At 72.0% G+C, this 114,946-nt stretch carries 101 protein-coding genes and 1 pseudogene (2 of these 102 running past the window's edge); 41 read left to right on the top strand and 61 right to left on the bottom strand.

The window, feature by feature from the left end; all coding sequences use genetic code 11:
- From Phou_RS29135 to Phou_RS29105, 7 genes are all read right to left on the bottom strand, one after another.
- A protein-coding gene (locus Phou_RS29135; RefSeq protein WP_173061580.1) for an RCC1 domain-containing protein crosses the window boundary here: on the bottom strand, positions 1-939 show its 5' portion. Its footprint begins 252 nt before the window's first position; the window shows 939 of its 1,191 coding nt (coding positions 1-939); it begins with the start codon at positions 937-939; its stop codon lies off the left edge, out of view.
- A 307-nt stretch (positions 940-1,246) separates the two neighbouring features.
- Entirely contained in the window at positions 1,247-1,678 is a 432-nt protein-coding gene (locus Phou_RS29130; RefSeq protein ID WP_246273934.1) for an SRPBCC family protein, read from the bottom strand.
- A 100-nt stretch (positions 1,679-1,778) separates the two neighbouring features.
- Positions 1,779-3,107, bottom strand: a complete 1,329-nt coding sequence (locus Phou_RS29125; RefSeq protein WP_173061574.1) for an outer membrane protein assembly factor BamB family protein — start codon at positions 3,105-3,107, stop codon at positions 1,779-1,781.
- A gap of 219 nt (positions 3,108-3,326) precedes the next feature.
- Entirely contained in the window at positions 3,327-3,704 is a 378-nt protein-coding gene (locus Phou_RS29120) for a RidA family protein (protein ID WP_173061572.1), read from the bottom strand.
- 7 nt (positions 3,705-3,711) lie between these two features.
- Complete coding sequence (locus tag Phou_RS29115) at positions 3,712-3,987, bottom strand: hypothetical protein (protein WP_246273933.1); 276 nt, start codon at positions 3,985-3,987, stop codon at positions 3,712-3,714.
- A gap of 46 nt (positions 3,988-4,033) precedes the next feature.
- A complete protein-coding gene (locus Phou_RS29110) occupies positions 4,034-4,693 on the bottom strand; it encodes a response regulator (protein WP_173061568.1) in 660 nt (219 codons plus the stop codon).
- Positions 4,690-5,886: a sensor histidine kinase gene (locus tag Phou_RS29105; RefSeq protein WP_173061565.1), complete on the bottom strand. Its 1,197-nt coding sequence runs from the start codon at positions 5,884-5,886 to the stop codon at positions 4,690-4,692. The genes Phou_RS29110 and Phou_RS29105 overlap by 4 nt, the downstream gene beginning before the upstream one ends.
- Positions 5,887-6,105: 219 nt before the next feature.
- Here Phou_RS29105 and Phou_RS29100 point away from each other — a divergent pair, with 219 nt between their 5' ends.
- Both Phou_RS29100 and Phou_RS29095 read left to right on the top strand, forming a co-directional pair.
- Positions 6,106-7,329: a PP2C family protein-serine/threonine phosphatase gene (locus Phou_RS29100; RefSeq protein ID WP_218579246.1), complete on the top strand. Its 1,224-nt coding sequence runs from the start codon at positions 6,106-6,108 to the stop codon at positions 7,327-7,329.
- The gene (locus Phou_RS29095) at positions 7,326-7,724 is read left to right on the top strand and encodes an STAS domain-containing protein (protein ID WP_173061562.1); all 399 of its coding nucleotides are present in this window, start codon (positions 7,326-7,328) and stop codon (positions 7,722-7,724) included. The genes Phou_RS29100 and Phou_RS29095 overlap by 4 nt, the downstream gene beginning before the upstream one ends.
- Here the strand turns inward: Phou_RS29095 and trpS are convergent.
- Entirely contained in the window at positions 7,691-8,776 is a 1,086-nt protein-coding gene (gene trpS / locus Phou_RS29090; protein WP_173061559.1) for a tryptophan--tRNA ligase, read from the bottom strand. The genes Phou_RS29095 and trpS overlap by 34 nt on opposite strands.
- Before the next feature lie 217 nt (positions 8,777-8,993).
- On the opposite strand from trpS, the gene Phou_RS29085 reads away from it, so the two are divergent.
- Positions 8,994-12,314 (top strand): NACHT domain-containing protein, encoded by a 3,321-nt coding sequence (locus tag Phou_RS29085; protein WP_173061556.1) that lies wholly within the window; start codon positions 8,994-8,996, stop codon positions 12,312-12,314.
- A 70-nt stretch (positions 12,315-12,384) separates the two neighbouring features.
- Here Phou_RS29085 and Phou_RS29080 read toward each other — a convergent pair whose 3' ends face one another.
- The 3 genes from Phou_RS29080 to Phou_RS29070 form a co-directional block, all read right to left on the bottom strand.
- Entirely contained in the window at positions 12,385-13,521 is a 1,137-nt protein-coding gene (locus tag Phou_RS29080) for a hypothetical protein (protein ID WP_173061553.1), read from the bottom strand.
- A 10-nt stretch (positions 13,522-13,531) separates the two neighbouring features.
- Positions 13,532-14,068 (bottom strand): SigE family RNA polymerase sigma factor, encoded by a 537-nt coding sequence (locus Phou_RS29075; RefSeq protein ID WP_173061550.1) that lies wholly within the window; start codon positions 14,066-14,068, stop codon positions 13,532-13,534.
- Positions 14,069-14,162: 94 nt separating this feature from the next.
- Positions 14,163-15,440: an esterase/lipase family protein gene (locus Phou_RS29070; RefSeq protein ID WP_173061547.1), complete on the bottom strand. Its 1,278-nt coding sequence runs from the start codon at positions 15,438-15,440 to the stop codon at positions 14,163-14,165.
- Between the two features lie 77 nt (positions 15,441-15,517).
- On the opposite strand from Phou_RS29070, the gene Phou_RS29065 reads away from it, so the two are divergent.
- Positions 15,518-19,702: a WD40 repeat domain-containing protein gene (locus Phou_RS29065; RefSeq protein WP_173061544.1), complete on the top strand. Its 4,185-nt coding sequence runs from the start codon at positions 15,518-15,520 to the stop codon at positions 19,700-19,702.
- Between the two features lie 24 nt (positions 19,703-19,726).
- Here Phou_RS29065 and Phou_RS29060 read toward each other — a convergent pair whose 3' ends face one another.
- Both Phou_RS29060 and Phou_RS53155 read right to left on the bottom strand, forming a co-directional pair.
- A complete protein-coding gene (locus Phou_RS29060) occupies positions 19,727-20,113 on the bottom strand; it encodes a response regulator transcription factor (RefSeq protein WP_173064699.1) in 387 nt (128 codons plus the stop codon).
- Positions 20,114-21,960: 1,847 nt separating this feature from the next.
- Positions 21,961-22,407 (bottom strand): annotated as a pseudogene (locus Phou_RS53155) (AAA family ATPase); the annotation flags it as partial.
- Between the two features lie 122 nt (positions 22,408-22,529).
- On the opposite strand from Phou_RS53155, the gene Phou_RS29055 reads away from it, so the two are divergent.
- Positions 22,530-23,099 carry a dihydrofolate reductase family protein gene (locus Phou_RS29055; protein ID WP_173061541.1) on the top strand — a complete coding sequence of 190 codons (570 nt, stop codon included), beginning with the start codon at positions 22,530-22,532 and terminating at the stop codon, positions 23,097-23,099.
- On the opposite strand, the gene Phou_RS29050 is transcribed toward Phou_RS29055, so the two are convergent.
- Positions 23,063-24,466: a condensation domain-containing protein gene (locus Phou_RS29050; protein WP_173061538.1), complete on the bottom strand. Its 1,404-nt coding sequence runs from the start codon at positions 24,464-24,466 to the stop codon at positions 23,063-23,065. The two genes, Phou_RS29055 and Phou_RS29050, sit on opposite strands and share 37 nt — an antisense overlap.
- Before the next feature lie 252 nt (positions 24,467-24,718).
- Between Phou_RS29050 and Phou_RS29045 the strand changes: the two genes are divergently transcribed.
- From Phou_RS29045 to Phou_RS29030, 4 genes are all read left to right on the top strand, one after another.
- Positions 24,719-25,756, top strand: coding sequence for a trypsin-like serine peptidase (locus Phou_RS29045; RefSeq protein ID WP_173061535.1), 1,038 nt, complete (start codon positions 24,719-24,721; stop codon positions 25,754-25,756).
- Positions 25,757-25,825: 69 nt separating this feature from the next.
- Positions 25,826-26,695 carry a PhzF family phenazine biosynthesis protein gene (locus Phou_RS29040; RefSeq protein WP_173061532.1) on the top strand — a complete coding sequence of 290 codons (870 nt, stop codon included), beginning with the start codon at positions 25,826-25,828 and terminating at the stop codon, positions 26,693-26,695.
- Between the two features lie 10 nt (positions 26,696-26,705).
- Positions 26,706-29,186 (top strand): ATP-binding protein, encoded by a 2,481-nt coding sequence (locus Phou_RS29035; protein WP_173061529.1) that lies wholly within the window; start codon positions 26,706-26,708, stop codon positions 29,184-29,186.
- A gap of 273 nt (positions 29,187-29,459) precedes the next feature.
- A complete protein-coding gene (locus tag Phou_RS29030; protein ID WP_218579245.1) occupies positions 29,460-30,140 on the top strand; it encodes a lytic polysaccharide monooxygenase auxiliary activity family 9 protein in 681 nt (226 codons plus the stop codon).
- 66 nt (positions 30,141-30,206) lie between these two features.
- On the opposite strand, the gene Phou_RS29025 is transcribed toward Phou_RS29030, so the two are convergent.
- Genes Phou_RS29025 through Phou_RS29015 form a run of 3 tightly spaced genes read right to left on the bottom strand, consistent with a single transcriptional unit; the run spans position 30,207 to position 32,870 of the window.
- Positions 30,207-31,259 (bottom strand): alpha/beta hydrolase, encoded by a 1,053-nt coding sequence (locus Phou_RS29025; RefSeq protein ID WP_173061526.1) that lies wholly within the window; start codon positions 31,257-31,259, stop codon positions 30,207-30,209.
- Position 31,260: 1 nt separating this feature from the next.
- Positions 31,261-32,118, bottom strand: a complete 858-nt coding sequence (locus tag Phou_RS29020) for an alpha/beta fold hydrolase (RefSeq protein WP_173061523.1) — start codon at positions 32,116-32,118, stop codon at positions 31,261-31,263.
- A complete protein-coding gene (locus Phou_RS29015; protein WP_173061520.1) occupies positions 32,115-32,870 on the bottom strand; it encodes a 3-hydroxybutyrate dehydrogenase in 756 nt (251 codons plus the stop codon). The genes Phou_RS29020 and Phou_RS29015 overlap by 4 nt, the downstream gene beginning before the upstream one ends.
- Positions 32,871-32,996: 126 nt before the next feature.
- Here Phou_RS29015 and Phou_RS29010 point away from each other — a divergent pair, with 126 nt between their 5' ends.
- Positions 32,997-34,451, top strand: coding sequence for an alkaline phosphatase PhoX (locus Phou_RS29010; protein ID WP_173061517.1), 1,455 nt, complete (start codon positions 32,997-32,999; stop codon positions 34,449-34,451).
- Positions 34,452-34,485: 34 nt separating this feature from the next.
- On the opposite strand, the gene Phou_RS29005 is transcribed toward Phou_RS29010, so the two are convergent.
- The 5 genes from Phou_RS29005 to Phou_RS28985 all read right to left on the bottom strand — a co-directional run bounded on the left by Phou_RS29005 (position 34,486) and on the right by Phou_RS28985 (position 39,377).
- Positions 34,486-36,261: a lysophospholipid acyltransferase gene (locus tag Phou_RS29005; protein ID WP_173061514.1), complete on the bottom strand. Its 1,776-nt coding sequence runs from the start codon at positions 36,259-36,261 to the stop codon at positions 34,486-34,488.
- Positions 36,262-36,322: 61 nt separating this feature from the next.
- Entirely contained in the window at positions 36,323-37,168 is an 846-nt protein-coding gene (locus tag Phou_RS29000; protein ID WP_173061511.1) for an alpha/beta fold hydrolase, read from the bottom strand.
- A 49-nt stretch (positions 37,169-37,217) separates the two neighbouring features.
- Complete coding sequence (locus tag Phou_RS28995; RefSeq protein ID WP_173061508.1) at positions 37,218-38,129, bottom strand: hypothetical protein; 912 nt, start codon at positions 38,127-38,129, stop codon at positions 37,218-37,220.
- Positions 38,119-38,619: a SigE family RNA polymerase sigma factor gene (locus tag Phou_RS28990; protein ID WP_173061505.1), complete on the bottom strand. Its 501-nt coding sequence runs from the start codon at positions 38,617-38,619 to the stop codon at positions 38,119-38,121. The genes Phou_RS28995 and Phou_RS28990 overlap by 11 nt, the downstream gene beginning before the upstream one ends.
- Before the next feature lie 65 nt (positions 38,620-38,684).
- Entirely contained in the window at positions 38,685-39,377 is a 693-nt protein-coding gene (locus Phou_RS28985; RefSeq protein ID WP_173061502.1) for a TerD family protein, read from the bottom strand.
- Positions 39,378-39,475: 98 nt separating this feature from the next.
- On the opposite strand from Phou_RS28985, the gene Phou_RS28980 reads away from it, so the two are divergent.
- The 3 genes from Phou_RS28980 (at position 39,476) to Phou_RS28970 (ending at position 42,377) form a co-directional block, all read left to right on the top strand.
- Positions 39,476-41,245, top strand: coding sequence for an ABC transporter ATP-binding protein (locus Phou_RS28980; protein ID WP_246273932.1), 1,770 nt, complete (start codon positions 39,476-39,478; stop codon positions 41,243-41,245).
- Between the two features lie 59 nt (positions 41,246-41,304).
- Positions 41,305-41,724 carry an MmcQ/YjbR family DNA-binding protein gene (locus tag Phou_RS28975; protein WP_173061499.1) on the top strand — a complete coding sequence of 140 codons (420 nt, stop codon included), beginning with the start codon at positions 41,305-41,307 and terminating at the stop codon, positions 41,722-41,724.
- Between the two features lie 74 nt (positions 41,725-41,798).
- Entirely contained in the window at positions 41,799-42,377 is a 579-nt protein-coding gene (locus tag Phou_RS28970; RefSeq protein WP_173061496.1) for a dihydrofolate reductase family protein, read from the top strand.
- 65 nt (positions 42,378-42,442) lie between these two features.
- Here the strand turns inward: Phou_RS28970 and Phou_RS28965 are convergent, their stop codons facing one another.
- Entirely contained in the window at positions 42,443-42,895 is a 453-nt protein-coding gene (locus Phou_RS28965; protein ID WP_173061493.1) for a DUF5980 family protein, read from the bottom strand.
- A 211-nt stretch (positions 42,896-43,106) separates the two neighbouring features.
- Between Phou_RS28965 and Phou_RS28960 the strand changes: the two genes are divergently transcribed.
- Together Phou_RS28960 and Phou_RS28955 are read left to right on the top strand one after the other, a co-directional pair.
- Positions 43,107-43,664 carry an ArsR/SmtB family transcription factor gene (locus Phou_RS28960; RefSeq protein ID WP_173061490.1) on the top strand — a complete coding sequence of 186 codons (558 nt, stop codon included), beginning with the start codon at positions 43,107-43,109 and terminating at the stop codon, positions 43,662-43,664.
- Complete coding sequence (locus Phou_RS28955) at positions 43,657-44,544, top strand: SRPBCC family protein (protein ID WP_173061487.1); 888 nt, start codon at positions 43,657-43,659, stop codon at positions 44,542-44,544. Before Phou_RS28960 ends, Phou_RS28955 begins: the two co-directional genes overlap by 8 nt.
- A gap of 413 nt (positions 44,545-44,957) precedes the next feature.
- On the opposite strand, the gene Phou_RS28950 is transcribed toward Phou_RS28955, so the two are convergent.
- Positions 44,958-47,600, bottom strand: a complete 2,643-nt coding sequence (locus Phou_RS28950) for a hypothetical protein (protein WP_173061484.1) — start codon at positions 47,598-47,600, stop codon at positions 44,958-44,960.
- A gap of 72 nt (positions 47,601-47,672) precedes the next feature.
- Between Phou_RS28950 and Phou_RS28945 the strand changes: the two genes are divergently transcribed.
- Positions 47,673-49,598, top strand: a complete 1,926-nt coding sequence (locus Phou_RS28945; protein WP_246273931.1) for a S9 family peptidase — start codon at positions 47,673-47,675, stop codon at positions 49,596-49,598.
- A 40-nt stretch (positions 49,599-49,638) separates the two neighbouring features.
- On the opposite strand, the gene Phou_RS28940 is transcribed toward Phou_RS28945, so the two are convergent.
- Positions 49,639-50,400: a glycoside hydrolase family 6 protein gene (locus tag Phou_RS28940; protein WP_246273930.1), complete on the bottom strand. Its 762-nt coding sequence runs from the start codon at positions 50,398-50,400 to the stop codon at positions 49,639-49,641.
- A gap of 483 nt (positions 50,401-50,883) precedes the next feature.
- On the opposite strand from Phou_RS28940, the gene Phou_RS28935 reads away from it, so the two are divergent.
- Entirely contained in the window at positions 50,884-52,116 is a 1,233-nt protein-coding gene (locus tag Phou_RS28935) for a vanadium-dependent haloperoxidase (RefSeq protein ID WP_246273929.1), read from the top strand.
- A 24-nt stretch (positions 52,117-52,140) separates the two neighbouring features.
- Here Phou_RS28935 and Phou_RS28930 read toward each other — a convergent pair whose 3' ends face one another.
- From Phou_RS28930 to Phou_RS28910, 5 genes are all read right to left on the bottom strand, one after another.
- Entirely contained in the window at positions 52,141-52,635 is a 495-nt protein-coding gene (locus tag Phou_RS28930; RefSeq protein WP_173061478.1) for a YcxB family protein, read from the bottom strand.
- Between the two features lie 26 nt (positions 52,636-52,661).
- Entirely contained in the window at positions 52,662-53,369 is a 708-nt protein-coding gene (locus tag Phou_RS28925; RefSeq protein ID WP_173061474.1) for a DUF4386 domain-containing protein, read from the bottom strand.
- Between the two features lie 113 nt (positions 53,370-53,482).
- Positions 53,483-55,474: a bifunctional polysaccharide deacetylase/glycosyltransferase family 2 protein gene (locus Phou_RS28920; protein WP_246273928.1), complete on the bottom strand. Its 1,992-nt coding sequence runs from the start codon at positions 55,472-55,474 to the stop codon at positions 53,483-53,485.
- Positions 55,475-55,658: 184 nt separating this feature from the next.
- A complete protein-coding gene (locus Phou_RS28915; protein WP_173061471.1) occupies positions 55,659-56,333 on the bottom strand; it encodes a hypothetical protein in 675 nt (224 codons plus the stop codon).
- 56 nt (positions 56,334-56,389) lie between these two features.
- Positions 56,390-57,358, bottom strand: a complete 969-nt coding sequence (locus tag Phou_RS28910) for a GlxA family transcriptional regulator (RefSeq protein ID WP_173061468.1) — start codon at positions 57,356-57,358, stop codon at positions 56,390-56,392.
- Between the two features lie 96 nt (positions 57,359-57,454).
- Here Phou_RS28910 and Phou_RS28905 point away from each other — a divergent pair, with 96 nt between their 5' ends.
- Both Phou_RS28905 and Phou_RS28900 read left to right on the top strand, forming a co-directional pair.
- Positions 57,455-58,111 carry a DJ-1/PfpI family protein gene (locus Phou_RS28905; RefSeq protein WP_173061465.1) on the top strand — a complete coding sequence of 219 codons (657 nt, stop codon included), beginning with the start codon at positions 57,455-57,457 and terminating at the stop codon, positions 58,109-58,111.
- 12 nt (positions 58,112-58,123) lie between these two features.
- Positions 58,124-58,438, top strand: coding sequence for a hypothetical protein (locus tag Phou_RS28900; RefSeq protein ID WP_173061462.1), 315 nt, complete (start codon positions 58,124-58,126; stop codon positions 58,436-58,438).
- Between the two features lies 1 nt (position 58,439).
- Here Phou_RS28900 and Phou_RS28895 read toward each other — a convergent pair whose 3' ends face one another.
- Complete coding sequence (locus Phou_RS28895) at positions 58,440-59,327, bottom strand: hypothetical protein (protein ID WP_173061459.1); 888 nt, start codon at positions 59,325-59,327, stop codon at positions 58,440-58,442.
- Positions 59,327-60,910, bottom strand: coding sequence for a hypothetical protein (locus Phou_RS28890; protein WP_173061456.1), 1,584 nt, complete (start codon positions 60,908-60,910; stop codon positions 59,327-59,329). The genes Phou_RS28895 and Phou_RS28890 overlap by 1 nt, the downstream gene beginning before the upstream one ends.
- Positions 60,911-61,062: 152 nt before the next feature.
- Here Phou_RS28890 and Phou_RS28885 point away from each other — a divergent pair, with 152 nt between their 5' ends.
- Positions 61,063-61,947 (top strand): fructosamine kinase family protein, encoded by an 885-nt coding sequence (locus Phou_RS28885; RefSeq protein WP_246273927.1) that lies wholly within the window; start codon positions 61,063-61,065, stop codon positions 61,945-61,947.
- A gap of 20 nt (positions 61,948-61,967) precedes the next feature.
- Here the strand turns inward: Phou_RS28885 and Phou_RS28880 are convergent, their stop codons facing one another.
- Complete coding sequence (locus Phou_RS28880) at positions 61,968-62,531, bottom strand: DUF4760 domain-containing protein (RefSeq protein ID WP_173061453.1); 564 nt, start codon at positions 62,529-62,531, stop codon at positions 61,968-61,970.
- 159 nt (positions 62,532-62,690) lie between these two features.
- Here Phou_RS28880 and Phou_RS28875 point away from each other — a divergent pair, with 159 nt between their 5' ends.
- From Phou_RS28875 to Phou_RS28840, 8 genes are all read left to right on the top strand, one after another.
- Positions 62,691-63,305: a class I SAM-dependent methyltransferase gene (locus tag Phou_RS28875; protein ID WP_173061451.1), complete on the top strand. Its 615-nt coding sequence runs from the start codon at positions 62,691-62,693 to the stop codon at positions 63,303-63,305.
- 101 nt (positions 63,306-63,406) lie between these two features.
- The gene (locus tag Phou_RS28870) at positions 63,407-64,030 is read left to right on the top strand and encodes a M15 family metallopeptidase (protein ID WP_173061448.1); all 624 of its coding nucleotides are present in this window, start codon (positions 63,407-63,409) and stop codon (positions 64,028-64,030) included.
- Complete coding sequence (alr, locus tag Phou_RS28865; protein ID WP_246273926.1) at positions 64,027-65,196, top strand: alanine racemase; 1,170 nt, start codon at positions 64,027-64,029, stop codon at positions 65,194-65,196. Before Phou_RS28870 ends, alr begins: the two co-directional genes overlap by 4 nt.
- The gene (locus Phou_RS28860; protein WP_173061445.1) at positions 65,193-66,152 is read left to right on the top strand and encodes a D-alanine--D-alanine ligase family protein; all 960 of its coding nucleotides are present in this window, start codon (positions 65,193-65,195) and stop codon (positions 66,150-66,152) included. Before alr ends, Phou_RS28860 begins: the two co-directional genes overlap by 4 nt.
- 9 nt (positions 66,153-66,161) lie before the next feature.
- Entirely contained in the window at positions 66,162-67,433 is a 1,272-nt protein-coding gene (locus Phou_RS28855; RefSeq protein WP_173061442.1) for a sensor histidine kinase, read from the top strand.
- Positions 67,430-68,101, top strand: coding sequence for a response regulator (locus Phou_RS28850; protein ID WP_173061439.1), 672 nt, complete (start codon positions 67,430-67,432; stop codon positions 68,099-68,101). The genes Phou_RS28855 and Phou_RS28850 overlap by 4 nt, the downstream gene beginning before the upstream one ends.
- 49 nt (positions 68,102-68,150) lie before the next feature.
- Positions 68,151-68,531, top strand: a complete 381-nt coding sequence (locus Phou_RS28845) for an Mth938-like domain-containing protein (protein WP_246273925.1) — start codon at positions 68,151-68,153, stop codon at positions 68,529-68,531.
- A gap of 100 nt (positions 68,532-68,631) precedes the next feature.
- Entirely contained in the window at positions 68,632-69,009 is a 378-nt protein-coding gene (locus Phou_RS28840; RefSeq protein WP_173061436.1) for a hypothetical protein, read from the top strand.
- A gap of 75 nt (positions 69,010-69,084) precedes the next feature.
- On the opposite strand, the gene Phou_RS28835 is transcribed toward Phou_RS28840, so the two are convergent.
- The 6 genes from Phou_RS28835 to Phou_RS28815 form a co-directional block, all read right to left on the bottom strand.
- On the bottom strand, positions 69,085-69,654 hold the full coding sequence (locus tag Phou_RS28835) for a hypothetical protein (RefSeq protein WP_173061435.1): 570 nt from the start codon (positions 69,652-69,654) through the stop codon (positions 69,085-69,087).
- 183 nt (positions 69,655-69,837) lie between these two features.
- On the bottom strand, positions 69,838-70,746 hold the full coding sequence (locus tag Phou_RS28830) for an NAD-dependent epimerase/dehydratase family protein (protein ID WP_173061432.1): 909 nt from the start codon (positions 70,744-70,746) through the stop codon (positions 69,838-69,840).
- Positions 70,743-71,348, bottom strand: a complete 606-nt coding sequence (locus Phou_RS28825) for a dihydrofolate reductase family protein (protein ID WP_173061429.1) — start codon at positions 71,346-71,348, stop codon at positions 70,743-70,745. The genes Phou_RS28830 and Phou_RS28825 overlap by 4 nt, the downstream gene beginning before the upstream one ends.
- A gap of 14 nt (positions 71,349-71,362) precedes the next feature.
- Positions 71,363-71,761, bottom strand: coding sequence for an FAD-binding oxidoreductase (locus tag Phou_RS51355; RefSeq protein WP_218579244.1), 399 nt, complete (start codon positions 71,759-71,761; stop codon positions 71,363-71,365).
- A 38-nt stretch (positions 71,762-71,799) separates the two neighbouring features.
- Positions 71,800-72,651: an FAD-binding oxidoreductase gene (locus tag Phou_RS28820; RefSeq protein WP_218579243.1), complete on the bottom strand. Its 852-nt coding sequence runs from the start codon at positions 72,649-72,651 to the stop codon at positions 71,800-71,802.
- A 53-nt stretch (positions 72,652-72,704) separates the two neighbouring features.
- The gene (locus Phou_RS28815) at positions 72,705-73,538 is read right to left on the bottom strand and encodes a helix-turn-helix domain-containing protein (RefSeq protein WP_173061427.1); all 834 of its coding nucleotides are present in this window, start codon (positions 73,536-73,538) and stop codon (positions 72,705-72,707) included.
- Positions 73,539-73,704: 166 nt separating this feature from the next.
- On the opposite strand from Phou_RS28815, the gene Phou_RS28810 reads away from it, so the two are divergent.
- Positions 73,705-74,859 (top strand): hypothetical protein, encoded by a 1,155-nt coding sequence (locus Phou_RS28810; protein WP_173061423.1) that lies wholly within the window; start codon positions 73,705-73,707, stop codon positions 74,857-74,859.
- A 73-nt stretch (positions 74,860-74,932) separates the two neighbouring features.
- On the opposite strand, the gene Phou_RS28805 is transcribed toward Phou_RS28810, so the two are convergent.
- Together Phou_RS28805 and Phou_RS28800 are read right to left on the bottom strand one after the other, a co-directional pair.
- Positions 74,933-77,176 carry an NHL repeat-containing protein gene (locus Phou_RS28805; RefSeq protein ID WP_246273924.1) on the bottom strand — a complete coding sequence of 748 codons (2,244 nt, stop codon included), beginning with the start codon at positions 77,174-77,176 and terminating at the stop codon, positions 74,933-74,935.
- Between the two features lie 456 nt (positions 77,177-77,632).
- The gene (locus tag Phou_RS28800) at positions 77,633-78,352 is read right to left on the bottom strand and encodes an alpha/beta fold hydrolase (protein ID WP_246273923.1); all 720 of its coding nucleotides are present in this window, start codon (positions 78,350-78,352) and stop codon (positions 77,633-77,635) included.
- A gap of 44 nt (positions 78,353-78,396) precedes the next feature.
- Here Phou_RS28800 and Phou_RS28795 point away from each other — a divergent pair, with 44 nt between their 5' ends.
- Positions 78,397-78,843, top strand: a complete 447-nt coding sequence (locus tag Phou_RS28795) for a hypothetical protein (RefSeq protein ID WP_173061420.1) — start codon at positions 78,397-78,399, stop codon at positions 78,841-78,843.
- Positions 78,844-78,850: 7 nt separating this feature from the next.
- On the opposite strand, the gene Phou_RS28790 is transcribed toward Phou_RS28795, so the two are convergent.
- Genes Phou_RS28790 through Phou_RS55070 form a run of 4 tightly spaced genes read right to left on the bottom strand, consistent with a single transcriptional unit; the run spans position 78,851 to position 82,070 of the window.
- Positions 78,851-79,552 (bottom strand): SanA/YdcF family protein, encoded by a 702-nt coding sequence (locus Phou_RS28790; protein WP_246273922.1) that lies wholly within the window; start codon positions 79,550-79,552, stop codon positions 78,851-78,853.
- A 24-nt stretch (positions 79,553-79,576) separates the two neighbouring features.
- Positions 79,577-80,893 carry an outer membrane protein assembly factor BamB family protein gene (locus Phou_RS28785; protein WP_173061417.1) on the bottom strand — a complete coding sequence of 439 codons (1,317 nt, stop codon included), beginning with the start codon at positions 80,891-80,893 and terminating at the stop codon, positions 79,577-79,579.
- Positions 80,894-80,904: 11 nt separating this feature from the next.
- The gene (locus Phou_RS28780; RefSeq protein WP_308784575.1) at positions 80,905-81,741 is read right to left on the bottom strand and encodes a branched-chain amino acid ABC transporter substrate-binding protein; all 837 of its coding nucleotides are present in this window, start codon (positions 81,739-81,741) and stop codon (positions 80,905-80,907) included.
- Entirely contained in the window at positions 81,639-82,070 is a 432-nt protein-coding gene (locus tag Phou_RS55070; protein WP_308784574.1) for a hypothetical protein, read from the bottom strand. The genes Phou_RS28780 and Phou_RS55070 overlap by 103 nt, the downstream gene beginning before the upstream one ends.
- Positions 82,071-82,200: 130 nt before the next feature.
- Between Phou_RS55070 and Phou_RS28775 the strand changes: the two genes are divergently transcribed.
- A complete protein-coding gene (locus Phou_RS28775; RefSeq protein WP_218579242.1) occupies positions 82,201-83,214 on the top strand; it encodes an ArsR/SmtB family transcription factor in 1,014 nt (337 codons plus the stop codon).
- Here Phou_RS28775 and Phou_RS54590 read toward each other — a convergent pair.
- Positions 83,168-83,296: a hypothetical protein gene (locus tag Phou_RS54590; protein WP_281365092.1), complete on the bottom strand. Its 129-nt coding sequence runs from the start codon at positions 83,294-83,296 to the stop codon at positions 83,168-83,170. The genes Phou_RS28775 and Phou_RS54590 overlap by 47 nt on opposite strands.
- A 282-nt stretch (positions 83,297-83,578) precedes the next feature.
- Here Phou_RS54590 and Phou_RS28765 point away from each other — a divergent pair, with 282 nt between their 5' ends.
- Both Phou_RS28765 and Phou_RS28760 read left to right on the top strand, forming a co-directional pair.
- The gene (locus tag Phou_RS28765; protein WP_173061412.1) at positions 83,579-85,501 is read left to right on the top strand and encodes an alpha/beta hydrolase family protein; all 1,923 of its coding nucleotides are present in this window, start codon (positions 83,579-83,581) and stop codon (positions 85,499-85,501) included.
- A 118-nt stretch (positions 85,502-85,619) separates the two neighbouring features.
- Positions 85,620-88,322: a TIM barrel protein gene (locus Phou_RS28760; protein WP_178134982.1), complete on the top strand. Its 2,703-nt coding sequence runs from the start codon at positions 85,620-85,622 to the stop codon at positions 88,320-88,322.
- Here Phou_RS28760 and Phou_RS28755 read toward each other — a convergent pair.
- From Phou_RS28755 to Phou_RS28740, 4 genes are all read right to left on the bottom strand, one after another.
- Positions 88,311-89,165: a shikimate dehydrogenase gene (locus Phou_RS28755; RefSeq protein ID WP_173061408.1), complete on the bottom strand. Its 855-nt coding sequence runs from the start codon at positions 89,163-89,165 to the stop codon at positions 88,311-88,313. The genes Phou_RS28760 and Phou_RS28755 overlap by 12 nt on opposite strands.
- An 81-nt stretch (positions 89,166-89,246) precedes the next feature.
- Positions 89,247-90,281, bottom strand: a complete 1,035-nt coding sequence (gene dctP / locus Phou_RS28750) for a TRAP transporter substrate-binding protein DctP (protein ID WP_173061405.1) — start codon at positions 90,279-90,281, stop codon at positions 89,247-89,249.
- A gap of 67 nt (positions 90,282-90,348) precedes the next feature.
- Positions 90,349-91,629: a TRAP transporter large permease gene (locus Phou_RS28745; protein ID WP_173061402.1), complete on the bottom strand. Its 1,281-nt coding sequence runs from the start codon at positions 91,627-91,629 to the stop codon at positions 90,349-90,351.
- Complete coding sequence (locus Phou_RS28740) at positions 91,626-92,186, bottom strand: TRAP transporter small permease (RefSeq protein WP_173061399.1); 561 nt, start codon at positions 92,184-92,186, stop codon at positions 91,626-91,628. Before Phou_RS28740 ends, Phou_RS28745 begins: the two co-directional genes overlap by 4 nt.
- A gap of 312 nt (positions 92,187-92,498) precedes the next feature.
- Between Phou_RS28740 and Phou_RS28735 the strand changes: the two genes are divergently transcribed.
- Together Phou_RS28735 and Phou_RS28730 are read left to right on the top strand one after the other, a co-directional pair.
- Positions 92,499-93,302: an IclR family transcriptional regulator gene (locus Phou_RS28735; protein WP_246273921.1), complete on the top strand. Its 804-nt coding sequence runs from the start codon at positions 92,499-92,501 to the stop codon at positions 93,300-93,302.
- A 145-nt stretch (positions 93,303-93,447) separates the two neighbouring features.
- Positions 93,448-94,128: a TetR/AcrR family transcriptional regulator gene (locus Phou_RS28730; RefSeq protein WP_173061396.1), complete on the top strand. Its 681-nt coding sequence runs from the start codon at positions 93,448-93,450 to the stop codon at positions 94,126-94,128.
- Here the strand turns inward: Phou_RS28730 and Phou_RS28725 are convergent.
- The 5 genes from Phou_RS28725 to Phou_RS28705 form a co-directional block, all read right to left on the bottom strand.
- Positions 94,090-95,154, bottom strand: coding sequence for a Gfo/Idh/MocA family protein (locus tag Phou_RS28725; protein WP_173061393.1), 1,065 nt, complete (start codon positions 95,152-95,154; stop codon positions 94,090-94,092). The genes Phou_RS28730 and Phou_RS28725 overlap by 39 nt on opposite strands.
- A complete protein-coding gene (locus tag Phou_RS28720; RefSeq protein WP_173061390.1) occupies positions 95,151-95,591 on the bottom strand; it encodes a type II 3-dehydroquinate dehydratase in 441 nt (146 codons plus the stop codon). Before Phou_RS28720 ends, Phou_RS28725 begins: the two co-directional genes overlap by 4 nt.
- Before the next feature lie 10 nt (positions 95,592-95,601).
- Positions 95,602-97,725 carry an outer membrane protein assembly factor BamB family protein gene (locus Phou_RS28715; RefSeq protein ID WP_218579241.1) on the bottom strand — a complete coding sequence of 708 codons (2,124 nt, stop codon included), beginning with the start codon at positions 97,723-97,725 and terminating at the stop codon, positions 95,602-95,604.
- A gap of 115 nt (positions 97,726-97,840) precedes the next feature.
- Positions 97,841-99,589 (bottom strand): thiamine pyrophosphate-binding protein, encoded by a 1,749-nt coding sequence (locus tag Phou_RS28710; protein ID WP_173061387.1) that lies wholly within the window; start codon positions 99,587-99,589, stop codon positions 97,841-97,843.
- Positions 99,586-101,073: an aldehyde dehydrogenase family protein gene (locus Phou_RS28705; RefSeq protein ID WP_173061384.1), complete on the bottom strand. Its 1,488-nt coding sequence runs from the start codon at positions 101,071-101,073 to the stop codon at positions 99,586-99,588. Before Phou_RS28705 ends, Phou_RS28710 begins: the two co-directional genes overlap by 4 nt.
- Before the next feature lie 136 nt (positions 101,074-101,209).
- Here Phou_RS28705 and Phou_RS28700 point away from each other — a divergent pair, with 136 nt between their 5' ends.
- From Phou_RS28700 to Phou_RS28690, 3 genes are read left to right on the top strand one after another with little or no spacing between them, the layout of a single operon-like run.
- On the top strand, positions 101,210-102,385 hold the full coding sequence (locus tag Phou_RS28700; RefSeq protein WP_173061381.1) for a CaiB/BaiF CoA transferase family protein: 1,176 nt from the start codon (positions 101,210-101,212) through the stop codon (positions 102,383-102,385).
- Positions 102,382-103,188 (top strand): citryl-CoA lyase, encoded by an 807-nt coding sequence (locus tag Phou_RS28695; protein ID WP_173061378.1) that lies wholly within the window; start codon positions 102,382-102,384, stop codon positions 103,186-103,188. Before Phou_RS28700 ends, Phou_RS28695 begins: the two co-directional genes overlap by 4 nt.
- Positions 103,189-103,208: 20 nt before the next feature.
- The gene (locus Phou_RS28690) at positions 103,209-104,189 is read left to right on the top strand and encodes a ThuA domain-containing protein (RefSeq protein WP_173061375.1); all 981 of its coding nucleotides are present in this window, start codon (positions 103,209-103,211) and stop codon (positions 104,187-104,189) included.
- A 63-nt stretch (positions 104,190-104,252) separates the two neighbouring features.
- On the opposite strand, the gene Phou_RS28685 is transcribed toward Phou_RS28690, so the two are convergent.
- Together Phou_RS28685 and Phou_RS28680 are read right to left on the bottom strand one after the other, a co-directional pair.
- Positions 104,253-104,897, bottom strand: coding sequence for a hypothetical protein (locus Phou_RS28685; protein WP_173061372.1), 645 nt, complete (start codon positions 104,895-104,897; stop codon positions 104,253-104,255).
- Positions 104,898-105,110: 213 nt separating this feature from the next.
- Positions 105,111-105,644, bottom strand: coding sequence for a TetR/AcrR family transcriptional regulator (locus tag Phou_RS28680; RefSeq protein WP_173061370.1), 534 nt, complete (start codon positions 105,642-105,644; stop codon positions 105,111-105,113).
- A gap of 75 nt (positions 105,645-105,719) precedes the next feature.
- Here Phou_RS28680 and Phou_RS28675 point away from each other — a divergent pair, with 75 nt between their 5' ends.
- Positions 105,720-106,769 carry an aldo/keto reductase gene (locus Phou_RS28675; protein WP_173061367.1) on the top strand — a complete coding sequence of 350 codons (1,050 nt, stop codon included), beginning with the start codon at positions 105,720-105,722 and terminating at the stop codon, positions 106,767-106,769.
- Between the two features lie 170 nt (positions 106,770-106,939).
- Here the strand turns inward: Phou_RS28675 and Phou_RS28670 are convergent, their stop codons facing one another.
- From Phou_RS28670 to Phou_RS28660, 3 genes are read right to left on the bottom strand one after another with little or no spacing between them, the layout of a single operon-like run.
- The gene (locus Phou_RS28670; protein ID WP_173061363.1) at positions 106,940-108,532 is read right to left on the bottom strand and encodes a CotH kinase family protein; all 1,593 of its coding nucleotides are present in this window, start codon (positions 108,530-108,532) and stop codon (positions 106,940-106,942) included.
- A complete protein-coding gene (locus Phou_RS28665; RefSeq protein ID WP_173061360.1) occupies positions 108,532-109,209 on the bottom strand; it encodes a DUF4956 domain-containing protein in 678 nt (225 codons plus the stop codon). The genes Phou_RS28670 and Phou_RS28665 overlap by 1 nt, the downstream gene beginning before the upstream one ends.
- 5 nt (positions 109,210-109,214) lie before the next feature.
- Complete coding sequence (locus Phou_RS28660; protein ID WP_173061357.1) at positions 109,215-110,069, bottom strand: polyphosphate polymerase domain-containing protein; 855 nt, start codon at positions 110,067-110,069, stop codon at positions 109,215-109,217.
- A 248-nt stretch (positions 110,070-110,317) separates the two neighbouring features.
- Here Phou_RS28660 and Phou_RS28655 point away from each other — a divergent pair, with 248 nt between their 5' ends.
- Positions 110,318-112,693, top strand: a complete 2,376-nt coding sequence (locus Phou_RS28655) for a phosphoketolase family protein (protein ID WP_173061353.1) — start codon at positions 110,318-110,320, stop codon at positions 112,691-112,693.
- A 198-nt stretch (positions 112,694-112,891) separates the two neighbouring features.
- Positions 112,892-113,053: a hypothetical protein gene (locus Phou_RS28650; RefSeq protein WP_173061350.1), complete on the top strand. Its 162-nt coding sequence runs from the start codon at positions 112,892-112,894 to the stop codon at positions 113,051-113,053.
- A 332-nt stretch (positions 113,054-113,385) separates the two neighbouring features.
- Here the strand turns inward: Phou_RS28650 and Phou_RS28645 are convergent, their stop codons facing one another.
- A protein-coding gene (locus Phou_RS28645) for an FtsX-like permease family protein (RefSeq protein ID WP_173061347.1) crosses the window boundary here: on the bottom strand, positions 113,386-114,946 show its 3' portion. It continues 332 nt past the right edge of the window; only the last 1,561 of its 1,893 coding nucleotides appear in the window; its start codon lies off the right edge, out of view; its stop codon occupies positions 113,386-113,388.

Raw genomic sequence — 114,946 nt, 5'->3', positions numbered from 1 at the left:
GGTGCGGACCGCGCACGATGAGTCGTCGCCGGAGTGGATGCTGGCCCACGTGGTGGTGGTGCCGACCTGGACCGGCGTGGTCTGGTGGGGGCCGCTGACGCCCAGCTGCCCGTACCCGTTCTCACCCCAGCACCACAACGTCCCGGTGGTGCGGACGGCGCAGCTGAAGGCGTACCCGGTGGCCACGCCGGACCACGTGTTCGCGGTGCCGACCTGGGCCGGCGTGTCGCGGTAGCTCAGCACACCGACACCGAGCTGCCCGCTGGAGCTGTCACCCCAGCACCACAGGGTGCCGTCGGTGCGGGTCGCGCAGGTGTGCGCGAAGCCGGTCGCGATGCTTGCCCAGTTGGTCGCTGTGCCGACCTGGATCGGGGTCGTCTGGATGTAGATGACGGAACCGACGCCCAGCTGGACGTTGCGGTTGAAGCCCCAGCACCACAGGGTGCCGTCGGTCCGCGTGGCGCAGGTGTGGCTCGCGCCGGCGCTGACGGTGGCCCAGGTGTTGGCGGTGCCGACGCGCACCGGGACGGTCTGGTTCGTGGTCGTGCCGTCGCCGAGCTGGCCCCTGCGGTTGCTGCCCCAGCACCACAGCGATCCGTCGGTCTGGATCGCACAGGTGTGGCTGCTGCCGGCGTCGATGCTGGCCCACGCCGTGGAGGTGCCGACCCGCACCGGCGAGTTGCGCTGCGTGGTCGTGCCGTCGCCGACCTCGCCGAAGAAGTTGCCGCCCCAGCACCAGAGCGCGCCGTCGGAGCGGATCGCGCAGGTGTGCGCGTATCCGGCGGCGATGGTGGAGTCGCCGGCGGCGACGGCCGCGGTGGCCGGGGCCGCGAGGATTCCGACGGCGAGCAGGGCGGTGCCGGTGGACATCGCCACCGCGGCGACGACGGCTCTCAGGTAGCGCCGCCAGCGCGGCCGGCCAGCCTTATATTCATTCATGTACTGTGTCTCCCCAACCGACGTCGATGCCCTGGTAGGTGGCCAGGGACTCGCTAGTTCATAACATGCACCATTATCTATTTACTATGGTCAATGTCACAAGTAATAAGAGGGTGTTGCCCGCACCCCGTTCATTGGGTACGGGCTTGGGAAGTTTGTCGGTTCGGTGAAGAGTGGACAGCAACGTCCGCTAGGCTGAACGCTGCCTAGGGGAAGAACTCGTTTCTCTCCCGCAAACACCTGGGCAAGCACGTGGCCCTCAGGCTGGCCTGCCATCAGGCCGGCTTGAGGGTCACACCAGGCGGGGTCAGCCGACGGTAGTGGTGCGCCGGCGGACCGCGATGTCGTTGAGCCGGCTGAGCATCTCGACGCTGCGGGGACCGAGCAGAAACGACTGGACCGGGCGCGGCACGAACCGGCCGGGTCCGGCGGTCAGCTCGTACGTCAACGTCACCCTGGTCACCGCGTCGACCGGTTCGAGGTCGAGCCGGACCGTCGCCTCCCCGAGCGGCCACGCCTTCGCGTGCAGCTCGAGCATCCTGCCGGGCACGACCGCGTGCACCCAGGTCACGTCCTTGACGTCCAAGGGCCATGGACCGACCTGGTGGTGGATCCGGGTGCCGGCGGCCGGCCAGCCGTCGTCGACGTCGCGGATGTGCGACGCGCCGACGACCCAGCTGGCGTAGCTCCAGCCGTCGGCCAGCACGGCGAACACGCGCTCCGGCGAGGTGTTCACCATCCTCGATTTCCGCGACATCGCCTTCCCCCGAAAAGCCGTTGCGTCCTTTTGAAGGTGGTGAAGGTCCTCGTGGGAGTTTAGTGGCTTATACGCGAGTGCATCAGCGATCCGCTCGATCGCGCGGGTACCAGATTCCGGTGTTGTCGCCTTCCCTGTTGCAAATGACCAATGCCCAGCCGGAGTGGCAGGCGAAGGCGTCCCGGGTGACGCCGAGGATGCGGACCTTGCCCCGGTTGACGTCGAGCTCCGCGATCAGCGCACCCCCGTCCGGGCTGGGGCGGGTCGCCACGACGCGACCGTCGTCGCCGTACGGCCATCCGATCTCCCAGCGGCCGAGGTCGGCGCGGAGGTTGCCGTTGGCGGGGTCAAGGATCCGGATGCGGGGCGGCTGCTCCAGCATCCCGTACGCGACCATCACCGACCCGACCCGCTCCAGCCGGTGCGCCCCGCTGTCCGACCACCGGACCCGCCCGGTCTCGGGCTCGATCGCGTGCACGCCACCGGCCGCGCTCGCCTGGTCGACACAGAGCAGGTCGCCGCACTCGGACACGTGCATGGAGCTCAGGTCCAGGTCGGCGGTCCACCGCAGGACCAACCGGTCCAGGTCGTACGCGTCGGCCACCGGCCGCCCGCCTCGATAGCGCGGTACGAGCATCATCCCGCCGACCACCTGGACACCCGACCCGCTGTACGACCGCAGCAGGTCGTCGTCCCACGGCGGCACGACCCCGGTCGTCACGACCCGACCGGTGCCCATGTCCCGCACCTCCACCTGGTCGGGCAGCGACCACCGCACAAACCGGTCACCGCCGTGGAACACGGCTTCGCCGGCCAGGTCCGTCAGCTCCCACCGCACGGCTCCCGTGGCGAGTTCCACCACCTCGTACCGCACCGTGAGCACGCCCGGCCGCGGGTCGGTCAACAGCACCAGACCGCCGTCGCCGACGAAGTTGGGTGAGCCGGCTCGCTCCCACCGCAGCCGGCCCGTCTCGGCGTCCAGCGCCGAGGTACGCGAATCCGCCCCGTCGCCGGTGACCAGCACCGTGCCGTCGATCAGGAACGCGCTCTGCGCCCGCCCCTGCGCCGGCACCGTCACCTGCCAACCCACCTCGCCGCCCGGCAGCCGGTAGTTGCGGATCGTGTCGCCGTCGACCACGTACAGGCCGGTGGGGCCGCTGAAGACGTACTTGCCCGCCGTCGCCACCGTCGCCTCGGCGAGGTGACCGCGCACCGGCTCGGGACCGCCGGCCAGGAGCACAGCGAGCAACCCGAACACCGCGAACCAGCGCCACCCGCGCGGGCCGCGCCGCGAACCCAGGACCGCCTCCGGCGCCTCCCGCACCACACCGAGGTCGATCACCATCAGCTGCCCCCGCTCCCCCGCTTTCCCGGCAAGGTCCGGGACGTCCACCCGGACACGCACAGGCACCCTACGCTTCGCACGTGGATGGATGCGTCTTCTGTCTTCCACCACCACACCCACGTGATCCCCGCTGGCGCGGCGACAGCCTCCGGCCGATGTGGAGCGCGTCGCGGGCCCCGGCCGGTGAGCTCGAACGGGTCCGGCGGCAGGTGGCCGCCGCGCGGCCAGCCTCGACCTCAACCTGATCGGGCGCGGCACGCGCGGCGGCACCAGCCGGTACCGCGGTCAGCCGACGTAGGCGATCACCTCGATCTCGACCCGCACGTCGGGGTGGCCGAAGCTGACCACCACCGTCGTCCGGGCCGGCGGGGCGGCGCCGAACCGCCGGCGGTACACCTCGTTGAAGGGGGCGAAGAGCGTGGCGTTGGACAGGAACGCGCCGACCTTCACGATCTGGTCGGGGCGGGCGCCGGCCGCGGCCAGCACGGTCTCCACGTTGTCCAGGACGCTCTCGACCTCGCGCGCGAAGTCGCCGACGAAGATGTTGCCGTCCTCGTCGGTGGCGACCTGACCGGATACGAAGACGAAGTCCCCGGCCCGGGTGGCGTGCGAGAGGGGAACTGCCGGCGCGGGGAAACTCTCGGGGTGGAATCGTTCGACCATGCCTTGATCAAATCACTTCCGCCCGCGCCGTCGCCGGACGGGAGCCCGGCCGGGCCGGCGCCGGCGACAGCCAGCGGAGGGCGACAAGCCCCAGCACGATATGCAGAACGCAGGCCACCGCGGCCGCCACGTGCAGTCCGGTGACAAAGGCCGTCCTCGCGTGCGCGGCGGCCGCCGGCGCCAGGCCGGGCACCTGGAGGGTCTCGTCGAGAGTGGGCGCCAGGTCCGGGCCTCGCAGCCGGAAGACCAGCGCGGCCAGGGAGCCGAGCACGGCGATGCCCATGGCGTTGCCGATCTCGTTGCTGGTCTCCGCGATCGCACCCGCCGCGTCATGCCGCTCTGACCAGGCCCGTGTCGTACGCCACGATGACGAGCTGGGCCCGGTCGCGGGCGCCGAGCTTGTGGAGCAGGCGGCCCACGTGGGTCTTCACGGTGGTGACGCTGAGCCGCAGGTGCTCGGCAATCTCCACATTGGACAGGCCGCGGGCGATCAGCGTGAGCACCTCGCGCTCCCGCTCGGTGACCCCGTCCAGCGCGCGGGCGAGCGGGCGCGAGGGCTCCGGCTGGCGGGCGAACTCACTGATCAGCCGGCGGGTCACCGACGGCGCGAGCAGTGCCTCGCCGCCGGCGACCACGCGGATGGCGTGCAGCAGCTCGGCGGGCGGCACGTCCTTGAGCAGGAAGCCGCTCGCCCCGGCGCGGAGCGCGCCGAAGACGTACTCGTCGAGGTCGAACGTGGTCAGGATCAGCACGCGGGTGGCCGCGGTGCGGGGGTCGGCGCAGATACGGCGGGTGGCCTCGATCCCGTCCATGAGCGGCATCCGCACGTCCATGAGCACGATGTCGGGCCGGTGCTCGGCGGTCAGCGCCACCGCCTCGGTACCGGAGCCCGCCTCACCCACCGTCGTGCAGTCGCCGGCGAGGTCGATCAGGATCCGGAAGCTGCCGCGCAGCAGTGCCTGGTCGTCGGCGATGAGTACCCGGATCACGCCGCGTGGCCGCCCGTCGCGGTGCCAGCGGCGGCGAGAGCGGGTGCGGCCGCACGCGGCAGCCGGGCGGTGACGGTGAACCCGCCGCCCGCCCTCGGGCCCGCGGTGAACGTGCCGCCGTGCAGGGCCGCCCGCTCGCGCATGCCGATCAGCCCGTGCCCGGCGCCGCCGACGTGGACCGGCCGCCGGCCGTCGTCGGCCACCTCGATGTCGATCCGGTCGGGGCCGGCGTGCACCCGTACGTGGCAGGTGGCCGGTGCGGCGTGCTTGACCACGTTGGTGACCGCCTCCTGCACGATCCGGTACACCGCCAGCGCCAGCGACTCCGGCACCGGGTCGCCGCCGTCGTGCCGCAGGTCGAGCCGCACGTCGGCACCGCCCATCGACGCCTGCTCGGCCAGGCGCGGCAGGTCGTCAAGGCCGGGCTGCGGGTCGTACGGCGTGCCGTCGCGGAGCATGCCCAGCACCCGCCGCATCTCGCGCATCGCGCCGCGCCCGGTCGCCTCGATGACCTGCAGCGCCGCGCGGGTCTCCTGCGGGCTCTGATCCGCGACGTGGTTGGCCACGGCCGCCTTGACCACGATCAGGTTCATCGTGTGGGCGACGATGTCGTGCAGCTCGCGCGCGACCCGCAGCCGCTCCTCCGCCGCGGCCTGGCGCACCATCTGGTCCCGCAGCCGGGTCGCCTGCGCGCGGCGCTCCTGCACCGTCCAGCCCAGCAGCCAGGCCGGCGCGGCGATGACGCAGCCGTAGGCGACGGCCTCGGTGGCCGACCACAGGTCGCCGGCCGCGGAGGCGAGGGCGGCGCACACCACCGCGAGGCAGCCGATCCCGGTGGCGAGGGCCGGCCTGAGCGGTACCCGCGCGGCCACGGTGTAGAGCACGAGCCCGATCGCGACCGCCGGGGCCGCGGCCGCGTAGTCCGGGATGATCCCGGTGGCGATCGTGACGCCGGCGACGGCGGTGACGGCGATGGCGACCGGTACCGGCCAGCGGCGGCGCACCGCGATCGGCAGCCCGATGGCAAGGCCCGTGAGGACGGAGGCCCAGGCCGGCTCGTGCACCCCGCCGCGCAGCGGGGACTCGAGTGCCGCGTAGCCGCAGAGGGCGACGCCGGTCAGCACCGCGAGGACGGCGTCCATCACGTACAGGTCGACGGGGCGCAGCCGCCGGGTCAGCAGCCGTACGGTCATCCGTTGACGTTAGCGGCACCGCGCGCCGCACGCGTCGGCCCGCGGGCGGTCATCCCCTGGTAGGACGCAGCCGGCGGGCCGGCGCGCATTCGGTCATCGAGGCGGTCGGCACGCAGGAGGCGCCACCGGCCACGGTGGTTCGCCGCGACGCCGGCCCGGGAGAGTCGTTTCGTATCTGATCGTCGGGGCAAAGTCCTACTGGACGATCGGAGGCGCACCGTGGCCGAGTCAGCAAGCGCCGAGGTCAGCGAGCGTTGGCCGGCGGACGTCCTCGAGCTGCTCGACCGCGTCGAGCTTGCGCAGCCGGACGAGCTCGCCGCCGAGGTCAACGCGATCACCGGGCCGCGCGGTGTGAACGTGACGATCTACCTGGTCGACCACGAACAGCGCCACCTGTGGCCGGTTCCGGAGCCGCCCAAACCAACCCCTCCGCCGCTGTCCGTGGAGGGGACGATCGCTGGCCGCGCCTTCGCCACCGTGCATCCCCACCCCACGGGCGAGCAGGGTACGCCGCACCGGCTGTGGCTGCCGCTCGTCGACGGCGCGGAGCGCCTCGGGGTCGCCGAGGTGGTCGTCGACCGGGCGCCGGCCGAGCCGGAGGCGCTCATCGCCGCGTGCAAGACACTTGTCGGGCTGGTGGGGCACCTGGTGACGGTGAAGATGCCGTACGGGGACGCGCTGCACAGGGTCCGCCGTACCCGGCCGATGACCCCCGGAGCCGAGCTGCTGACGCACCTGCTGCCGCCGCTGACGTTCAGCTGCCACCGCGGGTCCGTCAGCGCGATCCTCGAGCCCTGCTACGACGTGGGCGGCGACGCGTTCGACTACGCCTTCGACGGCCCGATGGCGCACTTCATGATCGTCGATGCCGTGGGTCGCGGCCTGAGCGCGGGACTGACCTGCGCCACCGCCCTGGCCGCCCTGCGCGCCACCAGACGCGACGAGCACGGCTTGTACGCGATGGCGCGTGCGGCCGACGAGGCGCTGATCGGCCAGTTCCGCGACCTGCGGTTCGTCACCGGCGTCCTGGCGGAGCTGAACATGGACAGTGGCAAGCTGCGGTACCTCAACGCCGGCCACCCGGCGCCGCTGCTGCTGCGCCGCGGCAAGGCGGTGCGGGAGCTGGCCGGTGGGCGGCGGCTACCGATGGGCCTCGACGACAGTAAGATCAAAGTCGGTGAAGAGACGTTGGAACCTGGAGACCGGCTGCTGATGTACACCGACGGCGTGACCGAGGCGTACGACCGTGGCGGGGACCGCTTCGGCGTGGAACGGCTCGTCGACCTGACCGAGCGGTGCCTGGCCGCCCACCTGCCCGGCCCGGAGACGTTGCGCCGCCTGGCATCAAGCGTCCTGAAGCACCAGGACGGCCCACCCCGCGACGACGCGACCCTGGTGCTTTTCGAATGGTCGCCCGAGGCAGCCGAACGGACCCAACCATGAGCACTCCATTCGGCAGCGAAGAACGCACCCACGCCAGCGGCGCCGGCGCACTCGGCGAGGCGGGGCTCAAGGTGGACATCGACGAACGCGACGACCTGCTCGTCGCCACCGTCCGCGGCGTCCTCGACTTCTTCAGCGCCGGTCCCGTCCAGGAACGCCTCAACACCGCCCTCAACCACGGCGCCAACAAGCTGGTACTCGACCTCGACGCCGTGACGTTCGTCGACTCCACCGGCCTGGCGCTGCTGGTATCCATCCAGCGGCGGCTGCAAAGCGAGGGCGGCTGGCTGAGGCTGGCGCGCCCGCACGAACAGCTGCGGCGCGTCCTGCACACCACCAACCTCGACGGCTACTTCGCCGTCTACGCCAGCGCGGACGAGGCCGCCGCCAGCTGAGTCCCGCTCCCGTAGTCGGTGCCCATCGCCTGGCGCACCTCGTCGAGGGTCGCCTCGCCGATAGCGTTGGCGGTCCGGTTTCCATCGCGCAGCACCGCGAGCACGTGGCCGGGATCGGCCCGCAGCTCGGCGCGGCGGCGGCGGTGTCCGGCGAGGAAGTCGTTGACCGCGTCGGTGGTGAGCTGCTTGAGCCGGCCGGCACCGGCGTCGCCGACCTGCTCGGCGACCGCCTGCGGTGTCGAGCCCGAGCAGAGGGCCGCGGTGGTCAGCAGCGCCGATACGCCGGGCCGGTGCTCCGGGTCGAAGGTGATGCGCCGGTCGGAGTCGGTGCGCGCGCGGCGGATCGCGGCGGCCGTCTCGTCGGCGGTCATGCGCAGGGTGATGGTGTTGCCGTAGCTCTTGGACATCTTGCGGCCGTCGAGCCCCGGCAGCTCGGGCACCGCGGTGAACAGCACCTGCGGTACCGGAAACACCGGCGCGTATCGCTCGTTGAACCGCCGTGCGATGACCCGCGTCTGCTCCACGTGCGGCGCGTTGTCCTTGCCGACCGGCACCAGGTTGCCCTTGCAGAACAGGATGTCGGCGGCCTGGTGCACCGGGTAGGTGAGCAGCAGCCCGGACAGCGCGCGGCCGGAGTCGGCCAGCTCGGCCTTCACGGTCGGGTTGCGGTGCAGCTCGGCCTCGGTGACCAGGCTCAGAAACGGCAGCATGAGCTGGTTGAGCGCGGGGACGGCGGAGTGCGCGAAGACGGTGGTGCGGGCCGGGTCGATGCCCGCCGCGAGGTAGTCGACCACCGCGCCGAGCACGTGGTCGCGTACGTCGCCGATCGTGTCCCGATCGGTGATCACCTGGTAGTCGGCGATGATCACGAACGACTCGACGCCGGCGTCCTGCAGCCGGACGCGCTCCTGGATGGAGCCGAACAGGTGCCCCAGGTGAAGCGGCCCGGTCGGCCGGTCGCCGGTCAGGACCCGGTACCGCTCGGGATGGGCGGCCAGCTGGTCGGCAAGCACGGCGGAGCGCTCGATGGTGGCGGTGAAGGTGTCGGGCATGGCGGGCTCCCTCGAAGTGGTCGGGAGGGGCCGCACGGCTGCACCGGGAAGTCGTCAGGGCTGCCATGCAGCCCCGGGACGTGCGTCACTGTCGGCTGCTAGTGCAGCCGCCACCAGAAGAGCTTCTCGGTACGCACCAGATCACTCTACCCCCGAGCGCGCGGGTACTACGGTGTTGAACCCGGAAGGTCGGACGCGCACACGCAAAGGACTCTTCGTGGGGCATTCGTCGATGTCGTTCGAGATGGCGTGCCGGATCCTCGGTGCGGCCGACGACGGCTGGAGCGCGCGGCTCAGCCGGCTTCTCGGTGTCGCCGCGCTGGCCAGCGGCGGGGTCGGCGCCGCCGCACCCGCGGCCGCGGTCGGCGCCGCGTGGGGCTGGATCGACCAGAAGAACGAGCTGGTCGGCCACATCGACGCGGCGGTGCGGAAGGTGCGCGACCGGGGTATCGGGCGCACCGGCCGGGAGCGGCACGAGCTGATCGCCGCGGCCCACACGGCGCTGGTGACGGGTTCGTTCTTCACCGCGCTGAGCGAGCAGATCGGCAGCGGGTACCAGCGGCTGCACTTCTCCGAGGCCGAGAAGCGGGCGATGGTGACGCCCGAGGCGGCCGGCCGGCACAGCACGGTCGTGGCGCAGCTGCTGGACGTGCCGGTACCGGTGCCCTGGGTCGGCCGCGGCTTCGAGGCCAACCTGCACGCGGCGATCATGCCGTTCTTCGAATCGCTGGCCGGCCGCTGCCTGGCGTTCTTCCAGGGGCTGGCCGCCTGGGAGCGGCTGCGGTACGAGCTGGGCGCCGTCTTCGGCGACCAGGACCTGCGCAGGCGGATCGTGGAATCGGCGCTGCGCACCTACCGGAGCGGCTACCGGCACCTCGCCGCGAGCATGCCGGAGTTCGGCATGTGGGCGCTGCTGGACGAGTTCGAGGTGGCCTCGGCCGCCCGCCAGCGCTCGCTCGCGCTGCTGGAGACGCTGCTGGCCGCGACGTTCGAGCGCGGCCAGCCACCGCCCGCCCGCGACCGGCAGATCATGGCGCAGCGCAACCGCCGGCTGCTCACCGAGCCGCTGGCCCAGGTCACCGAGTTCGACCGGCTCTCCGGGGTGCGGATACCGGACGTCGAGACCGGCTACGTCAACCCCCGCTTCCGCTGGGCGGTCACCGATCGGGACGCGCGCACGTGGGACGAGGAGTGGTGGGACCAGCAGTCGTCCGGCCACCAGCTCGACCGGTTTCTCGCCGCGTACTTCACCTCCGCCCGCGCCGCAGAGCAGCCGCTGGTGATCCTCGGCCACCCCGGCGCCGGCAAGTCGCTGCTCACGAAGATCACCGCGGCCCGGCTGCCGGCCGAGCTCTACGCCACGGTCCGGGTGCCGCTGCGCCGGGTGAAAAACCCGGCGGCGCCGATCTACCAGCAGATACAGGACTTCCTCGACGACGACACCCACTTCGGTGTGCGGTGGCGCGAGCTGTCCGACGCGAGCAGGGACCTCACCCGGGTCGTCCTGCTGGACGGGCTGGACGAGCTGATGCAGGCCACCGGTACGACCGAGTCCGGCTTCCTGCATGAGGTCCAGCGCTTCCAGGAGAAGGAGGCCGGTCTCGGCTCGCCGGTCGCCGTCGTCGTGACCTCGCGCACCGTCGTTGCCAACATCGCGAACATCCCGGCCGGCTCCCTGGTCATCAAGCTGGAGGACTTCGACAAGGCGCAGGTGGACGAGTGGGTCGAGATGTGGAACCAGGTCAACCACGAGCCGATCGCGGGTGGCTCGGTCAAGCCGCTGGCCGCGGAGGCCGTCTGGGCGATGGGTGACCTGGCCCGCCAGCCGCTCCTGCTGCTCATGCTGGCCACCTTCGGCGCCACCGAGGACCCGCCGAGCGGTGCCACCGGCGGGGTCACCCAGGGCCAGCTGTACCAGTGGCTGCTCAACGGCTACGTGACGCGCGAGGTCGCCAAGTCGCTGCACGGCACCGGCCCGGCGCCGGAGTCCGACGGCGAGGTGTCCGAGCGGGCCGAGCGGGAGCTGTGGCAGCTCGGGATCGCGGCGTTCGCGATGTTCAACCGCGGGCAGCAGTCGGTCAGCGGCGAGGACCTCAACCGCGACCTGGAGCCGATGCTTCCCCCGCAGGTGACCTACAGCGGGCACCGCAAGCACCTGGCCCGGCCGCTGGACGCCGCGATGCGCACCATCGCCCGGTTCTTTTTCATCCACACCGCCGATGTGGACAGCGACCACGTCACCGGCAGCAGCTACGAGTTTCTGCACGCCACCTTCGGCGAGTACCTGATCGCCTATCACACGCTCAACCAGCTCGGCGGCCTCGCGGACGCCCGGCGGCACGTGCCGCTGGGCCAGGAGTGGACCGACGACCAGCTCTTCGCGCTGCTGTCGCACCAGCAGCTGGCCGTGGGCGGCGCGATCCTGCCGTTCGTGCGCGAGCTCTTCGGCGCCCTGCCGCAGGAGCGGCGCGGCACGGTCGTGACCCAGCTCAAGGCGCTGGTCCAGGCAAGCCAGGAGCGGGCCGGCGTCGGCCGCCTTCCCGGGTACAACCCGTCCGGGCGCAGCCTGCTGAGCCGGGTCGCCTCGTACACCGGAAACCTGCTGCTGCTCCTGGTCGAGCTCAGCGACTGGCCGGTGGCGCTGGCCGACCTGGCGCCCGCCGGCGCCGACCACCTGACCTGGTGGCGCTCCACGGTCCGGCTGCTGCGCTCCGGACTTGACGACACCGGCTGGGCGATGCTGCTATCCACATTGGACATTTCGACCGCGCCGGAACCTGTCGTGTACCGCCGCCGCACGCCCATCGAGGCGGTGCTGCTCCAGGCGTACGAGGCAAGGCTCGCCTGCCAGCCCGAGCACGAGCTGCAGGCGCTGCTCGGGATCACCGCGCTGCACGGTCGGCGCGTCCCGTACTGGGACGAGCCGATCGGCGACGCCGCCATGCGGGTGGTGTCGTCCCTCGTGCACCGGGACGAGCGGCCCGACGACGAGCACCTGCTGCTCACCGTGGCGGACCGGTCGCCGGAGCTGGACGCGCTGCTCGCCGAGTACCTGGTCCGCCACGGCGCCCGCCTTCCCTACCCGAGCGTCCGCACCGTGCTCAGCGCTCCCCTGTCGTCCGGGAGCGTGGATGTCGCCGTCCGCATCGCCCCGGTCGCGGCGCAGCACCCGGAACTGCTGCGCGAGTTTCAGCAGCTCATCAACCTCTACAGCAGAGGGCTGCCGGACGCCCGCGCGTTTGCCGAGGTCTTCGCCGCGATGCGGGTCGGCCTGACCGTGTGGCCGGGCGCGACCGGCGACATCTTCAAGGACGCCCTCCGCCACATGGTCCGCCAGGCACGCGACCTCGGCGAGGCCTCCTTCGACGCGGTCCGCGAAATGGTGGCACTGCCCGAGGAGGTGCTGCGGCCCGCGATCCCGCCGGTGGTCGCGATCCTGGCGGACGAGTACGCCCCGCGCGGCCCGGTGTCCCGCCAGGACGCGCCAGCCGCCAGCGGCCGTCACCGCCCGGACCCGGCCACCTCACCCGGCGAGTGACCTATCCGATGACGACTCTGCTGGCGCACTTGACCGGACTCGGGTCCGACTCCCGTCAACGGGTCGCGGCTCAGATCGGGTCGTCGGTCCAGGCCGCCGGGTCGGTCAGGACCTCGATGTTGCGGTAGAGGCCCAGCGCGCCGTCCGGGCCGAGCAGCTGAACGCTCTCCCCCTTGGCGGCGACGGAGACCGTCACGTCGTCGGCCACCCGGACACTCAGCTCGTCGGCGCTGGCGGTCCGCGTCCGGAACGCAGGGTGCCCGTCGACGTCGGACCGCGAGATCGCCGAACCCTCGAGGTCGGCGGGGGGTATCGGCTCGCCGAGGCCGTCGCCTCGCGCGGTCTTCGTGGCCGCGATCGACAGCGAGCTGTGCTGGATCGTGTCGCGCTGTCCTGAGTAGATGCTCGCGTCCCAGGTGCCGTCGGCACCGGTGATCACCTCGACCCGGAAGAGGGGCAGGTCGTCCGGCAGCGCCGTGGTCCGAAACGGAAACCGCTGGCGGCGCGTCGCGCTCAGGCCGACCGAGCTGGCCACGCGGTGCAGCATCTCGCGGCGCGCGGAACCGGTCGGCATCGGGTGACCGGCCTTCCGCTGGGTGGTGCGGACCTGCGCCCAGTGGCCGGGCACGTACCGCCACTGCAGGACCTCTTCCCACTCCTCCACCGCGTCGCGGCGACTGACCCACCGCGCCTGCTGCCCCGCCACCGGGGGTGCGGTCACCGCGGTACCCCCCATCCGCAGCGCCTCCTCCGCGACCTCCGGCCCGCGGAACAGGTTGACGCTTATCGTCTGGTCGGTCTCCGCCGTCAGGTCGACGTACCCGTTCATGACCCGCCAGGAGACCGTCGCCGGATCGAACGGCAGCCAGCCGAAGACGGCCCATTGCCCCAGCAGGTCGAACCGGCTGGGTATCCCGGGCAGGGTGGGGCCGCCGAGCGCTCCGTTCGGCCGCGGCGGCCAAGCCCGGGCCGGCGGTGTGGTGGCCGCCGGGTCGGTCGTCTCCCCCCGCTGCGACGGCCGCAGCGCGACGACGGCGCCGCCGGTCACCGCGGCCACACCGAACGCCGTCGCACCGGCCAGCAGGGCGCGCCGCGTGGTCCGCGTACGGCGGCCGTCGCGCACCGCCCGATCCAGGTCGACGGCGCTCGGCGGCGCGGGGGCCGCGGCCGTCGCTTCGAGCATCGTCCGGACGTCACTTTCCTGCATGACCTGCCTCCTAGTCCTCGTGGGCGGCGCGCGGCGTTCCGGACGCGAGCCGCGGGGCCGGCACCCGCTGCCCGTGCCACACCTCGCGCAGCCGGGTCAGCCCTTTCGCCGTCTGGCTCTTGACGGTGCCGGCGGAGCAGCTGAGCACCTCGGCGGCCTGCTCGACGGTCAGGTCGCAGTAGAAACGCAGCACGATCGTGGCCCGCTGCCGCGCCGGCACCCGCGCCAGCGCCGCACGCACCGCGAACGTGGTCGCCTCGTCCACCTGCGGCGCGGCCGTGTCCGGCAGCTGGCGGACCGGCGTCTCCCGGGACGAAGCCTTCCGGCGCTCGCTGAGGAAAGCGTTGATCAGGATCCGGTGCACGTACCGATCGATGTCGTCCGCGCCCTGCACGCGGCGCCAGTGCACGTACAGCCGGGTCACCGTGACCTGCACCAGGTCATCGGCGCGATGCCAGTCGTGGCACAGCAGGTAGGCGACCCGGCGCAGCCGCTCCAGCCGCGGACCCACGTACGCGACGTAGTCCTGGTCTCGCCGGTCCGTCAAAGCGCCTCCCGATGTCCGTCCCTACCTGGGTGATGCCGGCAGGGCGGCCAACGGTTGCCCGCGATCTCAGCTACGCGAGACTCCGCGAGGCGCCTCAGTCGAGATCGGCGATCGCCAGGACCAGGTCGCCCACGGCACTGAACCCGCCGGCCTTGACGTCGGCCCGGTAGAGCCCCGGGCTGGGCAGGGTCACCGCGGCGACCTGCCACCCGTCGCGCGGGCGCGGCTCCACGACGGCCACCTGCCGCTCGGTCTCGGTGTCGGTCACCACGCACGTCGCCGGCACTCCGGGCGGCAGGCGGACGATCACCTCGAAGGGTTCGCCTGGTCGCACGACTTCGGGCAGGTCGACGCCGAAGCCGTCGCCGAGCGGCTCGCCGAGTGGACGCTCGGTGAGCACAGCGCGGACAAACTCGAACGCCTCGGCGGTCGTCGCCAGCCGTGCGTGCTTCTGCGGCACGTAGTGCGGCTGGGCGCCGGCCGGTGCCGCGGCGTCGCGGGCCACCGTGCCGTCGCCGCCGCGGTCTTCCCCGCCGTGATGAAACAAGGGGTACGCCGCGCCGCTGTCGAAGCGCACCGTCTGCGCGGTGGGCTGGGCGAGCCCGACCCGGGCCCGCAGGCCGCCGGGGCCCGCTTTCGCGCGGGCCGCCGCGGCACGGGCGTGGCGGGCGTTGGCCGCCTCGGCGAGGCCGGCGTCGCCGCCGACAGACGCGACGTCGGCGACGGTCAGCGCCCGCAGGCCGTCGCCGGCCACCACGCAACGGTATCGGGGCAGCAGGTCGTAGATCGACGGAAAGGCACGCGCCAGATCCCGCATGGTCCGGCGCATCCCCCCGAACGGCGCCGCCGGCCCTTCGGCTATCGCGGTGACCGCACGAATGGAACCGTAGAACGGAGTGCCGAGCGTGATGGTGGTCCGGACGCTATCGCGACCGCCGAGGACGTCGACGAAATGCTGGGCGACAAGTCCCCCCATCGAGTGGCAGACCAGGCTCAGCATCGCCTCCGGACCACCGAGTGGATTGCGCCGCCACCGCCGCAGATGCGCCTCGGCGAAATCAGCGAACCGGCTCGCCACCGCCTCGACCGGCTGCCGCCAGTCATAGGGAAAGGCCACGAACGCGTCGGGCTCGCGAACGGCTTCCCGGCGGAGCCGACGCAGTATCGGAACATTGGACTCGACGGTGCCGAGCCGGGGAAGGCCCGCGGCCACGGTCATGGGCCGCACGGCGGCCAGCGGTGTGTCCACATCGGCCAGCGTGTGCAGCAGCCGGCGCCGGCCCGCGGTGCTGCCGAGCGCCTCGACCAGCAGGCTCGGGCGCAGCCCCCACACGACCCGGTCGGCGGCGTCGCGCAGCTCACTGCCCAACAAACCTGGCAGAAAGATGACTGCGTCAGCACTGCGTGATCGATCGACTGTGGACGCCACACGGCCTAGTGTTCCATTGCGTGACGGCCTTCAGCCAAGTGGTGATCGCGGTCAGCGCTTATGAGCACGACCCACCGGGTGCCCTGCCTGAGGCCGACGCCAATGCCGACACCATCGTCGGCGCGTTGCGCCAATTCGGAGGCGGCACGGTCCGCCGTCCGGCCGGCGAATCCCGGGCGGACGTACTGGAACTGTTGGGCGAATGGGCGACCGACGAGCGCGCCGGATCCTCTCTCATCTACTGGGGCGGGCACGGCGCCACCGACGGCTACGAGCACGTCCTGCTCTGCGCCGACACGCCTTACGCCAGCCACCGCGTGCACGGTGTCCTCTCCGTCGACCTGGTGCGCTACCTGCGGGAAAACTGGCACCATCGCTCCGCGCTGCTGGATGACGACGACCCACCACCGTGGACGATCCTGGTGCTCGACGCGTGTGGCGCCGGCGTCGGCATCGACAACATCGTCGCCGCTTTGACAAGCCAGTCCAGCCGCCGGCCCCGGCAGCTGGCGCTGCTCGGCACCACAGGTTCCTCCGCCGGCTACAGTGGCCGGTTCGCCGCGGCACTGACCAGCGCGCTCGCGCGGTACACCGAGAATGACCACCCGATCCGGCTGTCCGGGCTGCTCCAGGACATCCGGGAAGAGCTCGGCGACGAGGCGGTGCTGCACCTTCTCGGGCTGACCCGCGACGCGGTGCTGCCCAACCCCGACACCACAGACGGTGTCGTCACCGCGACGCTCGACGTGATGGCGGAGCTGCGGCGGCTGACGCCCGCGCTGCGCTCACACTTCCTGACCAAGGCCCAGGGCGGCGAGCTCGGCGAGTTGGCCTGGTACTTCCGGGGCCGGGACGCCGAGGTCGTATGGCTGGCGGCGTGGCTACGTGGACACACCGACGGGCTGGTGGTCGTGACCGGCCGGGCGGGCTCTGGCAAGTCGGCCCTGCTCGGACGCTTGGTGATGCTGGCCAACCCGGGCCTGCGGGAGGCGATGGTCAAGGTGTGGCCGAGGGCCGGCGCCCGCGACGAGCACCGGCCGCCGGACAACGTGTTCGACGTCGTCCTGCACCTGACCGGCCTGCGGTTCGTCGACTGCCTCCAGATCGTGCGGGAGGGTCTGACCGCACGGCTCAGCCTCGGGCCGAACGACGACGTGCAGCAGATCGTCTCCCGCCTGCGCGAGCTGAACTCGGGCCGCAGCGGCGTCACGGTGCGGGTCACGGTGCTCGCCGATGCCCTCGACGAGGCGGCGGAGCCGCGCGTCATCGCCAGCAACCTGTTGAAGACGCTGGGCGACGCGCCCGGTGTACGCGTCATCGTGGGCACCCGGCAGTCGCTGCGCGAAGGCCCGGACCTGCCCGCACCCACCGACCGCGAGCTGCTCCTCGCGCTCGGCGATCGAGCGACGACGATCGAGGTCGGCGCCGACAGTGACGCCGCCGCGGACTACGTGACCGAGCGGTTGCTGACCACGGCTGGCTCGCCCTATCAGCACCGGGAGCGGCTGGCGGAGCGGATCGGTCGGGCGGTCGCCGGGTACCAGCAGCCTTTCCTGTTCGCCAGGCTGGCCGCCTACGAGCTGATGCGCCGCCCACCGCTCGACGAGGACACGCTGGCCGACCAGCTTGCCGAGGTGCTCGACGGCGGGCACCGCGGCCTGTTCCGCGCCGCGGTCGAGCGGCTCACCGCGTCGGTGCCGAACACGGTACGGGCCCTGCGGGCGCTTTCCTTCGCCCGCGGCCGAGGGCTGCCCCGCCAGGACCGCATCTGGACCACCATCGCCGAGGCCACCTCGCCCGGCGAGCGGATCACGCCGGACGACCTCGACCAGGTGCTCGAGCTGGCCGCCCCGTACATCACCCTCGACGGCGAGGACGAGCAGGGCACGTACCGGCTGGCGCACCAGACCTTCATCGAACATTTCCGCGACGACCCGGCCGGGACACAGCGCGGCCACCGGCAGGCGGCGTTCGCGCTCATCGCGCTGGCCGAGAGCCGTGCCTGGTCGTCGCTGAACCCCTACCTGACGCGCTACCTGCCCGAGCACGCCGTCCGCGGCGACGTCATCCGCGACCTTCTCGCGCTGGAGCGGGCGAGCGACCACCTCGACCAGGCGATGCTGGCCGCCGCGGTCGGCCGGCAGTTCGCCACCGATCCGGCGCCGCCGGCCACCGCGGTCGCCATCCTGCGGGGCCAGCACCGGCTGCCGCGCATACCGGTCGCCGACCGCGCGTCGTACCGGGCCCTCGTCGCGGTCACCAGTGGGTACCCGATCGGGCTGCGCCGCGGTGCGGCGACCTGGTGGCCGCGGTGGACGCGGATGGCGCCCAACGGCTTCGCGCTTCCCCTGGAGGCACACACCGGCGCGGTCGAGCGGCTCGCCACGGTCGGCCGCGCCGCCCCGGGTGACCTCCTGGTGAGCGCGGGCCGGGATGGCACCGTCCGCGTCGTCAACCCGGAGAGCGGGCTCGTGGCGGCGCGCGTCCACGGCGTCAACGGCAACCCGCGCGCCGTCGCGGTGACCCGGAATGCCAACGGTGACCAGTTGCTCGTCGCGGCGTGCGCGCGGGACACCGTCGCCGTGTGGAACCTGCGGACCGGTGAACAGCTCGATCGCCTCGCCGTCACCGCCACGGCAATCTCCGCGGCCACCTGGGTCGGGGGCGACACGCTCGTGACCGGTGGCGGCGACGCCGTCATCCGTTGGTGGGTCCCGGCGGCGACGGGCGGCTGGTCGCTGGCCGGGGCGAGCGAGGCCGGCGCGCCGGTCGATCTGCTGGTAACCGTCGAGGAGCCCGGCGGGCAGCTGCTGGTCTGCGCGGCCGGTGGGCGCGTCACCATCTGGGACCCGGCGACGCGCGGGCAGGTCGGCATGCTGTCCGGAAACCCCGGTCACCTCACCGCGGCGGTGGCGGTACCGCCCGGGCTGCTGGCCACGGCGTCCAACGCCGGCATCGAGGTGTGGGACATCGCCACCGGTGAACGCCGCAACGTCCTCGCCTCGCGGCGGTCGGGCATCATCTCGGTCGCGTCGGTCACCGGGTCCGACGGGCGCGGCACGGTCGTGGCGGTCGACGGCGACGGCGCGTTGCACGCCTGGGACCCGCTGGCCCCGGTGCGGCCGCCGGTGGCGTCGGTCGGCGCCGCACCCATCTCCTCGGTGACGGTCCGGCCCGGTGACGGGCGTTCGCTGCTGGCGGTCGGCCACGTGGACGGCCGGATCGACGTGTGGCCGCTGGACGCCGGCACCCTCTCCGCCACCGCACGCGGCCCTGTGGTCGCGTTGGCCGCGGTCGTCCGTGACGGCCAGCTGGCGGTGGCGGCCGCAGGCGAGGACGGCCGGGTGGAGGTCATCGACGCGGCCACGGGCGCGACCGTGGAGACGCTGCCGACGGTCGAGGGCTCACGGGTCCGCACCCTTGGTGCCACCGACCGTGGTGTGCTCCTGGGTGGCACCGACTCCGGCGAGGTGCTCGTGTGGCGGCCCGAGGCGAGCGGCGCCCCGATGCGCATCCCCGGCCACGAGCGCCCCGTCATCGCCCTCGCCGGTTATCACCAGGACGGCAGGCTGGCCGTGGTCAGTACGGACGGCGGCGAGCAGGTCCGGTTTACCAGTGCCGAGGACGGACAGCTGCTCGGGCGCCTCACCGGGCCGGCCGGTTGGTGCCGTGCGATCGCCGCCGCCACCGTCGACGCCCGCACCACGGTCGTGCTGGACATCGGCGGTGGCGTGCGGTTCATCGACACCGAAGACAGCCCGATGCGCGACTTCACGCCGCTCAGCAGCCGCCGCCAGCGCTGGACGGCTGTGCTCCCCGACGGTCGCGGATACCTTGTCGCCCTCGGAGCCAACGAACTTGTCGTGTACGCCCTCGACGCCGACGTGAGCATCCTGGCGAACGTGGCGCTTCGAGGCAGCGCCACGTTCGTCACGGTGGGAGATGGCGGCGCCGGGACGTTGCTGCTCGCCGCCGACGTCGGACGCACGACCGTGCAGGTCTGGTCGATACACGACGGCGCCGCCCTTCCGGTCTGCGAGGTGCCGGCACCTCACACGGTGACCGGGCTGGTGTTCCTGCCCGGTCCCGTTCTTGTCGTCGGTACCGCCCACGGCCTGTTCGCCGTCGACGTCAACGGCGCGGCGGAGACCAGCGAGCCGGTCGATCCGGTCCCTGTTGCCGCCGAGGGGGGCAGCCTCAACTGAGGATCTCGCCGGTACCCCCGGCGCTCACAGGTCGAGCTGGCCCAGCTGCGCGCGCCGGCTGACGCCCAGCTTCGGGTACGCCTTGTAGAGGTGGTAGCCGACGGTGCGGGGGCTGAGGAACAGCTCGGCGGCGATCTCACGGTTGCTGAGGCCGGCGGCGGCGCGGCGTACCACCTCAAGCTCCTGGGGGTGAGGTGGCCGGCGCCGCCGCCGGCCTGGTGCGCGTCGGGGATCGGGTCGCCCAGCGCGGTGAACTCGGCGTGCACGCACTGCCGCCACCCGTGGGCGCCGGCCCGTTCGAACAGCTCGAGCGCCTGCGTGAGCTGCGCGCGCGCCGCGGTGGCGCGGCGATGGCGACGCAGCCACTGGCCGTGCGCCAGCCGGGTGCGCGCCATGTCGTACGGCGAGCATCCGTCGACCTCCAGCGCCGCCTGGAAGCGCTGTCCGGCCTCGGTGTCGTGCGCCAGCAGCGCCTCACAGCGCAGCAGGAGCGCGCGGCCCACCGGGCTCGCGGTGTGCTTGGCCCACTCGGCCAGCGACGGCAGGTGCGTGCGCGCGCGGTCGGTGTCGCCGGTGCGCACCGCGGCTTCGACGTGGTCGGCGACCGCGCGGCGCGTCACGTCCCGGCCGGGCGGGCCCTGGCAGACCTGTTCCAGCCGGTCCAGCGCGGCGCTCGGGTCGCCGGCAGTGAGGTCCAGCAGCGCGAGCGCCCACGTCGCCTGTGCCGTTGCCATGCGGTGGTTTCGCGTGTCGGTCAGCACCCGCTCGGCCTGCTGCCGGCTGGCGGCGCCGTCGCCACGGACCGCGGCGAGCCAGGCGGAGATGGAGCTGAGCACCACGACCTGCATGCCTAGCCCGAGCTCGCCGGCCAGGAACATCGCCTCCGCCACGCTGGCCTCGGCGTTGCGGAACCGGCCGTTGGCCAGCTGGGCGAAGGCGAGCGGTTCGAGTGCGTACGGCAACCAGCCGAGCGCGCCCTGCCCGCGCAGCGCGGACACCTGACCGTCCAGAAGCGACAGTGCAGGCGCGTCGTCGCCGATCAACACGCCGGCGAAACCGGCGAACATGCCCTCCACAGTGCCGCCGACCCGCCCGTCACCGGCGGCGTGCAGCAGTGTCCGCATTGGACCGACCGCTGCGGCGACGTCGCCTCGTAGCAGGTCGGTGAAGGCGACCAGCGCGTCGAAGGTCACCGCCGGACCGTCACGCACCGACCGCAGCTGGTCGGCGCACCGGCCGAGCAGTTCGGGCTCGGCGGCGTCGCGCGCGCACCAGGTCGCCTCGAAGAGGGCCGCGGCCGCGCGTTCCGCGTCGATCGTGAGGATGGGCGCCGCGGCGTCGAGGCTGCGCGCGCTCGCCGCGGCGGGCGACTCCCGCTCGTACGCCACCTGGGCCAGGACGAGGCTTGCCTCCGCCTGCTCCACCGGCCGTCTGGTCAGCGTCCTGCCGGTGGTCGCGAGCTGCGCGGCGCGTTCGGGCTGGCCGGCGTCGTAGGCGGCGCGGGCGGCACCGATCAGGCGGCGGGCCCGGTCGGCTGACTCGCCGCTCAGCTGCGCGGCCCGCTCCAGCGCCCGGACCGCACCGGCCGGGCCGCCGCGCTCGACCGCCCGCCGCGCCGCGAGTTCCAGTTCGGACGCGGCCACGTCGTCGGTCCCGGTGGCGGCGGCGGCCAGGTGCCACGCCCGGCGGTCCGCGTCGCCGGGGCCGATGAGCGTCTCCGCGAGCGCGCGATGTGCGGCGACGCGCTGGACCAGGGGCGCGTCCTGGTACGCCGACGCCCGGATCAGCGGGTGGCGGAACCGCACCGTGTCGGCCGTGACCTGCACCAGCCGGCCCCGCTCGGCCGGCTCGAGGTCGGACGCGTCAAGCCCCAGGTGGGCGGCGGCGTCCACGAAGGAGCGCAGCAGCGGGCGCTCGTCCGCCGCGGCGAGCAGCAACGCCCGCCGGGTGCGCTCCGGCAGCGCGCGGACCACGCCGCGGAAGTGCTCCTCCAGCCGCCCGGTCGCGGGCAGCGGCGCCACCGGCGCCGACCGGTACGCCTCGCCGTCGCTGGCGGCCAGCTCCACGATCGCCAGCGGGTTGCCGGCGGACTCTTCGAGTACCCGCTCGACGACGTCGACGGGCAGCGCCCGCACGCTCGCCAGCAGGCGGGCGGAGTCGGCCGGGTCGAGACGGCGCAGCGTCACGCTGTCGAGCCCGGCGGCGGGAAACGGCCGGTCGCCGTCCCGCACCGCGAAGATCATCCCGACCGGGTCGGCGTCCAGCCTGCGCACCGCGAACAGCAGCGCGTCGATCGACGACTGGTCGAACCAGTGCACGTCGTCGACCAGGCACAGCACCGGCCGGTCCTGCGACAGCTCGGACAGCAGGGTCAGGACCGCGGCGCCCACGAGCAGCCGCTCGCCGGAGGAGGAGCTGGCGCCCAGCGCCGCCCGCAGCGCCCGCGCCTGCGAGGTGGGCAGGCTGTCGAAGTGCTCGGCGAAGCGCGCGAACAGCAGGTGCAGCCCGGCGTACGGGATCTCGGCCTCGGACTCGGTCCCGACCACGCGGAGCACGCGCATCCCCTCGGCGACGCGTGCGGCGTCGTCGAGCAGCACTGTCTTGCCGATCCCCGCCTCGCCGCGGACGACCAGCGATCGACTCCCGCCGTCTTTCACGTCGCCGATCAGGCGATGCAGCCGCGACCGTTCGGCGAGCCGCCCCACAAGCACGCGGTCAGCCTACGGTTTGTCGGGCGGGCGGCGGCTTCATCCCGGCTTCACGGCACCGCGCGACGCCGGTCGATCGACAGATGCGGCGGCCCCGACGCCGTCCATACCGTCGCGTCATGAGCAAACTCATCATCCACGACGCCATGAGCGTCAACGGCGCGTTCGAGGCCCCGACGCCGGACGCCTGGCTGGAGCTGGACAACGACAGCGGCGACGCCGGCCTCGAACAGTTCGTGCTCGCGGACGCGATCGTGCTCGGCCGCAAGACGTACGAGGGGCTCGCCGCCGTCTGGCCCCACCTCGGCGCGGATCCCGCACTGGGCCGCTACGCCGAGCGGATCAACACCATGCCGAAGTACGTCGCGTCCCGCACGCTGGCCGGCCCGCTGGAGTGGAACGCCACCCTGATCGAAGGCGACCTCGGCCAGGCCATCCCGAAGCTGAAGGCCGAGCACCGCGGCAACCTGATCGTCTCCGGCTGCGGCGAGCTGGCGCACACCCTCACCCGGCAAGGCCTCGTCGACGAGTTCTGGTTCTGGGTCCACCCGCACATCTGGGCCGAGGGCCCGCGGATCTTCGACGGCGTCGGTCCGGTACGCCTGCGGCTCGTGGCGTCCACCGTGTACCGCTCGGGCGTGGTCTGGCTCCGCTACCGCCCCGCGGCCGGGGTCGACGACCGCTCCTGACCCGGAGCGGCACCGTCAACGGCGGCTGGCGGGTGGAGTGGCACGGCCGTGGGTGCGGCCGGGTCCAGCGCCGCCTCCACCGCCGCCGCCTCCAGGCCGCGCAGCAGCGCCTCCCCGTCCGCCGGCGAGATCACGTGGGTGTCCATGAACATCGTCGCCTGTACCGCGCCGGGAACGTCGTCCACGTGGACGATCAGCGGCTCGAACGGGGTGTCCTGGCGGGTCGTCCAGCGGAACGTGCCTTGCGCGACCGCCTCCCGCAACGGCACCGCCGGCGCCGACGCGTCCGGCTTCGCGAGCACCGTGCGGTCGTTGAAGTAGCAGGGCAGCTCCAGCTCGCCGCCGCGCTCGGCCACGACGCGGCGTACCAGGCCCTCCAGCTCCACCGGGTTGTAGTAGGCGTTCTTGTAGCTGGTCAGGGAGGCCCGCTGGGCCCGGTCGACCGCCTCGGCGAGCGAGACGCCGGCGACGTCGAGCAGGCACACCCCGTACTGCGCGAGCATGCACACCACCCGGTCCAGCCCGGGCCGGAAGCGGTTGTGCACCATCGGCCGTACCGCCACCGGGTTGATGCCGGTGACCCTGGCCAGCGCGACCGCGAACAGGCCCAGCAGCGCCGGCGCCGCGGCGGCCCCGGTGCGGGCGCGGACCGCGGCGAGCGCGGGACCCAGCGCGTACGAGACGAACTCGCCGCGCCAGTGGCGCGGCTGGCGCGGGTCTGTCGAGTCGGGAAACTGGCGGGGCGGCATCGCGCGCAGGACGCTCTCCCAGTGCCGCAGCGCGGCCGTGTTCTGTTTCCGCCCGGCCGGTGAGGACTGCCAGCGCGCCTGCTCCAGCGGCTGCGCGGCGGGCACCGGCGCCGCCGACCGCGCGTCGAGCTCCTCGAACAGCACCAGCGCGCCGGCGCCGTCGGCCACCAGGTGGCACATCACGATGACGAGGTGGGTCAGCGCGCCGTGCTTGCGGACGGCGCCCATCCGGATCGGCCAGTCGGCGGTGAAGTCGTACGCGGTGTGCTGGTACCGCAGCCGCAGCGCGTCGGCGACCTGCTCCGGATCGCCGTCACCGGCGTCGACCACCTCCAGCGCGATCTCGCCCGCGGCGGAGACCACCTGCCTCGGCGTGCCGTCCAGCGCGAACGAAAGCCGGGTACGCGCGGTCGGGTACCGGCTCATCACGTACCGCAGCCGGTCGGCGAGCTCCTCGACGGTGGTACCGGCCGGCAGCGGCAGCCACACGCCGTTGGGCAGCCAGGACTCCTGGCGGACCATCGCCTGCCAGATGTCCATCTGCCCCCAGGACAGCTCGGCGGCGCCGGCGCCGTCTCCACCGAACCCCACGACAACCCGATCAGCGACCGTGATCACTGGTCAGCCTCCCTGCTCTCGCGACGTGGCCCCGAGGGAGGGGCCAGACAGGAAGCTTTCCTGACCGCCCTGGAGCCCGCCTCGCGAACGCCTCGGCAGCTGATACATCGGGAAGCCGACTCCCCCACCGGCAGCACCGGCAACTCACCGGAGGTTCCGTGCCGCGACGGGTTCAGGGCGGCAGCGCCGGCCGCACCGTTATCCAGGTCCGCACCGGGTGGTGCGGGACGGATCGATGGAATGGAGCCAACGTTGCTACTCACAGACAGGAGAGGAGCGCTGCTGCTCGCGATCGCCGTCGCGGTCGCGGTCGGTGCCCAAGCGGCGCCCGCCCTCGCCGGCAGCGCACCCACCGACACCGGCCGCCCGGTACAGGCCGAGGCGGAGCTGACGCCGGATGCGCGGGTGCTCGGGCCGGACCCGGCCACGGCGCTGCGGGCGTACTGGACCGAGGAGCGGATGGCGGCGGCCGAGCCGGTCGCGATGCCGGCGCTGACCCGCGAAGAGCTCGAACGCCTGGAGCGGCCGACGGTCGGCGAGCCGGGCATGGTGACCCCGCGGGACACGCGTCCCGGCAGCCGCGCGCCGGAGGAGTCGGCGATCGGCGACTCGGCCGCGCCGTGGCCGTGGCGTGGCGACGCGCCGGCGACCACGGTCGGGCGGGTCTTCTTCTACGACGTGGTCGCGAAGAAGGACAAGACCTGCTCGGCGGCGGTGGTGGACTCCGAGGGCCGCAACCTCGTGTGGACCGCGGGGCACTGCGTCCACGGTGGAAAGAACAAGAAGTGGCACGAGAACTGGGTCTTCAAGCCGCACTACCACAACGGCACCGACTGGAACTTCGGCGTCTGGCACGCCATCTGGAAGGGCACCTGGTCGAAGTGGATCAATGACAGCAACCACAACTTCGACTTCGGCGCCGTGCAGGTGGCCCGCAACGGGTGGGGTCAGAACATCGTCGACGTGACCGGTGCGCAGGGCATCGCCTGGAACTACCCGGCGAACCAGTACGTGCACAACTTCGGCTACCCCGGTGAGTACCCGTTCAACGGCCAGATCCTGCGCTACTGCCACGGGTCGGCCTTCGACAACCACCACCCGGGCATCGGCATGATGTGCAACATGAACGGCGGCTCCAGCGGCGGCCCCTGGCTGGGGTGGTTCAACGGCTGGAACGGCTGGATCAACGGCAACAACTCGTACAAGGTGACACTGGACCCGACGCGGATCTACTCGCCGTACTTCGGCAACGAGGTCTTCTCGCTCTACAACACGATGCGCTGGGGCTGACCCGCGCGGTACCGGGTCGCGGCCTGCCTCCTCCGTCGGGGGGCAGGCCGTCGGCGTAGCCTGAGCGGCGTGGCCCGGATCGTGAACGCCTGCCTGCGCGACGGCCGCGGCGGCAGCCCCACGGCGATCGTCGAAGACGCGGACCCGGCCGCGCTGAGCGAGGCGCAGCGGCGGCGCATTCCGGTCCTGCACGGCACCTCGCACGCCGTCTTCGTCACAACCACCGCCGACGAGTCCATTGTGGACCTGCGTTTCTTCACCGCTGGCGGTGAGCTGCCCGCCTGCGGGCACGGCACGGTCGCGGCCATCGCGTTCCTCGCCGACCGGGCCGGCGGCGACGCGCACGAGTTCACGCTCCGCGCCTCCGGCCGCACCTTCACCGGCCGGGCGGTGCGGGAGGGGCGCCACGTACACGCCGCCTTCGACCCCGGCCCGGTCACGCTCAGCGAGCCCTCCCCCGCCGGTGTCCGCCTCGTGCTCGACGCCCTCGGCGCGGGCACCGACCGGCTCGCCGAGGGCGTGCGCGTCGCGTCGATCGGCCGCCCCCGGATGCTGGTACCGCTGATTTCGCCGCACGCCGTCGCGGCCCTCGCCCCCGACCTCGACCGGCTCCGCGCGGCCTGCGACCGGCTCGGCCTGCTCGGCTGCTACGTCCATTCCGCACCGGTGGCCGGCGGCCGGCTGGTGGCCCGCATGTTCGCCCCCTCGATCGGCGTGCCCGAGGACATCGCGAACGCCAACAGCACCGCCTGCCTCGCCGCCCACCTGGCCGGGCGCGGCATCAGCGGCATCAGCGTCGACATGGGCGACGCCCTCAGCCACCCGGCCACCATCACCGCCTCGGCCAGCCCGGGTCCGCATGGGCCGGAGGTCCTCGTGGGAGGCGTGGCGTGTCGGGTTGTCGATGTATCAGCCCAGGCGGGTGGCGCGGCGCCTTAGGTTGTGGGCCGTGACCGCGTTCGCCGAACTGTTGTTCCGGCACCGGCTCGCCGCCGGGCTGCCGCAGAAGGAGCTGGCCAGCCGCTCCGGGCTCAGCGAGCGGGCGCTGCGCGACCTGGAGCGGGGCGCCCGGACGCCCCGATGGCACTCGGCCCGCGCGGTCGCCGCCGCGCTCGCCCTCGACGGTGACGACCTGCGCGCCTTCCTCGCGACGGCCCGCACCGCCACCCCGGCACCCGCGGCCACCGTCGACGCCACGCCGACTCCCGGCGACCTGGTCGGGCGGGACGGCGAGCTGCGCGCGCTCGTCGACCTCGCGACCGGCACGCGGTACCGCCTCGTCACGGTGACCGGGCCGGCCGGCGTCGGCAAGTCGCGGATCGTGGCCGAGCTCGGCCACGTGCTGGCTCGCCGCACCGACCTGGAGGTACGGACGCTGGACCTGTCCTCGGTGCGCGAGCCCGAGCTCGTCGGCGAGCTGGTCGCCGCCGCGCTGGACTCCGGGGTGTCGCGGCTGCCGCCGGTCGACCGCGCCGCAGCCCACCTGCGGGACCGGCGCGTGGTGCTCCTGCTGGACCGGTTCGAACAGCTCGTGGCCGCCGCGCCGGACCTCACCGCGTTCCTGCGCCGGTGCCCCGGGCTCACGCTGGTGGTCGCCAGCCAGCGGCCCCTGCAGGTGCGCGATGAGCGCGTCGTACCGCTCGGGCCGCTCGCGCCGGACGCGGCCGCGGCGCTGTTCACCCGGCGGGCGGCGGCGGTGAGCCCGCACCTCACGCTCGACGCCGGCGGTACGGCCGAGGCCGTCGCGGCGATCTGCCGGCGCGTGGAGCACCTCCCTTTGGCGATCGAGCTGGCGGCCGCGCGGGTCCGGCTGCTGCACCCGGTCGAGCTGGCCGAGCGGCTCGACCAGCAGCTGCAGGTGCTGACCGGCGGTATGCGAGACCTGCCCGTCCGGCACCGGTCGCTGCGCGCGGCCATCGAGGCCAGCATCGAGGTGGTGGCCGAAGACGCGCGCACGCTGTACACGTGGTTGGGCGCGTTCGCCTGCGGCGTGCGGCTCGACGACGTCGAGGCGGTCGCCGGCGCGCTGGGCCGCGACCGGGACTGGCTGCTGACCGCGCTCACCGAGCTTGTCGACATCAACCTCGTGCGCGCGATCCCGGCCGGCGACGGGACCGAGGAGTTCGCCACCCGGTACAAGCTGCCCGACGCGATGGCCGAGCTCGCCGGCGAACGGCTCGGCGCCGCTCCCGACGGCGAACGGGTCGCCCGCGCGGTGGCGCTGCGCTACCTGGCGCGCCTGCGCGAGGGCAGCGACGGCACCGGCCGGCCGCTCGGCGACCGCGACGCCGCCAACGTCCGCGCCGCGATCGGCTGGGCGGTGCGGCACCAGGTGGACCTGCTCGACGGGGCGGCGACGACTGCGATCTACCGGTACTACGAGACCACGGGCCGGCTTGTCGAGGGCGAGGAGCTGCTCGGCCGGGTCGCGGCCGCGGGTCCGGCCGTCGCCTGGGTACGGGCCGGGCAGCTCGCCGCCCTGCGCGGTGACCTGCACGCCGCCGCGCGGCTGGGCACCCGGGTGCTGCACGCGCCCGGCGGCGACGACCACACCGCCCGCGCCACGGCGCACATGCTGCTCGCCCAGGCCGTGACCGAGCAGGGCGACGCCTTCGGTGGCCGGATCCACCTGCGGGCCGCGCTGATCGACGCGCGGCGGGCCGGCGACATCCTGCTGGTCGGCCGCGTGCTGAACAACCTCTCCGCGGTGTCGGTGGAGCGCGGCCGCCTGCGGGACGCCGAACGGCAGCTGCGCGCCGCCCTGGAGGCGAAGCGGCGCGGCCGGGCCGGCCCGGTCGAGCTGGGCCGCACCTGGTTCAACCTCGCCGAGGTCAGCTACGAGCAGGGGCACGCCGACAAGGCGGAGCGCTGGGCCGGCGAGGCGGTACCCCTGCTGCTGGCCGGCGGGTTTCCCCGGCTGGCCGCGCTCGCCGAGAGCACTCGCGCCCTGGCCCTGCTGCACACCGCCGGCCCGGCGCGGGCGCTGCCGGTGGCCGAGCACGCCGCCCAGCTACTCGGCACCGAGGGCGACGACCGGCGCATCGAAGCCGTCCTTGACCTGCGGCGCAGCGTCATCCAGCACGCCGCGGGCGAGCTCGCCGTGGCGCGGGACACGCTGGCCCGTGCGCTGCCGGTCGGTCTCGACCACACCAGCCGCGACCGTGACGAGGTGGCGCAGGCCCTGGTGACGCACGCCTGGTACCTGGTCCGGCGCGACCCGACGGCGGCGGCCGCGCTGCTCGGCGCCGGCCAGGGGCTGCGGCGCCGCCCGTTTCCGGAGCCGACCGTCGCGATGACCGCCCGCACCGCCGCGGCCGCGCGCGCCGCCCTCGGTGCCGGCGGCTTCGCCCGCGAACACGCCCGCGGCACCGGCCTCGACCGCGACGGCCTGGTCGCGCTGTGTGACCGGGTCGCGATCCCGCCGGCCTGAACGGCGCCGGCCGGCGGTGGTCAGTCCGCGCGGACCTTCACGATCCGCGCCTGCGGCCCGAGGTTGGGTACGCGCCACACACCCGTGACCACGGCCGTCGAGAAAACGATCTCTCTAAGTGATAACGTGAACTGTCCGACATGGACAGTCTGCAGCTCGACGCACCATCTCGTCCCACATAGATAGCCCTTGATATCTATCATTGTGAATGCGACACTCGTTCTGGAAGCGCTCCCAAACTGATCTTTGCGCCGAAGAACGGAGGATGTAACAGTGCGTTCCCACCAGCCCGATCAATCCGGCGGTCGATCCCGGTCAGCCCTCCGCCAGCCCATCCGGGCCCTCGTCCTGCTGCTCGCCGTGATGGTCGGCCTGCTGCCGTGGGCCACGCCAGCCCAGGCCCACGGCACGATCATCAACCCGCAGACCCGCGCCTACCAGTGCTGGAAGACGTGGGGAAGCCAGCACATGAACCCGGCCATGCAGACGCAGGACCCCATGTGTTACCGCGCCTTCCAGGCCAACCCCGACACCATGTGGAACTGGATGAGCGCGCTGCGGGACGGCCTCGGCGGCCAGTTCCAGGCCCGGACTCCTGACGGCCAGCTGTGCAGCAACGGCCTGTCCAGGAACAACTCCCTGAACCAGCCCGGCGCCTGGAAGACGACCAACATCAGCCGGAACTTCACCGTCCAGCTGTACGACCAGGCAAGCCACGGCGCCGACTACTTCCGCGTCTACGTGAGCAAGAACGGGTACAACCCCACCACCCAGAGCCTCGGATGGGGAAACCTCGACTTCATCACGCAGACCGGACGCTACGCGCCGTCACAGAACATCTCGTTCAACGTCTCCACCTCCGGCTACACCGGACACCACATCCTCTTCGTCATCTGGCAGGCCTCGCACCTCGACCAGGCCTACATGTGGTGCAGTGACGTGGTCTTCTCCTGATCGGTACGACAGCTCGCGACGCGACTCCGGCCCAGGACGCAGTTGTCCTGGGCCGGACCGTCACGTTCAGGCGCCGTCCAGGTGGCCGACCAGCGCGGCCAGAAACTCCTCCGGCCGGTCGAGGTGCGGGGAGTGCGCCGCGTCCGCGACCACCACTTCGTCGTACCGGCCGCCGGCGGCCGCGTACCGGTCCAGCACCGCGCGGGTCTGCGCGACCATCGGCTGGGGCGGGCAGGCCTCGACCCCCGGCCAGCCCGGGATCGCGCCGATCGAGCCCAGGTACGCCAGGTCGTACAGCGAGGTGTCGGACACGATGACGTCGTGCGCGCCGCGGATCCACAGTACGGGCGGCTTGGGGTCCACCCCGGGCAGGCCGTCCAGCCGCAGGTGGGTGGGGGCCATCGTGTTCAGCACGCCGCGGTCGCCCGGCGCGAAGCCCGGCCAGGTGTCGCTGGGCCTGCCGGTACCGGGATAGTTGTCGTCTCCGACCACAGTGGACAGCATCGACTCGACGTACACGTCGACGAGGTCGGGCACCAGCGGCCGCTTGACGTAGTGCGCGAGCAGCACCTGGCGCGGTGAGAGCGGGGAGTCCTCGCCGCGGTCGCCGGCGACCAGCCGCGCGACGAAGTCCGGGTTGGCCGCACCGCCGCCGGAGCCGGTACCGTCCGGCGCGACCAGTTCGCCGTCCACGCCGCGGGTGCCGCCGAAGCCGTACGGCGAGACCGGGTTGACGAGGGTCACCGACGCGACCCTGTCCGGGTGGTCGAGCATGTACTGCAGGACCACTCCCCCGCCCATGCTCCAGCCCACCAGGTGCGCCGGCGGCAGGTCGAGCGCCTGCACCAGCGCGGCCACGTCGTCCGCGAAGTCCCGCAAGCCCCGGGTGGCGTCCACCGGCGCGGCGTCCGTGTCGCCGAAGCCGCGCAGGTCCAGCGCGAGCGGCCGGTACCGCTCGGGCAACGCCAGCATGGTCGGCTGCCAGAACAGGCTGGACGAGACGTTGCCGTGCACGAACAGCACGGGCGGGCCGGTGCGGCCGTCGACCGCGAGGAGGTTGACGATCAGGCGCGCGGTGGGTACCCGCCGGGCGGACAGGCCGGGCAGCACTGTGGACATGTCAGTTCGCTCCAGGATCTGCGAGGGCGGCGGCGACCTCGGTGGCGCCCGGGTCGTCGAGCAGGATGGTGTAGTGGTTGGTGCCCGCGAGCGTGCGCAGCGGGATCCGGCCCGCGATCGCCTCCGGGTCCGGGTAGAGGGGTGCCGGCTCGTCGAACATCCCGCGTTCGGCGCGCAGGAACACGGCGGGACGCTCAAGCCGCCGCCACGCCTCCGCCGGCGACTCGCCAAAGTTCAGGTCGAGGTAGTCCTGCCGCATCGCCTCGGCTGACACGCGGCTGCGCAGCTCGGGCTCCACGCCGGTGAGGTCGTAGTCCACATAGGACTCCATCGCGGCCGACCAGGTGCGGAACGCGGGATGCTGCCGCCAGAACTCGTGGTACGCGGCCCGGTCGGCGAAGCGCATGCTCAGCCGCCGCGCGGCCGCACCGAGCGCGGCTTCCAGCTGTTCCTCGGGCGTGCCCGCCCGCGGTGGCGGCAGCGGCGGTCCGCCGTCCACCAGCACCAGCCGGCTGACCCGCTCCGGGTACAGGTCGGCGAGCACCAGCGCGACGAAACCGCCCATCGAGTGTCCGGTCACGACGGTGCTGGAGACGCCGAGCGCGTCCAGCACGGCCACGCAGTCCGCCGCGTGCCGCCGCATGCCGTACGGCCCGGGCAGCCCCGCGCTGCCACCCCGACCCCGCAGGTCGGGCGCGGCCAGGGTGCCGGCACCACCGAGCCGGTCGGCGACCACGGCCCACGCCAGGTGCGAGGCGGTGATGCCGTGCACGGCCAGGCGGACCGGAGCGCCGTCGCCCCACAGCCCGACGGTCAGGTCACCGCCGTCGGCCGGCACCGTGATCCGGCGGTACCTCATCGGGCCGTCCAACCGCCGTCGAGCACCAGCGACGTGCCGTTGACGAACGAGGCGGCGTCGGAGCACAGGTACCGCACCGCCTCGGCGACCTCCGCGGGTTCGATCAGCCGCTTGATGGCCGGCTCGGTCAGCATGATCTTCTCGACCACCTCGGACTCCGGGATGCCGTGCGTCCGCGCCTGGGCCACGATCTGGTTCTCCACCAGCGGGGTGCGCACGTACGCGGGGCAGATGGTGTTCGACGTGACCCCGCGCGGTCCGCCCTCCAGCGCGAGCACCTTGGACAGCCCCTCGATGCCGTGCTTGGCGGTCACGTACGCGCTCTTGTACGCCGAGGCGCGCAGCCCGTGCACGGACGAGATGTGGACGATGCGCCCCCACCCCCGCTCGTACATGCCGGGCAGGAGCCGCCGGACGAGCAGGAAGGGTGCCTCCACCATCAGCGCGAGCATGCGGTGGAACATCTCCGGGGGAAACTCCTCGACCGGCGCGACGTGCTGGATGCCGGCGTTGTTGACGAAGATGTCCGCCGACAGGTCGAGCTCGGCGAGGCGGGCCAGGTCGGTGAGGTCCGCGACGATCGCCTCGCCCGACCCGCCCAGCTCGCCCGCGACGTCGTGTACCCGCTCGTCGCGATCCATCAGCACCACCCGCGCGCCGGCGGCGGACAGGGCCTGGGCACACGCGGCACCGATGCCGGACGCGGCGCCGGTCACGACCGCGATCCGCCCGGCTAGATCAACTTGCCCCATGTAGGGATGGTACGGCGCTGCGCCGTCGCCGGGACGATGCCGAGTCTTTACTCCGATGTCGCGTCAGCGTCGGTCCGCGGGAGTTGGCTGCTGGACGTTGCACCTCTGCGAACAGGAGATACTCACGTGCCAGCCTCTCGCCGCAACTTCCTGGCCGGCGGCGCCGCCGCCGGAGTTGGCCTTGCCGTCGCCGGTGGCATCCCGTCCCTCGCGCAGGCCCACCCGAGCCGGCCCCGGCCGCCGGCCGGCGGCGGTCACAAGCCTTTCCCGCCGCTCGTGGACGACCCCGACGGCATCCTCGCGCTGCCCGAGGGCTTCAGCTACGCGATCGTCACCCGGGCCGGCGTCACCCGCCTCGACCGGGGTCAGGGCGTGACGCCGGCCGACCACGACGGCATGGCCGTCTACGACGCCGGTCACGGCCGGTACACCATCATCCAGAACCACGAGATCGACCCGGGCGCCGAGTTCGGCGTCCCGCACGTCAAGGGCACGGTGTACGACCCGGGCGCGGTCGACGCCGGCGGCTGCACCGTGATCCGGACCGACCGGGCCGGCCGCAACCTCGGCGAGTTCGTCGCCATCTCCGGCACCGTGAGCAACTGCGCCGGCGGGCCGACGCCGTGGGGCACGTGGCTGACCTGCGAGGAGACCGAGGACCGCGCCGGCGACGAGTGGGAGGAGGGCGACCGGTCCGGCGTCTTCCAGAAGGACCACGGCTACGTCTTCGAGGTATGGGCCGACGGCAGCGCCGACCCGCGGCCGATCAAGTGCCTCGGCCGGTACGCCCACGAGGCCCTGGCGGTCGACAAGGACCGCACGAAGATCTACCTCTCCGAGGACGCCGACGAGCCCAACGGCCTGTTCTACCGGTGGACCGCGCCGCGCGGCCTCAAGCTGGGCCCGCGCGTGCTGACCCGGCTGGCTCCGGACGCCGGCACGCTCGCCGCGATGCAGATCATCATGGACGACGGCTCGGTGCTGCCGGACGTGGCGTACCTGACCTCGGCCCAGCTCGGCCGCCCGTTCCCGGTGCGGTGGATCGAGGTGCCCGAGCGCGATGCGAAGACCACGCCGATCCGCGAGCAGTTCGCCGACGGCCAGGTCACCCGCGGTCGCAAGTTCGAGGGCGTGTGGGGCACCGACGAGGGCGTGTACGTCGTCAACTCCTATGCCTGGGAGGAGGGTGAGCTGCCCGCGGACGCCGCTGCGCACGACGGCATGGTCTGGTTCTACGACTACCGCGCCCAGACCATCCAGCTGGTCACCTACTTCCCGCACCAGGTCACGGCGGAGGAGGGCGCGCCGGCCAGGTACACCGACCTGACCTTCGACGGCCCGGACAACGTGACCGTCACCCCGTGGGGCAGCCTGGTGCTGGCCGAGGACGGCGCGGGCGCTTCGCACGTGCTGAGCTCGTTCCCCGGCGGCCCGACGTACGCCATCGCCCGCAACCAGCTCAACGACTCGGAGTTCTGCGGTCCGACGTTCAGCGAGGACGGCAAGGTCCTGTTCGTGAACATGCAGGACCCCGGCCTCACCCTGGCCATCACCGGCCCTTGGGAGAGGTACCTCGGCTGATCCGGAAGGTAGGGGCCGGGCCGTCGCCCGGCCCCTACCGCGGCTGTGCCAGCTCGGCGACCACGGCCATCCGGCGCAGCGTCTCGCGCAGCTCGTCGCGGAAGTCCGCGCGTCGCTGCCGCAGGTCCGGTGCCTCGGGATCCAGCAGGGCGCGGTGCCGAGCCAGCTGCAGCGCCGGCTTGAACAGCTCCAGCGACACCGACTCCTCGCTGGCCAGCCGCCCCTGCAGCGCCCACTGCCGGCCGACCCGCAGGCACTCGTCCAGGAACCGCGACTCGTCGACCTCGCCGTCCTCCCAGGCGGCGAGCCGGTCCGCCACGAGGTGGTAGGCATCCAGGAACGGCCGCAGCACCAGCGGGGCGATGAGCGGCTTGCCGTGCGCCAGCCAGCGGCGCGCGTCGGCCGGGGTGAACTCGTGCAGCCCGCCGCCGCCGTCCGGTTCGATGATCGACAGCTCCAGCGCCATCTGCTCGGCGAACTCGCGCCGGCGGGCGAAGAAGAAGTCGAACTTGAGCAGGTCGCGCAGGCGTAGCGCCTCACCGGTCGCGGTGGCCAGGCCGTCCGGGCCGCCTTCGGCCGCCGCCACCAGCGCGAGCTCCCCGATCGCCCGGTCGACGAGCATGTGGATCGCCGTGTTGCGGTAGAACGCGGCCACCAGGTGCTGGCCGGGACCGATGAGCCACACCGTGTCGGTACCGCCGTCGTAGCTGTTCAGCACGCCCGAGGCGGCAAGCTCCTGCAGGGTGCGGCGGACGGTGGCCCGGTCGGTGAGGTTGGCCGCGCCCGCAACCGGCCACCGGCGGGACCCGATGTAGCCGGCCATCGGCGCGACGGTCTCCAGCACGCCGTCCAGGGTGAGCGCGCGGTCGGCGGCCAGCATCGCCATGCAGACGACCGCGGTGACGGTCACCGGCGTCGCCTGGTTGATGCGGTGCGAGGTGGCCAGGGCGATCCGCTCGACGACGTGCCGGCCCTGCTGGTCGACGCCGCGCAGCTCGGCCATCCGCTCGCGCAGCGCGAAGGGCTCACCGAAGTCCAGGTACGCCCGGCCGAGCCGGTTGGCCTGCAGCCGAGCAAAGTTGATCAGCCAGCGGACGTCTTCGGGCCGCTTCCTGGCCCCGCGCGCCTCGGCGGTCATCGACCCGACCTCGTGCAGCTGCTCGTACACGATGGAGACCGGAACGACCATGGCTTCGGTGTCCGGCGCCGCGTCGAGCGCGTCCACCACGTAGCGCACGATGCCGTAGGTCGGCGGCCGCAGCTTGCCCGTGCGGGTCCGCCCGCCCTCGATGGACCAGCTCAGGTTTCTCCGGTTGCGGATCAGCTGGCCGATGTAGGCGCGCAGCGCGAGCTTGTACACGGGCTGGTCGCGCGTCGACCGGCGGATGTAGACGATGCCGGACCGGCGGGCCAGGTGATTGACCGGGAAGAAGTTGAGGTTTGCCCCGCCGAGGGTGAAGGCCGGGCTGAACCGGTGCCGCTCCAGCGCCACCGGTACGGCCGCGCCGTCCAGGTACGACCGGTGCGAAAACATGAACAGCAGCGAGTACTTGCTGTCCAGGCGGTGCAGCCGGCGCGCCGCCTCCTCGTCCACCAGCAGCTCGTGCGCCCGGAACATCCAGGTGGCAAACCTCGACCAGGCGCTCATCGCCCGCGCGCTGTGCATCGCGCCCATCTCGCGCAGGTAGCCGGCGGCCTCGGCGGTCACCTGGCCCGGGTCGCGGCCGAGCGAGCCGGCCAGCTCGGCCAGCCGTCCAGCGAACCCGTCGTCGGCCAGCAGCTGGGCGACCTCGGGAGTGTCCGTGGACATCAACCACCTCGCAGATCCGCGATCACAGTGTGGCGTGGCCAGGAAGCATAAAGGAAGCGGCTCAGGGGGTTTCCTGGAGGACGTGGTGCAGCACCTCGGCGCATTCCTCCGGCAGGGGGACGAAGCCCAGGTGGTCGCCGGGAAACTCGACCGGGCTCACGCCGAGCCGGGCGGCCAGGGCGACCGCCGCGCGGCTGGCCAGCTGCCCCTTGGAGGTGGCGCCGCACCCGATGACGATGCGCGTCGACGCCGCGCACAGCTTCTCGATGTCCGGCCGGTAGCGGGTGGTCGGGCGCAACAGGTGCGCGTAGTAGACGTGGGTCTTGGCGCGCTTTCGGTCTCGCTCCTCCGTGGACGGTTCACGGGGCGGTGTGCTCGTCCGCGTGGTCGGGGGCGCGGCCACGCCGGCGTGCACCATGTACACGTGCATCGCCTTGGCCCGCTCCGGCCCGTGCGTGCGGTACGTGTCGTAGATGTGTTCGACCTGGGCGTGCACCTGCGCGCGGTCGGCCAGCACGTCGACCACCGGCGGCTCGTGGGCCACCAGCGTCCGGACGAGGTCGGGGTGGGCGGTGACGAGAGCGAGGCCGACGACCGCGCCGCCGCTGCTGGCGAAGACGTCGACCGGCCCGCCGTCGAGGGCCTCCAGCAGCCGGCGCACGTCGTCGGCCTGCTGCTCCGGCGTCAGGTCCGACGTGGCGTCCTCGCGGGTGCTGTTGCCGATCCCGCGCGGGTCGTACGTCACGACGGTGTGCCGGTCGGCCAGCGCCCGGGCGAGCCCGGCGAAGCGGGCACTGTCCATTGGAGAGCCGAGCAGGAGCAGTAAGGGCCCGGAACCCCGGCGCTCGTAGTACAACCGGGCGCCGGGCACATCAAGGCTGTGTGCCGCCGGATCGACGTCAGTCATCGCGAGCCCTCCTCGCGAGCATGCTATCGCCAGCGGCACTTCCAGCGAGTCAGGTCGCTCGCTGCACGGCCTTGCGGGTCATCGTCTTCGTCAAGCTGCGGCTCCCGCCCAGGTCGGAGTTGGGTTGCACGGCGATGACGAGGTCGCCGACCCGGGCGATCCCCACCCACCAGCCGGGGTAGCCCGGTTCGGCGGCGGTGCCGGTGCCCACGTAGACGAGCAGGCTCTCGTCACCGGTGAAGTCGCGTTCGGCGATCTGCGCGCGCCAGGTCACCTGGTTGTCCGGTTCGATCGTGTACCTGGCGCACTGCGCGACCCGTGCCCGCACCTCGTCCAGGTACGCGTCGGCGCCGCCGGCCCGGTACCGGGTGACGGACGTGAAGCCGCCGACCTCCGGGCCGGCGTTGAAGTGCCGGAACCGGCCGGCTACCCGGTTCGCGGCGGAGCCGTACTGCTCGTTCGGGCGGCACAGGGCCGGGAATGACCTGGAATGCTTGGCCGGCTCCCACGCCGCGTAGCCGGCGAGGTCGTGGGTCATCGCGTAGCACTTTCCCCAGTCGCTCGCGCGCAGCATCATCGAGGCGGGCAGCGCCTTTCCTGCGGGCGCATCGCCGTCGTACGGATAGACCGTAACGTCGTCGCAGCCGGCCGGCATCGGCACCGGCGAGCCGACGGGGTAGGTCTCCTGCGGGACCAGCGGGACCGGGGGCGGCAGGGTGGGCGAGGGCGCCGGGGTGATGGTGTGGCCGGGCTCGGGGGCCGGTGCGACCGGGCCGGCGAGCAGTTGACGGGTGCCGATCGAGACGCCGCCGACCAGCACCGCGACCGCGACCAGGCCGGCGATCGCGCGCCGCCGGGTGCGCTGGTTGCCGCGCTGGCGCAGCCCGTCCGGCCCGGACAGGCCGGCGCGGTCGGCGTCCGCTCGCAGCGCGGAGAACATCCGATCCAGGTCAGGCGACATCGTTCGCCTCCGTCATCAGATCATCGAGTACGGCGGCGAGGCCCGTCCGCCCGCGGGACAGCCAGGACTTGACCGTCCCGGTGGACGACCCCGTCTCGACCGCGATCTCGGCCACCGACATGTCGCACAGGTAGTGCAGCGCGACCGCCCGGCGCTGGGCGGCGGGCAGGCGCCGCAGCGCGCTGACCAGCAGCACTGTGTCTTCGCTGGGCGCCGGGGCGTCGCCGGGCGGACCGGCGCGGCGCAGGGCCACCCGCCGGTTGCGCAGGCCCCGCCAGCTGTCGGTGGCGAGCCGGGTCAGCACCAGCCGTACCCATGCCTCGGTGTTGTCGTACTCGGCGAGCCGCCGCCACCGCTGCCAGGCCCGGATGTATGCCTCCTGCACAAGGTCCTGCGCCTCGGGCAGGTCACCGGTCAGGGCGAACCCGTAGCGCAGCATCCGAGCCGACGTCGCCCGGTAGAACTCGTCGAAGCCGTCCGCGTCGCGCATCTGCCCTCCCCACGTATCCCAGACACGACCGGCCGTGCGGGAGGGTTGCACCCGGTCGCCTCCGGTTATCTCAGCTGCGTCGCCGCGACGAGCACGGCCAGGGCCAGCACGACCACGATGACGACCACCGCCGCCCGGCTCGGGCCCGTCCGGACGGGCGCCACATCGTGGTCCCGCGCGGACGCCAGGTCGCTTGCCGGGCCCACGACGCCGAGGCAGCCGGCCACCACGGTGAGCAGGTCGTCGTACCGCTTCCCGCCGGCCGGGCGGCCGATCGCGGTCATGGTCCACGCCGTGCCGTCCCGGGTGAGCTTGGCCATGATCTGGGCCGTGTGCGGACCGGAGGCGCTGAGGTTGAATGACCCCAGCTCCTCGTCGCCGTACGTCTCGTCGACAAGCCGGCAGTAGGCGTCGCTGACCACGGAGAACCGCTGCCCGCTGTACGAGTTCACGGTGAACACCAGGGTGCTGACCGCCTCCGGCAGCTGGGAAAGGTCGACCCGGATCGACTCCAGATCACCCTCGCCCTCGCCGGTGATGTTGTCGCCGGTGTGCGCCACCGACCCGTCCGTGCTGGCCAGCTGGCCGTACCACACCTGGTCGACCAGCGTGCCGTCGGCGGAGTACAGCAGGACCGACGCGTCCAGGTCGACCCGTCCCCTGGTCGAGGTCCAGCCAAGGCCCATCCGGACCCGCGCCGGCTTGCCACGCGCCCCCGTCAGCGCCATCGTCTGGCCGGGCGTCAGAGCGATCGTCATCGGAGTCCGCCTCCTGTGGTCGAACCGCATCGGAGGCCGTCATTGTTCCAAGCCCGATCAATGACGGTTGTTCGCCGTCGCGCAGTACCGTGTGGACGGTGAACGACGTGGCTGCCGATGTCCCCGTGCGCGCCGACGTTCCGCCCTGGCGGGTCATGCTCTCGTTCATCCGGCCGCACGTCCTGGCTCTGGTGGGCGGCGGCCTGCTCAGCCTGGTGACCGGGGCGACCGGGTTGGCGCTGCCGCTGGTGGTCCGCGAGCTGATCGACGACCTGACCGCCGGCCGCCCGGTCGCGGCCGTGCTGGCGCTGATGACGGTGCTGGTGGTGGCCAACGCGGCGATCGGCGCGCTCGGCACGTACGTGCTACGGCGCACCGCCGAGTCGGTGGTCCTGACCGCCCGGCGCGGGCTTGTGGCGCGGCTGCTGCGGCTGCGCCTCGGCGTGGTGGAGAGCACCGAGCCGGGCGACCTGATGTCGCGCGTGACCGCCGATACCACGCTGCTGCGCGAGGTGACCACCAACTCCCTCGTCGGCGGCGCGACAAGCCTCATCACGCTAGTGGCCACGGTGGTGATGATGGCGCTGCTCGACGCGGTGCTGCTCGGCGTTACGCTCGGTGCGCTCCTCGCCGCGGGCGTCGTGATCGGCCTCGTCGTCCCCCGCATCAACCGGGCCGCCCGCCGGGCGCAGGAGTCGATCGGCGTGATCGGGGCGGCGCTGGAGCGGATGTTCGGCGCCTTCCGCACGGTCAAGGCCTCCGGCGCCGAGGAGCACGAGCAACGCCGCGCCGTCGAGGCGGCCGGCGAGGCGTGGCGGGCCAGCGTCCGCGCGGCCAAGTGGGGCGCGGTGGCCGGCAACACCGCCGGGCTCGCCGCGCAGGTGGCGTTCCTGGCGGTGCTCGGCACCGGCGGTGCGCGGGTGGCGTCCGGCAGCGTCGACATCGGCACGCTCATCGCGTTCCTGCTGTACGTCTTCTACCTGATGGCCCCGGTCAACCAGCTCGTCTCGGCGGTCACGCAGTACCAGGTCGGCGCCGCCGCGGTGGCCCGCATCCAGCAGGCGCACGGCATGCCGGTGGAGCCGACCGGCCCGCCGGCCGAGCCGCCGGTCGCCGGTGCCGCGCCGGCCACCGTCACGTTCGTCGACGTCCGATTCCGGTACCGGGAGGAGCTTCCCGAGGTACATCGCGGCGTCAGCTTCCACGTCCCGGCCGGCGGCATGACCGCGTTCGTCGGGCCGTCCGGCGCCGGCAAGACCACGATCTTCTCCCTCATCGAGCGGTTCTACGAAGCCGACGGCGGCGAGGTGCTCGTCGACGGCATCGACGTACGCGAGTGGTCGATCGCGGGGCTGCGGGCCACCATCGGGTACGTCGAGCAGGACGCGCCGGTGCTCTCCGGATCGCTGCGCGAAAACCTGCTGCTCGGTGCGCAGTGGGCCGGCGAGGATGAGCTCGTCGAGGTGCTGCGCACCGCCCGGCTCGACCGCCTCGTGGCCCGGCTGCCCGACGGGCTCGAGACCCAGGTCGGGCACCGCGGCACCAAGCTCTCCGGCGGCGAACGGCAGCGGGTCGCGATAGCCCGCGCGCTGCTGCGCCGGCCGAGGCTGCTCCTGCTCGACGAGGCAACCTCGCAGCTCGACGCCGTCAATGAGGCGGCGCTGCGCGACACCATCGCCGACGTCGCGCACACCACCACGGTGCTGGTGGTCGCGCACCGGCTGTCGACCGTGACGTCGGCCGACCGCATCGTCGTGATGGACGCCGGCGAGGTGCGCGCGGTCGGCACGCACGCACAGCTCGTCTCGGCCGATGCCCTCTACGCGGAGCTTGCCGCGACCCAGTTTCTCGCCGCGACCCCGTCGTAGCCGCCGCCATCGCGGCAAACACCGCGTGAATGTCGGACGGTCCGGCTAGCGTCCGAAACATGACCGGCCCCGCAGACGTGCCACCCGAGATCCTCGACATGCTCCGGCCGATCTGTCTCGGCCTGCCGGAGACCTACGAGGAGCCGGCCTGGGTCGGCATCCGCTGGCGCATCCGCAAGCGCACGTTCGCCCACGTGCTCACCGCCGACCCCGACCACCAGATGGCGTATGCGCGTGCCGCCGCGACCGGCAGCCCCACCTGCATGCTGACGTTCCGGTCGCCCGGCGACGAGATCGACGGCCTGGTCGCCAGCGGCCACCCGTTCTTCAAGCCCGGGTGGGGCGCGGACGTCGTCGGCATGGTCCTCGACGGGCGCGTCGACTGGGACGAGGTCGGCGAGCTTCTCACCGAAAGCTACCGCGTCCTCGCGCCCAAGAAGTTGGCCGCGCAGGTGGAGGGGCCACCGGGTCGGGCCTGACCGCGGCGATGAGTTTCGCCGCGGTCCCCGGTCTTACCCCTCACAGCCGATCAACCGCAGTCGAGGAGAGCACCATGGCAGCCACGTACACGTTCGACGTCTTTTCCAGCCTCGACGGCTTCGGCGCCGCCGGCGGCGACTGGACCGGTTACTGGGGCAAGCAAGGCCCCGAGCTGCTCGACCATCGCCTCGCCCAGTACAGCGAAGAGCAGCGGATGGTCTTCGGCGGCAACACGTACCGGGCGTTCGCGCGGATGCTGGCCGACAGCACCGCGGAGTCGGAGGTGCGTGACCCGTGGGTGACCCGGATGACGAGCCTCCCGGCCACGATCGTGTCGAGCACGCTGCAAGGGCCGCTCGACTGGGCGGACGGGACGCTCGTGAGCGGTGACGCCGTCGACGCCGTCGCCCGGCTCAAGCGCGAGTCCGACGTGCCGCTGCGCTCGCACGGCAGCTTGTCGATGAACCGGTCGCTGATGGCCGCCGGTCTTGTCGACCGCGTCCAGGTGACGCTCTTCCCGGTGATCACCGGCCAGACCGGCCTCGACCCGATCTTCGCAGGGGCGGCCGACTTCGACCTCGAGCTGATCGAGACCCGGACGCTCGACGGCCGCATCCAGGAGCTCGTCTACCGGCCCGCACTGCACGGCTGAGCCGGTCCACGCGCGGCGGCGGCCGCGCACCGAGTCGGGGTGCACGGCCGCCACGCCACCAAGATCTAGGCGCAGCCCCAGCGCTCCTGCACCTGGATCGTGACGGGCACGCTCTGCGTCACGGTCCCGTCCGAGGCTGTCAGCTCCGGCTGGTACACGCCGAACGGCAGCGGCGGCAGCGTCATCGCGATCAGGTTGAGCGCGACGTGCCCGTCACTCGAACCGGGTGGGATCGGCGCGTGCGGAAGGCTCGTGGTCGTGCCGGCGCGCAGGTTGCGCGCGCCGACCTCGATCGGTGTCGACCACTGCCCGTCGATGGTGATCCAGAAGTAGGTCCACCAGGACTCGCCGGCCGGGATACAGATCCGCTGTCCGATGCTGGCCAGCTGCCATGTCGTCGCCGGCGGAGTGGTGGTGGTGCTCGCGGCGGCGGCCGGCTGGCTGGCGACCAGTGCCAGCGTGAGCGCGGTGATCAGCCCGAGCGCAAGCCGGGCGAGGCTGAGGGGCGGTCGCGACATCGAAGCCTCCCAATACTGATCCTGTGGCGGCAAGGGCGGACATCGTCGTCAATCGATTGCCGCCTCCGGGGATCGCCAGCATATCGACTTATCTGGAACCACTCCGACGTGACATAGACACTCTTCACTATCGTCCCGGTTTCGGTGCCCGAACGACCTCCCGCCCGGGGCGATTGACAAAAACTTCTTTTACGTAAAGACTAGTTTTGCCATGAGAGACGTCGTCTACCTCGACAAGATCGAGCAGGCTGAGGCCCTGCTCAAGCCGCAGCGGATCGAAGTGCTGCGGCAGCTCGCCGAGCCCCGGTCGTGCACCGAGGTGGCGGCCGAGCTCGACCAGACCCCGCAGCGGGTCTACTACCACGTCAAGCGCCTGCTGGAGGCTGGCCTGGTGCGCCAGGTGGCCGAGCGCCGGGTGCGCGCGATCCACGAGGGGATCTACCAAGCGACCGGCCGGTCCTACTGGCTGTCCCCGAGCCTGGTGGGCCGGATCGGGCTGCGCCAGACCCGCGACCGCCTCAGCCTTGGCTACCTGGTCGACCTGATGGAGGGCGTCCAGGCGGACATCGCGGCACTCGACCTCACCCGGCCGGACCTGCCGTCGATCGGCGTTTCCGGAGACATCCGGGTGCGCCCGGAGCAGCGCAAGGCGTTCCTCGACGAGCTTCAGCAGACGTTGCGGGACCTGTTCACCCGCTACGGCGGGGCCGAGGGCGACGAGTTCCGCCTGGCCGTCGCCTGCTATCCCAAGGGAGATCCTGATGACTGAATTTGACATGCGCCTGAGCGCGGTCGTTCCGGCCGCACCCAAGGTCGTGCACGAGGCGCTGACGGACCCGGCCGCGATGCGCGTCTGGCTGGCCGAGCACGCGAAGGTCGACCTGCCCGGCAGATACGAGTTCTGGGGCCGCTTCACGCCGGACGGCGCCGAGCCGCACCAGCGCGTGCTGCACGTGGACGAGCGCACCCTCCGGTTCGCCTGGACCGTGGAGGGCGTGGAGACCACGGCGCAGTTCGAGCTCGCCGAGGACGAAGACGGCACGCTTGTCACGCTGAGCCAGAGCGACCTGCCCACCTTCGCGGAGGTGCTGGCCGACGAGGCCGGTGCCCGTGGCGCCCTGCAGACCTTCTGGACGCTGGCGATCGCCAACCTCGCCGACTACCTGGCCGGCCGCGAGCAGACGCCGAAGTGCGACTTCACGTCGAGCGAGCTGCGCGCCTCCGTGCTGATCGACGCGACACCGGAGGAGGTGTTCGACTCGATGACCCAGCCGGACCAGTTCCACCGGTGGTTCGGCGCCAATGTGGACATCGAGCCCTATGTGGGCGGCCGGTTCGCGATGGGTGGGTTCGACCTGGACCCCGGCGGGGCCAAGTTCGTCGAGTTCGAGCCGGGCCGCAAGGCGACGCTGCGCTTCGCCGACGGCATGACCGACAGCTGGGAGCTGGAAGGCGCGGACGGCAAGACCCGGCTCACCGTGGTGCAGAGCGGGTTCGACCCCGCCAACCCGCCGTACCCGGGCTGGACCGGCTGGCTGGGCGGCCTCGCCGCGCTGCGCCGCTACCACGAGCTCCCGCAGTGGCGCTCGATCTGGCGCCGGATCGAGATGGCCGGGGTGCCCGAGGGCATGTTCAGCTTCGAAAAGTGAGATGAGCGCCCCGGGACTCGTTCCGGGGCGCTCATCAGCTCGCCGAGTACGTCAGGAAGGTCTTCCCGGCGTTGTACACCGCGTACGAACCTTCGTTGACCGCCCCGCCCTGCCGCTCCCACGACAGCGTCGGTGACGAGATCCGACCCCGATGCGGGAGACCTGGATCGGCGACGACATCGGGGTGATGAACAACCCCCTTTCCCCGCCCCGGAACGCGGAGTAGACGAAGTGGTTGACCCGGCCGTTGAACCGGTCGTCTCCGCCGCGGTCTTCAGCCCGGCCATCCTCGACGACGTGAGCATGACGATCCGCGATGACCACGTCGTGGCCGCGACGGCGACGGTCAGCAGCCGCCGAGCCGCCTTCGCTCTGCGCGGTCGGCTACGCCGGCCGGATGGGGACGCCGTCGATCACGGGCCGGTCCCCTGCGTCACCGTGCCGGGGCGGGTGTCGTCAGGGCCGAGACCGGCCTCCTGCAAGGCAAGCGGCAACACACCCGCGATCACCGCGGCCACGACAGCGGCCTGGGCGGCCACCAGCGCGGAGAGGCCGGCGAGCACGACCCGCTTGCGGTGCAGCTCCAGCAGGTGCCCCCAGCCGAGGCCGAGCCGCTTGAGGATCAGCACGTCGCCGGCGACGAGGCCGAGCAGAAGCGTGAAGAGGGTCAACTCGAGCGTCCAGCGCAGCAGGTTGACCCAGAGGTCGCTCTGGTCGAGCACCGCCCGGTACGCCAGCAGCGGCACCACCAGCGTGACGAGATATGCCAGCCCTTTGAAGATGCCGTTGCGCCCCCGGATGTACGGGTAGAAGTAGCCGAAGAAGAACCCCATGATCGGCCACTGCAGCACGACCCATGATGTCGTCCCGACCAGGTCGACGAGGTGGAAGCCGCCGGTGCGCCACCCGCTGGCGGTCTCCCACGAGTCCAGCGCGATCCACGGCGACCCGAGCAGCAGCCCGTAACCGGCCGCCGCCCACCCGTGCCGCCAGCCGCCGATGCTCAGCGTGTCGCGCATGCCCTCGGCGGTCGCGCCCTCCGGCACCCGGGTGGTGAGGCCGGCCGGCGTGACCGGGACCGCCGCCTCCAGCTCCCGGTAGTCCTTCATGCGTTGCACGACGTCGACGTTCGCCGCGCCGGCAGCGCCCCGCAGGTCGGTGACAACCTCGGCCCGCGCACGCTCGGCGGCGCGGTCGAAGGTGGCGAGGCGCACCGCGATGCGTGCCGCGCGCAGCACCAGATGGTCGTCGTCGGGTGGCCGCGCGGGCAGCAGCACCCACCAGGTCATCGCCGCGCCCACCGCGACCGACACCGGCAGGTAGAAGAGCTGCTCGGAGGTCCAGTAGAAGGTGAGCACCGCGAAGCACAGGCCTGCGCGGCGCATCAGCCGGTGGTCGGCGAGGGGAAGGGCGCGCAGCACCGCGAGGAGGGCGAGCAGGCTGGCCCAGTACACCAGTGACTGCACGAGGTCGACCTCGGCCAGCAGCGACCACACCGTGTACGCGAAGCCCGGCGCCGGCGTGAGCAGCGTGTGCAGCGCGTCCGCGGCGGCCCACACGCCCACCGCGGCAGCGACCGCCACCACGACGGCGTGGCGGAACCCGGACAGCCGCAGCCGCACGACCGCGACCAGCAGGGCGCCGACCACCACCAGGTAGAGCCCGAAGTACGCCCACTCGCTCACCCGGGACGCGTAACCGTACGGCTCCGCGTACAGCTCGCCGAGCATCAGCACCACGGCCGCCACGGTCGCGGCACCGGCGACGGCGTGCCCGGTGGCTCCGCGCAGCACCGGCGCCGCGAGCAGCCGGAAGCCGGCGAATATGGCCAGCCCGAGGCCGGCGACCACCACCCGCGCCGGCGGATCCGGCACCCCGGCGGCCAGCGCCACGGCGGCGATGCTCACCCCGGCTGCCGCCGGCGCGGCCAGCAGGTAGAGGTGCCGCCGCCGGCCGGGCACCACGCGGCCGCCGCCGACGAAGAGCGCCACCGGCCAGCCGACCAGCACGGCCACGGCGGCGAGCACGATCGCTGAGGTGCCGTTGTCCGGTGCCCACCAGTCGCCGTCCGGGCCGGCGGGCGACCAGGCCGCGATGGCACCGGAGCGCCACAGGCCGTACCAGTCGGTGATCGTGAGCAGCACCGCGGCGGCGCCGCTGACCACGTAGAGGCCGAACCCGGCACCGGCCAGCCGGCACAACCGGTCGATGCCGGCCGGCGGCCGCTCGCGGCGGACCGTGCGCAGGTACCACCACAGCACCGCGAGCGGCGCGCCGGACGCGAGCCCGCCCAGCAGCTCGTCGGCAACCGTCAGCCGGGTCTGCGCGAGGTCGGCGACCGCGAAGGCGCCACCCCGGTCGCGCAGCAGCAGCACGAGCGGGTCGCCGCCCCGGTCGAGCTCGACGCGGCCGGCGTGGTCGGTGCGAGCCCGCTCGCCGTCGGTGAAGAGCACATCCACCCCGGACACCACGACCCGGTCGCGGGTCGGGCCGCCGTCCTCCGCGGTGCTGACGACCAGACGGTCGCGGTCGAACGCCAGCGCAGTCGGGTGCGCCGGGACGTGGACGTGCGCGAGGTCCACGCCGTACTTGGCCGGGCAGTCGCCGGCGGCCATGGGCTGGATGGCTGGCGGATGAAAAGCGAGATTCCAGGTGTACCGCTGGGAGTCGTGGCCCGGGTCCGGCCAGGATGGCAGCGTCCCCTGCACGGTGCCCAGTTGGGTGGCGACGAACGCCGCGACGTCCGACTCCGCCTCTCCACGGCGCACCCGCTCGACAAGCGGGTGCCGGGCCGGGAGGTAGAGGTCGTAGTGGGCGCGCAGCTCGGTGCCGTCGACCGCCAGGGTGAGCGTGCGGCAGCCCAGCTCCCGGTCGGCGTACACCGCGTACGCGCCCGGCGAGGCGTGCGCGGGCCGCTCGCGCACCGGCGGTGTCCACGATGGATAGCCGCTGTCGAGCAGCAGCCCGGCCAGCACGTCGAGCGCGGCGACGACAAGCACCAGGCCGGGGACGACCGCCGCCCACCGCGCGGCCGGCGCGCGCCACCGTGACAACACCCGCACACGATAGGCATCCGACCGGCTCGCACCCGCGCAGCTTCCGCGTCGGATACCCGATACTGTGCCCCGGTGGACCAGGTAAAGCTCACCGCCGAGCTGGTGGTCGACGGTCGCGTGCCGCAGGCGTTGGCGCTGTCGCCGGACGGCAGGTGGGTCGCCTACGTGGTCACCCCGGCCGGCCGGGCCGGCGACCACCCGGTCAGCGAGCTGTGGGTGGCCGCCGTCGACGCCAACAGCGCGCCCCGGCGGCTGGCGCGAGGCGAGGCGTACGACTCGGCGCCGCGATGGTCCGCCGACTCGCGGTCGATCTACTTCCTGTCCGACCGGGCCGAGCGTGGCACGGCACAACTGCAGCGGGCGGCACTCGCCGGCGGCGCCGTTCGGCCGCTCACGCGCTGGGCCGGTGGGGTTTCCGGGCACCTCCCGCTGGCCGATCCGGACCTGGTCGTGGTGATCGCGGCGGACGAACCGTCCGATGAGGACGAACGCCGGGTCAGGGAGCGTGACGACGCGCGGGTGTACGGCGAGCGGGTACGCCCGGACCGGCTGCGGCTGCTCGACGTGCGCAGCGGCGAGGTCCGGACGCCGCGCGCGTTCGGCGACCGCCATGTCGTCGAGGTGGTCCAGCGGCCCGGCGACGGGATGCTGGCGGTACTGACCTGGTCCACGCCGGACATCGACCCAGGCCTTGTCGAGCCGGGTCTGCACCTGCTCGACCCGGACACCGGCGCGGCGCGGGATCTCGGCCCGGCAGCGGCGGGCGCGTCGTCGCTCGTGTGGTGGCCGGCGTCCGACGGCTGGCACCTGGCGTATGTCGCGAAGACTCCGCCGGCTCTGGTGGGCGGGCAGGCGGTTCTCGATGTCGCCGTGCCCACGAACGGGCCGGTGGGCGAGCACCGCAACCTGACGGCCGGCATGACCGCCTGCCCGAGCGAGCTGGTCCAGGTCGGTGCCGGTCCGCCGCTGGTCCTTGTCGCGGACGGGCTCGACACCGCCGTCCACCGGCTCGATCCGGCCGGCCCCCACCTCGTCGAGGCGTACCGGGTCGACGGTCTCGCGACGTCGTTGACCGCCAGCCGGAACGGCGACGCCGTCGCGGTGGTGCGGAGCACGTCCTACCGGCCCGCAAACGTGCACGCCGGCCCCACGGGCGGGCCGCTGGCGTGCCTGACCGACCTGCGACCCGAACTCCGCGACGTCCGGTGGGGTGTCCAGGAGCGCCTGTCGTACGAGGCCGCTGACGGGCTGCCACTGGACGGCCTGCTGATCCTGCCCGCCGGCCAATCCCGCGAGGACGGGCCGTTTCCGCTCGTGACGCTGCCTCACGGCGGCCCGTACGACCGGCACGCCGACCGGCTCGCACTCGCCTGGCACCCGTCCGGGCAGTGGCTGGCGGCGGCGGGCTACGCCGTGTTCCTGCCGAACCCGCGCGGCGGCAAAGGGCACGGCCACGACTTCGCGGCACGCGCCGCCGGCGCGGTCGGCCTCGACGAGTGGACCGAAATCGGCGCCGGCATCGACCTGCTCGTCGCCGGTGGCGTCGCCGACCCCGACCGGCTGGGCATCGGCGGCTGGAGCCACGGCGGCTTCCTCGCCGCGTGGGCGGTCGGGCAGACCGACCGGTTCAAGGCCGCCGTGGTGGGCGCCGGCGTCAGCGACTGGGGGATGCTCGCCGCCACCGGCGAGGAAGGGCCGTTCGAGGCCGCACTCGGCGGCAGCGACGGCTGGGACGGGCCGGGTCCGCACCGCCACGACCGGCTCAGCCCGATCTCGTACGCCGCGAGGATCAACACGCCGGTGCTGATCCTGCACGGCGAGGGCGACACAAACGTTCCGGTGTCGCAGGCGCAGTTCCTGCACCGGGCGCTGCGCAGGTTCGGCGTCGAGCACACGTACGTCGTGTATCCCCGCGAAGGCCACTCGATCCGGGAACGCAACCACCAGCTCGACGTCCTGCGCCGCACGCGCGCCTGGTTCGACCGCTGGCTCATCTGACCCGGTGTCCGGCCCGCTGACCGGCGAGCCCGCGTGAGGCTCAGCGCTTCGCCGTCGCGAGCTCGTAGGCGCGCTCGGGGACGAACCGGCCGGCGCCGCCTATGCAGCCGTCCGACTCACCGGGCAGCTTCACCCAGAGGAACGCCGCGATCTTCGCGTCGCCGGTGGCCGTCGTGGTCGGCGTGCCGATGGCCCGGCCCTTCGGGTCGCACCACTCGTCGCCGAGCGGGCCGTTGCCGTTGCGGCTGGTGTCGACGACCGCGCGCAGGGCGGCCACGCCGATCGTGGCGAGGACCCTCTTCGCGTACGCCACCTCGTCGCGGGTGGACCGGTAGTTGGAGACGTTGGTGGCGATTCCGTCCGCGCCGCTTTTGACGCCGGCACCGACCAGGCGGCGGGCGATCTCGGCCGGGGGCAGCCAGTTGGAGTGGCCGGCGTCGAGGTAGACCTTCGCCCGCGGGGAGGCGGCCTTGAGCTTGCGGACCGCGTACGCCATCGACTGCTGCACCTGCCCCTGCTGCGCGGCGTCGAGGCAGTTGCTCATCTGCGGCAACACGTCGGGCTCCAGCACGACCGTCGCGGGGCGCCCGGCCAGGCCGGCGGAGACCTGGTCGATCCACGCGCGGTACGCCGCGTGGCTCGGCATGCCGCCCGCGCTGGCGCCGCTGCAGTCGCGGTTGGGGATGTTGTAGACCACCAGAATCGGTGTACGGCCGGCGTCAGCCGCAGCGCCGACGTAATCGTCCACTTCGGACCGTACCGAGTCGGTGTTGTCCCGGGTGAACCACCGGCCCTGCGGCACGCGCGCGATGCGGTCGCGGATGACGGCAGCCCGCGGATCCCCGGGTTGGCGGCGACCCAGACGGCGGCCGCGGTGTCCGGGTCGACGTAGAAGAGAGAGCCCGCCGCGGTCGGGGCCGGCGTGCTGGCCGGCGCGCGCCGCGGCGCGGCACTCGTGGGCCCGGGCGCGGCCGCCCGCGTGCCGGTCGGCGCCGGGCTGCCAGCGGGTTCGTCGGGGGCGAGCAGCGCCACCGCCAAGCCGGCGACCGCCACCACAGCAGCGCCACCAGCGGCGATCCACCACCGCGCGGCCCGATCCATGACACCTCCACACCTTGTACCGGTGACCCTGAATACGTACCCAGCCGGCGCACGGATCAGCGGGCATTTTGACTGCCGCGGTGCAAGGTCAAGCTACGGATGGCGCCAAACCTGCGGCGGGCGGTTGAGTCGATCGCGATGGCTGTCGATAGATGGGCCAATGCGGTTTTCTCCCATCTGTGCGGTGGCCGTCGCGGCCGCCGTCGCCGTCACGTCCGCTCCCGCGTCCGCCTCGCCCGCCGCGCCGAGGGCCGCGAACCCGGTCGTCACCTGGGACCTCAACACCCAGACCGCCGTCTACGACGTCGCGCGGCAGCAGCCCTGGGTGCAGTCCCGCAGCTTCGCGATGGTCAACGGTGCGGTCTTCGACGCCCTCAACGCGATCGCCGGCACGCCGTACCAGCCGTACCTGGGCGCCCCGGCGGCCAGTGGCCGGGAGTCGACGGACGCGGCCGTCGCCGCCGCGGCGTTCGGGGTGCTCGTGAGCCTGTTCCCCGAGCAGGAGCAGAGACTGCGGGAGCAGTACGACCAGTCGCTCGCCGCGGTCCCCGACGGCGCGGCCGAGCGGGGCGGTGTCCGCGTCGGCAGCCAGGCGGCCAGTCGCATGATCGCCGCACGCCGCGACGACGGCGTGGGTGGCGGCCAGACGTGGGTGATCGGCACCGAGCCGGGCCAGTGGCGCCCGACCCCGCCCACCTTCGCCTCCGAGGGCGCGTCGGGGGCGCACCTGAAACCGTTCCTCGTGCCGTGGGTCTCCCACCCGTACACCTCCGGCCCGCCGGCACTGGCCAGCGACGAGTACGCGCGGGACGTCAACGAGATCCAGCAGGTCGGCTCGCTGGCCAGCACGGTACGCACCGCCGACCAGACCGAGGCGGCGATCTGGTGGCACGACCGGCGGATCGTCGAGTGGTACATCAAACGCCAGCTGGCCGAGACCGGGCGGCTGAACCCTCTGCAAACCGCCCGCATGTTCGCGATGGTCGACGTCATCGCGGCGGACACCGGGATCGCGTGCTTCGCGGCCAAGGCGCAGTGGAGCTTCTGGCGGCCGGTCACCGCGATCCGGGAGGCCGGCACCGACGGCAACCCGGCCACCCAGCCCGACCCGGAGTGGACGCCGCTGCTTGTCACGCCGCCGTTCCCGGACTACCCGTCCGGCCACTCCTGCGCCACCGGCGCCCGGATGAGCACGCTCGCCGCGTTCTTCGGCCGCGACACCATGACGTTCAGCGCCTACAGCGCGGACGCCGACGCCACCCGCACCTTCACGAGCTTCTCCCAGGCGCTCACCGAGCTCGTCCAGGCCCGCATCTGGGGCGGCATCCACTACCGTGACGCCAGTGAAGACGGTGCCACCCTCGGAAAGGCGGTGGCCCGCTACGGCGTAGCCCGTTTCGCACGCCCGCGCCGCTGAGCGTCGGCGGGCGCGCCGCCGGTCTCAGGACTTGAGCAGCCCTCGCCCGGCCATGAAGGTGCTCAGGGTTTCGGCGTCTTCGGCGGTCATGAACTGGCGCGGGATCACGGTCGCCGGCATCCGTCCGACGTAGACGATCCAGAAGTCACCGGCGTCGACGACCCGGGAGACGCCGTCCCAGGCGATGCCGCTGGACTCCGAGCCGCTGTACATCATGATGTTGTCGTCGGTGATGTCGTAGCCGCCTTCCACCGCGTAGCGGCTGGAGCGGCGCCGGGCCCTGGACCGCACCCACGGCGGAAACAGCATGGACAGCACTCCGCCCAGGGCCAGCGAGAAGCACAGCACCAGGATCCGATCGCCCCACTCGACCAACCGCGAGACAACCAGACCGACCGCCGCGAGGGCCAGCAGCACAGCGCCGACGTAGCCGTACCTGCGCTGCCGAGCCCTGCTCAGAACCGCGGCCACCCGGCCCGGATAGTCCGGGTCAGCTGGGATGTCGAATCGGATACGCACGCCAGAACGATAGTGGCCGCGACGCTTCAGCCCGCGACCGGCGTCGGCGTGCGAACGGTTGCCGGCGCCTGGTCCAGTGCCCGCCGGCGCACGCCGTGGACGAGCAGGTAGCCGACCATCCAGAACTCGCCCACGGACGCGGGATAAGCGAGCGCATCGGCGACGACGTGCGCGTCGGCGACGAGGTACTCGACAAACGCGCCGATCACGTACCCGACACCGCCGGCAACCAGGATCCAGCCAAGCGCGCGCGGCATCCACCCCGATCGCAGCACGCACCAGCCCATGGGGATGAGCCACAGGCCGAAGAACAGTGCGCCCACTCCCCACAGGCCGTCGCTGACCAGGTACAGGATCTGGACGTTGGCCGCCGCGTCGCCGACCGGGTCGACCGACACCCCGACCGCCGTGGCCAGCAGTGCCGCGCTCATCAGGCCCACGACCGCGTTGACCAGGCCGAAGGCGGCGATGCCGCCCGCGGCGAAGGAGTCGACGGTGCGAAACAGCCGGTAGAACCAGGCGGCGGTGAGGGTCTGCGTGACGACCATGCCCAGCTCCAGGGCGACGCCGGCGCGGGCGAGCGACTCGTGCGCGACGAGGTTGGCCAGCGTCGCGTCGGCGTCGTCGGCCGCGAAGAGCTGCGGGCGGACAATCAGGTAACCGAGCACACCGGTGATGGCGACACCGAGGTAGAGCAGCCCGGTCATCCGGGCGGTACGAGTCAGCGCGTGCATCGTGGCCCCTTCTCGATCCGGGCGAGGAGGATCCGCCCGACCCATGTACAAAAAACTTGACATGTCGAAGGTAAAACAGCGCCGACATTGTGTCAATAATTCTTAACCTCGGCCTACCTGCCTCCGGTCGTCGTGGCAAGGCCGGTGCGGTGCAGCTTGTGCCAGCGCAGGCGGGCGCCGGCCAGCGCGGTGGCGGCGGACTGGGCGATGACCAGGTACATCAGTTGCCGGTAGGCGAACTGCTGCAGGGGAAGCGTCCACAGTGGGCGGAGGCGTTCGCCGTCGAGGCGGAACGCGATCGCCGCGGAGGCGAACTGCAAGCAGAGCATCGCCAGCCAGGCCAGCGCGGTGTGACCGCGGTCGAGGAAGACAAGACCGTAGACGGCCAGCAGGTCGATGACCGGTGCCAGCAGGGGAAGGATTACACCGAACAGCCCGAGCAGGGGAAGACCGACCCGGCCGAACCGGCCGGAGGGACCGCCGTCGGTGATCGCCCGCCGATGTTTCCACATCGCCTGCATGGTGCCGTAGCTCCACCGGTACCGCTGCTTCCACAGCTGCGCCAGGGTGGCGGGTGCCTCGGTCCACGCGCGGGCGTCTTCGGCGTACACGATCTTCCAGCCGGCCCGGCAGATCGCCATGGTCAGGTCGGTGTCCTCGGCGAGGGTGTCGGTGGACAGGCCACCCGCCTCGGCGACGGCGGTGCGGCGGAACGCGCCGAGGGCACCGGGCACGGTCGGCATGCAGCACAGCAGCTCGTACAGGCGGCGGTCGAGGTTGAAGCCGATGACGTACTCGATGTGCTGCCAGCAGGCCACGAGGCCGCGCCGGTTTCCAACCTTGACGTTGCCGGCGACCGCCCCCACGCGCGGGTCGGCGAAGGGCTGGACGAGGCGGCGGATCGAGTCGGGTTCCACAACGGTGTCGCCGTCGACCATGACGATGAGGTCGTGGCTGGCGGCGGCGATGCCGGCGTTGAGCGCGCTGGGCTTGCCACCGTTGTCCTTGCGGATCATCCGTACGCCGGGCAGGTCGAGGGCCTCGACGACGCCCGCGGTGCCGTCGGTGGAGCCGTCGTCGACGACGATCACCTCGACGCGTTCGTGGTCGCTGCCGACCAGCGAGCCGACCGTGCCGGCGATCCCTTCCCGTTCGTTGAAGGCGGGCACGATCACCGATACCGGCTCGGTGACCGCCGGCGTCCAGGACCACCGGTGCCGCGGCGGCCGGCGCGTGTGGCGGACCGCGACGACCAGGGCCAGCACGGTACGCCCGACGGTGAGCAGGCCGGCCGCCAGGAACAGCACGGTGAGCAGGATGAGCAGCCCGTCGGCGACCTGGACGGTCCAGACCAGCGCCGCGCCGCGCCATCGCTGCCCCGCGGTGGCCGGCGGGTTCGGCTGCAGCGCCGGTACCTGGTTGGCGGCGTTGCTGAAGGCCAGCCGCAGCCCTTCGGTGACGGTGGTGAACCGGTAGCCGCGGGCCTGCATCGCGGGGATGAACGCGTCCAGCGCGGCCACGGTCTGTGTGCGGTCACCGCCGGCGTCGTGCATCAGCACCACCGCGCCCTCACCAGCGGGTGGGGTGGCTTGCCGGACGATCGCCTCCACGCCGGGTCGCGCCCAGTCCCGGCTGTCGGTGTCGTTGACCACGACCACGTAGCCTTGCCGGCCGGCCTCCCGGATCATGGTCCACTCGGCGTCGTCGACCGCCTCCGGCTGCGAGGAGTACGGGAACCTCAGCAGGCGGGTACGTACGCCGGTGGCGTGCGCGATCGCCAGCTGGGTCTGCGCGTACTCCAGCTGCCGCCGCCACTCCGGCAGTCTGCCGAGGTAGGGGTGCGTGAACGTGTGCACCCCGAGCTCGTGGCCGTCGGCGACGAGCTGCCGCGCGAGGTTCGGGTGGCGGGCCACCTGGGCGCCGACGACGAAGAAGGTCGCGTCCACACCGTGCCGGTCCAGCACGCGCCGTACCTGTGGCGTCCACTGTGGATCCGGCCCGTCGTCGAACGTCAACGCGATCGTCTTCGAGGGCAGCCGGTACGAGCGCGACCGCTCCCCCGCGGCGCTGATGACCGGACCACCGCCGGTGACGGCCTGCGGCACGCCGCCACGCGCGCCGTCGCCGCCAGCGCCCTGCGCGTCGGGGTGAACCGGGTGTCCGCGTACGCGTGCACCAGCAGCACGGTCACGAACATCAGCAGCAGCACGGCGACGACCATCCGCCGTGGCCGGAACACCCGCCGGCGGGCCGGCACCGGCCGCACCGGCGTGGGCGGTGCGGCCGTGTTCACCGGGACGCCACCGGGCGCGGGCTGGGCCGCCGGCCCTCACGTGCGGTCGACTGGCTCGACTCCGGGGTTTCCGAGGCCGCGGCGGCATTGTCCGCGCCGGCTGCCGGTGACTCGGTGGGCGCGGGGTCCGGGGACGGCTCGGACCGCGGAGCGGCGGTCTCGCTGGTCGACCCGGCCGGCTCCGCCGGTTCGGCCGGCACTGTCTCGTCCACCGGCTCGGCCGGCTCCGCCTCGGGCGAGAGTGGAGCGTCCGCGGGTGCGGGTTGGGCCACGCCATGCTCCAGCGCAGGGCCGACCGCGGGGCCGGCGCCGGCCAGCGTCGTCAGCACCGCCTGCGCGGCCGGTGACGAGGCGGGCAGCGGTGAACGCGTTTGTACCGGCACCGCCTGGTCCACCGCGACGCGGGTGTCGGCCGCGGCCTCGGGCTCCGGCCGCGGTGACGCGGTCTTCGCCGGCGTGGGCGTCGACGGCGCGGCCTCCGGCCGGTCCAGCAGGTCGGGAAGCGGCAGGAGCGCGTGCGGGTCGATCGGCCCGCCGGAGAACCCGGCGCCCACCAGGCCGGTATAGACCAGCGAAGCGGTACCGAACAGGTAACCGACTCGGCGCATCCGGCGGCGACGCCGTCCGGTCGCGTCCACGAACACTGGGGAAAGGGGGTTAGACTCGTCCATATCGGTAGGTTAGTGATAAAAGAGACGAACAGGGCTTTGCCACACCGGACGCCGGCCTACGCGGAGGTGGATCCCGCGCTCGGGAGCTGAGCGCGGAAGGTGTTGCGGTACGCCTGCGGCGCCACCCCGCTCAGCCGCTTGAACTGGAGCCGGAACTGTGCCGGTGAGGCGAAGCCGACCAGGTGGGCGATCCGGTCGACGCCGTGGTCGGTGCTTTCCAGGAGCTCCTGCGCCCGGCGGATGCGCCTGGCGGTGACCCACTGCATGGGGGTGTGGCCGGTCTGCTCGTGGAAGCGCCGGTTGAGGGTGCGCACGCTGAGGCCGGCCTCGGCGGCGATGCCGGCCAGCGTCAGGTCCTCGTAGGCGTGGACCTCGAGCCACCGCAGGACGGGGTCGAGGCCGGCCGCGGTGGCGTCCGGGCCGGGGCGCACGATGAACTGCGCCTGCCCGCCATCGCGGTGCAGCGGGGCCACAGCCTGTCGCGACGCGTCGGCGGCGACCGCGGCGCCGTAGTCGCGGCGCACGAGGTGCAGGCACATGTCCACGCCCGCGGTCGCCCCGGCCGAGGTGACGAACTGCCCGGTGTCGACGTAAAGCACGGCCGGGTCCACGTCCACCGCCGGAAACGCGGCCCGGAACCGATCGGCGGCGGCCCAGTGGGTCGTGGCCCGCCGGTGGTCGAGCAGGCCGGCGGCCGCGAGCGTGAAGGCACCCACGCAGATCGAAGCGATCCGGGTACCGGCGGCCGCCGCGGCCCGCAGGGCGTCAAGTGCGGCGGCGGGCACGGGCGCGGTCGGGTCGTACCGGCCGGGCACGATGACCGTGCCGGCACTTTCGATGGCGTCGAGGCGGTGGTCGACGGCCAGGCGAAGTGGGCCGGCATCGACCATCGGCTCGCTGCCGCAGACCTGCACCCGGTAGCCGGGGCCGCCATCCGGCAGCCGCACCCGGCCGAGCACCTCGATCGGTGTGGCGAGGTCGAACGCGATCGTGTCCGGCAGCGCCAGGACAAACACGCTGTGCACGGGCCGGGTGCCTCCTGAACTGCGCGGCAAGAAACAGTCGGACGATGGCAATCATGCCACTGGCCGCGGTCACCGCGCGCCGCCGAGGATTGCGGTGTGCTGGTGCAGATCGTGTTGTACGACGGGTTCGACCCGCTCGATGTCGTCGCGCCCTTCGAGGTCCTCGCGGCCGGCGGAGACGCGGCCGCCGGCGCGGTCGAGGTGGAGCTCGTCTGCGCGGACGGCCCCTCCGAGGTGGTCAGCGGCACCCGCGGCCTGAGCCTGCGGGCGGCGGCGCGGCTGGATCCGGACCGGCCGGGCTACGTCGTGGTGCCCGGGGTCAGCGGCCCCACGGTCGGCGACCCCGACCAGGGCGCGGTGACGATCCCCGTGCTGCTGGCCCGGTTCGCCCAGTCACCGGCGGTACCGCTGCTGCGCGCCGCCCTGGCCAACCCGGAGGTGACCGTCGCGGCCGTGTGCGGCGGGACCCTCGCCCTGGCCATGGCCGGCCTGATCGAGGGACGCCACGCCGTAACCCACGTGCTCGGCATGGACATGCTCGACGCGACCGGCGTCCGCGCGGTGCCGGCCCGCGTCGTCGACGACGGCGACCTGATCAGCGCGGGTGGTGTCACGTCCGGCCTCGACCTCGGACTGCACATCCTCGAACGCGAGCTCGGCCCGCGGATCGCGCACGCGGTCGAGACCCTGTTCGAGTACGAACGGCGCGGCACCGTGTGGCGCGACGCCGGCCGCACACCCGTCACGGTCTGAAGGGACGCTGCCTTGCACCCGATCATCGGCACCTGGGACGTCAGCCTGAAGACCCCGATCGGCACGCTGAGCGCGATCTACATCTTCAGCGACGCTGGCGGCGCGCTCACCGGCACCGCGTCAACAACCTCAGAGGCGGTGCCGCTGGCCGCCATCGACTGCGACGGCCCCCGCGTGACCTGGCGGCAGTCCGTGACCCGCCCGATGCGTCTGAACCTCGACTTCGACGTGGTCGTCGACGGCCAGACCCTGACCGGCCACTCCCGCGCGGGCCGCCTGCCCCGCACCGCGGTCACCGGCACCCGCCGGGCGACCCGGGAAGACTGAGCTAGGCGGGGCAGTCGCTCGCGCCTTCCAAGAGGTTGCCGCCCTCCTCCCACAGGCACTTGGCCACGGCCGCTTCCGTGCCGGCCACCCGGAACGGGCGACCGTTGTCGTTGGCGATATAGGTGCCGGTACGGCCCTGCGCCGCCCATTTGATCTCAAGCTGCCAGTACACGTCGTCGCGGGTCGCCTTGCCGATGACGAGGAACGACTCCGCGTCATCCAGCGTGACCCCGTACGGAAACTTGATCGGGCGGCGTTCCTGCGGCGCGGCGTAGCCGATCGCATCCTCCTCGATCTCCGCCTTCGGGGTCGGCGGGTCGGTGTCCAGGTCGACGGCCAGCCACCGGTAGACCTGGTCGCCGCCGCAGCCGACCTGGGCGTGGGTGCCGGCGGGCGGCGGGGCGCGCTTGACCACGACGGGCCGGATTTGATGGAGGATGACCTCCGCGTCACTGGTGCCCTGGATGGTCAGGGTGACGAAGAGCGTGACGGCCGGCAGGCCGCTGGCAGACTCGGCCCAGGCCGGCCAGTCGGGTGTGGTCGCCCCCTCCTTGCGGGGCTTGGGCAGGGCGGCCGGTGCCTGCTCGATGAGCCAGCCGCCGCCGCAGGCGTAGCCGCCGGCCGAGACCGCCACCGTAAACGGCGCATCCTCCGCCGGTGATCCGGAGGACGCGGCTCCGGGGGACGCGGGCGCCGTGGCGCCCGGATCGGCCGCGGGTGCGGCCGGCGAGATGAAGCGGCGGTCGATCCACGTGCCGATGACGCCCACCAGCACGCCGGTCAGTACCACGGTCAGGGTGGTGCCGATCCACTTCGCGGGGCCGGAGCGCCACCAGGGTTGGGCCGGCTGTGCCGCCGTTCGTACGCGTCTTTTCCGTCCGGCCCCCATCAGCAGTACACCTCGCCGGCGTCGACGAACCCCTGCATCGGCTCGGTCGGTCCGATGAGGATCTTCTGCACCGCGTCCGTGCCACCGGTCAGAAAGACGATGGAGTTGCCGGCCTCGTCGACGAAGTAGCCGCGATAGAGGTCTGTCGAGGGCGACACGTACTCGCGGACGGCCGGGCCGTAGGTGGCCCGCAGGTCCTTGACGGGCGTGCCGATACCCATGCCGTTTGCGGTTTTCAGGTCGCCGTCGACGATCCAGATGTAGGACGCGTTTCCCGCCCGGTCCGGGTACACGGTCATGCCCTCCAGCTCGCCTTGCCCTTCCCAGGTCGTGCAGTCGCCGTCCTCTCGTGCGTGCACCAGTCCGGCTCGCTCGGCGCCGGACAAGGGCGCACCGAGTCGTACCGCGCCGACGCCGTCCGGGGTGATCACGAGTGGTGCGGCGGTGGGCACGGGGCGGCCGCGGGGAGTGATGGCGGAGTCGGCGGGTCCGGCGACCGGCGGTGCGTGGATGGCCACCACCTTGTCGGCGAGGTGGGTGCGCTGGCCGCCGCGCTCGCTGTAGAGGGCGCCGTCGGTTTCGATGACCGCGAGGTGGTCGGCGGCGAGCTGGCGCCAGGCGCGGCTCGCGGTGCCTTCCACGGCGACCCAGGCGCCGCCGTCGAGCCGCCACAGGGCGTGCGGGCCCACGGACTCCCGCTCGCTGGAGGGCGACTGGACGCAGCGCCAGCTCGACATCGTCGCGTACAGGCGACCGTCGCGGCCCCACCAGATGTCGTCGACCGAGCGGCCGGCGTCCCGGCCGTCGCCGCCCGCCGCTTTCGCGTCGGTGACCGTCACGAGGCCGTTGCCCGCCAGCAGGTGCACGTCGCGGCGGATGCGGCAGGCGTCGTCGCGATGCTCCACCGTGTACGCCACCGGCGCGTCCCGGTCCACAGCGGACTGTCGCATCAGGACTATCGTCCCGGTGTCGGCCTCGATCGTGTCGACCTTCCCGCCGGCGGCGACGGCCAGCAGGGCGTCGGAGCTGATGGAGGCCGAGGCGACGGTCTCCTGGGCGAGGAAGACCCGCTCGCCGTCGGTGCCCACCGCCGCCGGGTCGAACGCGGCGGGCGGTGGCGGCGGCACGGCACGCGGGTCGACCTGAGCCGCTGTCGTGCCGGGAGCGAGGCTCATCAGCTTTCCGCCGGTGACCCACACGATCCGGCCGCCAGGGCCTGGCGCCGCGGTGCGGCAACCACAGGGCACCGACGTGACCGTGCCGGCCCAGTCGATCGCGACCACCTGTTCGCCGCCGGATCCCGCGCTGACCGCGAAGGCGTACCGCCCGTCGGTCGTCCAGTGCGGTGCGCCGGCGTAGGTGCCGAGCTGGCGGCCGACGACCGTGGCGTCGCGGACCACACCAAGCTCGTGTTCGCTCAGGAACGCGTACACATCGCGCGGAACGTCGGCGGCCGGGCCGTCCGCGGCGGCCGGTGGCTCGTCGCGCAGCAGCCGGAGGACAAGCATTGTCGCGATGGCCACGACCAGCACGGCGGCCACGGCGAGGAGCCTGGTCATTACGCGGCGCGACGGCGGGCGCATGGGCCACTCCCTACCCGGTCGTTCGCTGGAAGAGCGGCGACCGTCCTCATCGGACCGTCGCCGGCGGCGCCCCGGCGGGTGCGGGGTGGGGGCGGGCCGGACCGGTTCCATATGATCTTGCGGACAAGCACCCGGACGGAGTGGAGGCTGTCGTGACGGGTTCGACGGCGTTCCTGCTGGAGCGCCTGCTTCGGGCGAAGATGCCCGATGTCGTCGCCGTGGAGCCGGCGGCGGGTGGTCTCGCGGCGCTCGCGGGCATTGCCACCCGCCGGGGCGCGCCGCCGGTGTTCGTCAAGGCCTTCGCCGACACGCCCGCCGACGACGTCTTCGTGGCGGAGGCGGAAGGGCTGGCCGCCCTGCGCGAGCTCGGCGGCGTGGCGACGCCAGAGGTGATCCTCGCGGACCGGGACCTGCTGGTGCTGTCGATGCTCGCGCCAAGGCCCCGGAGCGAGACGTTCTGGGAGCGGTTCGCGCACGTGCTCGCCCGCCTGCACACGAGCACCACCCATCCCCGCTTCGGGTGGCACCGCGACAACTGGCTGGGCCGCCGCCGGCAGGCCAACACCTGGGACGAGGACGGCTTCGCCTTCTTCGCACAGCACCGGCTCCTGCGCTGGCTCGGGGAGCCCCGCGTCGAGGCCGCCCTCGACCGCGAAGACCGGGCGGCCCTGGAGCGGCTGTGTCACAAGCTGCCCGACCTGCTGCCGGACCGGCCGGCATGCCTGACGCACGGCGACCTGTGGGCCCAGAACGTCCTGGCCACCCCGGACGGGCAGCCCGCGCTGATCGACCCGGCGGTCTCCTACATGTGGGCCGAGGTCGACCTCGCCCACGTGTGGACCACCGCTCCCCCGCCCGAGGCGCGGCGCTTCTTCACCGTCTACGCGGAGCTGACCGGCCTCGACAGCGGCTGGCAGGCCCGCATGCCGATCGTCCAGTTGCGACAGCACCTGGCCGTGCTGGCCCAGTTCGACGACGACTGGGGCGCGGCCGACCAGATCCGCGCCACCCTCGCCCCGTTCCGGACGCTGGGCTGACGGTCGACGCTGTTGCCGGCTCAGGACGGACCTTCCGCAATGGCGGGACGCGACCGGCGGGTCCTTTCCGCCAAGGGGACGTAGGGCGACCGGCTGAAGTTCTTTCGCTGCAACTCCTTGGACAACCACAGAAGTTCGGCGCAGTACCCCTCGTATTCGATCTCTTTGCTCCTGGCCTCGATGAACGGCCGGTAATGCTTCACGGCGTTGATGAGCCGTGGACCGCAGAGGGTGTCCATCACTTCGATGTCGTAGACCCCGCTGGCGACGCCCACGGAAAGGGTCTCGAGGTGGCCGAGGTACTCCTTGAGGGCAGTGACAGCGGCGACGTCGCCGCTGTCGATTCGCGCCAGAAACGCGGCGACCTCCGCTTTGTCCCAGTCGTCGGGGAGCTCTTTTCGCAATGCTGCCCGATGCTCCTGGGTCGAGCCGTACGCGTCGGTGGTCGACTCCTTGCGTCCGCGTGTCAGCTCCCTCTTTTCAGCGTTCCTCGCGAGGGTCACCTGTATTGCGATGAAGCCGATGCCGACGCCGTTGACGATGAGTCCGGCCATTGCGAAGAAAAGCGACCATCCATTGCTCACGCCATCAGCTCCCACACCGGCGCCGCCTCGATAGGAGCAAGTTGTCACAGCGAAAAGATCAACAGAAGGTGGCCCCGCGTCCAATAGCCGACAACTGTCCTCTGTGCACGCTCGGGCGGTGCCCGACTCCCTACCGGGCGCGGCCCGTATAGTCGCGCGATGAACCTGGAGCAGGTGCGGCAGTCGTACGGGTCGGTCGCGGACCTCTACATCGAACTGTTCGGCACGACCGAGCAGGTGCACGCCGATGACCTGGCCTTGATCGGGCGCAACCTGGCAGTCCGGCCGGGCACGGTGCTCGACCTCGGCTGCGGACCCGGCCACCTCACCGCTCACCTGCGCGCCATGGGCGTCGACGCGACGGGCATCGACCTGGTCCCCGAGTTCATCGCCCATGCCAGGACGGCCCATCCGGATGGCGTGTACCGGCTCGGGTCGATGGGGAGCCTCGACGCGGCCGGCGGGTCCGTCGCCGGCATCCTGGCCTGGTACTCGCTGATCCACCTGCCGCCACCGGACCTCGATGTCGTGCTCGCCGAGTTTCGGCGGGTGATGGCCCCGGGCGGCGCGCTGGTGGTCGGCTTCGTCGACGGCGACGAGGTCGAGGCCTTCGACCACAAGGTCGTGACGGCTTACCGCTGGCCCGTCGACGCGTTCTCCGAGCGGCTGGCGCGGGCGGGTTTCACGGAGGTCGAGCGCCTGCGGCGGCCCAGTGACGGCGTCCAGCGGCCGCAAGCCACGATCGCGGCTGTCGCACCCGCCGACCCCGGGTAGCCCGACCGGCTGGCCCCGGGTGCCGGTCGTTCGTACCCGGGTACCGCCCGCCGGCACCTCAGGCTGAGGCGCCCCGCTCCGCCTGCCGCCACCTTCGGATCATGACAATCTTGCTTTCCGATCCTCGGGTGTCGGCCGTGCCGGTGCGCGACGCCGGCGAGGCGTTGGTACGCCTCGACGCGGACTTCGGGCCGGCACGGGCGTGGGTCCGCCGGGGCCTGGGCGAGCGGCTCGCCACCGCGCGTGACGCCCTGCCGGCCGGGCTTCGGCTGCTGGTGGTGGAGGGTCATCGCCCGGTCCGGCAGCAGCGGGCCATCATCTCCGCCTACGCGGCGCAGCTTCGGCTCCTGCACCCGGAGCTGCCCGCCGCCGAGCTGCACCGCCTGACGAGCAGGTTCGTGTCACCGGTCGAGGTGGCGCCGCACGTCGCGGCCGCGGCGGTGGACCTCACGCTGGCCGACGCGGAGGGCGCGGAGCTGGACATGGGCACGCCGATCGACGCGACACCGGAGCAGTCCGGCGGGGCATGCTACTTCGACGCGGAGGGCGTCGACGCGGACGCCCGGGCGCGCCGGGAGCTGCTGGCCAAGGTGCTGGGCGGCGCCGGCCTGGTGAACTACCCCACGGAGTGGTGGCACTGGAGCTACGGCGACCGGTACTGGGCCTTGATGACCGGCGCGCCCGCCGCGCTGTACGGCCCGGTCCTGACGGAGCCGGAGGCGTGACACACCCCGCGACCGCGACCGTGCTCGCCCCCCACGAGCCGCGTGGCGAAGGCGCGCGGCTGACCGTCGACCTGAACGCCGTCGCGCACAACGTCCGGCTGCTCAGGCGGCGTACCGCGGCGGAGCTGATGGCGGTGGTCAAGGCCGACGGGTTCGGCCATGGCGCCGTCGACGTCGCGCGCACGGCCATCGCCGCCGGCGCGGGCTGGCTGGGCGTGACGAGCGTCGACGAGGCCGCCGCCCTGCGCGACGCCGGCCTGCGGGTACCGGTGCTGAGCTGGCTCAACCCGGTCGACGCCGACTTCGACACGGCGGTGCGCCGGTGCGTCGACCTGGCGGTGCCCAGCCGTGACCACCTCGACGCGATCGCCCGCGCGGACGGTCTCGCGCGGGTGCACCTGCACCTGGACACCGGCATGGCCCGCGACGGCGCGGAACCCGGGGCGTGGCTCGAGCTGTGCCGCCGGGCGTACGCCGCCGAGCGGGAAGGGCGGATCCGGGTGGTCGGCGTGATGGGACACCTCGCGTGCGCGGAGACGCCCGGGCATCCGGCCAACGCAGCCGGCCGGCGGCTGTTCGAGTGGGGGGTGGCCGCGGCCCGCGACGCGGGACTGCGACCGGCCGTGCGCCACCTGGCCGCCTCCGCGGCGGCCCTCACCGAGCCGCGCGCCCATTTCGATCTGGTACGGGTCGGTGCCGCGCTGGTCGGCATCGACCCGACCGGCACCACCGCCCTGCGTACCGCGCTGACGCTTGCCGCCCCCGTCGTCGCCGTGCGCCGCGTCGCGGCCGGCACTCCGGTCGGCTACGGCCACGCCTGGCACGCGCCGGCCGCGACCACGCTCGGGCTGGTGCCGGTCGGGTACGGCGACGGCCTGCCCCGCCACGCCTGGGCCCGGGCGGAGGTGCAGGTCCGCGGCCGGCGGCGCCGCATCGCCGGCCGCATCTCCATGGACCAGCTCGTCGTCGACCTCGGCGACGACCCGGTACGGCCCGGCGAGACCGCCACCGTGTTCGGCCCGGGTGGCGGCGGCGAGCCGACGCTCCAGGACTGGGCGGGCTGGGCGGACACGATCGCGCACGAGCTGGTCACCGGGCTCGGCCCGCGGCTTCGCCGCCACGTCCTGCCCGCCGACAACCGCGACCCGCACGGGAGCCTGACATGAGCACACGCCGCACCCGGGTCGCCGTCATCGGCGGCGGCCAGAACTGCGAACACGAGGTCTCCCTCGCCTCCGCCGCCGCGGCCACGGCGGCGCTCGACCCCGCCCGGTACCAGGTGGTGGTCCTGACCATCGGCGCGGACGGTGGCTGGCGCGACGAGGGTGACCGCCCGGTCGGCCTGGCCGGCGCGGTCGAGACTCTCCAGGGCTGCGACGTGGCGCTGCCGCTGCTGCACGGGCCGCGCGGCGAGGACGGCACGGTGGCCGCGCTGCTCGACCTCGCCGGCGTGCCGTACGCCGGCTCCGGCCTGAGCGCCGGCGCGCTCGCGATGGACAAGTGGGTCACCAAGCTGGTGGCGGGCGCGATCGGCATCGCGACCGCGCCCGGCGTCCTGCTCACGGCCGCGACCGCCGCGACGTACACCTGGACCCACCCGGTCGTCGTCAAACCGGTCGCGGCCGGTTCGAGCCGCGGTGTCGCCCGGGTGGACCGCCCGGAGCAGCTGGCAGCGGCGGTCGGCGCCGCGCTGGCGCTGGACCGGCGGGTGCTGGTCGAAGACGTGGTCGAGGGGCGGGAGGTGGACCTCGCCGTGCTGGCCCGCCCGGGCGGCGCCCGGATCGTCGCGCCGGCGCTGGAGATCGTGGTCGCCGGCGGCGTCTTCGACTACGCCACCAAGTACGACGGATCGGCCGTCTTCCGGGTGCCGGCTCCGCTGGCCGAGGCGGACCGCAAGGCGCTCGAACACGCCGCCCTCGGCATGTACGACGCATTGGGGTGCAGCGGCGTCGTCCGGGTCGACTTCTTCCTCACCGCGGACGGTCCGGTCCTCAACGAGGTCAACACCACGCCCGGGTTCACCGGCCAGTCCCAGGTGCCGCGGATGTTCGCCGCCGCCGGCGTGCCGTACCCCGAGCTGCTCGACATCCTCATCCAGGATGTCCTGGCCGGCGCGTCGTAAGGTCGCTGGGTGAACGTGCCCCGACCCGCCTGGCAGGATTGGCTGCCGGACGCCGCGGCCGGGCTGATCGTCGCGGCCCTCGGTCTGGTCATCGCGATCTTGAACTACGGCCCGTACGACGAGTACGCCGGCCCGGCCCCGCTCGGGATGGTCACCCCCGCCCGGCTTGTGGCGCTGCTCGCGGTGGTGGCGGTGGTCACGGGGGCGGCGGTGGGCGTCAGCCGCCTCGCCCCGGGCGCCGCGCTCGCGCTGGTGTGGGCGCTGGCCGCGATTCACGTCGTGGTCGGCGTCCCGATCCTCCCCACCGAGCTGGCCATCGCGGTGGTGGCGTTCGGGACCGCCCGCTGGGGCAACACGACGGTGGTCTGGCTCAGCGCGCTGTCCGTACCGGCCGGCGCGGCGGTCGCCGTGCTGTTCCTGGCTCCCGAGATCCGGCGGCTCCTGTCCGGTTTTCTCGACCTGAGCGCGCTGCAGGCCCTCGGTGAGACGTGGCAGCCGTTCGCCGCGTTGATCGGGGCGGCCCTGCTGGGTGTGCCGTGGATGGCCGGCATGGTGCTGCGCGTGGCGGCGCGCGCCCGTACCACTGTCGATCTGGCCTCGGCGGACGTGGCCCGGGCCGAGGCGGACCGGGCCCAGGCCCGGCAGATCGCCCGGCTGCGCGAGGACCAGGCCCAGCTCGCGCGGGAGGTGCACGACGTCGTCGGCCACTCCCTCGCGGTGATACTCGCCCAGGCCGAGTCCGGCCAGTACCTGCCGGACGGCGACCCGGCAGCGCTCAAGACGACCCTGGCGAACATCGCCACCTCGGCCCGGACCTCGCTGCAGAGCGTGCGGCAGGTGCTGACGGCCACGCAGGAGGGGCTCGCGGCGTCGACGCCGGACCTGGACAGCCTGATAGAAGGGCTGCGCACGAGCGGCCACGGTGTGGTCTCCACACAGACCGGCACGCCCCGGACGATGCCGCCGGAGCTGGACCTGATCGCATTCCGCACGTTGCAGGAAATGGTGACAAACGCGATGAAACACGGCCGGCGGGATCACCCCATCACCGTGGAACGCCGCTGGCCGGACGGAGACTGGGAGGCCACCCTGCGGATCTCGGTGAGCAACGCCGCGCTGGCACCCCACCGCGCGGACTGGACCGCCGGCCAGGGCCTGACCGGCATGCGGCAGCGGGTGGAGTCGGTCGGCGGCCGGCTCGACGTCGACCGGCACGAGGTGGCCGGGGAGCCGAGGTTCACCGCGACCGCGTGGATCCCCGTGCGGGAGCCGCTGTCGTGACCGGGCCGATCAGCGTCCTGCTCGCCGACGACCAGGAGCTCTTCCGCTCCGGCGTGGCGGTCATCGTGGACGCGCAGGAGGGCATGTCCGTGGTCGGCACGGCCGGCGACGGAAGCGAGGCGGTCCGCCTCGTCGACGAACTGGCGCCCGACGTCGTGCTGATGGACATCCGCATGCCGGGCATGGACGGCGTCGAGGCCACCCGGCAGATCTTCCTGCCCGAGCGGGTCAGCCGCCGCCCCAAGCCGGTCCGCGTGCTGGTGCTGACCACCTTCAACCTCGACGACCAGGCGGCCACCGCCATCCGGTACGGGGCCAGCGGCTTCCTGCTCAAGGACACCACCCCGGTGATGCTGCGCGACGCCATCCGCACCGTCCACAGTGGCAACGCGGTGCTGGCGCCGCCCGACCTGACCACGCTGATGGACCACCACTTCCGGGCGCCCGTGCCGACACCCGAGGCGTACCTCGCGCTGACCGACAAGGAACGCGACGTCTTCACCGCCGCCGCCCGCGGACTGTCCAACGCCGAGATAGCCGCCCAGGTCTTCGCCAGCGAGTCCACCGTGAAGACACACATCGGTGCGATCCTGCGCAAGCTCGGCCTGCGCGACCGGGTACAGATCGTCGTGTTCGCCTACGAACACGGCCTCGTCCCTCCGCGCTGAGCCACCCGAGGGGCGGCGAGTACCCTCGCAACCCGAACGAGAGGACACCGTGACCACCGAAACGACCCGCTCGCCGCGCATCCGGTCGATCTCGTGGGGGCGCATGGAGGTCGAAGGCCTCGACGTCGGCAAGGACTTCAAGCTCTACCCCGGCGGTGGCCGCCCGTGGGACTGGTCCGAGACCGGCACCCGCCACAGCCCAGGCATCCAGCCCGCCGACGTCGAGGAGCTTCTGGCCCGCGGCGCCACGGCGGTGGTGCTGTCGCGCGGCATGCAGCTGCAGCTCCAGGTGGATCCGCGCACCGTCGAGCTACTGGAGCAGCGCGGGGTCACCGTACACATCGCCGAGACCACCGAGGCGGTACAGGCGTACAACGAACTCGCCGCCAACGGCACCGCCGTCGCCGGGCTCTTTCACTCGACCTGCTGACCCCACTCCCCCGGCCTTGCCCGGCGTGCGCCCGCCGCGTGTTGACTCGCTCACCATGCTGGAAGCGGAAGCCCTTCCCGCAACTCCCGAGGAGGACCCCGTGCGCAAGCCGGCCAAGACCGCCGCTGTCCTCGTGGGGCTCGGCGTGGGCGCCGCCGCCGGCCCGTCCCTCGGCGCCGCCGCCGTGTGGTCCGGCGTCGCGGTCGCCGCTGTCGGCGTGGTGCTCTCCCTGCTCGGTAGCACGGAACCCGCCCCCGGCGACGGCGCGGAACGACAAGGGCGAAACCCGCAGCGGCCCACCCTCAGCGGCTTGGGCACCCGCGTGGAGCAGGTCCTCGAGCTCGCCGAGGAGCAGGCCGCCGACCACCGCGCGGAAGCGCGGCGCGAAGCCGAGGAGATCGTGACCACCGCGCGGCGGGAAGCCGAGGCGATCGTGAACCGGGCACGTGAGCAAGCGGCCGGCGACCCGACCACCTGATCATGAGCGCGCGCGTCCGGGTACGCGGCGGAAACCGTTGCATGGCTCCGGCCACGGTCTCTTTTCTGCGCTCAGTCAGCCGATCGGGCGTGAGCACCAAAGGTAAAAGTCGTCCAGGTGGACCTCGTTCGGGTCGCTGCCCTGGCCGCCGCCCACCCACATGCGGATGACGATGCGGGTCGTCGTGTGCGGGAAGTTCTGGAAGAGCACCTGGCGGTAGTCCTTGGTGTTCGACTTCGGAATCACCTTCTCGGTGCGCGAGATGTACATCCACGTCGTGCTGTCGATCAGTTCGAGGTGCAGGAGGCTCTCCTGGTTTCCCCACGCGTAGATGTTCGCGCCACAGGTCCGATAGCTTGAGGTGGGATCGAGCACCACCCAGCCCTCGACAGCGGCCCAGCCGGAAGCGCCGCCGAGAGTAGCCGAGTTCTGGCCCGTCCTCGCGTACTCCGGCCTGGTGTCGGTGTTGGCCCACCCGTCGCCGGTCCTGGTGTACGCCCACCTGTTCTGATGGTCGCCTTCGAAGCCGTCGACGACCGGCCACGGTTGGGCTTGCGCGGGCGCGCCGCCGGCAAAGACCGCCGCCAGTGTCACCACCACCGTCGCCAGCAGCGCCCGCAGGCCCACGTATCGCCTACCGTTCATACGACCCCTCCTCCGGTTGTCGCGTCCGCCGCAAACGCTGGCACGGACCCTTCACCGAAGTTGCACGGGTTCGTTCATCGCCTCGACCGCCGCCACCCGACCACCGCGGTCCGTGGGCGCATTGCTGCGCCCAGCTTGAGAGCCACCTGCGGCAAAGCCGCCCGCGCCGGTGACCAGCGCGACTCAGCGGGCGTTGGTGGCCCGCCACGCGACGTAGTCGGCGACCGCCGCGGCCATGTCGAACCTCGGCGCGAAGCCCGTGTCCCGCACCAGCCGGGTGATGTCGAGGTGGGGTCCTTGCTCCCCTCCGGGCAGCACGTCGAGCCGCAGGCCCGGAGTGATCGCCTCCAGCGCGTCGGCAAGCTCTCGGTTGGTGGAGGGCCGGCCGCTGGAGACGTTGTACGTGTCGTGCCGCAGGATCGGCACGGTCATCAGCAATGCGATCGCGCGCCCCGCGTCGGACGCGTAGCAGCGGTCGCCGCCATCGCCGGCGTGCAGGGTGGGCGGCTGCTCGCCGCGGAGCACGGCGCTGATGTACGGCGGGATGTGGTTGAACGGTGATTCCGGGTCCATCAGCGGCCCCCAGATGCTCCCGATCCGCAGCACGACCGGCTGCACGCCGCTGCCCTGCAGGCTGTGCGTGGTGAGCGGCTCCACGGCCTTCTTGAACGCGATGATCAGGTGTGGTAGCTCCACTGTGGGCAGTGCCAGCTCCTCCCGCCACGGCACTTCCGTCCGGCCGATGTAGACACCCAGGCTGCTCGCGACGGCACACCTGCGTACGCCCCACGCGCGGGCGGCGGCCAACGCGTTGAGCAGGCCGGTCGTGTCCGTACGGAAGAAGGCGACCGGGTCCTCGCCGGGAACGCTGCCGGCGAGGTGGACGATGTCGCTGATCTCGTGGCGGTCGCCGAGCGCGAGAAACGCCTCCCGGTCCGTCACGTCGAGGCGTTCCACAGTGACCTTGCCGTCGAGGAACGACGGTACGTCGGTGCTGCGGTGGGAGGTGACGACCACCTCCTGCCCGAGGTCGAGCAGCGCGCGGGCGGTGTGGGCGCCGATCATGCCCAGCCCTCCGGTGACAAGGATCATCGGAGCACCTCGTAGTGAAGGTGGGTCACGCCGGGCGCCGGGATGGCCTCGATCAGGCGCAGGTTGACGTGCTCCGGCAGTTCATGGAAGAAGCTGTGACCGCCGCCCAGCAGTACCGGTACCTGATGGAGGACGATCTCGTCGACGAGCCCGGCCTTGAGTGCCGCGGTGACCAGGCCGCCACCCATCAGCGCGACGTTCCTGTCCCCTGCGGCCACGCGGGCCGCGGCGATGGCGTCCCCGATGCCGGTGGTGACGAGGGTCTGCTTTTCGCTGATCCCGGGCACCGGCCGGTGGCTGACCACGAACAGCGGCGCGGTCGGGTGCGGCCCGTCGCCGCCGAAGTGGCTTGAGTGCTCGTACGTGGTGCGGCCCGCCACCGACGCTCCCACCCGCGCCGCGAGCGCGTCGAAGAAGCGGGCGCTGGCCTCGCTGAGCGTGAAGCCGTCGAACACCTGGCTCGGCGTGTCCCCGTTGCCGTACCAGTCGAAGAGCATGGGCGCGTCGCCGAGACCCCGCCCGAACTCCGCCTCGCCCTCGGGCGTGCGACCACTGATGTAGCCGTCGACCGAAACGGCGTGAGCGCTGATCACCTTGCTCATGTCTCTCCTCAGGTTCAGATGGCTTGCGGGAAGTCGAAGAACCGCTGCGGGTCGTAGGCGGCCTTGACCGCCGCCAGCCGCCGGTGGTTGCCCGCGTGGTAGGCCGCCGCCCAGTCGTCGAGCGCGGGGTCGGGAAAGTTGGGGTAGACCCGCCCCGACGCGCCGGCGTGTGCGGTCGCCCACGACCGGTCCACCCACGGGCCGGCCGCCTCCGCGATGTGTTCGAGCAGGAAGCGCTCGCCGCGGTGGGCGAACGCCGTGGCGTCCGCCGCGACCCTGTTGTACGCCCCACCCATCGCGGTGAACGCCAGCTGCCGCCAGCCCACCGCCCTCCGCTCGCCGAGCTGGTCCAGCAGCGACGCGAGCGTGCGGTCCGCCATCGCACGGGCGAAAAACTCCGACCGGGCCCGCACGGCCCGATCGGGCGGGTCCAGGTCCGCGAAACTGCTCTTCAGCAGGGGTACGGAAGGTCGCCGCGCAGCTCGCACGGGCGATCCGTGAGCCCACGCAGCAGTTCTCGGGCCGGCGCCTCCGCGAGGGTGGTGGCGCCGAAAAGCGTGGCCCGCACCGGGGCGCCGGGCTCGGACTCGAGGGTGAGGTTGACGGTGATCTCGTCCGGCGCGTCCGGTGCCCAGTCCTGCCAGGCGGCCACGAGCTCGTCCACGGCGACGTCCGACCAGCGCGCCTCGATGCGGGTCGTCACCGGCTCCGGCACGGTGTCGAACCGCAGTGACGTGACGACCCCGAACTGCCCGCCTCCCGCACCGCGCAGCGCCCAGAAGAGGTCCGGCTCGCGCTCGTGGTCGCAGTCCACGACGCTGCCGTCGGCGAGCACCACCTGTGCGCCGGCCAGGCGATCGCAGGTCAGCCCGTACACGCGTCCGAGCAGGCCGATCCCGCCGCCGAGGGTGAGACCGGCGATGCCGACGGTGGGGCCGCACCCGGCCGGCAGCGTGCGGCCGTGCGCGTGCAGTGCCGCGTACACCTGTGCCAGGCGGGCGCCGGCTCCGATCGTGGAGATCCGGTTGTCCGCCATCGAGATCCCGTCGAGGCCGGACAGGTCGAGCACGATCCCGTCCGTCGACGAACGGCCCGCGAAGCAATGCCCTCCACCCCGCGGGACGAGGCGCTGGCCGGTGGCCGCCGCGTACCTGACCGTGGCGACGACGTCCGTTACCGAACGGCACCGCACCACGAGAGCCGGACGCACGTCCTGGAAGGCGGCGTTGACCGGGCGGCGGATCGCGTCGTAGCCCGGCGAGGAAGGTGTGAACACCTCGCCGTCGACTGCTAGGTCAGGCACGGGTCCAACCTAGGGACCGCCCGACCGGCCGGTCTTGAACGAATCGCGCAGCCTCAGACGCGCAGCGGCGGCCTTCCGCGGCTGGCCAGAAACGGCTTGTAGGAGGCCGAGTGCTCGTGCCCGCAGGCGCACCTGTCGACGGTCCCGCCGAGCAGCTGGCGCGGCGTGAGGCCGGTCAGCCGGAGGCACTCGCGGCTGAGGTGTGCCTGGTCGGCGTACCCCACGTCGACCGCGAGCCCCGCCATGCCGTCCGCGCCGCGCCGACCGGAAGCGGCGGCTCCTGCCTGGGCGAGCGCGAGAAAGCCCTGGAACCGCAACGTGCGCTGCAGCACCTTCGGACTCACCCCCACCGTGTGCAGGCAGCGGCGGCGCAGCTGGCTGGCGGACAGCGCCAGGTGGGTGGCCAGGGAGTCGATGTCGACAGGGTGCCAGGGCATCAGCGCCTTGACGGCCTCACCCACCACCGGGTCCACCGGCACCGCCACCCGGTACTCCCGCAGCAGGTGTCCCTGCAGGAGCATGAGCGCCCGCTCCGGCGTCGCGGCCCGCGCCATCGCCTCCACGAGCCGGTCCACCGACAGTCCCCACAGCTCCGCCAGGCTCAGCCGCTGGTCCACGAGGTCGTCGAGCACCGCCGGCAGCGGCGGCGGGGTGCCCGGCTGAAACCGCACGCCCACGATCGTGGTGCGCGCCGGAATGACCTCGACCTCCGGCCCGGTCAGCGGACCGACGAGCTGCGGCCGCCCACCGATCGGGAAATGGACCTCGATCCCGCCCGTCGGCAGGTGACGCTGCACGTAGGGCGCGTCGCCGGTGCGCTGGATCCAGACCGTCCGCACCACGCCCGCCAGGGCGGGCAACGGGGGACGCTCAACGTAGGACTCCATCACCGCCATCCTTACACGGACCCCAGAGCGGCGGTCGACACCTCGATGTACCCCTGAAATACTTGCTGCCGTGAATGGGCCAGCGGGCTCGGCGTCGCACGGATCGCACGATCCAGCCGCGCGCCTCGACGCCGCGTGGGAGCTCGTCGACGCCAGCTGGCACGCCATGGCGGCGGGCGAAAGGGCACGGACCGCCGAAAACCTGCGCGGCGAGCTGCGCAATGCCAGGCACATCATCGACCTCACCCGCGCCTCACTCCCCATGTTGGCGGGCCCGCAGGGCCGGCACGGCGAGCAGGACGCCCACGACCTGCTGTGGCAGCTCGCCGAGCTGGACCTCGCCGTGCCGCGGACGCCACCCACCGACGGCAGGCCTTCGCTCGCGGACGTCATGCTTGCGCTGCCGCATCTCACGGTGCTTTCGCAGCCGCAGGTCGACGCCCTGGACGCCGCGCTGAAAGACTTCGACGACGAGATCCGCTCACTGCTCGACGAACACGACGGTCAGGAATGGCGTGAGCGCGCTCTGGGACTAACCACGGCGATACGCCCGTACCTGGTCCGCGTCTCCCTCTCGGTTGCCGCCGGCCTTCTCGCGACAGTGGTAACGGCAGCGCTCGCCGGCCCGGTCGTCGTCGCGTCGCTGCTCGTCGCCACCGCCGGCCTTCTCGTCTCGGCCATCTGCGCGGAAGCACAGGCCCTGGTCCCACAGTCCCGCCCCGCGCCGGACCCGAGCGCGCACCTTGTCGCCCGGCACATGGACCTCGCGTCGGCGCTGGGAGACCTGACAAACCTGCTGGACCGGGCCAGCGATCCGCGCGCGAAAGAGGAATGGCTCCCGTTGGTGCAGCGCGCCAGCCTGACCGCCGCCATCATCGCGATAGACACCGACCAGGAAAGCCGCAAGTTCGCGTGGGCGGGCGCCCCTGGCTACCTGACCATGCTCCACACGACGCGGGTGCTTCTCGTCGCCCAGGCGACCGCTCCCGCCATCGACCCCGAAGCGCACGAACACCTGACGTCACTCGCCGACCGCTTTGCGGCAACCCACCCACCGGCCGACCTGCACCGCATGCGACAACCAGCTTCGCCACCAACCTTCGACGTGCCAGTAACCCGCGGCTTCATTGCATTTCCCGATCTGCCGGAAAGCGAGCGGGCCGACCGTCGCGAGCAAACACCCGTCACCAACCTCGACGAAGCCCCAGCGAGCCCGGTCCCGCCGCCCCCGCCGCGCGTGGAATTCGAAGAGCTGACGACCCGCGTCAAAAAGCCGGATGAAGATCTCGACGGACCAGGCGGTTCGTTCGGATTCTTCTGACCGGTTGCCCCGGCGGCACTGCGACGCGGGGGTACGGGACCGGCGCCCGTACCCCCGCTTTGTGGAACGACGGTCACACCTGGCAGGGGTGACCGCCCGGCTGGCCTGGTTTGGCCTCGACGTTCGCCTTCGCCTCGCCGATGGCCACGTCAGTGGCCAGCGTGTCGAGGATGACGGCGTGCTGCGTGACCGTGGTGGCGGTGGTCGTGGTGCTGTTCAGCCGCAAGGAACCGATCACCAGCGGGATGGTCAGCGGTGCGCTGCCGACGGTGACCGGGATTCCGTTGATCTTCAGGCTCGCGATGCTCGACGAGCCGGTGAAGGACGGCACCAGGGTGCCGCCCGGTCCGGCTACGCAGGTGGCGGTCGCGGTGGACGTGATCACGCCCAACTCGATCGTGACGAGCGGGACGATCAGGCCGGACGTGATGCGACTGGTGAGCACCTTCGCCGTCGCCGTCGCGTTGTCGCCCGGCGCGGGCGGCGACGCGGCCAGGTTGTCCGGCGTCTGGTTGGTGACCGCGTCGAGCCCGGTGGCGGTCACGTTGATGACGCCGGCGTTCAGCGCCACCTGGGCGAGCGTCTCGTGGTCGTCGGCGCAGGGAACGTCCGGCGGGTTGGCCACGGTCGAGGTCAGTCCGGCTATGCGCAGCACGGTCGCGATGCAGGAGAAGATGCCGTTGCGGTCGGCAGCCTCGATGCGCAGGTCGGACAGGATCGGGCTGTCGCCGGACGGGCTGGCCAGCAGCGTCGCTCGTACCTCGATGAAGCGCCCGACGAGGCCGAACTGAGCGCCGTTGCCGACCGGGACGAAGGGCTGCGCGGCGAGGTCCGCTTCGGCGTTCGCGGCGCGGGCCTGCACCGTGATGCTCGTTCCGGCGGGCACGCTGCCCTGTGGCTCGGTATTCCAGGTGACCTTCCCCCACGTCTGGCCGGCGACGCCACCGTCCTGCACCACGGACCAGGTGCCGACCGGCGCGGTGACCTCACCGAGGACCGAGCCCGTCATGTCGCTGTAGTTGTACGGGAAGGAGTTGGCGCCGAGATTGACGGTCAGGTCGACCGCGCCGACGGGGAATCCGCCGCCACCCGTCGGGCCGGCGGCCGGGTCGATCCGCATGGCGTTGCTGCTGTCCCGGTTGGCGACCCAGATCTTGCCGTTGCTGTCGACCGCGACGCCGGTCGGACCGCTTCCGCCGGGCAGTGCGACGTTGCCGACGAACGTGCCGTCGGTGCGCAGGTGGCCGACCGTCGTCTGTGGACCGAGGATCGAGTGGGCCACCCACACGTTGCCGCTGGCGTCCACAGCGACCCCTTGAGCGAACGTGTTGCCGTGCGGATACGTACCCAGCACCGTGCCGTCGGGCGCCATCTTCACCACCACGCCGGCGTCCACCCTGGTGTGCCAGATCTCGCCGGTCACCGGGTCCATGCCCAGGCCGTAGTCGCCGTGGCTGGCGTCGAGGCAGGCACCGCTGCCGGGTGCCGGGTCCGGTTCGAAGCGCAGCAGGTTGGCTCCGAAGCGCGCGGACCACAGCGTGCCGGCCTTGTCGACCAGGCCGCCGTAGCCACCGCAGCCGAGGTTGATCTGGGTGTCGTCGACCGGCGCCCCGGTCACCCCGTCGACCTTCTCGTGGTCGTTGTCGGAGCCGCCGGTCCACAGGTTGTTCTCCGCGTCCACGGCCACCGTCCGGGTGTTCGTGCCATTGACCCGGGTGTAGTTGATGACGCATTCGTCGGCGGCGGTCTCCACGCCGCCGTCGTTGTCCACACCGCCCGCGTTGGTCCACGCCCGCACGTCGCCCATCCCGCGCGACGTGGCGATCAGCCCGTCGTCGTCCCGGTCGTCGCAGGTGTTGTACGCGAACGGCGGCTTGAGGTAGTCCCCGTTGGGGTTCGCCGTACCGTCCACGTTGGAACGGGTGCCTCCCACCACGACACCGACCCGGGTCACCGAGCCGTCTCCGCCGGCCGCCTCGGCACGGTTGGACAGCCAGGTGTTGCCCAGCCGGTCCACCGTGGTGCGCGACGGGTCACGCCCGCGCCCGCTGGGCGCCGAAAACCACTCGCCGAGCACGTCGCCGGTGTTGACGTCGATGCGGACCATCGTCCCGGCCGCCGATTTGGCGATATTCACGTACGGGAAGAATGTCTGCGTCCGGTCGAGCTGGAGCTGGTCGTTGTTGGGGGCGTCGTGGTTGACGTCCTGCAGCACTCCCTGATCGAAATCGGCGTCGGTCGTGTAGAGCACATTTGTGCCGGTGACCGCGGCGGCCGCCGGTCCTGCGGGCAGCGCGACCAGGCTCGGTACGGCCATTGTGAGCAGGCCGAGCGCGACCGCCGCCCGCCGTGGTCGACGCCGGATGGGCTGTCTGCGGTTTACAGATCTTCGTGCGATGCCGATGGACAGGTGCATGCCACTCTCCCAACGGGGGTTCGGGTGCGGCGATCCGAATAGCGGATCGCGCTTGGATGCCGCAGTGCTTAAGCACGCTATTGAGACATTGACACTAAGCACCATCGGTCGATCGCTGACCATCGCACCACTTTCGACGGTGGCAATTCGTCGGACGGTTCCATGTATTGTTTCTCATCACCCCGACGAGTGATTGCGTGAACCAATTCATGCACACAAACACGTTAACCTAATTGCCGAATGGAACTTCCACATAAACAAATGCACCTTCGGCCTGCAGGCTTTCTCCTTTGATGAGCCGGGCGACCGCGAAGGGTGAAGGCCGCCCGCTCCGCCTCTATGTGGTCCACCGCGCGGTCATCGCGACGAGGCGAGCCGCCACCGCGTCCGGGGCGACGAGTTGGTGCAGGTGGCCGCCGGGAGTTCGTCCACGTCCCAGCCACGTTCGCGCGCCTCATCCGCCATCCGGTCGTACGGCGGCCCGAACAGCAGGTACCCGCATGGCCGGCGGTCCCAGCCGGCGGGTACCGGAAGCTGTTGTTCGTAATAGCTCAGCGGGAGCCGGGGCTGCTCGGCCGCGACCGTCGACCTGGTCCGCCGGTCGGGAAACAGCCGTGCCACATCGTCCTCACTCCACCAGGTCGTCCACTGTGGCAGCCGGCCCCCGGTCGCCAGTGTGCGCAAAAAGGCCAGCCGCTCGGCCGTCGCGGCGGGTGTGGGCCCGGTGCGCGCCGGCAGGCTGGCGTCGACGAACAGGCACCCGGCGACCGGGCGCCGGGCCGCCCGCACGACGGCGGGTACCAGCAGGCCCGCGTTGCTGTGCGCGACCAGCACGACCGGCTGGTGCGGCGGCAACCGGGTGAGGGCGTCGTCGACGGTCGCGGCGACCCGCGGCCAGAACGGTGGGTCGTCCAGGTCCGCCACGTCGACAAACGACGGCACCACCGCCACCGCGCCGGAGGCCGCCAGCCGGGCGGCCACCGGAGCCCAGGTCGACGGGCCCAACAGCATGCTGTGCAGGAGTACGAACGCGGGCTCCACCCGTCCACCGTCGACGACGCCGCCCGCCGCCGCCACCTAAGGAATAGGATGATCGCCAATTGGGATGATGGGGGCCTGCGATGCCGCGAGTCGAGTTCGACGTCAACAGTGGGGTTTCACCGGAGCGGTTCATCGGCGCCCTGACCGACTTCTCTCCGGCGCGGGCCGACGTCTGGCCCAACATCGACGCGGAGCACCTGAAGGTGCACGAGGTGGGTGCGGACTCGGCCGATGTCACCGAGGGCTCGTCGCTGGCCGGCGGCGTCTGGGAGCGCAACCGCTACGACTGGTCAACCCCCGGCACGGTACGGGTGGAGACGATCGAGTCGAACACGTGGCGTCCCGGCAGCTCCTGGCTGTACCAGGTGACGCCGGCCGGCACCGGAAGCCACATCCACGTCACCGTCGACCGCCGGCCCGCCAGCCTGAAGGGAAGGCTGATCGCGGTGCTGCTCGTCCTCGGCGGGCGCCGCGTGCTGCGCGGGGCCACCGAAGAGGTCCTGCGGAAGCTGGAGCAGAGCGGCTGACCGCGCGTCACGTCCCGCGCAGCGCGTCCTCGACGGCGGGGCTGTCCGGTGAGCTGACCGCCGGCGGCCGCCGCCGGACCGCGTCCCACGCCGCCTTCGCGCTGGCGAGGTAGTCGCGCGCGCTCTTGCGGGCGATCAGCCACGTCGAACAGCTGGGGCAGCGGGCCGTCACCCCGTCCACGTCGAGGCCGAGGTGCCGGCACAGCGTCACCGCCCGCGAGACGTGGTACGACTGCGTCACCACCAGGGCCCGCTCGACGCCGTACACGTCGCGGGCGCGGATACAACTGTCGTACGTGTCCAGTCCGGCCGGGTCGCCCACGACACGCCGCGGGTCCACGCCGAGCCGCCCGGTCAGGTAGGCGGTCATCGCCGCCGGCTCGTCGCCGGACACGCCGTTGCCGTCGCCCGACACGAGGACGACCCGGGCCCGCCCGCTTCGTACCAGCGCCGCCGCCGTCTCCAGGCGGCCGGCGAGCCGGGCGCTCGGCTGGCCGTCGGGCAGTACCTCGGTGCCCAGGACGATCACGACGTCGGCGGCCGGCGCGTCGGCCTCGTCGTACACGTGGCCGTGCGCGGCGAACGTGGTCCACAGCCACGGCCCGCTGACGAGCAGCAGCGCGATCACCGCCGCGACGGCAAGGCGCCGCAGGAGCCGGCGACGCCGGGTGATCCAGCCGCGCACCGCCGCCTGCCGGGAGCCCGTCACGGCCGTCACTGTACTTGCCGGCGATCACCGCCACACACCGATCGTGGCGTCGAGGCGGCGGCAGATGACCGCGCCGGCGTGTACCTCACAGTCGCCGCTGACCGCTTCGACCAGGGCGAAGAAGCGCGCGCCGCCGGTGCGCGGGTCGAGGCGGGCCAGCCAGGCGCGGGAGGTGGTCAGGTCGGTGCGCATGCCGACCAGTTCGCCGCTCGGCCCGGGCGGGCCGACGAGGGCCCAGGCGCCGAGGTGCTCCCGCTGCCGGCCGGTCCGCGGGTCGAGCACGGCGAGGTCGGCGAGGCCGTCGTGCGCGGGTGTCGCGGCCACGAGGTGGTCGCCGGCCCGGCTGAGGTACGTCCGCGTCGGGTCGGCCCACAACTGCCGGCCGGTGGCGGGGTCGAGCGCCCGTACGCCGCCGCGCTGCGAGACGACGCAGAGCGTCTTGCCGCAGTCCGGCATGACGTACTCGGTCGGCAGGTCGATCGCGGCCGCCCACCGCCGGTCGAGCCGGTCCAGGCCGTAGGCGGTGACCATCGACTCCTGGCGCACCAGCACGAGTTCGCCGGCGAACTGCACGTAGCCCGCCGGCACCGACGGCGGGCGAGGCGGCAGCAGGTCGCCGGCCGCCAGGACCCGCCCGTCCTCCACGTCGCGCACCTCGACCCGGCCAGAGGCAAGGAGCGTGACCACGTGGGTGGGGGCGTGGCCGGCGTACCGGTAGGAGAGCCAGCCTCCCTTCGGCACCCGGTACGACCAGCGGACCGCGCCGGTCACCGCGTCGACGGCCTCCAGCGTCTCGTTCCCGGTACTGGCGGTCGGCGTGCCGTCCGGCGACGTCCACAGCAGTACGTGACCGCGGACCGGCGTCACGCCCTCGAAGAGCGCCCGGCGCCGCCACGCGATCTGGCCGCTAGCTTCGCGGATCGACACGCTTTCGACCTGTTGCAGCAGCTCCGGCTGGGTGCTGATGAGCATCTGCCCGGCCGTCGCGCCGACCCCGCGCAGCGCGCCGGACAGCGGCAGCGGCGCCTGCCACAGTCGTTGGGCGGCCGGCAGGGAGTACGCGGTGATGGTTCGCGGCCCGGCCCGCTCCCCGCGGTCGGAGGTGACCACATAGAACTGTTCACCCACCGCGAACGGGAAATCGCCCAGCCGCGCCGGGATCGTCGCCTCGACCAGCGCCGCCGGCGCGGACGTCGACGGCCCCAGCGTGGCGGCGAGGGCGGTCAGCCCGGCCAGCGCCCACGCCAGCCGCCGCCGGACCGGCATGCGCGGTGACTCGGGCGCGGCCTCCTCGGGCCGGTGCCGCATCTCGCCGAGGTCGATGAGGCCGCCGACCGCCATCCCCACCACGGTCAGGCCTTCGCGATCTCCTGGTCCGGGACCAGCTTGCCCGCCCGCACCTTGAACGCCCAGATGACGACCTGGGTGGGGTCGAGCTCGCCGTTGCTCTCGAACTTGTAGGTCACGCCCGTGGCCGGGCCCGCCTTGTTGTACGCCTTGATCCAGGACAGCATGTCGGCGCGCGTCGCCTTACCGTCCTTCAACCCTTCGAGCACGATCTTCGTGAGGTCGTACGACACGTCCGCGTAGGTGCCCGGCTCCGCGTCGTCGAACGCGGCCTTGTAGTCGCTCACGAACGTCCCCTTCGCGGCCGTGGCCGGCGCGCAGGGGCAGGTGGTGATCGTGCCCTCGGCCACCGCCTGGCCCGCCACCGCGATGAAGTTGGCGTCCTTGACGCCGTCACCGGCGATCATCGTGCCGGTCCAGCCCGCGCCCTTGAGCTGCTTGAGCAGCAGGCCGGCCTCGGTGTAGTAGCCGCCGAAGAACAGCGCCGTCGCACCACTGTTCTTGACCTTCGTGACCACTGCCGAGAAGTTGGTCTGCTTGACCTGGACCCTGTCCTCGCCGATCGGTGTACCGATGACCTTCTTGACCTCGTCGACAAGGCCCGCGCCGTACGCCGACTGGTCGTCCACGACGTAGACCTTCTCGGCCTTCAGCACGTCCTTGATGTACCGGCCGGCTGCCGGACCCTGCGAGGTGTCGTTACCCACGCCGCGGTGGAAGACGCTCCAGCCCTTGGTGCTCAGGCTCGGGCGGGTCGCCGAGGGGGTGATGGTCGGCAGGTTGCCGGACTGGAAGATCGGGTCGGCGACCTCGGACTCACCCGAGAACGCCGGGCCGACCACCGCGATGACCTTCTGGTCGCCGACCGCCTGCGTGGCCAGGGCAGGGCCTTGGCCGGGTCACCCTGCGAGTCGAACTCGGCCAGCTCCGCGGTGCAGTCCGCGTTCTCCTTGTTGTACTGGTCGATGGCGAGCTTGGCGCCGTTGCGAATGTGGATGCCGAGGCCTGCCGCGTCACCGGTCAGCGGCCCGAAGAAGGCGATCTTCTGACCGCACGCCGCGTTGCCGCCCCCGTCTTCACCGTCGTCCTCGCCGGCCTGGCACGCCGCGCCACCGAAAACGAGCGCGGCGATGGCGATACCGCCGAACACCCGCGAGAGCTTCTGCCTCAAGGCTCGAACCTCCACCCCACCGCCGACTGCTTCCCGGGTTGTCGAGATGATGGTTGGTGGCCGGGTGCGATGCGTGCAAACCTTTCAAGTGCTGCTGAAACGTGGCATGGGCACGCGATGGGGGTGCGCGATGATGCGGCTTCGGTTCGACGTGGAAGACCTCGCCCGGACGGCGTTCGCGCTCCCGGGGCCGTACTGCGAGCTGGCCGTGAGCGCGCAGCTGCTGCAGCAGTCCGCCAGCCCGTTCCGGCGGCTGTGGCTGTCCCGACGGTCCGGCCTCGCGCCGTCGGCGCGGCAGCTGCTGGACATCGTGCCGCCGCACGGCAGCGTCCCGGAGTTCCTCTGCCCCGAGGCGACAAGCTGCCTGGACGAGGCGCTCGACCGCGTGCGGTCCACGCCTGCCGCGCGGATCCACGCCCAGCTCGCCGAGCTGCCGTGGCCGTCGCCGCCGTCGCCCTGGGTCCGCGAGCTGGCCCGCGGCGGCGCCGGCGCGCTGGCTGAGCTGAGCACTGTCATGCACGCCTACTACGACGACGTCATGGCACCGCTGTGGCCGAGCATCGAGCGTGCCGTCTCGGCCGAGCTCAGCCATCGGGCCTGGCAGGTCGCGAGCCAGGGCATTGCCGCGACGCTGAACACGCTCCATCCGCGGATCCGGTGGCAGGACGGTGTGCTCGAAGTCGACACACCGATCGACGGCGACGTCGAGCTCGCCGGGCGGGGACTGCGTCTGATGCCCTCGATCTGGACCCGGCCGGGCGTCGCGCTCGGCTGGACGCGACCCACCCTCTGCTACCCGCTGCCGTCGACGCTCTGGGACCGGCGGGGCATCCTGGGCGACGACGACCACGACGCGCTCGCCGACGTGCTGGGAGCCACCCGCACCAGGATCCTGCGCGCTCTGCTGACCGAGCACACCACCAGCGGCCTCGCGCGTTCGCTGGACATCAGCACCGCCTCCGCGTCCATGCACGCCGCCGCGCTGCGCGGCGCCGGCCTGGTGAGCAGCCGCCGCGACGGCCGCGCGGTGCGGCACGTCGTGACCGCACTCGGCCAGCGGCTGGCCACGGTCACTCAGTCAGAACCCGCGCCGCCTCTCACCGCCGCCGCACGCGCAGCACGCAGGTCAGCATCGGGAGGGTGAACTCGCCGTCCGCGGTCTCCGGCCTGCCGGCAAGGAACGCGCGGATCCGGCCCAGCGCGGCCTCCCGTTCGTCCTCGGGCATGACCAGCATCCCCGCCGTGGTCGCCAGCGTCGCGACGAGCGAGTCGGCGGTGCGCCGCTGCCCGTGCGGAAACTCAGCCTGCTCCGGCGAACCGAACCACGCGGCCCCGCCGCTCTTCGGCAGGTGCGCCCGCGCCGTCCCCCGACAGCGCCGAATGTTACGGGGGTATTGCCGGCCACCCTGGTCGAGACTATGGTCTGCCTAGCAGATCTCGTGGTCCATCTGACGGACCCACTTACCCGCCGGCCGAGCCGGCGTCAGCCCACCGGAAAGGTCTTCACCATGGCCTTGATCGATCGACGCCGCCTGCTTCGAGGGACCGCGGCGCTCGCCGCGACGACCACCCTGGGAACGCAGCTGGCCTCCCCCGCGGCCGCCAACGGGCACGGCTCCGGCCCGGGACCGCGCGACCTCGGTGACCCGCAGCCGCTCGACGGCCGCCCGTTTCCGGCCTACGACTACACGCGGGCCAACAAGCTGCCGCGCGAGATGAGCGGGTACTGGACGAAGTCGTTCGACGTCGGCGGCAAGCCGCGCACGGCGAAGGTCTACATCTCCCCGCAGACGCCGATCCGTTCCTACTACACGGTTGTCGCGGTACCCGACGGGGTGGACACGGCCGAGTTCCTGCGCCGGTCCTCCTGGGTGGACGTGGCGGACCGGCGCGAGGAAGGCCTCTTCGTCCTCGAACCGGGCGAGGGCGGCTGGGGCGACGCGCACACCGAGGCCGCATACGTCGAGGCGGCGATGGCCTTCTACCAGAGCAACCGCTACTTCTCCATCTTCGGCCTGCACTACCTCGTCGGCTACGGCGGTGGAGCGCCGGCGCTGGAAACGTGGGCGGTCGCGCACCCGCTGCGCGTGATCAGCCAGGTGTACGTCGACTCCCCTGGCCTGGATGCCGCGTACCTGAATACGTTCGCCGGCCGGGAGTTCGGCGGTGAGACGGACGCCGGCTACACCACGGTCGTGTTCCCGGACGGCTTCGATCTCATCCGGTACGACGAGACGGTGCTGCCGACCTGGTACATCCACCCGGATCCGCGGTCCATCGGCCCGAGCCTGTCCTACTGGAGGCGGGCCAACGACACAGGCGACGCCGCTTCCACCGACCGCACCCTCGGTACCGTCTTCAAGCAGCGACGCCGATCCGCGCGGTGGATGACCTCGCACGCCGGACCGATCGCCCAGGTCGCGGTGCAGCGGCGGCCGGTCGGCGGCTGGAGCGGACCGGACACCGGCGAGATCGTCGACTTCCTGACCTCGTACACCCGGTACGAGAACTTCTTCGCGTACGGAAACCAGCTCTTCGAACGCGCCGACTACGCCCGGCTGGGGATACAGGTCCGGACCATGGTGGTCGAAGGCTTCGTCCGGGAGTACCTGGTCCATGTCCCCCGGTCCGCCCGCCGCCGGTGGCGGGACGGCGCGCCGGTGGTCTTCGTGTGGCCCGGCAACAGCCAGACCGACAAGGTCTTCCTCGACGCCACCCAGTGGTGGAAGGTCGCGGAGCGGGAAGGCTTCATCCTCGTCGTCGTGTGCGAGCAGTACAGCAACACCTCGGTGTCGGTCAGCCACCGCGACTCGGTCGCCTTCTTCCGGCAGCTGCGGGACGTGATGCTCGACGAGTACCCGGTGGACCCGACCAGGTTCTACTCCACCGGGCAGTCCGCGGGCAGCCAGGTGTCGCAAAACTTCGCGATCGCGTTTCCGGAGTACTTCGCGGCGGTCGCCTCGACCTCCTTCACCGCGGCACCCAGCGCCGCGGGCACCATCACGATGGACGGCGTGCAGCATCCGGCCACCGGCCGCATGATCCCCAACTACCAGATCTACGGCTACGGCGACCTCGGCTTCCTCGCGGGCGGGCTGTGGGACGGCACGGACAACAGCCTCGACGCCTGGGCCCGCTACCACCTGAGCGCCAACGGCCTGCAGCTGTCCGATGTGGACGACGTGGACGGCGAGCGCGGCGGCTGGCACGACCGCTTCCAGACCTGGACGTGGCGCGACCGGGACACGGACGTTCCGGTGCTGAAGCTGACGAAGAACCTCTACCGCTCGCACAACACCATGCCCGAGGAGTCGCCGCTGCTGTGGGACTTTCTGCGCCACTACAGCCGCGAGGTCGACGGCGACGGAAACGTGACCCGCTACTACAGCGAGTCCGCGTTCCGGCGTCCTCGGGACCGGCGGCGGCTCTGACCGACGGGGGTATCAGCCAACGGCCACCGAGGTCCGCCAGACGGACCTGAAGGCTTCCATTGGCGGGCCTGTCGGCGTATAAGTAACTATCTAGTACGTTCACTCGCGGAGGTGTCCGATGGACTACCGGCTCTCCATCGCCACCGTCTGCCTGTCCGGCACGTTGGAGGACAAGCTGTCGGCCGCCGCCGCAGCGCGCTTCCAGGGCGTCGAGCTGTTCGCCAGCGACCTCGTCGCGTCGCCGTGGTCACCACGCCGGGTGCGCCAGGAGTGCGCCCGGCGCGGGCTGACGATCGACCTGTACCAGCCGTTCCGCGACTTCGAGGCGGTCGCGCCCGACGTCCTCGCGGCCAACCTCCGCCGGGCCGAGCGGACCTTCGACATCCTCGAGCAGTTGGGTGCCGGCACCCTGCTGGTCTGCTCCTCCGTCTCCCCCGACGCCGTCGACGACGACGACCTCGCCGCCGAGCAGCTGCACGCCCTGGCCGGCAAGGCCCAGGAGCGCGGCCTGCGGATCGCGTACGAGCCGCTCGCCTGGGGCCGGTTCGTGAACACCTACGCGCACGCGTGGCGGATCGTCCGGCGCGCCGACCACCCGGCCCTGGGCCTCTGCCTGGACAGCTTCCACGTGCTCTCGCGCCGCGACGACCCGGCGGCCATCAGGGTCATTCCCGGCGCCAAGGTGTTCCACCTGCAGCTCGCGGACGCCCCGCGACTGAACATGGACGTGGTCGAGTGGAGCCGCCACCACCGGCTGTTTCCCGGGCTCGGCTCGTTCGACCTCACCGGCTTCCTGGGCCACGTGCTGGCCACCGGGTACGACGGGCCGCTGTCGCTGGAGGTCTTCAACGACGTCTACCGGCAGGCCGACCCGCGCTACGCCGCGATCGACGGCATGCGTTCACTGCTGGCCCTGCTGGAGGCGGCCGGCGCGGGCGCCGCACCGGTCGCGCGGGAGCGGCTCAGGCTCGGCGGGCTGCCGCCGGCGCCGGCGCTCGGTGGACACGTCTTCACGGAGGTCGCGGTCGACGCCGTGTCCGGCCCGGTCGTGGCCCGCACGCTGACCGCGCTCGGCTTCGCGCACACCGGCCAGCACCGTTCCAAGCCGGTCCAGCTGTGGGAACAGGGCAAGGCCCGGCTCCTGCTCAACTACGCACCACAAAGGACGGTCACGCCGGGCACGGCGACGGTGTGCGCAATCGCGGTGGAGAGCGCGGACCCGCCCGCGTCGACCCGCCGGGCCGAGCGGCTGCTCGCCCCGGTGCTGCCGCGCCTCCGCCAGCCCGGCGAAGCCGAGCTCACCTCCGTCGCCGCGCCCGACGGCACCGCGGTCTTCCTGGTCCGCACCGGGGCGGAGAGCGAAAACTGGCTACAGGACTTCGACCCCACCGGCGACGTGGCCGAGGGTGCGGGCCGCCTGAGCGACACCGACCACGTCTCGCTGACCGACTCGGTCGACGACTTCGACGAGTCCACCCTCTTCTACCGGGCGGTGCTGGGCCTGCACGCCAGCCGGACCACCGAGATAGCCGCGCCCTTCGGGCTGATCCGCAGCCGGGCCACCGCCGACCCGAGCGGCCGGGTGCGGATCACGCTCAGCACGGCACCGCTGCGGCGCGGTGGCTGGGCGCCGGCCATCCCGAGCCCGCAACACGTCGCGTTCACCACGGACGACGCGATCGCCAGCGCCGAGGCGGTCCGCGCGCTCGGCGCCCCGGTGCTGAGGATTCCCGACAACTACTACGCCGACCTCGACGCCCGCCTGGATCTGCCGGGCGACCTCCTGGCGCGCCTGCGGGAGCACTCGATCCTCTACGACCGCGACGAGCACGGCGAGTACCTGCACTTCTACACCGAGATGCTCGGCTCCCGGGTCTTCTTCGCCGTGGTCCAGCGCGTCGAGGCGTACGCGGGGTACGGCGAGTCCAGCGCCCCGGTCCGGATGGCGGCGCACCGGGAGCGCCGGCTGATCGCCCTGCGGGACGGCCCGGCCCAGCGCGACGACAAGCGGCACGAGTACTCACTCGCCCACCTGACCGCCCTGAGCCTGTCGCCGCCGGAGCTTGTCGAGGCCGCGGCCGACGGCGGCTACCGGTACGTCGGGCTGCGGCTGACCCGGGTGACACCGCAGGAGCCGCACTATCCGCTGGCCACCGATCCGGCGCTGATGCGCGCGACGAAGGTACGCCTCGCCGCCACCGGCATCGAGGTACTGGACGTGGAGCTGGCCCGCATCAGCCCGGACGAGGACCCGAAGGACTTCGTGCGGTTTCTGGAGGCGGGCGCGGAGCTCGGCGCGCGCCACGTCATCACGCAGCTGCCCGATCCCGACCGCGCGCGCAAGACCGACCGGTTCGCGCGGCTGTGCGAGCTGGCCCGTCCGCTCGGCCTCACCGTCGACCTTGAGTTTCCATCGTGGACGGAGACACCGGACCTGCGCGAGGCGGTACGGGTGCTGCGCGGCGCCGACCAGCCCAACGCCGGCATCCTCGTCGACCTGCTGCACTTCGCCCGCTCCGGGTCCAGCGTGGCCGACCTTCGACAGCTGCCCGCCGACTGGTTCCACTTCGTGCACGTCTGCGACGCGCCGCCCGGGGTTCCCGCGACGAACGAGGGGCTCATCCACACCGCCCGGTTCGAGCGGCTGTTTCCGGGTGAGGGAGGCATCGACGTGCACGGCATCCTGGCGGCCCTGCCGCCCGGCCTGCCGTACGCGCTGGAGATCCCGCGCGCGACGCTTGTCGCGCAGGTGGGTGGGAAGGAGCACGCGCGGATGTCGATCGCGGCCGCGCGCGAGCACCTCGACAGGTCAACGACCTGAGCTCAGCAGCTCCGCCGAGTGGGCGCGCATCGCGTCGGCGTCCGCGGGCCGGCCGGTGAAGTACTCGAAAGCCACGGCCGCCTGGTAGGCGTTCATGCCGCCGCCGTGCAGCGTCGGTGCACCGACCGCGCGGGCGGCGCGCAGCAGGGCGGTGTCGAACGGCCGGTACACGATGTCGGCGACCCACAGGTCCTCGCGCAGCTGCGACTCCGGCACCGGTGAGCCGGGGTGGTGGGCCATCCCGATCGGCGTGGTGTTGACGACGCCGTCCGCCCGCGCCAGCACCGCGGCCAGCTCGTCCGGCGCACTGACGGTGACGCGGTCCGCGCCGAACTCCGCCGCCAGCGCGCGGGCCAGCCGCGCCGCCTTCGCGCGTTCGACGTCCACGATCGTGAGGTGCCGGACGCCGAGCGAGAGCAACGCGTGCGCCACCGCACTGCCGGCGCCGCCCGCACCGAGCTGCACCACGCCGTCCCGCCGCGCGTCGTGGAAGTCGCTGGCGAAGCTGCGCGCGAACCCGGGCGCGTCCGTGTTGTAGCCGCGGGTCACGCCGTCGTCGAACACGACGGTGTTGACCGCACCGAGCACCGCCGCCTCGCGGGACAGTTCGTCGAGGTGGCGCACGACGTCCTGCTTGAACGGATGCGTGACGTTCAGCCCCCGGTACCCGAGCGTGCGGGCCCAGCGCAGCAGCTGCGGAAGGTCGCCCGCGGCCAGGCCGTGCTCGGCGGAGTCGATGGTCGTGTAGTGCAGCCGGATCCCTTGCCGGTCGGCTTCCGCCTGGTGCAGCAGGGGTGCGTGCGATCGTTGGATGCCTTCACCGACCAGTCCGATCAGGACCATGAACACCTCTCCCGGTCGGGTCGTCGGGACGCCGTGCGGAAGGCCGGATGGGCCGGCCCTCCACACGGACGCTCGACAGGGTCAGGCGGAGGCCCGGACGCTCTTGTACAGCTCCAGGTCGGCGCCCTTGAAGTACGTGTTGAAGTACGCCTCGGCCTTGGTGATGAACGCCTGCCGGTCGACCTGGTCGATCTCCACCACCGTGCGACCGGACTCGCCGCGCCAGCCGCTGAGCACCTTCTCGGTCTCCTCGTCGACGCACTTGCGGTTTTCGGCGCGGATGTCGCGGACCGCCTTGAACAACGCGTCCTTCTGCGGCTGGCTCATCTTGTCCAGCGTCTTGTCGGACATGACGACGTAGTGCGTACCAACCTGGTGGTTGGTCAGGCTGGCGACCTTCAGGATCTCGTCGAACTTCTGCGCGTGCGTGGCCACGACCGGGTTTTCCTGGCCCTGTGCGACGCCCTGCTGCAACGCCAGGTAGAGCTCCTCCACCGCGATCGCGACCGCGTTGGCGCCAAGTGCCTTGGCGTTGGCCAGGAACTGGGGCGTGTTCGGGAATCGGATCTTCATACCGCCGAGGTCTTCGGGCTTGCGGATCGGTTTGGTCGCCGTGAAGGTGCGCATCCCGAAGTACCAGGCGTCCACGATTGTCGTGTCGGTCGCCGCGTTGAACTCCGTGAAGAACTGCTGGCCGTTCTGGTCGACCCATTTGAAGAAGTGGTCGACGTCGTTGAAGACGTACGCCGCGTCCAGCACGCCGATCTTCGGGAAGGCGGTGGACATCGCCGACCCGCCCTGCAGGTCGATGTCGATGTCGCCGACCTGCACGCTGGCGAAGCGTTCGGCGTCGGGGCCGAGCTGGCTGTTGGGGAACAGGTCCAGGGTGAGGTTGAGGTTCTGCCCCTCGACCCGCTCCTTGAGCAGCTTCATTCCACAGTAGAAGTTCGGCTGCGTCTCGGGCTGGGAGCTGCCGATCTTCAGGGTCAGGCGCGGGTTTTCACCGGCCTCGGTGGGTGCGTTGTCCTGTGTGGAGCAACCGGCGGCGAGGACGAGCGGCAACGTTGCGGCGACGAGGGCGGCGAGCCGGCGCCAGCCGGCGGAATGTGGGTACATCGGGACTCCCTGTCCTCTCAGGTTAGGGATGGCGTTGTTCCGCAGGGCTTTGGGGAAACCGGCGGGATCAGAACCCGAGCACGCCGGGAAGCCACAGTGAGATGGCCGGGAAGGCGGAGATGAGCGCGAGGACGGCGACGAGCGGGATCAGGAACGGAGTGACCCCGCGGAACACCTCTTCGACCGGCCGCCCCGTTACCGACGCGGTGACGAACAGGACGCTCCCGACGGGTGGCGTCAGCAGACCGATCATCAGGTTGATGATTATCACCACGCCGAAGTAGACCGGGTCGACACCGAGGTTGACGGCGATCGGCAGCAGCACCGGCACGGTCACGAGGATGGCGGCCGTCGCGTCGACCACCGTGCCGAGGATGAGCATGACGATGTTGACCATGAGCATGAAGACCCACGGCTCGTCCGACACCGCCGTCACCAGTTCGGCCACGTCCTGCGACACGTGGGCACGGGTCAGGATCAGGCCCAGCAGTGCGGCCGAACCAAGGATCAGGCCGATGCCGCCGGTGATGGCGGCCGTCTCGCGCAGGGACTGCAGCAGCACCCTGAGCGTCAGTGTGCGGTAGAGCAGGCCGAGCACGACCATCAGGAGCACCGCCACCGACGCCGCCTCGGTCGGCGTGAACGTGCCGGACAGGATGCCACCGAGCAGGATGATCGGGACGAAGGCGGGACCGATGGTGCCGATCGCCGCGCTGCGCAGCCGCCGGACGTCGAACGGCACCGAGGCGAGGTCCGGACGGCGAGCGGTCCATACGAACACGTACACGCAGAGGCCGACCGCCATGAGCAAGGCGGGGACGACCGATGCGGCGAAGAGCGCGCCGGTGGACACCGCGGCCGTCGCGGCGTAGATGACGGCCGGGATGCTCGGCGGCATGACCGGGCTGATCAGCGCCGACGACGCCGACAGGCCGGCCGCGAACCGGTACGGGTAGCCCGCCTTGACCATGTGCGGGACCTCGATTTTGCCCAGTCCCGCCACGTCGGCAAGCGCGGAGCCGCTCATCCACGAGAAGCCCACGGCGGTGCCGATGTTGACGTACGCCAGGTTGCCCCGCACCCGGGCGAGCGCCGCCAGGCAGAACTCGTAGAGCCGGTCGGCGACGCCGAGCCGGTTGGCCAGCACGCCGACGAGGATGAACAGCGGCACCGCCAGCAGCGGAAAGCTGTTGAGGCCGTCGAAGGTGGTCTTCAGCGCGAAGCCGCTGGAGTTTCCGTCGGCCAGCGTGTACCACAAGCTGGGGCCGATGAAGGCGAGCCCGACGGGGACCCGGGCGAGCAGCAGCAGCGTGATGACGACGCCGACCATCCAGAGCTCGAGGATCATCGTGTCTCCGCCGCGTCGAAGACGGGATCCGGCTGGTTGGCCAGGAAGATGCGCACGACCGCCCGCACGGTGCCGGAGAGGAAGCCGACGAGCGGAAACGCGTACAGCACCCAGACGGGGATGCCGAGCGCGGCGGTGCGCCGGTTGGGGTAGGCGAGGATCAGCTCGTAGGCCTCCCACGCGAACAGCGCACAGATCACCGCAGTGCACGCCGCGGAGACGGCCTTGACGACCACGAGGGCCCGGCCCTTGGCGATGTAGTCGACGATCTGGATGGTGATGTGGCCGTTGTTGCCGATCAGGTACCCGATCATGATGAACGTCAGGATGATCAGCGAGTAGCTCGCTATCTCCCCGACCTCCGGCCAGTTGAGGGCCGGCACGTACCTGCTGAGCACCTGCCACAGCACCGCGACGAGGATGGCGACGACGGCCGCGCAGGCGATCGCCATCTCCACCGCCGCCCAGGCGCGCAGGACCTTCGGCTCGCGCGGTTGGGGCACGAGCTCGGCGGCGTCCGCCGCGGCGCCGTGCTCCTCCAGCCGCTCGGCGGTCATCGACCGTCACTCCCCACACAGGACGGCCGCGCCGGCCAGCGCCGGCGCAGGACGGACGTCGTCACGATGGGCCTCGCTCTGAGGACCGCTTCTCGCACGGGCACCCCTTTCCGAGGTGGACCACTAGCCGGACCTATTGGGCCATCTAGTGGACTGCGTGCTAACGTACGGGCGCCCGCCGCTTCTGGCAAGACTCCGAGTCCGGACCGTTACGGATGTGTGAAACGGGAGGCCGCGTAGGGGAAACTCGGTGCTGCGTGATTCGATGGTTCGCCGGGCCAGGTCCACTACGTGGCGAGGAGAGTGGGGAGCGTGGAGGCGCCCATCAAGGGAGGTGCTCCGGCGGAGCAGCCGGCGGAGGCCGGTGACGCCCAGGGCGTGCGCAGCGTCCAGCGCGCCCTCGACATCCTCGCGCTGCTGACCGAGGATCGGCCGGCCATCACGGTCCGGGAGATCGTCGACGCGACCGGCCTGGCCAAGACGACGGTGCTGCGCATGGTCTCCACGCTGGAGCAGAGCGGCCTGCTCTGGGCCACCGCCGGTGGATACATGGCCGGGCCGGGACTCTGGCGGTGGGCACACCTCGTGCAACGCACCTGGGAGCTGCCGCCGGACACGCAGCGCAGCATGCGCGAGTTGGCCGCGCGCCAGCGCGAGACCGTCAACGTGTACGTCGCCCGCGACATCTACCGGGTCTGCATCGCCCAGCAGGAAGGGCCGCAGCCGCTGCGCCACGTCGTGCACGTCGGCGACGAGCTGCCGATGTGGGCCGGCGCGTCGGCGAAGGTCCTGCTGCGCGACGCCAGCCCGGCCCTGCTGGAGCGCATCGCCCGAAGCTCCCCCTACGGCCCGAAGCACGTCCGGCGGCTGCGGGAGTGGATCGACGAGGCGGCGGTGCGCGGGTACGCCGAGAGCCACGGCGAGCGGGAGGACGGGCTGTCCGCGGTCGCCGCCCCGATTCTGGGTGGCTCCGGACAGGTCATCGCCGCGCTCGGACTGAGCGGGCCGACCATCCGCTTCACCGAAAACCGGGTCGCCGACTTCGCCGCCGACCTCAAGCAGATGGCGCAGCAGATGTCCGAACGGGGCTTCGCCCATCCGTTCGGCGCCGGCTGACGCAGCTATCTTCGCCGCACACACGGTCAGTCACCTCGCGACCGTTGTTATACGAACTGGTACGTTAGTTAGTCACTCGGTGGTGCGAAAGTCAAGAGCCGTGGCAAGCTCGGTGCCGCCGCACCCTGTCGACATCGGAGGACTGATGGCCGGTACGCAGGTCACGGAACCCGCCGGGCGGGTTCGGGACAGCGCGCGCACCCGCGCCGAGATCCTCGACGTCGCCACGGAGCAGTTCGCCGCACACGGCTACCACGGCTCGCGCGTGGACGAGATCGCCGCACTGACCCGCACCACGAAGCGGATGATCTACTACCACTTCGGCGGCAAGAAGCAGCTCTACATCGCCGTGCTCGAGCGGGCCTATGCCCGGATCCGGGCGGCCGAGCGCGAGGTCAGCGTGGACAACCTCGACCCGGTCACGGCGCTGCGGCGGGTCGCGGAGGTCACGTTCGACCATCATGGCGCCCACCCGGAGTTCATCCGGCTGGTCTCGATCGAAAACATCCACAACGCCGAACACGTCAAGGAGCTCGTCAAGCTCGTCGACCTCAGCGGCCCGGTCATCTCCATGTTGGACGGCATCCTGCGCCGCGGTCGCGCCGAGGCACTGTTCCGCACCGATGTGGACGCCGTCGACGTGCACATGATGATCAGCGCGTTCTGCGTCTTCCACGTGGCGAACCGGCACACGTTCGGCGCGATCTTCGGTCGTGACCTGCTGGATCCCGCACGCCGCGGCCACTACCGGACCATGTGCGGCGACATGGTCGAGCGGTACCTGTCCCTAGCCGCCGGTGAGGTCGACGGCCGCGCCGGTGCGTGACGACCGGTAGACCGCCTCGACGATCTCCAGCGACCTGACCGCGTCGTGCCCGGTCACGGCCGGTTCCCGGTCGTGACGGACGGCGTCGACGAAGTCCTCGACCTGGCGGGCGTGGTAGGGCACGAGGTGCTCGTGGATCCGCGCCAGCGGCAGGTCCGGCGAACCCGCCCGCACCCGGCCGGTCTGCGACACCTCGTCGCCGGGCACCGTCGAGATGTCGGTGAAGCCGACGCCTTCCGGAAACTCCATCACGCTCGCCGTGCGGCCGCGCGCGTCGCTCACCCAGACCTGCGCGCCGAGCCCGGGCCGGAACGTCGTGCCAGCCTGGATGGTGGCGATCGCGCCGGAGGCGAACTCGACGACCGCCGCCGCGGTGTCCTCGACCTCGATGAGCCCGCCGTGGACCAGCGTGGCGCAGCGACCGGTGACGCGGCGGGCCGGGCCCATAAACCACTGCAGCAGGTCGACGTGATGGATCGCCTGCGTCATCAGGACCCCACCGCCTTCGGTGTCGAGGCGGCCGCGCCACGGCTCGGCGTAGTACTCCGCGTCGCGGTTGAACCGGGCGAGCACGCCGCCGCAGATGGGCGTGCCGAGCCGCCCGTCGTCGATCGCCCGCCGCACGCCCAGCGCCGCCGGCCAGAAGCGGCGCTGGAACAGCACGCCGAACCGGACACCGGCCGCCGCCGTCGCGGCGGTCATCCGGCGGGCCTGCGCGACGGTGAGGGCGACCGGCTTCTCGCACAGCACGTGGGTGCGGTGCCGCGCCGCGGCCAGCACGCCGTCCTCGTGGGCGCCGTGCGGGGTGCAGATGGTGACGGCGTCCAACCCGGACGCGAGCAGCTCGTCCGCGCCCGGGTAGACCCGCGCGACGCCGTGCGCGGCCGCGAAGGTCCGCGCCCGACCGGCGTCCACATCGGCCACCGCGACGACCTGGACGCCGGCCACGGCGCGCAGCGCGGCCACGTGACTTCTCGCGATCTTGCCGCAGCCCACGATGCCGACCCGCAGCGGCGGTCCGGTCACCCCGGCTCGCCTTTGAGGCTGAGCATCGCGAGCTCGTACACGTCCGGGCCGAAGCCGGCCAGGAACCCGCCGGCCGCCCGCGCGGTCAGCGGCTCCTGGTGGTAGGTCGCCTCGCGGCTGAAGACGTTTGTGAGATGGACCTCCACGACCGGCTGGTCGAGCATCCGGAGGGCGTCGAGCAGGGCGACCGACCTGGTCGAAAGCCCGGCCGGGTTGATGATGACAAGGGCGCCCTCGTCGTACGCCTGATGCACCCAGTCCAGCAGCTGGCCCTCGGTGTTGGACTGGCCGAAGAACAGGTCGAAGCCCAGCTCGACGGCGAGTGCGCGGCACCGTTTCTCGATCTCGGCGAGCGTGACCGTGCCGTACAGGTGCGGCTCGCGGCGACCGAGCATGTTGAGGTTGGGTCCATTGAGGATGAACAAGCGGCGTGCCACGGTCGGCCTCCTAGTAGACCTCGACCTTGCCGGTCGACCGAGGGCTGGCCGGGTCGTTGAAGAAGTACTCGCCGGTGCGGGTGAACGTGTACCGGAAGGACTCGCCCGGGGCCAGCCGCGCCTCGAAAAGACCCTCGAAGAACTGGGTCACGCCGCGCTCGCCGGCGTTGCCGGGATGGTTGGTGAACGTCACGGTCGTGCCGGCCGGGACCCTCAGGTGCGTGGGCGCCATGCCGGCGACGGCGAACGACTCGGTGGCGCCGATCTGCCCGGTCGCGGCGTTGTACGTGCGGCCGATCACCACGGTGTCGGCCACCGCGGCTCCCTCGACCGGGCCGCCGGAGACCGGCCGGCGGATCACCGGGGGTGGCGGGGTCGGCGCCGGGCCCACGGAACCGTCGATCTCGAACGCCCAGAGGAAGTCGCCGCGCGGCGCGGAGTTGCCGTACGGGATGCTGGTGCCCCCGGCGTAGACCGCGAGGTACTCCTTGCCGCCGGCGCGGTACATGATCGGGCTGGAGCTGATCGCCGCGCCGGTCTGGAAGCGCCACAGCTCGCGGCTCGTGCGGGCGTCCATGGCCAGCAGGTTGCCGTCCGGCTGGCCGATGAACATCAGGTCGGTCCCGGTGGTGAGGATGCCGTTGCCGTGTGCCAGCGAGTACGGCATGCGCCGCTTCCACCGCACCCGGTTGGTGCTCACGTCGACGGCGACGATGCCGCCGGTCTGGTACTCCCCCGGCGGCCGCAGGCCGTTGCTGCTCTCGGTGAGCGAGTGGGCGGCCGCGACATATCCGAAGCCGGTGTACACCAGCCCGGTGCGGTGGCTGAAGGACATGTGCGACCAGTCCGCGCCGCCGCCGTGGCCGGGAATCGACAGGATCGGCACGTCCCAGTGCGGGTCGTACAACGCGCCCCGCACGTAGTTGGGCACGGCCCGGTTGGGGTCGCCCGGCACCGAGGTGCCCAGCGGCTGGTCGACGACGTGGTGCTCGGTCCAGCCGCCCTGCACCGGAAACGGTTGGGTCGGCCAGGTCTTCTGGCGCGGCTCCTGCGGCACCGGTCGCTCCACGACGCCGAGCGGGGCGGTGCCGTCGGTCCGGTCGAGGACGAAGAACATGCCCGACTTGCTGCCGTAGACGACCACCTTGCGCCGCCGGCCCTTGATCCTGACGTCGGCCAGGACCGGCGCCATGACGTTGTCCATGTCCCAGATGTCGTGGTGCACCGACTGGAAATGCCAGCGGTACGCACCCGTGCGCATGTCGAGCGCGACGAGCGAGTTCGCGAAAAGGTTCTGCCCGCCGCGGGCCGAACCGTCCTGTGAGGAGTTGTTCCCGCGGGCGTTGCCGAAGGTCCAGTACGTCAGTCCCAGCTCCGGGTCGACGGCGGGGTGGATCCACGGCGTGGCGCCGCCGTCCATCCAGGACTCGCCCTCCCACGTGTCGTTGCCGAACTCGCCCGGCCCGGGCGTGCCCCAGAAGTGCCAGAGCAGGTCGCCGTTGCGGGCGTCGAGCGCCAGCGCGGCGCCGCGGGGGCCGTCGTTGGTGCCGCAGAACAGCAGGCCGTCGTGGTAGACGACGGCGACCTTCTCGATGTTGCCGTAGCCGTTGACCTGACGCTCCCAGGCGACCTGGCCGGTTTCCTGGTCGAGCGCGATGACGTAGTTCTCGTTGGACTTGGTGAACACGTAGCCGCCGCCGACGGCCACCCCGCGCCGGGTCAGGCTGCCGCGGACCTGCTCGTACCGCCATTTGGTCTGCCCGGTGACACCGTCCACCGCGATGACGTTGCCCAGTGCCGACTCGATGTAGAGCACACCGTCGACGGCCACCGCGGTGCTCTGGCTGTTGCCCTGGGTGAGCCCGCCCTCGATGCGGTTGACCCAGGCGCCGCGCAGGCGGCGCACGTTTCCGGGATGGATGCGCCGCAGCGAGGTGTAGTTCTGGTTGCCCAGGTTGCCGCCGACCTTGGGAAAGTCCTGGTCGCCCGGGGTGTCGAAGCGGGCCAGGTCGGCGGCGCCGGTGCCGCGCCCGGCCGCGCCGGCCGCCGGCGGGGCGACGGTGGGTACGGCTGCCGCGGCGACGGCCACCGCCGCGGCGCCCTTGAGCACGTTTCTGCGGTCGATCTGTGTCATGGGTTCGCCTCTTCCTGGCCGTGGCGCCGCGGTCCGGACGCGCGCGGGCGCCCGGGACGGCGCGATGCCGTCACGGTTGTGGTCGGTCGCCGGATCCGGGTCCAGCGCCCGGGGATCAGTCGAAGATGCCCTGGTAGATGTCCTTGATGTTCCAGTGACCGGGGGTGGGTACGGGTTCGTTGACCATCGGTACGTCCAGCACCGCCGGCCGGCGGGCCGCGACCGCAGCGCGCAGCGCCTCGCCGAACGAGTCGGCACTGTCCACTGTGTAGCCGTCCGCCCCGCAGGCGCGGCCATAGGCGGCGAAGTCGGGGCTGTACGGCGAGCCGTCCGGGGTGACGAAGTCGCAGCCGTAGCTGTGTCCGAAGCTCGCGGACTGCAGGTCGGAGATGGTGCCGTGGGAGCGGTTGTTCATCACGACGAAGATCACCGGTGCGCCCTGCTCGACCGCCATCGGTACCGCCGGCAGCTGCGCGCCCATCCCGCCGTCGCCGATCAGCGCGACAACGGTGCGGTCGGGTTGCGCGATCTGCACGCCGACCGCGGCGGCCGGGCCGAAGCCCATCGTCGAGGCGCCGCCCGGGGTGATGAAGCGGCCCTCGTCGGGCAGCTCGTAGCACTGGGCGACGCCGTTCTTGTTCCACCCGACGTCGGTGACGAGGATCGCGTCGGGCGGGATGGCGGCCCGCAGGTCGGTCAGGATCCGCTCGGGTCGCAGCGGAAAGCGCTGGCTGGTGCCGCGCTCCCGGCTCTCGGTGAACAGTGTCCCGCGGGCCGCGGTGATGCTCTCGCGCAGTCCGGGCCGGCTGCTGGGCGTGGCCTGCCGGTCGCGTACCGCCGCGTCGATCGCCTGGACCGCGTCGGCGACGTCCGCGACGGCACCGACGGTGACCGGGAAGTTGCGACCGATCTCGGCCGGGTCGATGTCGATCTGGATGAGCTCGCCGGGCGGAAACTGCCAGGTGTACCGGCGGTCCCAGGAGCTGGCGTCGGTCTCGGCGAAGCGGGTGGCCAGCGCGAGGACGACGTCGGCCTCCCGGGTGTACCGGTTGGTCAGCTCAAGGCCCCAGAAGCCCGGCATGCCCAGCAGCAGTGGGTGGCTGTCGGGAAGCGTGCCCTTGGCCATCAGCGAGTGCGCCACCGGGATGTCGAGGTGCTCGACCAGCGACCGCAACGCGTCGAGCCCGGGACCGCGGCGCAGCCCGCCACCCAGGTACACCAGCGGGCGCCGCGCGCTCACCAGCAGGTCGGCGATCCGGCCGGCGACCTCGGCGCGCAGGCCCGGCCGCTCCGGCGTGGCGAGCGGGAAGCCGGCGGCGGCGTCCCGCGGTACCGGTCGGGAGAACAGGTCCATCGGCACGCTGAGCAGCACGGCGCCGGGCCGCCCGGCGGTCGCGGTCCAGAACGCACGCTCGGTGAACCGGGCCAGGTCGGCGGCGCGGTGCACCTGCCAGGCCCGCTTCACGAACGGCCGGTAGATGGCCGACTGGTCCCCGTCGGCGTGCAGGTTCACCTCCTGGTGCGGGTGCCGCCCCCGGTAGTACGAGGGGATGTCGCCGGCGATCGCCACCAGCGGTACCGAGTCCAGGGCCGCGGTCATGACGCCGGTGACCGCGTTGGTCATGCCGGGCCCGACGTGCAGCAGCACCACGCCGGGCTTGCCGGTGGCGCGGGCGTACCCGTCGGCGGCGTGCGCCGCGGCCTGCTCGTGGCGGGCGATGACAAACCTGATCGTGCTGCGTCCCATCGCGTCGAGCAGGGCGATGTTGGTGTGCCCGCAGGTGCCGAAGACGTACTCGACGCCGTACGACTCGAGCTGGGCGACCATCGCCTCGGCCGCCGTCACCGTGTCGTCGGGGCTCATCGGGTGCCTTCCTGGTCGCCGAACAGGGACATGCCGCGCAGCATGAGCGTCTTGACGACGGTGTAGTCGTCGATCATCCAGCGGGGCGACTCGCGGCCGAAGCCCGAGTCCTTGACGCCGCCGAACGGGACGTGGTCGAGCCGGAAGTTGGACGACCCGTTGACGACCAGGCCGCCGACCTCCAGCTCCCGCCAGGCCGTGACGACCCGCCGGACGTCGTAGGTGAACAGGCCCGCCTGCAGGCCGTAGCGGCTGTCGTTGCAGGTGGTCAGCACACCCTGGAAGTCGTCGTAGGGCAGGACGCTGACCGCCGCGCCGAACACCTCGTCGCGGACCAGGCGCGCCTGCGCCGGCGGAGAGGCGACGACTGTGGGCGTCACCGTCGCGCCGTCGCGCTGGCCGCCGGTGGTGACCCTCGCCCCGGCCGCGACCGCCTCGTCCACCCACATCACGACGCGCTCGGCCGCGTCGTCGTCGACCATCGAACCGACGTCGGTGGCCGGGTCGAGCGGGTCGCCGACCGCCAGCCGCTCCACCTCGCCGGTGAAGGCGTCGAGAAACTCCTCGTAGCGGTCGCGGTGTACGTAGACCCGCTGCACCGAGATGCAGCTCTGGCCGGAGTTGCTGTAGCCGGTGCGGGCGCAGATCCGCGCGGCGGCGCCGACGTCCGCGTCCTCGCACACGATGGTGGCGGCGTTGCCGCCGAGCTCCATGACCAGGCGCTTGGCGCCGGCCGCGCGGGCGACGGCCGCGCCGGTGGCCACGCTGCCGGTAAAGCTGATCACGCCGACCTCCGGGGCGGCGCACAGCTCGGCGCCCACGCGCCCGTCGCCGTGCAGCAGCTGGACCGCCTCCGCCGGCATGCCGGCATCGAGCAGAAGCGCCACGACCCCGGCCGACGAGGCCGGTCCCTGCGGTGGCGGCTTGACGATCGTGGTGTTGCCGGCGGCGAACGCGGCCGCGAGCTTGTGTGCGAGCAGGTTGGCCGGGGCGTTGAACGGCGTGATCGCGAGCGCCACGCCGACCGGAGCGCGGTGGGTGAAGGCGGTGTTGCCCACGCCGCGAGCCCAGCCGGCCACCGGCAGCACCTCGCCACCGATCCGCCGGGCCTCCGCCGCGCAGACCGCGAACGTGTCGGCGACCCGGTCGATCTCGCCCAGGCCGTCCTTGAGCGGCTTGCCCAGCTCCAGCGCCAGCAGGCGGGCGAGCTCTTCGCGCCGCTCGAGGGCGGTGGCCGCCGCCCGCTCCAGCACGCCGGCCCGCGCCGCCGGCGACATCCGGGCCACCGCCTTGGCGCCACCCCGCGCGTACGCCAGCGCGGCGCGCACGTCGCCGCCGTCCGCCTGCCGTGCGGTGCTGACGGCGCGGCGTGCCCACGGCCCGATCCGCTCGGCGCGCGTGCCGCCGGCCAGCCATTCGCCGGCCACGAGGCAGCCGACCTCGACGACGTCGGTCGGCGCGGTCCGGATGAGGTTGTCGAGCATCACCGCTCCTTCGCCTGAACCGCCAGCGGCACTCGAACCACTGCGTGGTACTCCTGGACCGTTGTGCGGACTACGTGTAACGTACGGGCGGCGAGGCCACCTGGCAATAGCCGGTGCCGAACCCGAGGGGCGACGCATGGACGACCGACCGTTGCGCGGCGTACGGGTCCTGGATCTGACGAACGTGCTGGCCGGGCCGTACTGCAGCTATCACCTGATGCTCCTCGGCGCCGAGGTCGTCAAGGTCGAACGACCCGGCCAGGGCGACCTCGCCCGCCACCTCGGTCCCGAGCCGGCACTCAACCAGGCCGGTGTCGGCGCGTCCTTCCTCGCCCAGAACGCCGGGAAGAAGTCGGTCGAGCTGGACCTCAAGGAGCCGACGGACCGGGCCGCCTTCGAACGGCTGCTGGACGGCGCCGACGTGCTGCTGGAAAACTTCCGCGCGGGCGTGCTGGCCCGCATCGGCTACGACTGGGACACGCTGCACCGCCTCAACCCGCGCCTCGTCTACTGCGCGATCTCCGGCTTCGGCCAGGCCGGGCCGATGAGCCAGGCCCCGGCGTACGACCAGATCATCCAAGGGCTCTCCGGGATGATGAGCATCACCGGGACTCCCGAGACCGCACCGCTTCGCGTTGGATTCCCGGTGTGCGACACGGTCGGCGGGCTGGTCGCCGCGATGTCGATCTGCGCGGCCCTGGCCGGCCGGGCGCACACCGGCGTGGGCGTCCACCTTGATGTGTCCATGTTGGAGGCTTCGCTGTCCGCGATGGGCTGGGCCACGTCGAACTATCTGGTCAGCGGCGTACCACCGGAGCCGATGGGCGACCAGAACGCGACCGCCGCACCGTCGGGCACCTTCGACGCCGCTGACGGTCCGCTCAACATCGCGGCCAACCGGCAGGAGCAGTTTGAGGTCCTGTGCCGGCTCATCGGCCGGGACGACCTGGTCACCGACGACCGCTTCGCCGATCGCGAGGCCCGCAAGGCCAACCGGGCCGCGCTGAACCAGGAGATCAACGCGGCCCTGCAACGCCGCCCGGCGCTGGAATGGGAGCGGCTGCTGTCCGGCGCCGGCGTGCCGGCGGCGCGGATCCTCACCGTCGCGCAGACCGTCGAGCTCGACCAGCTGCGCGAGCGCGGCTTCTTCACCGACCTCCCGTTTCCCGGCAACCCCGGGCGGCGGCTGCGGGTCAGCGGAAACGGCGTACACCTCAACGGCTCCCCCTTACGGCCGACGGCGCCACCGCCGCTGCTGGGCGAGCACAACGTCGAACTGTCCACCGGCGCCAACGAGGTGATCGCCCAGTGAACGACGACAGGGACGCGCCGACGGTACGGGACGTGTCGGACTGGTGGTCCACCGCGATCTCCCGGGTCGAGCCCGACGTGATCGAGCTGCGCGGCCATCCCATCCAGGAGCTGATCGGCAGCACCAGCTTCGTCGCCGTCATCTGGCTGCTGCTGCGCGGGCAGCTGCCGACCCCGGGTCAGGAGCGGCTCCTCGAGGCGGCCCTGGTGTCCTCTGTGGACCACGGACCGCACGCGCCGTCGATCGCCGTCGCCCGCATCGCGGCCACCTGCGGCATCGGCCTGAACAACGCCGTCGCCAGCGCGGTCAACACCCTTGGCGACGTGCATGGCGGCGCCGGTGAGCAGTGCCTGCACCTGCTCGGCGAGGTCGCCACCCGCGCCGGGGCGGGAGAGAGCGTCGAAAGCGCGGCGTCGTCCGTCGTCGGGCGCTGGCGGGCGCGCTCCCGCTACCTGCCCGGGTACGGGCACCGCTTCCACACCGTGGACCCCCGCCGCGAGCCGCTGCTGCGCCGGGTCCAGGAGGCGGTCGACGACGGCGTCGTCACAGGTGCGTACCTGCGCGCGGCGGAGGCCGTCGAGGGCGAGCTGGCCCGCGGGCGGTCGCGCCCCGTACCGATCAATGTGGACGGTTGCACGGCGGTCGTCTACGGCGAGCTGGGATTCGCCCCGCCGCTGGCCCGAGGGCTCTTCGTCCTGAGCCGCAGCGTCGGGATCCTCGCGCACGCCTGGGAGGAGACCGGCCAGGGCCGCCGCAACAAGGGTCCCATGCCCCCATCCATCCCACCGACATTCCTCAGCTGATCGCCACAAGGAGTACCCCCATGCCCTTGAGACGCAACACGGTCCTCAGCGCCGCGTTCGGCGCCGCCCTGGCCGCGACGGTCATGCTGCTGACCACGTCGATACCCAGCGCCGCGGAAAAGCCCGCACAGCAGCCGAAGGACAGCGGCGCGCAGAGCCTCGGCAACCCGGACTACGGTGTCTGCCGCGGCACCGACCCGGACTGCTACCACGACTGGGGCAACTTCGACCCGGCGACCGACGGATACCGCGTGCTTGTCTACAGCCGCACCGCCGGCCCGCGCCACGCCCACCTCGGCCCCGCCCTGCCGGCCGGCCTCAACCCCCCGCTGACCCCCGCCCACGCCGCACAGAACGCGCTGGTCAGGCTCGGCGCCGAGCACGGCTTCGCCGTGGACTGGACCGAGGACGTCACCCAGCTCTCCTCGCCCGCGCGGCTGTTCCGCTACAACGCGGTCATCTTCATGAGCACCACCCGCGACACCCTGGACGACCCGGCACAGACTGCCCTGCGCCAGTACATCCGCGGCGGGGGTGGCTTCGTCGGCATCCACAACGCGTTCGGCACCGAGTACAACTGGGAGTGGTACGAAGGGCTGCTCGGCGGCGCCAACTACTACGACCACGGGCGCAACCAGCCCGGCACCGTCGTCACGATGAGCCGCCGCGGCGCTTCGACCGCCGGGTTGCCGGCCCGCTGGGACTTCGCCGACGAGTGGTACAACCTCGTGCCGTTTCCCAGCCGGGTCCGGATCCTCGCCAACGTCGACGAGTCCACGCTGCCGGAGGGTCCGACCGGCGGCAGCGGCCACCCCGGCCACGGCCGCAACCACCCGGTGTCCTGGTGCCAGTACTACGACGGCGGCCGTTCCTGGGTCACGACCCTCGGGCACGCGGTCGAGGCGTGGACCGACACCCCGATGACCGGCGACGAGCACTTCCTGCGCCACGTGCTCGGCGGGATCGAGTCGGCCATGGGACGCGCTCCGTTCTGCCGATGACCGCCGTCGCCTGAACGCCCAACACGGGTGCCGCGCCGTCCTCGACGCGGCACCCGGACCGCTTTAGATGAAGTCGCAGTTGTACTGCGCCGAGTTCAGCGGGTTGTCGAGCTGGCTGGCGCGCACGAAGCCCGCGGTCAGCGGACCGTTGGTGTTGCGGTTGTAGGCGACCACCAGCCGCCAGTCCACATTGCTGCGGAAGGTGTAGCAGAACTCGCGCAGCACCCAGTTCGAGTTGTTGCGCGGCACCGTGCCGGTGGAGCCGCAGCTGTCGTACGGGCACAGCCGCTGGGTCGCGCCCCGGTCCACCACGCTCTGCGCCACGCCGCCGGTGTAGCAGGAGTCCTCCACGTCATCCGAGAACAGGTTGTTGCGGTAGAGGAAGCCCGTGCGCTCGGCCGCCCCGCCGCGGGTGGTCTGGTTGAAGATCAGGTTCTTCTGGTTGCCGCTGAACGTGCCGGTGCACAGGTCGGCGATCGGGTCGCCCACACGCACGTCCCCCACCCTGGTCTGCGCGCCGGGATAGCAGCCCGGCGCCCCCGTCGGACAGTTCCAGATGTACGCCGTCCGTACGACGGAGTTGGAGGCCGGGCTCGCGTTGGCGGCGGGCTGGGACACGGTCACCGCGCTCACGGTCGCGGCGAGCAGTGCGACCAGGAGGATGGGGATCCGCCGTAGTATGGCGGCCCCGCTGGTGGATGTAGTCATGGGTAGAGCGTCGACCCCACCGTTCATCGAACCGGCACGAGACCTTTCATCGAACCCGCGCCGTGTCGCCCACCGATCCGGCCCAATCGCGAACTCGGCGGGAACATCAGTAGCTGACATGCTCGGACCAGGGGGAGCCGCTCGGCGTGCCTGATGGCGGTGCTCGTCGATCCCGGCGGTTCGGTGAGAGCCCGCTGGCAGGGCCGCCACCGCCTATCGACGGCTGAGCCCATCGAGGATGAGGCCGAGCATGGGTTGCGAGCGGTCTTCTGGCCCGGACGCGGCTCGCCACAGAGCGCCGGTGAGTTGCAGGAAGTCACGGGCGTCCGCGTCGGTGCGGATGGTGCCATCGCGTTGGCCGGCGTCGAGTAGTTGCGTGATGGCGGCGATCACGGGGCCGTAGGTGCGTTCGGTGATGGATTGATGGGCTCCGGGGCTGAGTGCGTCGCCGAGGCCGTGTTTTCTTTTCATGGCGCTGACCAGCTCGGTGGTCCAGCGCCGCAGTGCTTCCAACGGCGGCAGGTGGGCCAGGAGTTCGGGCACGGACTCGATGAGCCGGTCGATTTCGAGTTGGTAGACGGCCAGGACGAGCGCTTCGCGGGTCGGGTAGTTGCGATACAAGGTGCCAGGTCCGACGCCAGCGCGTTGCGCGATCTGGTTCATCGAGGTGTTGCCGTCCTCGGCCAGCGCCTGGCGCGCGGTCTCCAGGATGCGGGCCCGATTCTCGCGAGCGTCTGCACGAACCATTCCACGCCCCTTGCTATCCGGAGAGGTCTCCACTACCGTATATGGAGACCTCTCCACTTACCTTAGAGGAGCACCGTGCAGTACATCAAGCTCGGCACCACCGGCCTGGACGTCTCGCCGATCGCCATCGGTGCGATGACCTACGGCGAACCCAACCGCGGCCACCCGGTCTGGTCGCTGGACGAGCAGACCAGCCGCCCACTCATCAAGCACGCGCTGGAAGCCGGGATCAACTTCTTCGACACCGCGAACCTGTACTCGCTGGGCTCGAGCGAGGAGATCCTCGGCAGGGCGCTGGGCGACTTCGCGAACCGCGACGACGTGGTGATCGCCACCAAGCTGCGCCACCCGATGCGGCCCGGCCCCAACGGCAAGGGCCTGTCCCGCAAGGCGATCATGACCGAGGTCGACCACTCGCTTCAGCGGCTCGGCACCGACTACATAGACCTCTACCAGATACACCGCAACGACCACGCGACACCGCTCGAGGAGACCCTCGAAGCACTCAGTGACCTCGTGAAGGCCGGCAAGGTGCGCTACCTTGGCGCCTCCTCGATGCCCGCCTGGGAGTTCGCCAAGGCCCTGCACCTGCAAAAGCAGCACGGCTGGGCGCGGTTCGTCTCCATGCAAAACCACTACAACCTGCTCGCCCGCGAAGAGGAACGCGAGATGATCCCGCTGTGCCTCGACGAGGGCGTCGGCACCATCATCTGGAGCCCACTGGCCCGCGGCCGGCTCGCACGCGCCTGGAACGACGCCAAGTCCACCACACGCTCGCAGACCGACGGCTCCTACGCCGACTGGCTGTACACACCCACGGAGGAGGCCTCGAACCGAGCGATCGTGGACACGGTCGGACAGGTCGCCGACGCCCACGGCGTCAGCCGCGCCCAGGTCGCCCTGGCCTGGCTACGCCGCCAACCCGTCGTCACCGCCCCACTGGTCGGCGCCGGCTCGGTGCACCAGATCGACGACGCCGTCGCGTCACTGGACGTCGAGCTGACCGACGACCAGCTACGCGCACTCGAAGCGCCATACACACCCCGCCACGACTTCCAAGGCATCTCCGACGAAGCCGAACTCGACGCGATCCGAGCCCGGATCCCCGGCATGACCCTCCGATAACGCCAACACCCGCTCCGAGCGCGACCGCCCGCGCCGGCACAGACCCACCTCAGCGCTGCCGGTTCCACACGAACCGAAGCGTCTACCAAGGCCAAGGGGTCTCGACCACCGCCCAGTTCGCGGGAAGCCACACCGCGGATCACCGACCGGCTCTCACGCCGGTCAGCGCCTCACTTCCGCGTGATGACCTCGTCTGTCGCCAGGCTCTTGGTGCGGCTGTCGACAAGCGTGCGCAGGGCGGCCGCCTCACTGTCCACGGTGGATGCGTTGGCCCCGGCGGCCTTGAGGATGGCGCTGGTCTGCTCGACCGCGGTCGCGGCCGCGCCGCTGGCGTAGAGCCTCTGGTAGAGGTCGCGGTACGCGTTCTCGTACACCTTCTTGAACTCGGGGTCGGCCAGGAAGCGCTCCTTGAGCTGGTGCCCCCGCATCCGCATGCCACCACCGGGCCCCGGCCCGCCATCCGGCGGCTGGAAACCCTCGGGCGGCTCGAAACCCTCCGGCAGCTGGAAGCCCTCCGGCGGCTCGAAGCCCTCGGGCGGCTGGCCCCGGTCGCCGCCTGGGCCGGCGCCCAGGAAGCCGCCCATGCGACCCGCGTCGTTCGGCCCCTGGGTGGCGTCGCCGCTCATCGCGAGGTTGAGGTCCCAGGTGATCACGGTGAACTTGCGGGTGTCGAGGTTGTAGTACAGGTAGTAGTTGCTGCCCGGCCCGCTCATGTCGTCGAAGTTGAGCAGCAGGTTCTGCAACGCTGCGTAGCGGGCGAACGAGGCCGTATCGACCCGGTCGGCGAGCCCCGCGGCAAACTCCGCGTCGGAGGCGGAGCCGACCCACTGGATCAGCTCGATCACCGGCCGCAGGTCCTGGCTACCCTTCTTGTTGACCTGCTCGAAGTCGTCCTGGTAGTCGGTCTGGTCGTCGCCCTGGTCGGCGAACTGGCCGCTGGCCTGCGACTTGTAGAGCACACCGTCGCCCGGCAGCGAGTCGGCGTAGGTCCGGTCGGGGTGCTCGACGACAAGCCGGGTCACCGTCGGCCGGTCGTTGACGGTGAACGTGGAGAACGTGTACCGCTGTGACGGCTCGCCCGACGCGGCGACAAGGCTGAGCGCGACCGCCTCGTTGAGCCCGGTGGTGCTGCCGCCCATGCCGGTGGCCGGACGAACCGCGATCTCGGTGCGCCCCTGGTAGCGGCGGCCCTCGACGTACTCGTCGAAGCTGACCAGCCACGGCAGGTTTTCCGGCTCCTCGGCGCGCAGGCCACCCATGCCGCCGCCGCGGAAACCACCGCCGGCCTGACCGAAGTCGCGCGGCGCCGCACCGCCCGCCGGCGGTCCGACCCGGACGCCCTCCTCGCCGCGGTCGCCGAAGCCTCGTGGCGCGGTTTGGCCGTCGCGGGTCATGCCGGACAGCGTGGAGTTGCCCTTGAGGCGGATGCCGACACTGTCGATACGGGTGCCGTCGACGACCAGGTCGGCTTCGAGGTACTCCTTGTCGCCGTCCTCCCAGTACTGGTCGAGCATCCGCTCGTAGTCCACGGGCGAGTAGGACAGCGTGAGCTCGTGCGGCCTGCTGGTGTCGAACAGGTCGACGGTGCCGGGAATGTCCTGGACCACGACGTCGGCGTCGGCGCGCTCGTCGCTGGTCACGATCGGCGCCACCCGGCTCGTGCCGACCAGCCCGACCAGCACGGCGAAGAAGATCCCGCAGGCGGCCACCACCTTCCAGTGGTGCCGCAGCCGCACCGGGAGCCGGTGCTTGAGCCGCCGCATCACAGGTCGGTCTGGTCGTAGCCGGTCAGCAGCGTGACCCGCTGCCCATACGTCCGCTCGCGCAACGCGGCGATCAGCGTGGTCGGCTCGGTGCCCTTGCGCAGCCGGACGGTGTACATCAGCTCGGTCAGCGCGCCACCCTGTATCGACTCCAGGCTCACCAGCTCGAACTCGCTGGTGTGCCGCAGCAGCACGTCCTGGATCTCATTCGTGTGGTCCTCGTCGGCCGGCACCTGCACCTTGACCACCTGGCGTTGCACGTTCAGCTGGAACCAGTTGAACCGCTGCATGACGACCACCACGAGGCAGATCGCGACGGTGGCGACGACCGCGAGCGTGTAGAACCGGGTGCCGCAGGCCATCCCGATGCCCATCACCAGGAAGATGAACCCGACGTCGCGGGTCTCCTTGATCGCGTTTCGGAAGCGGATCACCGACAGCGCACCGACCAGCGCGAAGGCCCGTGCGATGTTCGAGCCGACCACCAGCATGATCAACGAAATGATCATGCCCAGGATGACCAGGGTCTGCACGTACGACTGGCTGTACGACACGTTGCGGTGGGTCGCCCGGTACACCCAGCCGATCGCGGAGCTGAGCACAAAGGACAGTGCGAGCGCGATCGCGATGTCGCCGACGCTGAACGTGCCGGACAGATCCTGGACCTCGAAAGGCATGGTGGTCAGTGCTCCGTTTCAACAGGGACGTGGGATGCGGACCGCGGCGCCCTGCCGAACGCCTCGACGCTCTGGCAGTACTTCGACATCCGCACCACCGCGAGGTTGTGCCGGGCGGTCAGGTCGGTCAGCCAGTACGGCACGCGCTCGTTGGCCTTGACCTCCAGCACCGCCAGCCGCGGCGGCACGATGAACCGGTTTTCCGCCGCGACGCCCAGCTGAAGGTCGCGGTCGCGGCCGACGACCCGGTGATCGAGCGTCACCCGCAGCCCGACCTCGGCGTCGCGCCCGGTGAACGCCTCCCGCCGGTACCCAGTCATCGCGATCGGCCGCAGGTCCAACCCGGCGACAAGGCCGAGCACCTCCTCCAGGAAGCCGCGCCCGGAGCCGCCACAGTCGATCATCTGGCGGTGGTCGCACAGCTCGCGTGCCTGCCGGTAAGGCAGCTGGACGCGGCGCTTCTGCGTCACCCGGTTGACCCGCTGCTTGATCTCCACGAAGACCGGCGTCTCGTCGTCGACCACGCACAGGTCGCCGTAGTGCCGGATCCGCAGCTTGCGCCTGAACCGCAGACCCTCGATCTTCTCCCAGTAGAAGCGCAGCCGCGTGGTGTCGTAGTAGACGCTCCAGACGCCGTAGCCGCCGGCCGCCGCATACGTGTCGAGGTCCAGCCGGTGGCGCAGCTCGTCGCGCAGGTCGTCGAGGATCTCCCGGGGCACCAGGTACTTGATCTCGTATCGGTTGAAGGCGTGCAGCCGGCTCGGCGCCCGCAGCGCGTGCCCGGCCTCCGCGGACTGCTCCAGCGGGCGGGCCGTCTCGGGCAGCTGATCCGTGGCAGGCTGCCTACGCCGGAAGAACATCGACGCCCTCCACTCCCGATGCCTGTCGACGGACACAGGAAAGCGTACGCACATCAGAACTAGCTCAAAACTCGCAGAGAACACGCTGACAACGGCCGGGGAACGGCGCGTGAACGGCGGGTGGCGGGCACCGCCGCCGTGTCACCAGGCCCCTGCGAGCCGGGACCTATGGCCCTGTGCGCCGCCGGCCGCACGGATCAGGCTGAATCCGGCCTTCCACGACCCCTACCTGCGAGAGGCTGGCATCCATGGAGACCACGCTGGAGGCGGCGGCGCCGCTGAGTGAGGCGGAGCTGGCGCGGCTTGACGCGTACTGGCGGGCGGCGAACTACCTCACCGTCGGGCAGATCTACCTGCTGGACAACCCGCTGCTGCGCGAGCCGCTGCGCCCGGAGCACATCAAGCCCCGCCTGCTCGGCCACTGGGGCACGAGTCCCGGGCTCAGCCTGCTCTACGCGCACCTCAACCGTGTCATCGTCGCCCGCGACCTCAACGCCATCTACGTCACCGGTCCCGGACACGGCGGCCCGGCGATCGTGGCCAACACGTGGCTGGAGGGCACCTACAGCGAGCTCTACCCGTCCGTCTCGCGGGACGAGTCCGGCATGGCGCGGCTGTTTCGCCAGTTCTCGTTTCCCGGCGGCATCCCCAGCCACGTCGCCCCCGAGGTGCCCGGCTCCATCCACGAGGGTGGCGAGCTGGGCTACTCACTCATGCACGCGTACGGCGCCGCCTTCGACAACCCCGACCTGCTCGTCGCCTGCGTGATCGGCGACGGCGAGGCGGAGACCGGCCCCCTCGCCACGAGCTGGCTGTCCAACGTCTTCCTCAACCCGGCCCGCGACGGCGCCGTGCTGCCGATCCTGCACCTGAACGGGTACAAGATCGCCAACCCGACGGTGCTGGACCGCATCCCCCGCGACGACCTGCTCGCGCTGATGCGCGGCTACGGCTACCAGCCCTACCTGGTCGAAGGCGACGACCCTGCCACCGTGCACCAGCTGCTGGCCGCCACCCTCGACCGCGCCCTGGACGAGATCGCCGCCATCCAGCGGCACGCCCGCACGACCGGCGACACCACGCGACCTCGCTGGCCGATGATCATCCTGCGCACCCCCAAGGGCTGGACCGGCCCCACGACGGTGGACGGCCAGCAGGTCGAGGGCACGTTCCGGGCACACCAGGTGCCGCTCGCCGCGGTGCGCGACAACCCGGCCCACCTGGCCGAGTTGGAGGCGTGGCTGCGCTCGTACCGGCCCGAGGAGCTGTTCGACGCCACCGGCGCCCCGGTCGCCGAGCTCACCGCGCTGCCACCGACCGGCCAGGCGCGGATGAGCGCCAACCCGCACGCCAACGGCGGCGTCGTCCTGCGCGACCTGGTCCTGCCCGACTTCCGCGACTACGCCGTCGAGGTCGACCAGCCGGGCGCCTCCACCTCCGAGGCGGCGCGGGTGCTCGGCGGCTGGGTACGCGACGTCATCAAGGCCAACCCCGACCGCTTCCGCCTCTTCGGACCGGACGAGGTCGCCTCCAACCGGCTCGGCGCCGCCTTCGAGGTGACCGACCGCGCCTTCCTCGGCGCCCGGTACGACGGCGACGACCACCTCTCCCCCGACGGCCGCGTCATGGAGGTGCTCTCCGAGCACCTGTGCCAGGGCTGGCTCGAGGGCTACCTGCTCACCGGCCGGCACGGCATCTTCACCAGCTACGAGGCGTTCATCCACATCGTCGACGCGATGCTCAACCAGCACGCCAAGTGGCTCAAGGTAACGCGGCACATCCCCTGGCGGCGGCCGGTCGCCTCGCTCAACTACCTGCTCTCCTCGCACGTGTGGCGCCAGGACCACAACGGCTTCTCCCACCAGGACCCCGGCTTCATCGACCACGTGGTCAACAAGAAGGCCGAGGTCGTCCGCGTCTACCTGCCGCCGGACGCCAACACACTACTGTCCACGATGGACCACTGCCTGCGCAGCCGCCACTACATCAACGTGGTGGTCGCCGGCAAGCAGGACGCCCCGAACTGGCTGTCCATGGACGACGCCGTGCTGCACTGCCGCCGCGGCCTCGGCATCTGGGACTGGGCCAGCACCGACAACGGCCAGGAGCCCGACGTGGTCCTCGCCTGCGCCGGCGATGTACCCACCCTGGAGACCCTCGCCGCCGCCGACCTGCTCCGCCAGCACCTGCCCGAGCTCAAGGTCCGCGTCGTCAACGTGGTCGACCTGATGCGCCTGCAGCCGGAAAGCGAACACCCGCACGGCCTCGCCGACAGCCAGTTCGACACCGTCTTCACCACAGACAAGCCGATCATCTTCGCCTACCACGGCTATCCCTGGCTCATCCACCGCCTCACCTACCGCCGCACCAACCACAGAAACCTCCACGTGCGCGGCTACAAAGAGGAAGGCACCACCACCACGCCCTTCGACATGGTCATGCTCAACGACCTCGACCGCTTCCACCTCGTCATCGACGTCATCGACCGCGTCCCCGGCCTCAACACCCGCGCCGCACACCTCCGCCAAGCGATGGTCGACGCCCGCCAACGCTGCCGCGACCACACCCGCAGCCATGGCGAGGACGCACCGGAAATCACTGAGTGGCACTGGCCCCAGACCTGATTTATGCCCCGGTCCGCGCCACCTGCGGACCGCATGCTCCCGCGGGCCACGCGGAGGTCGGCGGCGAGCTTGACGCTCGCCGAGTTCCCCGACCTCCGCTGCCGGGTCCGCGGGTCAGGCCCGGACGGGCGAGCCTGGAAGAAACCCTTGCCCGCGTTGGGGTTCTTGGGGTTTTCGGCGTTTGACGGATTGCCTGCCTTGTTGGAAGCCGTCCTGGTCGGGCTGCCGGACGACCAGGCGCCGTTCGCCCAACTCACCGCGCACGAGCTGGCACCGGGCCAATGGTCCACCACGGTCGAGGGCTTCCCACCGGGCGAACCGTTCATGCCAGTCGACAAGCCTGAAGGTGGCGAGGAGTAGACGCGTTACCGGCCGGCACCATGCCCGTGGTCGCAAAGGCGCCCGATCCGCCCCGCGCCGTCCGCCTTCGAGACCGGCGGCGTTGACGGCCGCGCCCACCCGGTCGAGCAGGTGGCCGGCCGGGCTGAGGGCCGCGGCGCCCCAGCCGAGCTGAGCGAGCGCGACGAGGGCGAAGGCGAGGGCCGCGGGGCGGTGTTCGCCGTGGCTGCCGGCCGCGGAAGCGTGGAGGGCGCCGGCACCGAGCGAGGCGATCGCCGCGATCGTGCGCATCGCCGCCTACTCGTAGCGAACCGTGTCGAGGCGGGTCGCCGCGTTCATGAAGGGCAGGGCGATCAGCGACACGGCGAACGCGGCCAGCACGCCCGCCCCAGCCCGGCCACGAACTCACCGCCGGGCAATGTCCACTCGTCGGGTGTGAACGTCGCCAGCGACTGGACCGTCGCCAGTCCCACGCCGAAGAGCACCGTGATGGCCAGCGGCGCCCCGGTCTCCAGGAGCACGACGCGGCGCAGCTGGCCGAGGCTCACCCCGGAAGCGCGCAGCGCCGCGAACGCGCGGCGGCGCTCGAGCACCCCGGTGATCACGGAGACCGTGAGGCTGCACGCGGTGAAGATCAGGATGATCACCATCGCGTACGGCACCGCGCTGCTGAACGCGGTCACGTCCAGAATCGGCCCCACCGCCAGGTCGTCGCTCGTCTTGCTGCGCGAGAGCGGCAGCGTGCGGGCGGCGAGGGTGCGGACCCGCTCCTGCGCGGCGACCGTACCGTCGGTGGGAATCAACAGCGTCTGGATCGGCAGCAGGTCTGCGCCGGGGGCGGGCTCGGCCAGCGCCGACGGCTGGAAGGTGAGGTCGGCCGAGCTCGCGCCGGGCGCGGGAACGGTGAACAGGTCCTCCACCCGCAGGTAGTCCTGGCCGGCGGCGACGCCTTCCCGGTACACCGGCAGCGGGCAGTCCAAAGTGGTCACCCGGGCCAGCTCGGTGCAGCGGACGACGACTTCGCCCTCCGGGCTGCGCCGGGCGACCACCACGCCGGCCGACATGAGTGGGGCGACCTCGTCCTGCGTCGCGCCCTGCACATGCACCGCGACCACGCCGGGATCGAGCACCGGTCGACCGCCGGCGAGCAGGGTCTGGTTGTCGGACCGGCCGGGCTCCTGGTTGGCCGCCGCGACGAAGCCGAGGGTCGTGGCCACATAGACGGCAATGGCGGCGCCGCCGACCATACGAAACGTACCGTACGGATCGGCCGCGATCCGCCGGGCCACCATGAGCGAGGTGACGCTGCGACTCAGCCTGGCCATGCCCCGGCTCACCCACATGCACACCCACGCCCCGGCGAGGAAGAAGCCGACGAGCACGGACAGCACGGAAAAGGTGGACACCATCTGCACGGTGGCCTGCTCCACTGTGGAGGCCTCGGAGACGTCGTCCCTGGACAGCACCGTCGAGTACCAGATGCCGCCGAAGCCGGCGAGAATCGGCGCGATCCGCCAGAGCCCGGGCGCCGGCCGGCGCTGGCGGTGCCGCACCCCGAGCGGTGCCAGCTGCACCGGGTGCATCGCCACGAGGGTGGCGCCCACCGCCACGAGCGGCACGCCGAGCAGGATCACCAGCAGCGGCACCAGCGGCACCCGGACGTCGTCGACGAAGATGGGCATGCCGTGGCCGAGCGTCACCCGGCTCGCCACCACCGGTTTGAGCAGCGCAAACGCGAGCCAGCCCAGCGCGGCGCCGGCGACCGCCGCCAGCGCCGTCTCCGTCGCCGCGAACACCGCGGTCTGCAACCTCGTCGCGCCGGCCAGGCGGGCCGCGGCAAACCGCACCTCCCGCCGCGGACCACCGATCCGCGCGGTCATCGCGACGAAGATGGCGATCGGACCGACGACCAGC

Origin of the sequence: Phytohabitans houttuyneae, from assembly GCF_011764425.1 — a bacterium.
GTDB lineage: Bacteria > Actinomycetota > Actinomycetes > Mycobacteriales > Micromonosporaceae > Phytohabitans > Phytohabitans houttuyneae.
This window is presented reverse-complemented; position numbering and strand designations above follow the sequence as displayed.

What these genes read in the sequence shown, in the direction of transcription:
- Phou_RS29130 (WP_246273934.1), bottom strand. Translation starts at nt 1,678, where the DNA reads ATGGTGAACACCTCGCCGGAGCGCGTGTTCGCCGTGCTGGCCGACGGC.
- Phou_RS29120 (WP_173061572.1), bottom strand. Translation starts at nt 3,704, where the DNA reads ATGGTCGAACGATTCCACCCCGAGAGTTTCCCCGCGCCGGCAGTTCCC.
- Phou_RS29115 (WP_246273933.1), bottom strand. Translation starts at nt 3,987, where the DNA reads ATGGGCATCGCCGTGCTCGGCTCCCTGGCCGCGCTGGTCTTCCGGCTG.
- Phou_RS29105 (WP_173061565.1), bottom strand. Translation starts at nt 5,886, where the DNA reads ATGACCGTACGGCTGCTGACCCGGCGGCTGCGCCCCGTCGACCTGTAC.
- Phou_RS29095 (WP_173061562.1), top strand. Translation starts at nt 7,326, where the DNA reads ATGAGCACTCCATTCGGCAGCGAAGAACGCACCCACGCCAGCGGCGCC.
- trpS (WP_173061559.1), bottom strand. Translation starts at nt 8,776, where the DNA reads ATGCCCGACACCTTCACCGCCACCATCGAGCGCTCCGCCGTGCTTGCC.
- Phou_RS29080 (WP_173061553.1), bottom strand. Translation starts at nt 13,521, where the DNA reads ATGCAGGAAAGTGACGTCCGGACGATGCTCGAAGCGACGGCCGCGGCC.
- Phou_RS29060 (WP_173064699.1), bottom strand. Translation starts at nt 20,113, where the DNA reads ATGCTCGCCGTACGACATGGCGCGCACCCGGCTGGCGCACGGCCAGTG.
- Phou_RS29055 (WP_173061541.1), top strand. Translation starts at nt 22,530, where the DNA reads ATGAGCAAACTCATCATCCACGACGCCATGAGCGTCAACGGCGCGTTC.
- Phou_RS29025 (WP_173061526.1), bottom strand. Translation starts at nt 31,259, where the DNA reads ATGTCCACAGTGCTGCCCGGCCTGTCCGCCCGGCGGGTACCCACCGCG.
- Phou_RS29020 (WP_173061523.1), bottom strand. Translation starts at nt 32,118, where the DNA reads ATGAGGTACCGCCGGATCACGGTGCCGGCCGACGGCGGTGACCTGACC.
- Phou_RS29015 (WP_173061520.1), bottom strand. Translation starts at nt 32,870, where the DNA reads ATGGGGCAAGTTGATCTAGCCGGGCGGATCGCGGTCGTGACCGGCGCC.
- Phou_RS29005 (WP_173061514.1), bottom strand. Translation starts at nt 36,261, where the DNA reads ATGTCCACGGACACTCCCGAGGTCGCCCAGCTGCTGGCCGACGACGGG.
- Phou_RS29000 (WP_173061511.1), bottom strand. Translation starts at nt 37,168, where the DNA reads ATGACTGACGTCGATCCGGCGGCACACAGCCTTGATGTGCCCGGCGCC.
- Phou_RS28995 (WP_173061508.1), bottom strand. Translation starts at nt 38,129, where the DNA reads ATGTCGCCTGACCTGGATCGGATGTTCTCCGCGCTGCGAGCGGACGCC.
- Phou_RS28990 (WP_173061505.1), bottom strand. Translation starts at nt 38,619, where the DNA reads ATGCGCGACGCGGACGGCTTCGACGAGTTCTACCGGGCGACGTCGGCT.
- Phou_RS28985 (WP_173061502.1), bottom strand. Translation starts at nt 39,377, where the DNA reads ATGACGATCGCTCTGACGCCCGGCCAGACGATGGCGCTGACGGGGGCG.
- Phou_RS28975 (WP_173061499.1), top strand. Translation starts at nt 41,305, where the DNA reads ATGACCGGCCCCGCAGACGTGCCACCCGAGATCCTCGACATGCTCCGG.
- Phou_RS28970 (WP_173061496.1), top strand. Translation starts at nt 41,799, where the DNA reads ATGGCAGCCACGTACACGTTCGACGTCTTTTCCAGCCTCGACGGCTTC.
- Phou_RS28965 (WP_173061493.1), bottom strand. Translation starts at nt 42,895, where the DNA reads ATGTCGCGACCGCCCCTCAGCCTCGCCCGGCTTGCGCTCGGGCTGATC.
- Phou_RS28960 (WP_173061490.1), top strand. Translation starts at nt 43,107, where the DNA reads ATGAGAGACGTCGTCTACCTCGACAAGATCGAGCAGGCTGAGGCCCTG.
- Phou_RS28955 (WP_173061487.1), top strand. Translation starts at nt 43,657, where the DNA reads ATGACTGAATTTGACATGCGCCTGAGCGCGGTCGTTCCGGCCGCACCC.
- Phou_RS28925 (WP_173061474.1), bottom strand. Translation starts at nt 53,369, where the DNA reads ATGCACGCGCTGACTCGTACCGCCCGGATGACCGGGCTGCTCTACCTC.
- Phou_RS28915 (WP_173061471.1), bottom strand. Translation starts at nt 56,333, where the DNA reads ATGGACGAGTCTAACCCCCTTTCCCCAGTGTTCGTGGACGCGACCGGA.
- Phou_RS28895 (WP_173061459.1), bottom strand. Translation starts at nt 59,327, where the DNA reads ATGGGGGCCGGACGGAAAAGACGCGTACGAACGGCGGCACAGCCGGCC.
- Phou_RS28890 (WP_173061456.1), bottom strand. Translation starts at nt 60,910, where the DNA reads ATGCGCCCGCCGTCGCGCCGCGTAATGACCAGGCTCCTCGCCGTGGCC.
- Phou_RS28875 (WP_173061451.1), top strand. Translation starts at nt 62,691, where the DNA reads ATGAACCTGGAGCAGGTGCGGCAGTCGTACGGGTCGGTCGCGGACCTC.
- Phou_RS28870 (WP_173061448.1), top strand. Translation starts at nt 63,407, where the DNA reads ATGACAATCTTGCTTTCCGATCCTCGGGTGTCGGCCGTGCCGGTGCGC.
- Phou_RS28860 (WP_173061445.1), top strand. Translation starts at nt 65,193, where the DNA reads ATGAGCACACGCCGCACCCGGGTCGCCGTCATCGGCGGCGGCCAGAAC.
- Phou_RS28835 (WP_173061435.1), bottom strand. Translation starts at nt 69,654, where the DNA reads ATGAACGGTAGGCGATACGTGGGCCTGCGGGCGCTGCTGGCGACGGTG.
- Phou_RS28830 (WP_173061432.1), bottom strand. Translation starts at nt 70,746, where the DNA reads ATGATCCTTGTCACCGGAGGGCTGGGCATGATCGGCGCCCACACCGCC.
- Phou_RS28825 (WP_173061429.1), bottom strand. Translation starts at nt 71,348, where the DNA reads ATGAGCAAGGTGATCAGCGCTCACGCCGTTTCGGTCGACGGCTACATC.
- Phou_RS28815 (WP_173061427.1), bottom strand. Translation starts at nt 73,538, where the DNA reads ATGGAGTCCTACGTTGAGCGTCCCCCGTTGCCCGCCCTGGCGGGCGTG.
- Phou_RS28810 (WP_173061423.1), top strand. Translation starts at nt 73,705, where the DNA reads ATGGCGGCGGGCGAAAGGGCACGGACCGCCGAAAACCTGCGCGGCGAG.
- Phou_RS28805 (WP_246273924.1), bottom strand. Translation starts at nt 77,176, where the DNA reads ATGGCCGTACCGAGCCTGGTCGCGCTGCCCGCAGGACCGGCGGCCGCC.
- Phou_RS28795 (WP_173061420.1), top strand. Translation starts at nt 78,397, where the DNA reads ATGCCGCGAGTCGAGTTCGACGTCAACAGTGGGGTTTCACCGGAGCGG.
- Phou_RS28785 (WP_173061417.1), bottom strand. Translation starts at nt 80,893, where the DNA reads ATGGCGGTCGGCGGCCTCATCGACCTCGGCGAGATGCGGCACCGGCCC.
- Phou_RS28775 (WP_218579242.1), top strand. Translation starts at nt 82,201, where the DNA reads ATGATGCGGCTTCGGTTCGACGTGGAAGACCTCGCCCGGACGGCGTTC.
- Phou_RS54590 (WP_281365092.1), bottom strand. Translation starts at nt 83,296, where the DNA reads ATGCCCGAGGACGAACGGGAGGCCGCGCTGGGCCGGATCCGCGCGTTC.
- Phou_RS28765 (WP_173061412.1), top strand. Translation starts at nt 83,579, where the DNA reads ATGGCCTTGATCGATCGACGCCGCCTGCTTCGAGGGACCGCGGCGCTC.
- Phou_RS28760 (WP_178134982.1), top strand. Translation starts at nt 85,620, where the DNA reads ATGGACTACCGGCTCTCCATCGCCACCGTCTGCCTGTCCGGCACGTTG.
- Phou_RS28755 (WP_173061408.1), bottom strand. Translation starts at nt 89,165, where the DNA reads ATGGTCCTGATCGGACTGGTCGGTGAAGGCATCCAACGATCGCACGCA.
- dctP (WP_173061405.1), bottom strand. Translation starts at nt 90,281, where the DNA reads ATGTACCCACATTCCGCCGGCTGGCGCCGGCTCGCCGCCCTCGTCGCC.
- Phou_RS28745 (WP_173061402.1), bottom strand. Translation starts at nt 91,629, where the DNA reads ATGATCCTCGAGCTCTGGATGGTCGGCGTCGTCATCACGCTGCTGCTG.
- Phou_RS28740 (WP_173061399.1), bottom strand. Translation starts at nt 92,186, where the DNA reads ATGACCGCCGAGCGGCTGGAGGAGCACGGCGCCGCGGCGGACGCCGCC.
- Phou_RS28730 (WP_173061396.1), top strand. Translation starts at nt 93,448, where the DNA reads ATGGCCGGTACGCAGGTCACGGAACCCGCCGGGCGGGTTCGGGACAGC.
- Phou_RS28715 (WP_218579241.1), bottom strand. Translation starts at nt 97,725, where the DNA reads ATGACACAGATCGACCGCAGAAACGTGCTCAAGGGCGCCGCGGCGGTG.
- Phou_RS28710 (WP_173061387.1), bottom strand. Translation starts at nt 99,589, where the DNA reads ATGAGCCCCGACGACACGGTGACGGCGGCCGAGGCGATGGTCGCCCAG.
- Phou_RS28705 (WP_173061384.1), bottom strand. Translation starts at nt 101,073, where the DNA reads ATGCTCGACAACCTCATCCGGACCGCGCCGACCGACGTCGTCGAGGTC.
- Phou_RS28700 (WP_173061381.1), top strand. Translation starts at nt 101,210, where the DNA reads ATGGACGACCGACCGTTGCGCGGCGTACGGGTCCTGGATCTGACGAAC.
- Phou_RS28690 (WP_173061375.1), top strand. Translation starts at nt 103,209, where the DNA reads ATGCCCTTGAGACGCAACACGGTCCTCAGCGCCGCGTTCGGCGCCGCC.
- Phou_RS28685 (WP_173061372.1), bottom strand. Translation starts at nt 104,897, where the DNA reads ATGACTACATCCACCAGCGGGGCCGCCATACTACGGCGGATCCCCATC.
- Phou_RS28680 (WP_173061370.1), bottom strand. Translation starts at nt 105,644, where the DNA reads ATGGTTCGTGCAGACGCTCGCGAGAATCGGGCCCGCATCCTGGAGACC.
- Phou_RS28670 (WP_173061363.1), bottom strand. Translation starts at nt 108,532, where the DNA reads ATGCGGCGGCTCAAGCACCGGCTCCCGGTGCGGCTGCGGCACCACTGG.
- Phou_RS28665 (WP_173061360.1), bottom strand. Translation starts at nt 109,209, where the DNA reads ATGCCTTTCGAGGTCCAGGATCTGTCCGGCACGTTCAGCGTCGGCGAC.
- Phou_RS28660 (WP_173061357.1), bottom strand. Translation starts at nt 110,069, where the DNA reads ATGTTCTTCCGGCGTAGGCAGCCTGCCACGGATCAGCTGCCCGAGACG.
- Phou_RS28655 (WP_173061353.1), top strand. Translation starts at nt 110,318, where the DNA reads ATGGAGACCACGCTGGAGGCGGCGGCGCCGCTGAGTGAGGCGGAGCTG.